Annotated in this window: 108 protein-coding genes, 2 tRNA genes and 2 rRNA genes (1 of these 112 running past the window's edge); 48 read left to right on the top strand and 64 right to left on the bottom strand. The window is 67.1% G+C overall.

Annotated elements, in window-relative coordinates:
• The 4 genes from feoB to DD559_RS01865 all read right to left on the bottom strand — a co-directional run.
• A protein-coding gene (feoB, locus tag DD559_RS01880; RefSeq protein WP_116467692.1) for a ferrous iron transporter B crosses the window boundary here: on the bottom strand, positions 1–702 show its 5' end (the start). It extends 1,155 nt beyond the left edge of the window; 702 of the gene's 1,857 nt are visible here — the first part of the coding sequence; it begins with the start codon at positions 700–702; its stop codon lies beyond the left edge, outside the window.
• A complete protein-coding gene (locus DD559_RS01875) occupies positions 699–977 on the bottom strand; it encodes a FeoA family protein (protein WP_165830950.1) in 279 nt (92 codons plus the stop codon). Before DD559_RS01875 ends, feoB begins: the two co-directional genes overlap by 4 nt.
• 76 nt (positions 978–1,053) lie before the next feature.
• The gene (locus DD559_RS01870) at positions 1,054–1,710 is read right to left on the bottom strand and encodes a COQ9 family protein (protein ID WP_116467691.1); all 657 of its coding nucleotides are present in this window, start codon (positions 1,708–1,710) and stop codon (positions 1,054–1,056) included.
• A gap of 39 nt (positions 1,711–1,749) precedes the next feature.
• Complete coding sequence (locus tag DD559_RS01865) at positions 1,750–2,655, bottom strand: DMT family transporter (RefSeq protein WP_116467690.1); 906 nt, start codon at positions 2,653–2,655, stop codon at positions 1,750–1,752.
• Between the two features lie 55 nt (positions 2,656–2,710).
• On the opposite strand from DD559_RS01865, the gene DD559_RS01860 reads away from it, so the two are divergent.
• The gene (locus DD559_RS01860) at positions 2,711–3,826 is read left to right on the top strand and encodes an alkene reductase (protein WP_116467689.1); all 1,116 of its coding nucleotides are present in this window, start codon (positions 2,711–2,713) and stop codon (positions 3,824–3,826) included.
• Here the strand turns inward: DD559_RS01860 and DD559_RS01855 are convergent.
• The 9 genes from DD559_RS01855 to gltX all read right to left on the bottom strand — a co-directional run bounded on the left by DD559_RS01855 (position 3,814) and on the right by gltX (position 10,466).
• The gene (locus DD559_RS01855) at positions 3,814–4,302 is read right to left on the bottom strand and encodes a hypothetical protein (RefSeq protein WP_240610079.1); all 489 of its coding nucleotides are present in this window, start codon (positions 4,300–4,302) and stop codon (positions 3,814–3,816) included. The two genes, DD559_RS01860 and DD559_RS01855, sit on opposite strands and share 13 nt — an antisense overlap.
• Before the next feature lie 4 nt (positions 4,303–4,306).
• Positions 4,307–4,852, bottom strand: a complete 546-nt coding sequence (locus DD559_RS01850) for a GNAT family N-acetyltransferase (protein ID WP_116467688.1) — start codon at positions 4,850–4,852, stop codon at positions 4,307–4,309.
• Positions 4,852–5,271, bottom strand: coding sequence for a 6,7-dimethyl-8-ribityllumazine synthase (gene ribH, locus DD559_RS01845; protein WP_116467687.1), 420 nt, complete (start codon positions 5,269–5,271; stop codon positions 4,852–4,854). The genes DD559_RS01850 and ribH overlap by 1 nt, the downstream gene beginning before the upstream one ends.
• Positions 5,271–6,407 (bottom strand): 3,4-dihydroxy-2-butanone-4-phosphate synthase, encoded by a 1,137-nt coding sequence (ribB, locus tag DD559_RS01840; RefSeq protein ID WP_116467686.1) that lies wholly within the window; start codon positions 6,405–6,407, stop codon positions 5,271–5,273. Before ribB ends, ribH begins: the two co-directional genes overlap by 1 nt.
• A complete protein-coding gene (locus DD559_RS01835; RefSeq protein WP_116467685.1) occupies positions 6,394–7,002 on the bottom strand; it encodes a riboflavin synthase in 609 nt (202 codons plus the stop codon). The genes ribB and DD559_RS01835 overlap by 14 nt, the downstream gene beginning before the upstream one ends.
• Positions 7,002–7,949: a bifunctional diaminohydroxyphosphoribosylaminopyrimidine deaminase/5-amino-6-(5-phosphoribosylamino)uracil reductase RibD gene (ribD, locus tag DD559_RS01830; protein ID WP_116467684.1), complete on the bottom strand. Its 948-nt coding sequence runs from the start codon at positions 7,947–7,949 to the stop codon at positions 7,002–7,004. The genes DD559_RS01835 and ribD overlap by 1 nt, the downstream gene beginning before the upstream one ends.
• 14 nt (positions 7,950–7,963) lie before the next feature.
• A complete protein-coding gene (locus DD559_RS01825) occupies positions 7,964–8,311 on the bottom strand; it encodes a hypothetical protein (RefSeq protein ID WP_116470650.1) in 348 nt (115 codons plus the stop codon).
• Between the two features lie 64 nt (positions 8,312–8,375).
• Entirely contained in the window at positions 8,376–9,044 is a 669-nt protein-coding gene (locus DD559_RS01820) for an energy transducer TonB (RefSeq protein ID WP_116470649.1), read from the bottom strand.
• A gap of 90 nt (positions 9,045–9,134) precedes the next feature.
• Positions 9,135–10,466, bottom strand: a complete 1,332-nt coding sequence (gene gltX, locus DD559_RS01815) for a glutamate--tRNA ligase (protein ID WP_116467683.1) — start codon at positions 10,464–10,466, stop codon at positions 9,135–9,137.
• A 115-nt stretch (positions 10,467–10,581) separates the two neighbouring features.
• On the opposite strand from gltX, the gene DD559_RS01810 reads away from it, so the two are divergent.
• Positions 10,582–11,517, top strand: coding sequence for a ribose-phosphate pyrophosphokinase (locus tag DD559_RS01810; RefSeq protein WP_116467682.1), 936 nt, complete (start codon positions 10,582–10,584; stop codon positions 11,515–11,517).
• A gap of 34 nt (positions 11,518–11,551) precedes the next feature.
• Here DD559_RS01810 and DD559_RS01805 read toward each other — a convergent pair whose 3' ends face one another.
• Entirely contained in the window at positions 11,552–12,313 is a 762-nt protein-coding gene (locus DD559_RS01805) for a sulfite exporter TauE/SafE family protein (protein ID WP_116470648.1), read from the bottom strand.
• Between the two features lie 63 nt (positions 12,314–12,376).
• Here DD559_RS01805 and DD559_RS01800 point away from each other — a divergent pair, with 63 nt between their 5' ends.
• Both DD559_RS01800 and DD559_RS01795 read left to right on the top strand, forming a co-directional pair.
• Positions 12,377–12,700 carry an antibiotic biosynthesis monooxygenase family protein gene (locus DD559_RS01800; protein WP_116467681.1) on the top strand — a complete coding sequence of 108 codons (324 nt, stop codon included), beginning with the start codon at positions 12,377–12,379 and terminating at the stop codon, positions 12,698–12,700.
• The gene (locus tag DD559_RS01795) at positions 12,697–13,980 is read left to right on the top strand and encodes an MFS transporter (protein ID WP_116467680.1); all 1,284 of its coding nucleotides are present in this window, start codon (positions 12,697–12,699) and stop codon (positions 13,978–13,980) included. Before DD559_RS01800 ends, DD559_RS01795 begins: the two co-directional genes overlap by 4 nt.
• A gap of 47 nt (positions 13,981–14,027) precedes the next feature.
• Here DD559_RS01795 and DD559_RS01790 read toward each other — a convergent pair whose 3' ends face one another.
• Positions 14,028–16,313 (bottom strand): CDC48 family AAA ATPase, encoded by a 2,286-nt coding sequence (locus DD559_RS01790; protein WP_116467679.1) that lies wholly within the window; start codon positions 16,311–16,313, stop codon positions 14,028–14,030.
• Positions 16,314–16,605: 292 nt separating this feature from the next.
• Between DD559_RS01790 and DD559_RS01785 the strand changes: the two genes are divergently transcribed.
• Positions 16,606–17,514 (top strand): LysR substrate-binding domain-containing protein, encoded by a 909-nt coding sequence (locus tag DD559_RS01785; RefSeq protein WP_116467678.1) that lies wholly within the window; start codon positions 16,606–16,608, stop codon positions 17,512–17,514.
• 28 nt (positions 17,515–17,542) lie between these two features.
• On the opposite strand, the gene DD559_RS01780 is transcribed toward DD559_RS01785, so the two are convergent.
• A complete protein-coding gene (locus DD559_RS01780; RefSeq protein WP_116467677.1) occupies positions 17,543–17,998 on the bottom strand; it encodes a peptidylprolyl isomerase in 456 nt (151 codons plus the stop codon).
• Between the two features lie 116 nt (positions 17,999–18,114).
• Here DD559_RS01780 and mgtE point away from each other — a divergent pair, with 116 nt between their 5' ends.
• Positions 18,115–19,518, top strand: coding sequence for a magnesium transporter (mgtE, locus tag DD559_RS01775; protein WP_116467676.1), 1,404 nt, complete (start codon positions 18,115–18,117; stop codon positions 19,516–19,518).
• A 37-nt stretch (positions 19,519–19,555) separates the two neighbouring features.
• Entirely contained in the window at positions 19,556–19,957 is a 402-nt protein-coding gene (locus tag DD559_RS01770) for a DUF1489 family protein (RefSeq protein ID WP_116470647.1), read from the top strand.
• Between the two features lie 25 nt (positions 19,958–19,982).
• Here DD559_RS01770 and DD559_RS01765 read toward each other — a convergent pair whose 3' ends face one another.
• The 3 genes from DD559_RS01765 to DD559_RS01755 are packed head-to-tail and all read right to left on the bottom strand — an operon-like array spanning position 19,983 to position 21,341.
• Positions 19,983–20,447 carry a RidA family protein gene (locus DD559_RS01765; RefSeq protein ID WP_116470646.1) on the bottom strand — a complete coding sequence of 155 codons (465 nt, stop codon included), beginning with the start codon at positions 20,445–20,447 and terminating at the stop codon, positions 19,983–19,985.
• 31 nt (positions 20,448–20,478) lie between these two features.
• Positions 20,479–21,090, bottom strand: a complete 612-nt coding sequence (locus DD559_RS01760; RefSeq protein ID WP_116467675.1) for an HAD family hydrolase — start codon at positions 21,088–21,090, stop codon at positions 20,479–20,481.
• Positions 21,087–21,341: a DUF3572 domain-containing protein gene (locus tag DD559_RS01755; RefSeq protein ID WP_438270353.1), complete on the bottom strand. Its 255-nt coding sequence runs from the start codon at positions 21,339–21,341 to the stop codon at positions 21,087–21,089. The genes DD559_RS01760 and DD559_RS01755 overlap by 4 nt, the downstream gene beginning before the upstream one ends.
• Positions 21,342–21,387: 46 nt before the next feature.
• On the opposite strand from DD559_RS01755, the gene DD559_RS01750 reads away from it, so the two are divergent.
• Positions 21,388–21,774 carry a response regulator gene (locus DD559_RS01750; protein WP_116470645.1) on the top strand — a complete coding sequence of 129 codons (387 nt, stop codon included), beginning with the start codon at positions 21,388–21,390 and terminating at the stop codon, positions 21,772–21,774.
• 78 nt (positions 21,775–21,852) lie between these two features.
• Here the strand turns inward: DD559_RS01750 and rpmG are convergent, their stop codons facing one another.
• A complete protein-coding gene (gene rpmG, locus DD559_RS01745) occupies positions 21,853–22,020 on the bottom strand; it encodes a 50S ribosomal protein L33 (RefSeq protein ID WP_116467673.1) in 168 nt (55 codons plus the stop codon).
• A gap of 232 nt (positions 22,021–22,252) precedes the next feature.
• Here rpmG and DD559_RS01740 point away from each other — a divergent pair, with 232 nt between their 5' ends.
• Entirely contained in the window at positions 22,253–22,747 is a 495-nt protein-coding gene (locus tag DD559_RS01740) for a Dps family protein (RefSeq protein ID WP_026009058.1), read from the top strand.
• Positions 22,748–22,786: 39 nt separating this feature from the next.
• Here DD559_RS01740 and DD559_RS01735 read toward each other — a convergent pair whose 3' ends face one another.
• Positions 22,787–23,122, bottom strand: a complete 336-nt coding sequence (locus DD559_RS01735; RefSeq protein WP_116467672.1) for a hypothetical protein — start codon at positions 23,120–23,122, stop codon at positions 22,787–22,789.
• An 80-nt stretch (positions 23,123–23,202) separates the two neighbouring features.
• Positions 23,203–24,030, bottom strand: coding sequence for a metallophosphoesterase (locus DD559_RS01730; RefSeq protein ID WP_116467671.1), 828 nt, complete (start codon positions 24,028–24,030; stop codon positions 23,203–23,205).
• A gap of 96 nt (positions 24,031–24,126) precedes the next feature.
• Between DD559_RS01730 and DD559_RS01725 the strand changes: the two genes are divergently transcribed.
• The 3 genes from DD559_RS01725 to DD559_RS01715 all read left to right on the top strand — a co-directional run bounded on the left by DD559_RS01725 (position 24,127) and on the right by DD559_RS01715 (position 27,323).
• Positions 24,127–24,852, top strand: coding sequence for an aspartate/glutamate racemase family protein (locus DD559_RS01725; protein WP_116467670.1), 726 nt, complete (start codon positions 24,127–24,129; stop codon positions 24,850–24,852).
• 33 nt (positions 24,853–24,885) lie between these two features.
• Complete coding sequence (locus DD559_RS01720) at positions 24,886–26,463, top strand: cisplatin damage response ATP-dependent DNA ligase (RefSeq protein ID WP_116467669.1); 1,578 nt, start codon at positions 24,886–24,888, stop codon at positions 26,461–26,463.
• 68 nt (positions 26,464–26,531) lie between these two features.
• A complete protein-coding gene (locus DD559_RS01715; RefSeq protein WP_240610078.1) occupies positions 26,532–27,323 on the top strand; it encodes a helix-turn-helix domain-containing protein in 792 nt (263 codons plus the stop codon).
• Between the two features lie 126 nt (positions 27,324–27,449).
• Here DD559_RS01715 and DD559_RS20240 read toward each other — a convergent pair whose 3' ends face one another.
• Together DD559_RS20240 and DD559_RS19720 are read right to left on the bottom strand one after the other, a co-directional pair.
• Positions 27,450–28,244 carry a cold-shock protein gene (locus tag DD559_RS20240; RefSeq protein ID WP_116467668.1) on the bottom strand — a complete coding sequence of 265 codons (795 nt, stop codon included), beginning with the start codon at positions 28,242–28,244 and terminating at the stop codon, positions 27,450–27,452.
• A 25-nt stretch (positions 28,245–28,269) separates the two neighbouring features.
• Positions 28,270–28,494, bottom strand: coding sequence for a hypothetical protein (locus tag DD559_RS19720; RefSeq protein ID WP_165830949.1), 225 nt, complete (start codon positions 28,492–28,494; stop codon positions 28,270–28,272).
• A gap of 116 nt (positions 28,495–28,610) precedes the next feature.
• Here DD559_RS19720 and DD559_RS01705 point away from each other — a divergent pair, with 116 nt between their 5' ends.
• The 6 genes from DD559_RS01705 to DD559_RS01680 all read left to right on the top strand — a co-directional run bounded on the left by DD559_RS01705 (position 28,611) and on the right by DD559_RS01680 (position 33,743).
• Positions 28,611–29,231: a ribonuclease D gene (locus DD559_RS01705; RefSeq protein WP_116467667.1), complete on the top strand. Its 621-nt coding sequence runs from the start codon at positions 28,611–28,613 to the stop codon at positions 29,229–29,231.
• A gap of 47 nt (positions 29,232–29,278) precedes the next feature.
• The gene (lptC, locus tag DD559_RS01700) at positions 29,279–29,923 is read left to right on the top strand and encodes an LPS export ABC transporter periplasmic protein LptC (protein WP_116467666.1); all 645 of its coding nucleotides are present in this window, start codon (positions 29,279–29,281) and stop codon (positions 29,921–29,923) included.
• Positions 29,923–30,483 carry an LptA/OstA family protein gene (locus tag DD559_RS01695; RefSeq protein WP_116467665.1) on the top strand — a complete coding sequence of 187 codons (561 nt, stop codon included), beginning with the start codon at positions 29,923–29,925 and terminating at the stop codon, positions 30,481–30,483. The genes lptC and DD559_RS01695 overlap by 1 nt, the downstream gene beginning before the upstream one ends.
• A 121-nt stretch (positions 30,484–30,604) precedes the next feature.
• Positions 30,605–31,387 carry an LPS export ABC transporter ATP-binding protein gene (gene lptB / locus DD559_RS01690; RefSeq protein ID WP_206364419.1) on the top strand — a complete coding sequence of 261 codons (783 nt, stop codon included), beginning with the start codon at positions 30,605–30,607 and terminating at the stop codon, positions 31,385–31,387.
• 5 nt (positions 31,388–31,392) lie between these two features.
• On the top strand, positions 31,393–32,898 hold the full coding sequence (gene rpoN, locus DD559_RS01685) for an RNA polymerase factor sigma-54 (RefSeq protein ID WP_116467664.1): 1,506 nt from the start codon (positions 31,393–31,395) through the stop codon (positions 32,896–32,898).
• Positions 32,898–33,743, top strand: a complete 846-nt coding sequence (locus DD559_RS01680) for an endonuclease/exonuclease/phosphatase family protein (RefSeq protein ID WP_116467663.1) — start codon at positions 32,898–32,900, stop codon at positions 33,741–33,743. The genes rpoN and DD559_RS01680 overlap by 1 nt, the downstream gene beginning before the upstream one ends.
• 6 nt (positions 33,744–33,749) lie before the next feature.
• Here DD559_RS01680 and DD559_RS01675 read toward each other — a convergent pair whose 3' ends face one another.
• The 3 genes from DD559_RS01675 to DD559_RS01665 form a co-directional block, all read right to left on the bottom strand.
• Entirely contained in the window at positions 33,750–34,214 is a 465-nt protein-coding gene (locus tag DD559_RS01675; protein WP_116467662.1) for a hypothetical protein, read from the bottom strand.
• Positions 34,215–34,469: 255 nt separating this feature from the next.
• Entirely contained in the window at positions 34,470–35,075 is a 606-nt protein-coding gene (locus DD559_RS01670; protein ID WP_116470642.1) for an SOUL family heme-binding protein, read from the bottom strand.
• A gap of 13 nt (positions 35,076–35,088) precedes the next feature.
• Positions 35,089–36,084 (bottom strand): ligase-associated DNA damage response exonuclease, encoded by a 996-nt coding sequence (locus tag DD559_RS01665; RefSeq protein WP_116467661.1) that lies wholly within the window; start codon positions 36,082–36,084, stop codon positions 35,089–35,091.
• Positions 36,085–36,267: 183 nt separating this feature from the next.
• Here DD559_RS01665 and DD559_RS01660 point away from each other — a divergent pair, with 183 nt between their 5' ends.
• From DD559_RS01660 to DD559_RS01645, 4 genes are read left to right on the top strand one after another with little or no spacing between them, the layout of a single operon-like run.
• On the top strand, positions 36,268–37,182 hold the full coding sequence (locus DD559_RS01660) for a hypothetical protein (protein ID WP_133243757.1): 915 nt from the start codon (positions 36,268–36,270) through the stop codon (positions 37,180–37,182).
• A 40-nt stretch (positions 37,183–37,222) separates the two neighbouring features.
• Positions 37,223–39,637: a ligase-associated DNA damage response DEXH box helicase gene (locus DD559_RS01655; RefSeq protein WP_240610077.1), complete on the top strand. Its 2,415-nt coding sequence runs from the start codon at positions 37,223–37,225 to the stop codon at positions 39,635–39,637.
• A gap of 53 nt (positions 39,638–39,690) precedes the next feature.
• Positions 39,691–40,683: an aspartyl protease family protein gene (locus DD559_RS01650; protein WP_116467658.1), complete on the top strand. Its 993-nt coding sequence runs from the start codon at positions 39,691–39,693 to the stop codon at positions 40,681–40,683.
• Between the two features lie 32 nt (positions 40,684–40,715).
• Positions 40,716–42,149 (top strand): mannitol dehydrogenase family protein, encoded by a 1,434-nt coding sequence (locus tag DD559_RS01645; protein ID WP_116467657.1) that lies wholly within the window; start codon positions 40,716–40,718, stop codon positions 42,147–42,149.
• Between the two features lie 21 nt (positions 42,150–42,170).
• Here the strand turns inward: DD559_RS01645 and DD559_RS01640 are convergent, their stop codons facing one another.
• From DD559_RS01640 to DD559_RS01630, 3 genes are all read right to left on the bottom strand, one after another.
• A complete protein-coding gene (locus DD559_RS01640) occupies positions 42,171–43,268 on the bottom strand; it encodes an ATP phosphoribosyltransferase regulatory subunit (protein ID WP_116467656.1) in 1,098 nt (365 codons plus the stop codon).
• 20 nt (positions 43,269–43,288) lie between these two features.
• The gene (gene serA / locus DD559_RS01635) at positions 43,289–44,866 is read right to left on the bottom strand and encodes a phosphoglycerate dehydrogenase (protein ID WP_116467655.1); all 1,578 of its coding nucleotides are present in this window, start codon (positions 44,864–44,866) and stop codon (positions 43,289–43,291) included.
• A gap of 143 nt (positions 44,867–45,009) precedes the next feature.
• Positions 45,010–46,167, bottom strand: coding sequence for a phosphoserine transaminase (locus DD559_RS01630; protein ID WP_116467654.1), 1,158 nt, complete (start codon positions 46,165–46,167; stop codon positions 45,010–45,012).
• Between the two features lie 166 nt (positions 46,168–46,333).
• Here DD559_RS01630 and DD559_RS01625 point away from each other — a divergent pair, with 166 nt between their 5' ends.
• Together DD559_RS01625 and DD559_RS01620 are read left to right on the top strand one after the other, a co-directional pair.
• Positions 46,334–46,882: a hypothetical protein gene (locus DD559_RS01625; protein ID WP_116467653.1), complete on the top strand. Its 549-nt coding sequence runs from the start codon at positions 46,334–46,336 to the stop codon at positions 46,880–46,882.
• Positions 46,883–46,974: 92 nt separating this feature from the next.
• On the top strand, positions 46,975–48,963 hold the full coding sequence (locus tag DD559_RS01620) for an oleate hydratase (protein WP_116467652.1): 1,989 nt from the start codon (positions 46,975–46,977) through the stop codon (positions 48,961–48,963).
• A 288-nt stretch (positions 48,964–49,251) separates the two neighbouring features.
• On the opposite strand, the gene groL is transcribed toward DD559_RS01620, so the two are convergent.
• Positions 49,252–50,895 (bottom strand): chaperonin GroEL, encoded by a 1,644-nt coding sequence (gene groL, locus DD559_RS01615; RefSeq protein WP_116467651.1) that lies wholly within the window; start codon positions 50,893–50,895, stop codon positions 49,252–49,254.
• A gap of 56 nt (positions 50,896–50,951) precedes the next feature.
• A complete protein-coding gene (gene groES / locus DD559_RS01610) occupies positions 50,952–51,239 on the bottom strand; it encodes a co-chaperone GroES (RefSeq protein ID WP_010544804.1) in 288 nt (95 codons plus the stop codon).
• 204 nt (positions 51,240–51,443) lie between these two features.
• Here groES and sppA point away from each other — a divergent pair, with 204 nt between their 5' ends.
• The 3 genes from sppA to DD559_RS01595 are packed head-to-tail and all read left to right on the top strand — an operon-like array spanning position 51,444 to position 54,308.
• Entirely contained in the window at positions 51,444–53,345 is a 1,902-nt protein-coding gene (gene sppA, locus DD559_RS01605; protein ID WP_116470641.1) for a signal peptide peptidase SppA, read from the top strand.
• On the top strand, positions 53,342–53,905 hold the full coding sequence (locus tag DD559_RS01600; protein ID WP_116467650.1) for a GNAT family N-acetyltransferase: 564 nt from the start codon (positions 53,342–53,344) through the stop codon (positions 53,903–53,905). The genes sppA and DD559_RS01600 overlap by 4 nt, the downstream gene beginning before the upstream one ends.
• Before the next feature lie 40 nt (positions 53,906–53,945).
• Positions 53,946–54,308 (top strand): STAS/SEC14 domain-containing protein, encoded by a 363-nt coding sequence (locus tag DD559_RS01595; RefSeq protein WP_206364418.1) that lies wholly within the window; start codon positions 53,946–53,948, stop codon positions 54,306–54,308.
• 12 nt (positions 54,309–54,320) lie between these two features.
• Here DD559_RS01595 and DD559_RS01590 read toward each other — a convergent pair whose 3' ends face one another.
• Entirely contained in the window at positions 54,321–54,953 is a 633-nt protein-coding gene (locus tag DD559_RS01590) for a trimeric intracellular cation channel family protein (RefSeq protein WP_116470640.1), read from the bottom strand.
• An 82-nt stretch (positions 54,954–55,035) separates the two neighbouring features.
• On the opposite strand from DD559_RS01590, the gene DD559_RS01585 reads away from it, so the two are divergent.
• A complete protein-coding gene (locus DD559_RS01585; RefSeq protein ID WP_116467648.1) occupies positions 55,036–55,695 on the top strand; it encodes a YoaK family protein in 660 nt (219 codons plus the stop codon).
• Between the two features lie 4 nt (positions 55,696–55,699).
• Here the strand turns inward: DD559_RS01585 and DD559_RS01580 are convergent, their stop codons facing one another.
• Positions 55,700–56,503, bottom strand: coding sequence for an oxygenase MpaB family protein (locus DD559_RS01580; protein WP_240610076.1), 804 nt, complete (start codon positions 56,501–56,503; stop codon positions 55,700–55,702).
• Positions 56,504–56,617: 114 nt separating this feature from the next.
• Between DD559_RS01580 and ppc the strand changes: the two genes are divergently transcribed.
• The gene (gene ppc, locus DD559_RS01575) at positions 56,618–59,284 is read left to right on the top strand and encodes a phosphoenolpyruvate carboxylase (protein ID WP_116467646.1); all 2,667 of its coding nucleotides are present in this window, start codon (positions 56,618–56,620) and stop codon (positions 59,282–59,284) included.
• A 36-nt stretch (positions 59,285–59,320) separates the two neighbouring features.
• Here ppc and DD559_RS01570 read toward each other — a convergent pair whose 3' ends face one another.
• From DD559_RS01570 to DD559_RS01555, 4 genes are all read right to left on the bottom strand, one after another.
• The gene (locus tag DD559_RS01570; protein WP_116467645.1) at positions 59,321–60,289 is read right to left on the bottom strand and encodes a 2OG-Fe(II) oxygenase; all 969 of its coding nucleotides are present in this window, start codon (positions 60,287–60,289) and stop codon (positions 59,321–59,323) included.
• 65 nt (positions 60,290–60,354) lie between these two features.
• Complete coding sequence (locus tag DD559_RS01565; RefSeq protein ID WP_368389674.1) at positions 60,355–63,561, bottom strand: TonB-dependent receptor domain-containing protein; 3,207 nt, start codon at positions 63,559–63,561, stop codon at positions 60,355–60,357.
• 147 nt (positions 63,562–63,708) lie between these two features.
• Entirely contained in the window at positions 63,709–64,884 is a 1,176-nt protein-coding gene (locus DD559_RS01560) for an acetyl-CoA C-acetyltransferase (protein WP_116467643.1), read from the bottom strand.
• A gap of 26 nt (positions 64,885–64,910) precedes the next feature.
• Positions 64,911–65,921, bottom strand: coding sequence for an alpha/beta fold hydrolase (locus DD559_RS01555; protein WP_116467642.1), 1,011 nt, complete (start codon positions 65,919–65,921; stop codon positions 64,911–64,913).
• A gap of 71 nt (positions 65,922–65,992) precedes the next feature.
• Here DD559_RS01555 and phaR point away from each other — a divergent pair, with 71 nt between their 5' ends.
• Positions 65,993–66,565 (top strand): polyhydroxyalkanoate synthesis repressor PhaR, encoded by a 573-nt coding sequence (gene phaR / locus DD559_RS01550; RefSeq protein WP_116467641.1) that lies wholly within the window; start codon positions 65,993–65,995, stop codon positions 66,563–66,565.
• 1 nt (position 66,566) lies between these two features.
• The gene (locus DD559_RS01545) at positions 66,567–67,094 is read left to right on the top strand and encodes a DUF6882 domain-containing protein (protein WP_116467640.1); all 528 of its coding nucleotides are present in this window, start codon (positions 66,567–66,569) and stop codon (positions 67,092–67,094) included.
• 52 nt (positions 67,095–67,146) lie between these two features.
• Here DD559_RS01545 and DD559_RS01540 read toward each other — a convergent pair whose 3' ends face one another.
• Positions 67,147–67,959: a class I SAM-dependent methyltransferase gene (locus DD559_RS01540; RefSeq protein WP_116467639.1), complete on the bottom strand. Its 813-nt coding sequence runs from the start codon at positions 67,957–67,959 to the stop codon at positions 67,147–67,149.
• Positions 67,960–68,009: 50 nt separating this feature from the next.
• Between DD559_RS01540 and DD559_RS01535 the strand changes: the two genes are divergently transcribed.
• Positions 68,010–68,198 (top strand): hypothetical protein, encoded by a 189-nt coding sequence (locus DD559_RS01535; protein WP_116467638.1) that lies wholly within the window; start codon positions 68,010–68,012, stop codon positions 68,196–68,198.
• 7 nt (positions 68,199–68,205) lie between these two features.
• Here DD559_RS01535 and DD559_RS01530 read toward each other — a convergent pair whose 3' ends face one another.
• The gene (locus DD559_RS01530) at positions 68,206–69,714 is read right to left on the bottom strand and encodes a TadA family conjugal transfer-associated ATPase (RefSeq protein WP_116467637.1); all 1,509 of its coding nucleotides are present in this window, start codon (positions 69,712–69,714) and stop codon (positions 68,206–68,208) included.
• Positions 69,715–69,836: 122 nt separating this feature from the next.
• Here DD559_RS01530 and DD559_RS01525 point away from each other — a divergent pair, with 122 nt between their 5' ends.
• Complete coding sequence (locus tag DD559_RS01525) at positions 69,837–70,259, top strand: DUF6265 family protein (protein ID WP_133243756.1); 423 nt, start codon at positions 69,837–69,839, stop codon at positions 70,257–70,259.
• A gap of 13 nt (positions 70,260–70,272) precedes the next feature.
• Here DD559_RS01525 and DD559_RS01520 read toward each other — a convergent pair whose 3' ends face one another.
• From DD559_RS01520 to DD559_RS01495, 6 genes are all read right to left on the bottom strand, one after another.
• On the bottom strand, positions 70,273–70,524 hold the full coding sequence (locus DD559_RS01520; RefSeq protein ID WP_116467635.1) for an ATP synthase F1 subunit epsilon: 252 nt from the start codon (positions 70,522–70,524) through the stop codon (positions 70,273–70,275).
• Between the two features lie 119 nt (positions 70,525–70,643).
• Positions 70,644–72,116 (bottom strand): F0F1 ATP synthase subunit beta, encoded by a 1,473-nt coding sequence (atpD, locus tag DD559_RS01515; protein WP_116467634.1) that lies wholly within the window; start codon positions 72,114–72,116, stop codon positions 70,644–70,646.
• A 27-nt stretch (positions 72,117–72,143) separates the two neighbouring features.
• Complete coding sequence (locus tag DD559_RS01510) at positions 72,144–73,019, bottom strand: F0F1 ATP synthase subunit gamma (protein WP_116467633.1); 876 nt, start codon at positions 73,017–73,019, stop codon at positions 72,144–72,146.
• A gap of 14 nt (positions 73,020–73,033) precedes the next feature.
• Positions 73,034–74,563: a F0F1 ATP synthase subunit alpha gene (gene atpA, locus DD559_RS01505; protein WP_116467632.1), complete on the bottom strand. Its 1,530-nt coding sequence runs from the start codon at positions 74,561–74,563 to the stop codon at positions 73,034–73,036.
• Between the two features lie 12 nt (positions 74,564–74,575).
• Positions 74,576–75,130, bottom strand: a complete 555-nt coding sequence (locus DD559_RS01500; protein ID WP_116467631.1) for a F0F1 ATP synthase subunit delta — start codon at positions 75,128–75,130, stop codon at positions 74,576–74,578.
• 318 nt (positions 75,131–75,448) lie between these two features.
• Positions 75,449–76,918, bottom strand: coding sequence for a DEAD/DEAH box helicase (locus DD559_RS01495; RefSeq protein WP_116467630.1), 1,470 nt, complete (start codon positions 76,916–76,918; stop codon positions 75,449–75,451).
• A 283-nt stretch (positions 76,919–77,201) separates the two neighbouring features.
• Between DD559_RS01495 and DD559_RS01490 the strand changes: the two genes are divergently transcribed.
• Both DD559_RS01490 and ada read left to right on the top strand, forming a co-directional pair.
• The gene (locus tag DD559_RS01490) at positions 77,202–77,582 is read left to right on the top strand and encodes a PilZ domain-containing protein (RefSeq protein WP_165830947.1); all 381 of its coding nucleotides are present in this window, start codon (positions 77,202–77,204) and stop codon (positions 77,580–77,582) included.
• 49 nt (positions 77,583–77,631) lie between these two features.
• Positions 77,632–78,675: a bifunctional DNA-binding transcriptional regulator/O6-methylguanine-DNA methyltransferase Ada gene (ada, locus tag DD559_RS01485; protein ID WP_116467628.1), complete on the top strand. Its 1,044-nt coding sequence runs from the start codon at positions 77,632–77,634 to the stop codon at positions 78,673–78,675.
• Positions 78,676–78,678: 3 nt separating this feature from the next.
• Here ada and DD559_RS01480 read toward each other — a convergent pair whose 3' ends face one another.
• The 3 genes from DD559_RS01480 to DD559_RS01470 form a co-directional block, all read right to left on the bottom strand.
• Positions 78,679–80,229, bottom strand: coding sequence for a S1C family serine protease (locus tag DD559_RS01480; RefSeq protein WP_240610075.1), 1,551 nt, complete (start codon positions 80,227–80,229; stop codon positions 78,679–78,681).
• A 61-nt stretch (positions 80,230–80,290) separates the two neighbouring features.
• Positions 80,291–81,826, bottom strand: a complete 1,536-nt coding sequence (locus DD559_RS01475) for a hypothetical protein (RefSeq protein WP_116467627.1) — start codon at positions 81,824–81,826, stop codon at positions 80,291–80,293.
• Between the two features lie 84 nt (positions 81,827–81,910).
• Complete coding sequence (locus tag DD559_RS01470; protein WP_116467626.1) at positions 81,911–84,076, bottom strand: primosomal protein N'; 2,166 nt, start codon at positions 84,074–84,076, stop codon at positions 81,911–81,913.
• A 78-nt stretch (positions 84,077–84,154) separates the two neighbouring features.
• Here DD559_RS01470 and DD559_RS01465 point away from each other — a divergent pair, with 78 nt between their 5' ends.
• From DD559_RS01465 to DD559_RS01450, 4 genes are all read left to right on the top strand, one after another.
• Positions 84,155–84,622 carry a hypothetical protein gene (locus tag DD559_RS01465; RefSeq protein WP_116467625.1) on the top strand — a complete coding sequence of 156 codons (468 nt, stop codon included), beginning with the start codon at positions 84,155–84,157 and terminating at the stop codon, positions 84,620–84,622.
• 64 nt (positions 84,623–84,686) lie between these two features.
• Positions 84,687–85,103 carry a hypothetical protein gene (locus DD559_RS01460; protein ID WP_116467624.1) on the top strand — a complete coding sequence of 139 codons (417 nt, stop codon included), beginning with the start codon at positions 84,687–84,689 and terminating at the stop codon, positions 85,101–85,103.
• Positions 85,104–85,138: 35 nt separating this feature from the next.
• Positions 85,139–85,792, top strand: coding sequence for a fructose-6-phosphate aldolase (gene fsa, locus DD559_RS01455; RefSeq protein WP_116467623.1), 654 nt, complete (start codon positions 85,139–85,141; stop codon positions 85,790–85,792).
• A gap of 277 nt (positions 85,793–86,069) precedes the next feature.
• On the top strand, positions 86,070–86,963 hold the full coding sequence (locus tag DD559_RS01450; RefSeq protein ID WP_116467622.1) for a tyrosine recombinase XerC: 894 nt from the start codon (positions 86,070–86,072) through the stop codon (positions 86,961–86,963).
• 18 nt (positions 86,964–86,981) lie between these two features.
• Here DD559_RS01450 and DD559_RS01445 read toward each other — a convergent pair whose 3' ends face one another.
• The 4 genes from DD559_RS01445 to rsmI are packed head-to-tail and all read right to left on the bottom strand — an operon-like array spanning position 86,982 to position 89,755.
• Positions 86,982–87,569: a DedA family protein gene (locus tag DD559_RS01445; RefSeq protein ID WP_116467621.1), complete on the bottom strand. Its 588-nt coding sequence runs from the start codon at positions 87,567–87,569 to the stop codon at positions 86,982–86,984.
• Between the two features lie 14 nt (positions 87,570–87,583).
• Positions 87,584–88,540 carry a glutathione synthase gene (gshB, locus tag DD559_RS01440; RefSeq protein WP_116467620.1) on the bottom strand — a complete coding sequence of 319 codons (957 nt, stop codon included), beginning with the start codon at positions 88,538–88,540 and terminating at the stop codon, positions 87,584–87,586.
• Positions 88,541–88,571: 31 nt separating this feature from the next.
• The gene (locus DD559_RS01435) at positions 88,572–88,925 is read right to left on the bottom strand and encodes a YraN family protein (RefSeq protein WP_116467619.1); all 354 of its coding nucleotides are present in this window, start codon (positions 88,923–88,925) and stop codon (positions 88,572–88,574) included.
• Complete coding sequence (rsmI, locus tag DD559_RS01430; protein WP_116467618.1) at positions 88,922–89,755, bottom strand: 16S rRNA (cytidine(1402)-2'-O)-methyltransferase; 834 nt, start codon at positions 89,753–89,755, stop codon at positions 88,922–88,924. The genes DD559_RS01435 and rsmI overlap by 4 nt, the downstream gene beginning before the upstream one ends.
• Before the next feature lie 11 nt (positions 89,756–89,766).
• Here rsmI and DD559_RS01425 point away from each other — a divergent pair, with 11 nt between their 5' ends.
• The gene (locus DD559_RS01425) at positions 89,767–90,966 is read left to right on the top strand and encodes a penicillin-binding protein activator (RefSeq protein ID WP_116467617.1); all 1,200 of its coding nucleotides are present in this window, start codon (positions 89,767–89,769) and stop codon (positions 90,964–90,966) included.
• A 62-nt stretch (positions 90,967–91,028) separates the two neighbouring features.
• Here DD559_RS01425 and hemW read toward each other — a convergent pair whose 3' ends face one another.
• From hemW to DD559_RS01395, 6 genes are all read right to left on the bottom strand, one after another.
• Positions 91,029–92,171 carry a radical SAM family heme chaperone HemW gene (hemW, locus tag DD559_RS01420; RefSeq protein ID WP_116467616.1) on the bottom strand — a complete coding sequence of 381 codons (1,143 nt, stop codon included), beginning with the start codon at positions 92,169–92,171 and terminating at the stop codon, positions 91,029–91,031.
• Between the two features lie 11 nt (positions 92,172–92,182).
• A tRNA-Gly gene (locus DD559_RS01415) sits at positions 92,183–92,256 on the bottom strand.
• 38 nt (positions 92,257–92,294) lie between these two features.
• Positions 92,295–93,821, bottom strand: coding sequence for an efflux transporter outer membrane subunit (locus tag DD559_RS01410; protein ID WP_116467615.1), 1,527 nt, complete (start codon positions 93,819–93,821; stop codon positions 92,295–92,297).
• On the bottom strand, positions 93,818–97,018 hold the full coding sequence (locus DD559_RS01405) for an efflux RND transporter permease subunit (protein WP_116467614.1): 3,201 nt from the start codon (positions 97,016–97,018) through the stop codon (positions 93,818–93,820). The genes DD559_RS01410 and DD559_RS01405 overlap by 4 nt, the downstream gene beginning before the upstream one ends.
• A 3-nt stretch (positions 97,019–97,021) precedes the next feature.
• On the bottom strand, positions 97,022–98,242 hold the full coding sequence (locus DD559_RS01400) for an efflux RND transporter periplasmic adaptor subunit (RefSeq protein ID WP_116467613.1): 1,221 nt from the start codon (positions 98,240–98,242) through the stop codon (positions 97,022–97,024).
• A gap of 218 nt (positions 98,243–98,460) precedes the next feature.
• Positions 98,461–99,387 carry a Gfo/Idh/MocA family protein gene (locus DD559_RS01395; protein WP_116467612.1) on the bottom strand — a complete coding sequence of 309 codons (927 nt, stop codon included), beginning with the start codon at positions 99,385–99,387 and terminating at the stop codon, positions 98,461–98,463.
• A gap of 102 nt (positions 99,388–99,489) precedes the next feature.
• Between DD559_RS01395 and DD559_RS01390 the strand changes: the two genes are divergently transcribed.
• Positions 99,490–101,286, top strand: a complete 1,797-nt coding sequence (locus tag DD559_RS01390; protein WP_116470638.1) for an IlvD/Edd family dehydratase — start codon at positions 99,490–99,492, stop codon at positions 101,284–101,286.
• 32 nt (positions 101,287–101,318) lie between these two features.
• Here DD559_RS01390 and DD559_RS01385 read toward each other — a convergent pair whose 3' ends face one another.
• The gene (locus tag DD559_RS01385) at positions 101,319–102,062 is read right to left on the bottom strand and encodes a FadR/GntR family transcriptional regulator (protein ID WP_116467611.1); all 744 of its coding nucleotides are present in this window, start codon (positions 102,060–102,062) and stop codon (positions 101,319–101,321) included.
• A 175-nt stretch (positions 102,063–102,237) separates the two neighbouring features.
• Here DD559_RS01385 and DD559_RS01380 point away from each other — a divergent pair, with 175 nt between their 5' ends.
• From DD559_RS01380 to DD559_RS01355, 6 genes are all read left to right on the top strand, one after another.
• Positions 102,238–103,116 (top strand): 2-dehydro-3-deoxygalactonokinase, encoded by an 879-nt coding sequence (locus DD559_RS01380; protein WP_116470637.1) that lies wholly within the window; start codon positions 102,238–102,240, stop codon positions 103,114–103,116.
• Positions 103,113–103,736: a 2-dehydro-3-deoxy-6-phosphogalactonate aldolase gene (locus DD559_RS01375; protein WP_116467610.1), complete on the top strand. Its 624-nt coding sequence runs from the start codon at positions 103,113–103,115 to the stop codon at positions 103,734–103,736. The genes DD559_RS01380 and DD559_RS01375 overlap by 4 nt, the downstream gene beginning before the upstream one ends.
• A 265-nt stretch (positions 103,737–104,001) precedes the next feature.
• Complete coding sequence (gene hisS / locus DD559_RS01370; RefSeq protein ID WP_240610074.1) at positions 104,002–105,339, top strand: histidine--tRNA ligase; 1,338 nt, start codon at positions 104,002–104,004, stop codon at positions 105,337–105,339.
• The gene (gene prfA, locus DD559_RS01365) at positions 105,336–106,409 is read left to right on the top strand and encodes a peptide chain release factor 1 (protein WP_116467609.1); all 1,074 of its coding nucleotides are present in this window, start codon (positions 105,336–105,338) and stop codon (positions 106,407–106,409) included. The genes hisS and prfA overlap by 4 nt, the downstream gene beginning before the upstream one ends.
• 9 nt (positions 106,410–106,418) lie before the next feature.
• Entirely contained in the window at positions 106,419–107,243 is an 825-nt protein-coding gene (prmC, locus tag DD559_RS01360) for a peptide chain release factor N(5)-glutamine methyltransferase (protein WP_116467608.1), read from the top strand.
• A gap of 259 nt (positions 107,244–107,502) precedes the next feature.
• Positions 107,503–108,303 (top strand): DUF4167 domain-containing protein, encoded by an 801-nt coding sequence (locus tag DD559_RS01355; RefSeq protein WP_116467607.1) that lies wholly within the window; start codon positions 107,503–107,505, stop codon positions 108,301–108,303.
• Between the two features lie 83 nt (positions 108,304–108,386).
• Here DD559_RS01355 and DD559_RS01350 read toward each other — a convergent pair whose 3' ends face one another.
• Positions 108,387–108,683, bottom strand: a complete 297-nt coding sequence (locus tag DD559_RS01350; protein WP_116467606.1) for a hypothetical protein — start codon at positions 108,681–108,683, stop codon at positions 108,387–108,389.
• 69 nt (positions 108,684–108,752) lie between these two features.
• Here DD559_RS01350 and DD559_RS01345 point away from each other — a divergent pair, with 69 nt between their 5' ends.
• A complete protein-coding gene (locus tag DD559_RS01345) occupies positions 108,753–109,181 on the top strand; it encodes a CBS domain-containing protein (protein WP_116467605.1) in 429 nt (142 codons plus the stop codon).
• Between the two features lie 336 nt (positions 109,182–109,517).
• On the opposite strand, the gene DD559_RS01340 is transcribed toward DD559_RS01345, so the two are convergent.
• The 3 genes from DD559_RS01340 to DD559_RS01330 all read right to left on the bottom strand — a co-directional run bounded on the left by DD559_RS01340 (position 109,518) and on the right by DD559_RS01330 (position 112,689).
• Positions 109,518–109,594 (bottom strand) — tRNA-Met (locus DD559_RS01340).
• A 76-nt stretch (positions 109,595–109,670) separates the two neighbouring features.
• Positions 109,671–109,785 (bottom strand): 5S ribosomal RNA (gene rrf, locus DD559_RS01335).
• Between the two features lie 112 nt (positions 109,786–109,897).
• Positions 109,898–112,689 (bottom strand): 23S ribosomal RNA (locus DD559_RS01330).
• Positions 112,690–112,799: the final 110 nt, after the last annotated feature.

Here is a 112,799-nt window from a genome sequence, read left to right as displayed (position 1 = left end):
CAGAAACATGGTGGCCAGCAGGATCAACGGCCCGGCCACCGGATGCAGGAACAGCGCATCGAGCCGGTGCGTCCAGCGTCGGGCGGCGGTTTCGGACAGGGTTACGGCGGTGGCGATCTGCCGGGCGCGGCGCTGGAGCAGGACGATATCGTGTTGCACGCCCGCCGAAGGGCGGATCTTCGCTACGCCCTTCACCATCTCGGCCATGCGCGCCTTCAGCGCATCGAGCCCGCGGCGGCGCACGGCGACGGTGGCGACCACCGGCACGCCCAGCTCGCGCTCCAGCGCTTCCGGGTCGAGCTTCAGGCCGTCGCGTTCGGCCAGGTCGACCATGTTGAGCGCCACCACGATCGGCAGGCCCAGCGCGATCAGCTGCAACGTGAAGCGGAGATGGTTGTCGAGATTGGAAGCGTCGACCACGGTCAGGATCGCATCGGGCAGCCGCTCGCCCTGCTGGCGGCCGAGCAGCACATCGCGCGTCACCTGCTCGTCGGGACTGGCGGGATCGAGGCTGTAGGCGCCGGGCAGGTCGATCAGTTCGATCGGCCGGCCATCGGGCAGCGCCATGCGGCCGGAATGGCGCTCCACCGTCACGCCAGGATAATTGCCCACCTTCTGGCGCGCGCCCGTCAGCGCATTGAACAAAGCGCTCTTGCCGGCATTCGGATTGCCGACCAGCGCGACCAGCGGGGTTGCGTTCATGCGGCTTCCGCCGGCAGCGCGACGTGGATCGTGGCGGCGACATGTCGGCGCAGCGCCACGGTCATGCGGCCGATGCGGCAGGCGAGCGGCCCCCCGAACAGGCCGGAGCGGCGCAGCAGTTCCACCTCCACGCCTTCATCCAGGCCCAGCTCGCGCAGTCGGCGCGCTTCCGGTTCGGCCAGGCGATCCCACTCGACCTTGGCGACCGTGCCGATGGCATGGGGGCGCAGTTGCGCGAGGTGAATGGGCACGGAAATCGCAGCGGGAACGTCCATGCTGCGAGCGATTATCAATTACGCGGTCCCATGGCTAGTGCCTGTGCAACGGCCGACATGCTCTATGGCGCGCGTTTCAGATCGCCGGGTAGCGCAGTCGGCCGATGAAGCGGGAGAGGCTCGGGCGGTTGCTGGTGCGATTCACGAACCCGGCCTTGGCCTTTTCGAAACGCATGATGCCGTCGATGCGACGGCCCAGAAAGGCGCGGGTGTCCGCCCATTCCTCGCTATCGTCCTGCACGAACACCGCGATGGTCGCCGCATAGATGCTGCCGAGGGTCATCCGCTTGGTATAGTGATTATAGTCGGTGGCGGTATCGCCGGCGGCGCGCCACATCGCATCCGCCGCCCGCCAGCCGAGCTTGCTCGCCTTGGCCAGGTTCTGCGGCATGGCGAGGATCGCCAGCGCCCGGCGCAGCGCATCGCGATAGGGCGCGAGCAGCGCCAGCCGCGCCTCGACCAGCGCAGTGATTCGCGCGCGGATCTTCATGCCCGCCAGCGTCTCGGGCGAAAGCGCGTCGAGCATCGCGCGATCGATATGCGCGAACCAGGCGTCGATCATCGCCAGCGGGCCGTCCGAAAAGGCGAGCCGCGCCACGTCGCGGTCGACACCCATGCCGTCGGCGGTGGCATCGAGCGCGCGCGCGTTCCAGCCATCGAAGGCGGCGTTGGCGGCAAGCGCCGGCGCAAGCGCCGCGCGCAGTTCGTCGAGGGTGGCGTCGGCGAGATCCATGGGCCTGATCTAGGCGCGAAGCCGCGCCCCGGCAACCGCCTACCCCTTGGGCCGTACCGCGCCCTGCCGCACCAGCACCAGCGCCGCCGCGACCAGTGCGGCGCCGAACAGGTCGGCCGCCGCCAGCTTCTCGTCGAAGATCACCCAGCCCAGCGCCGCGCCCACCGCCGGCTGCACCAGCAGCGCGATGCCGATCACCAGCGGCGAAAGGTGGCCGAGCGCATAGATCATGCAGCCCTGCCCGATCAGCTGGCTGACGATGGCGAGCGCGAGCAGCGGCCACCAGAGGTGCGGCACGATCTGCTCGCCCATCGCCAGCGCGATCACCAGCAGCGGCGGGATGGTGGCGAGCGAGGACAGCGCCAGCGCCGGCACCGGCGCGATCGTCGCCCGCACGCGCGCCATCAGGGCGAAATATACCGCATAGAATACGCCCGCGAGCAGGCAGAACAGGTCGCCCGCGAGATGCTGCGACGACAGCTCGGCCGAACGGCCGAGCAGCAATGCGCCACCGATTCCCGCCAGCAGCAGCGCCGCGCCCTGCGTCTTGCTCGGCCAGGCGCGGGCGACGACGAAGCCGTAGATCGGGAAGATCAGCGACGCGGAATTGCCGAACAGGGTGGAGTTGGCCAGCGTGGTGCGGACGATGCCGACATGCCAGCTGGCGAGGTCCAGCGCGAACACCACGCCGGCGATGGCGAGGATCCACCAGCGCCCGCGCCCGGCGGCGATCGGCTTCTCCCCCATCGCGGTAGCGGCCGCGAACAGGATCGGCGTGGCGATGATCAGCCGCCAGAACGCCGCCGATACCGGCCCCACATCTGCCATCCGCACGAACAAGGGGCCGGTGGCGAGCGCGGCGTTCGCGATCAGCGCGGCGACAAGCGCGGTCGCAACATGGCTTCGCGCCGGGGAAGTTTTTGTTGTCGGTGCGTTGCGATGCATGGCGCCCTGTAGCGCCCTATCTGCCCGAAGTCACAAGCAGCATGAGGGAATTTCAATGCCCAGCCTGTTCGATCCGATCCAGCTTGGCGCGATCCACGCCGCCAATCGCGTGTGGATGTCGCCGCTCACCCGCGGGCGCTCCACCCGCGGCCATGTGCCGACGCCGATCATGGCCGACTATTACCGCCAGCGCGCCAGCGCCGGGCTGATCATCACCGAAGCGACCGGCATCAGCCAGCAGGGGCTGGGCTGGGCCTATGCCCCAGGCATCTGGAGTGAGGAGCAGGTCGAGGCGTGGAAGCCGATCACCGCGGCGGTGCACGAAGCGGGCGGCCGAATCGTCTCGCAGCTCTGGCATATGGGCCGGCTGGTCCATTCGGATTTCCTCGGCGGCGAACCGCCGGTTTCTTCCTCCGCCACGACCGCACCCGGCGAGGTGCGCACCTATCCGGCCGAGGATTCGGGCGAGATCAAGCGCCCCTACACCCAGGCGCGCCCGCTGCGCACCGACGAGATTCCCGGCATCCTCGCCGACTATGAACGCGCCGCCCAGAACGCGATCCGCGCCGGGTTCGACGGGGTGCAGATTCACGCCGCCAATGGCTATCTGATCGACCAGTTCCTGCGTGACAATGCGAACTTCCGCGAGGACGAATATGGCGGCTCGATCGAGAACCGCATCCGCCTGTTGCGGGAGGTCAGCCAGCGCGTGGTCGACACGATCGGTGCGGACCGCACCGGCGTGCGCCTGTCGCCAAACGGTGAGGTGCAGGGCGTCAACGACAGCAACCCGGCGCCGCTGTTCGAGGCCGCCGCCGCCGCGCTGGACGAGATCGGCGTCGCCTTCCTCGAAATGCGCGAGCCACGTCCGGGCGGCAGCCGGGGCGAGCCGGACCAGCCGCCGATCCATCCGGTGATGCGCAAGGTCTATCGCGGGGTGCTGGCACTGAACTCGGACTATGATGCCGAGAGTGCCCAGGCGGCGCTTGATGCGGGCGAGGCGGATGCGATTGCGTTCGGCCGCACCTTCCTGGCCAATCCGGACCTGCCGCGTCGCCTCCGCGACCGACTGCCGCTCAATCCGCAACGCGAGGAACTGTTCTATGTCGGCGGGGCAGAGGGCTATACCGACTATCCGACCGCCGATGAGGCCGCGCTTCAGCCCGCCTGATCGAAGCCGTCGATCCAGCGGGTGCTGGCCTCGCGAAGGAGCGCGCGCGACCTTTGCGGGGCCGCCACCACGGCGAGCGTGAAAGGAAACCACGGCCAGAACAGGATGAAGCCGACGACGAGGAGCGCGATCACGATGGCGCCGCCGAAACGCAGCGCCGCCAGTCGCGAATGGGCGGTGTAGTTGAGCTTGATCGTGCGCGGCGCCTTGGCGTCGAACCAGCTGCGGGTGACGAAGCTTTCGGGCGTCGCCTTCCGCTGTTGAAATCCGAACTTCCAGCCCTGCGCCTCCCTTCCGCTTGGCGGAGGGGACGGGGGAGCGGCTGCTCCCGGTCTCTGCCGCTTCGGACTGTCGACCCCTCCCGCGAGCGGAAGGAGAGATTTGTGGGGAGACACTTCGCGCCCGCTGGCGCGATCGATCACGACCAGCCGCCGCCCCCGCTCTTCGACGCGATAGCGAGAGGGGGGCATGTCCATGGCGTCAGTCCAGCGTCGCGCGGCGGGCACGCCATTGGTCGGCGGTCTGCGCCCAGCAATCGACGCGGAACTCCTCGAGCGGTGCCGGCAGCCGGGTGGGTCCCCGATTCTCCGCGCCGAGCGCCTGCGCCAGCCGGATCGAGGCCGCATTCTCGGGATCGATGGTGTGGATCACCGCGTCCCAGCCGAGCACGTCCACCGCATAGTCGATCGCGGCGATCGCGGCTTCGCGGGCATAGCCCTTGCCCGCGGCCTCGCGCGTCAGGCCCCAGCCGACTTCCAGCCCGGGCCAGCCTTCGGGCGCATGCGGTCCGATGCGGCCGATCCAGCGGCCGCTCGCCCGCTCGATGACCGCGAACATCGAGAAGCCGCGAATCGTCCAGGCGCCCGCCATGCCGCACAGGCCGCGCCACGCGGTGCTCCGCGGCTGGACGCCGCCCAGGAACCGCATGACCTCCGGATCGGCATGGAACGCCGCCCATGCCTCGAAATCGCCGGCCTCGTGCTGGCGCAGGATCAGGCGCTCGGTTTCGAGCACCGGCACCTGCATCAGCCGAACTTGCCCTTGAGCGCGAGCATCGCCAGCGCCGCCTTGGCCGCCTCGCCGCCCTTGTCCTTCTGCTTCGGGTCGGCGCGGACGAGCGCCTGGGCCTCGTTCTCGACCGTCAGGATGCCATTGCCGATCGCGACCCCGTCCATCGACAGCGCCATCAGCCCGCGCGCGCTTTCGCCGGCGACGATCTCGAAATGATAGGTCTCGCCGCGGATCACCACGCCGATCGCGACGAACGCATCGTAGCGGCCGCTGTCCGCCGCCAGCGCGACGGCACCGGGGATCTCCAGCGCGCCCGGCACCGTGATCACCTCGGCCTTGTGCCCAGCCGCCTCGATCGCCGCCTTGGCGCCGGCGATCAGCATGTCGTTGAGATGCTCGTAGAAGCGGGCTTCGACGATGAGGATGCTGGCCATTACTGCTCCGAATCGATGGGACGCTCGCCGACGATCGACAGGCCATAGCCGTCGAGCCCGATCAGCGTGTGATGGGTATTGGTGAGCAGGATCATGTCCTGCACGCCGAGTTCGGTGAGGATGGTCGCGCCGACGCCGTAATCGCGCAGCTCGTCCATCGGCTTGGGCGGGATCGCGCCGCTGCGGGTCTGCAGCGCCAGCGTGAAGGCATCCGGCCGCGGCCGGTTGATCACGACGATGACGCCGGCGCCCTCGGCGCCGATGATCTCCATCGAGCGTCGCAGCAGCCGGCCCCGCGCCCCGCCTTCGCCGAACAGATCGGCAAAGGGCGACAGCGCGTGCATCCGCACCAGCGTTGGCTTGGCGGGATCGATCCGGCCCTTGACCAGCGCGATCTGCTCGCTGCCGGTCGCCTTGTTCCAGAAGGTGAGCGCACGCCAGTCGCCGCCCCAGTCGCTGGTGAAGCGCGCCTCGGCGCGCTGCTCGACGAGATGGTCGTGGCGGCGGCGATAGGCGATCAGGTCGCGGATCGTGCCGATCTTGAGGTTGTGGAGCTGGGCGAAGCCGACGAGATCGTCGAGCCGCGCCATCGTCCCGTCGTCCTTCATGATCTCGCAGATCACCCCGGCGGGGTTAAGGCCGGCGAGGCGCGCGACGTCCACCGCCGCTTCGGTATGGCCGGCGCGGACCAGCACGCCGCCGTCGCGCGCGACCAGCGGGAAGACATGGCCCGGCGTGACGATGTCGGCGCGGTCCTTGGTACCGTCGATCGCCACCGAGATGGTGCGCGCGCGGTCGGCGGCGGAGATGCCGGTGGTCACGCCTTCCTTGGCCTCGATCGAGACGGTGAAGGCGGTTTCGTGCCGCGTGCCGTTGGCGCGGCTCATCAGCTCGAGCCCGAGCTGGTCGACGCGCGCCTTGGTCATCGCCAGGCAGATCAGCCCGCGGCCATATTTGGCCATGAAGTTGATCGCGTCGGGCGTCGCCATCTGGGCGGGGATGACCAGATCGCCTTCATTCTCGCGATCCTCGTCGTCGACCAGGATGAACATGCGGCCGTTGCGGGCCTCGTCGATCAGCTCCTCGGGCGAGGAGAGAAAGCCGTGCTTGAGCGCGGCGAGTTCAGCCTTTGGCACGCAATGCCTCCATGCGCTGGAGATAACGCGCCAGCACGTCGATCTCCAGATTGACCGCTTGCCCCTCCGCCAGCGTGGCGAAGGTGGTGACCGTAGCGGTGTGGGGAATGATGTTGAGATGGAACTCGACGCCCTCGGGCGTATCGTCCACCGCGTTGACCGTCAGCGACACGCCGTCGACGGTGATCGAGCCCTTGGGCGCCACATACGGCGCGATTTCGGGCCCCGCCGCGATGACGACATGGTGCGAGCCCTCGATCGCCTCGACCAGCTTCACCCGCCCGATGCCGTCGACATGGCCGGTGACGATATGCCCGCCCAGCTCGTCGCCCAGGCGCAGCGCGCGTTCCAGGTTGAGCTTGCGGCCGGCGGTCCACTGGTCGTCGGCGGTGCGCGAGACGGTCTCGCCCGACACGTCGAAGTCGAGCCAGCCGGGGCCCTTGTCGACCACCGTCAGGCACACGCCCGAACAGGCGACCGAGGCGCCGAGATCGATCTCATGGGTGGGATAGGCCGTCGACACGCGCACGCGCAGGTCGCCCTGGCGCTCCACGGCGTCGATCGTGCCGACATCGCTTACGATTCCGGTGAACATCAGTTGCGCTCGTAGACCTCGAACCGATCGCTGCCAAGCAGTCGAGAGTCCGTGAGGCGCCAGCGATCATGCGCCTCGGACAATGTGGCGAGGCCGAACGCCTCGATCGCGGCTTTGCCGCCGCCGATCAGGATCGGCGCCCGATAGAGCAGCAGGCGATCGACCATGTCGGCGCGCAGAAAGGCGCTGGCCGCGCTGGCACCGCCTTCGACCATCAGGTGATCGACGGCGCGAAGGCCGCGAACATCGCCCATATCGGCGATGCGCTCCCAGCCGGGCGGGGTAGGGCCGGTGGCGGACAGGAGGATTCGCCGCGGCGCGCGATCCTCCAGGCCGGGCAGGCGCACGTCGAGCTTTGGCGAATCGGCGAGGAAGGTCCCCCGGCCGACCAGGATGGCATCATGCCGGGCACGTTCGAGATGGGCGTGGGCGCGGGCCTGGGGGCCGGTGATCCATTTGCTTTCGCCCGAGGCCAGCGCGATGCAGCCGTCGAGCGAGGTCGCCAGCTTGAGCGTCACCAGCGGGCGGCCGAGCGCCTGGCGGGTGAGGAAACCGGCCATGCTGCGCCGCGCCTCGGCCGCAAGGATGCCGGAGTCTACTTGAATGCCAGCGTCTTGCAGGCGGGCAAGGCCGGTGCCGTCGGTGCGGGGATCGGGATCGCGCAGCGCCGCCACCACCCGCGCCACGCCCGCACCGACGAGCAGATCGGCACAGGCCGGCCCGCGCGGCGATTCATGGGCGCAGGGCTCCAGCGTGACATAGGCGGTGGCGCCGCGCGCGGCATCGCCGGCCTGGGCCAGCGCCATCGCCTCGGCATGGGGGCGGCCCCCCGGCTGGGTCCAGCCGCGACCGACGACGCGGCCCTGGCGGACGATCACGCATCCGACATTGGGATTGGGCGCCGTCCGTCCCCGCCCGCGTTCGGCGACCGCCAGCGCGGCAGCCATCCACCGGGCGTCGCTCAAATCCCGTGCTTCTCTAGCCAGTCGTCATATTTCTTGAACTCGGCCTGGCGCTTCTTCTGGCGTTCCAGGAAGGCCGCTTCCTCGGCCTGGCGCTTGGCTTCGTCGACCTTCTGCTTGGCGCGGATCTCCGCCTGGGTGCGGGTGATCGGCCAGCTGTCCACATAGATGATGTTCTTCTGGTACGGCACTGGCACGTGCGAATCCTTCACGAACACCACGATGACGGCGAAGGTCACCAGCAGCGCCAGGATCATGAACCAGAGCTCGTGGCGTTTGCGCGTCGCCAGATAGCCGCGCAGATCGCGCAGCGCCCGAAGCGGCGATATATATTTGAGGAACGTCATCGCGGGCCGAAGATAGGGATGCGGCGGCGATAGGGCCAGCCCCCGCATCCCGATCGCGTCGCGGTCAGCGCGCGTCTTCGATCCGGAAGCGCACCGTCATCGTCTTCCAGCTCTCTTCCGCCACGCCGCCGCGGGAAGCGGGGCGGAAACGCCACTTGCCGAGCGCCTGGCGCTTGGTGACGGCGAAGAAGGCGTCGCTGGTGGCGCTGACCGGCTCCACCGCCTTCACCCGGCCATCCGCCCCGATCAGCACCCGCAGCGTGACCAGGCCGTCGCGCTGGGCGCGCATTTCCTGGGCCGGATATTCGGGCTGGAAATCCTGGAGGTAGCGCGGGTCCGGGTTGGCGCCGACCAGCGGCAGCATCGGCTTGGGCAGATCAGGGAGTATCGTCGGCCCCGGATCGGCCGGCTTCTCGATCGTGGGGAGCGCATCGGGAATCGTCTTGCTGGTTTCGATCGTCGCATCGCTGTGCGTTGGCACGATCGGATCACGCGCGGTCGGCTGCGACGTGGTGCGTGGCTCGATCTTCTTGGGCAGTGGCTTCGGCGCTTCGGTGGGCAGCGGCACAGGCAGCGGGATGTTCCTGCCTTCGAACGGCGTGGTCTTGGGCTTGGGCAGGAAATCGGGGGCCGAAAAGATCAGCCCTGCGATGATCGCGCCGTTCAGGGCGAGGGCGGCGCCGAGGCTGAGCGAGCGTGGCGCCTTGGCATGATAGCGCGTGTCGGCATGCATTTCGTTGCACTCCTTCTCCACTTCCGGTCGATGAACGCCGGATGAAGGAAATGGTACAACATACCATGATGGACGTAAAGCGGGCGCACTTCATCCCGCTTCCAGCCGCGCCAGCGCACGATCCTTGCCGATCAGGGGGAGCAATGCCGCCATGTCCGGCCCATGATCGCGGCCCGTGAGCGCGCGACGGAGCGGCAGGAACAGCGCCTTGCCCTTGCGGTCGGTGGTGGCCTTGAGCGCATCGGTAAGCGCCCGCCACGGATCGGCCGACCAGTCGAGCGTTTCCGCCACGGTCCGCGCCTGGCCAAGGAAGCTGCGGTCTTCGTCCGCCACCGGCGGCGCGGAGATCGGGCCCTCGACGACCGCCCACCAGTCGGCCGCCTCGGCGACGGTGTTCAGGTTCGGCCGGATCGCTTCCCAGCCGGTGGCGTCGATGCCGGCCGGCAGTCGATCGGCGACGCGATCATGACCCAGCTGGTGGACGATCCGTGCGTTGAGCTGCGCCAGCTCGGCTTCGTCGAATCGCGCGGGCGCGCGGCCGAAGCGGGCGAAATCGAACGCTGCGACCAGCGGCGCGGGATCGGCGAAGGGCTCGACCGGATCGCTGGTGCCGAGCCGGGCAAGCAGCGCGATCAGCGCCTCCGGTTCGATCCCCGCTGCGCGGAAATGATCGATGCCGAGCGAGCCGAGCCGCTTGGACAGCTTGCCCTCTGCGCCGGTGAGCAGGGCTTCATGCGCGAAGGCCGGTACCGCGCCCGACAGCGCGTCGAACATCTGGATCTGGGTGGCGGTGTTGGAAACATGGTCCTCGCCGCGCACGACATGGGTCACGCCCATATCGATATCGTCGATCACCGACGGCAGCAGATAGAGCCAGGAACCGTCGGCGCGGCGCACCACCGGATCGCTGAGCAGCTTCGCTTCGAACCGCTGCGGCCCGCGCACCAGATCGTCCCAGGCGATCGCGGCCTCGTGGTCGAGCTTGAATCGCCAGTGCGGGCGCAGGCCCTCGGCCTCCAGCGCTGCCCGATCGGCGTCGCTCAGCGCCAGCGCGGCGCGATCATAGACCGGCGGCAGGCCGCGACCGAGCAGCACCTTGCGCTTGAGTTCGAGTTCCTGCGCGGTTTCATAGGCGGGATAGACCCGGCCATCGGCGACCAGCTGGGCGAGGCGCGCCTCGTAGCGATCGAATCGCGCCGACTGGCGTTCCTCGGCATCCGGGGTCAGGCCCATCCAGGCGAGGTCGGCGCGGATCGCCTCGACAAATCTCTCTTCGGAGCGGGCGCCATCGGTATCGTCGATCCGCAGCAGAAAGCGGCCGCCATGGCGGCGCGCGAACAGCCAATTGTGAAGCGCGGTCCGCAGGTTGCCGACGTGCAGCGTGCCGGTGGGGCTGGGGGCGAAACGGGTGATCACGGTCATGGCGCAGGCCTAGGCTGGCACAGGGTTAGCGGCAATGCCCTCTTTGCGTCACGGAAACGTCGCACTAAGGGGGCGCCACGGGATACGCGCAACGGGGCACGGGAGGCCACAACCAATGAAACTCATGGCGGGCAATTCCAATCTGCCGCTGGCAAGCGCCATCGCAGATTATCTGGAGATACCCCTGACGCAGGCGAACGTCCGTCGCTTCGCCGATGAGGAAATCTTCGTCGAGATTCTGGAGAATGTGCGCGGCGAGGACGTGTTCGTCCTGCAATCGACCAGCTTCCCGGCGAACGACAATCTGATGGAATTGCTGGTGATGATCGATGCGCTGCGCCGCGCATCGGCCAAGCGGATCACCGCGGTGCTGCCCTATTTCGGCTATGCCCGCCAGGATCGGAAGCCCGGCCCCCGCACGCCGATTTCGGCCAAGCTGGTCGCCAACCTGATCACCACCGCCGGCGCCAACCGCGTGCTCTCGGTCGACCTGCACGCCGGGCAGATCCAGGGCTTTTTCGATATCCCGACGGACAATCTGTTCGCCGCGCCGGTGATGTCGGCCGATATCCAGACGCGCTTCATCGACAAGCAGTGGATGGTCGTCTCGCCCGACGTCGGCGGCGTGGTGCGTGCGCGCCAGCTCGCCAAGCGGCTGGACAACGCCCCCCTCGCCATCGTCGACAAGCGCCGCGAGCGGCCGGGCGAATCCGAGGTGATGAACATCATCGGCGACGTGAAGGGCCGGTTCTGCATCCTGATCGACGATATCGTCGATTCCGCAGGGACGCTGTGCAACGCCGCGGCCGCGCTGAAGGCGGCGGGCGCGGAGGACGTGGTTGCCTATTGTACGCACGGCGTGCTCTCCGGCGCGGCGATGGCGCGCGTGGCGGCTTCGGAACTGCGCGAACTGGTGATCACCGATTCGATCGGCAACCACAAGGTGATCGAGGAAAGCGACAAGGTCCGTCACCTGACGATCGCGCCGCTGATCGCCGAAGCCATCCGCCGCATCGCCGACGAAAGCTCGGTTTCCAGCCTGTTCGATTGAGTCCCTTCTCGGCCCCTCCCTTCAGGGGAGGGGCTTACGAAGCTGCCTTCGCCAGCGCTTCCCAGACCAGCAGCGCCCCCACCGCGATCATCAGCACGTAAATCGCGGTGTAGAATCGCTCCGGCGATATCCGCCGCACCAGCCAGACGCCGGCGAGCGTCGATACCAGTGCCAGCGGGAACAGTACCGCCGAGGTCAGCAGATTGGCGGGCGTGAACTGGCCGAGCGCCCAATAGGCCGGCACCTTGATCCAGTTGGTCGCGGCGAAGAACAACGCGGTCGTGCCCACCAGCCGGTCGCGTGGCAGGCCCCGCGGCAGCACCCAGAGCTGGAAGGGCGGCTGCCCGGCATGGGCGATCTGGCTGGTGAAGCCGGAGGCGACGCCGAACAGGCTGCCGACCCATTCGGGCCAGCGCCCGGCGATCGCCGGTGCCGTCCGCCCCTTGACCCAGAGCCGATAGGCGCCGAACAGGATCGAGATGCCGCCCACCGCCGCGAGCACCAGCACCGGCTGTACGCTGGCGGCGAACATATAGCCGAGCGCGATTCCGGCCATCGATCCGGGCAGCATCCAGCCGAGCAGGCGCCAGTCGACGGTGCGGCGGAAGGCCCACACGCTCACCACATCCTGGAGAATCAGGATCGGCAGCGTGATCGCGGCGGCGGGCACCGGATCGATCGCCAGCGCCAGCATCGGCAGCGACAGCGCGCCCATGCCGGCGAATCCGCCCTTGGACAGGCCGAGCAGCAGCACGGCGGGAATGGCGAGCGCATAGAAATGCCAGTCGGTGATCATCGCCGCCGCTGTCGCAGGGCCGGCGCCGATTGCAAAGCGTCCATCGCCATCTATGCTCATGCGATGGGCGAGGACCGAACAGGCCAGATCGCCGTGCTGTTCATCTCCAAGCGCACGGCAACCGATGGCGAAGGCTATGCCGCGGCGGCGGATGCAATGGCGGCGCTGGTTGAACGCCAGCCGGGCTATTGCGGCGTCGAATCGCAGCGCGGCGAGGACGGCGTCGGCATCACCATCAGCTATTGGGCGGACGAGGCCAGCGCCGCCGCCTGGCGCGATCATCCCGACCATGCCGCGATCCGGGCGCTGGGGCGCGCGCGCTGGTACGAATGGTATGAGGTGATCGTCTCGCGGATCGAACGCGGCTATCGGTGGCATCGGGCATGACGCGATCGATCGATCGCGACTTCGCGTTGATGTTCACGGTGATGCTGGTGATCGCCGCCGGCAATACCGCGCTGCAATCGGTGTTGCCGGCGCTCGGCCGATCGCTCCATGCCGCGGACAGCGCGGTGGCGGCGGTATTCTCCGTGTCGGCGCTGTTGTGGATGCTCGCCGCGCCGTTCTGGGCGAATCGATCGGAGCGTACCGGGCGGCGGGCGATGGTGCTGCTCGGCGTCGGCGGCTTCACCGTGTCGCTGGGGATTTGCGGGCTGTGCCTCGCGCTCGGCATCAACGGCGTCCTGGGCCCGGTTGCCACCTTCGCCGCCTTCGTCATCGGGCGGATGCTGTATGGCGCGTTCGGATCGGCGGCGCCGCCGGCGGTGCAGGCGATCGTCGCCGCGCGCACCGGCCCCGAGCAGCGGACGCGGGCGCTGACCCTGCTCGCCTCCGCCTTCGGGCTGGGAACGATCCTCGGGCCGGCGATCGCACCCTATCTGGTCATGGGGCATCTCTGGCCCGGGGGGCCGCTGATCGGCCTTTCCGGCCCGGCCTTTGCCGCGAGTGCGGTGGGGCTGGTGCTGCTGATCGTGCTGTTGCGGCTGATGCCGGCCGAGTCGGGGGTGGTCGAGCATGGTGCGGCGACCAGCTATCCGACGATCGGCGGGCAGGCGACGGGGGCGAGCGTGGCGGCGGCGACTCACGACCATGTCGAGCATGTCCGCACGTTCGACCCGCGGGTGCGCGCCTGGATGATTGCGGGCCTCGTCACCGGCCATGCCCAGGCGATGACCGGGCAGGCGATCGGCTTCCTGATCATCGATCGGCTGGGGCTGGCGCCCACGGCGGCGCTGGAGCCGACCGGCCTGGTGCTGATGATCGGTGCGGGTGCGTCGCTGCTGGTGCAATGGGGGCTGATTCCGCTGCTCGATCTCCGGCCGCGGGCACTGATTCTCGCCGGGGCCGGGCTGGGGGCCATCGGCTGCGCGGCCACGGCGATGGCGGGCAGCCTGTATGGCATCGCGCTCGGCTATGCGACGATCGCGCTCGGCATGGGATTCGCCCGGCCGGGCTTTACCGCCGGCGCCTCGCTGGCGGTGGGGCCGCAGGCGCAGGGATCGGTCGCGGGCCGTGTCACCTCCGTCAACGGCGCGACCTTCGTGCTCGGCCCGTCGATCGGGGTGGGGCTGTACGAGGTCTGGGGGCCGCTGCCCTATCTGGCGGCGGCCGGCGCGCTGGCGCTGTTGCTGGGCTATGCCTGGCACGCGACGCGACCGCGCCGCTAGCGGCTTGCCCTCCCCGCCGATCGATCGGCGGGGAGGGGCCGTGCCGGTTAGGCCTTGGGCCCGCGCCCTTCCAGCATTCCCGGCGCGATGAAGCCGATCGGCTGGATCGACGAGGCCCGCTGCTTCAGCTTGCCCTGCATCGCCGCATACTCGCTTTCCATCTCCGGCGTGACGGTGGCGCGCGAGTCCTTCAGCGCTTCCTCGAAATGCGCCATCGTCACTTCGCGCGTCTCCAGCGACTGGCGAAGTGCCACCAGGCCGGCGCGGCGGACCACGTCTTCCAGATCGGCGCCGGTGTAGCGCTGGGTCTGCGCGGCGATTCCGCCCAGGTCGACATCGGCCGCGAGCGGCATCCTGGTCGTCTGGATACGCAGGATGCGTTCGCGACCGGCCTGGTCCGGCACGCCGACATAGACCAGCTCGTCGAACCGGCCCGGCCGCAGCAGCGCCGGATCGATCATGTTGGGCCGGTTGGTCGCGCCGATCACGACGACCGACTGAAGCTCCTCCAGCCCGTCCATCTCGGCGAGGATGGTGTTGACCACGCGCTCGGTCACCTGCGGCTCGCCCATCGCGCCGCCGCGGGCGGGCACGAGCGAATCGAGCTCGTCGATGAACAGCACGCAGGGCGCCACCTGCCGCGCGCGGGCGAACAGACGGGCGATCTGCTGCTCGCTCTCGCCATACCATTTCGACAGCAGGTCGCTCGACTTGGTGGCGATGAAATTCGCCTCCGCCTCGCGCGCCACGGCCTTGGCGAGCAGCGTCTTGCCGGTGCCCGGCGGGCCATAGAGCAGGAAGCCCTTGGCCGGGCGGATGCCGAGGCGGCGGAACGCATCGGGATCCTTGAGCGGCAACTCCACGCCTTCCTTCAGCCGCATCTGCGCATCGTCGAGCCCGCCGACATCCTCCCAGCGGACGGTCGGCGCCTGCACCATCACTTCGCGCATCGCCGAGGGCTGGACGCGCTTGAGCGCCTCCAGGAAATCGTCGCGGGTGACCGAGAGGGTGTCGAGCACCTCGGGCGGAATCGTGCCTTCCTCCAGGTTGAGGCGCGGCATGATCCGGCGCACCGATTCGATCGCTGCCTCGCGGGTCAGCGCGGCAAGGTCGGCACCGACAAAGCCATAGGTGGTGCGGGCGAGTTCGGGCAGGTCGACATCGTCGGCCAGCGGCATGCCGCGGGTATGGATGCCCAGGATCTCGCGGCGGCCGCGATCGTCCGGCACGCCGACGACGATCTCGCGATCGAACCGGCCCGGACGGCGCAGCGCCTCGTCGATCGCCTCGGGGCGATTGGTCGCGGCGATGACGACGATATTGGCGCGCGCCTCCAGCCCGTCCATCAGCGTCAGCAGCTGGGCGACGAGGCGCTTTTCCGCCTCGCCGGTCACCTGGCCGCGCTTCGGCGCGATCGAATCGATCTCGTCGATGAACACGATCGAGGGCGCATTCTTCGCCGCTTCCTCGAACACCTGGCGCAGCCGCTGTTCCGATTCGCCATAGGCCGAGCCCATGATCTCCGGCCCGTTGATCAGGTGGAAGCTGGCATCGCTCTCGTTCGCCACGGCACGCGCGAGTCGCGTCTTGCCGGTGCCGGGCGGCCCATGCAGGATCACGCCCTTGGGCGGGTCGACGCCCAGGCGCTGGAACAGTTCGGGATAGCGCAGGGGCAGCTCGACCATCTCGCGCAGCTGGTCGATCGTGCCGGCCATGCCGCCGATATCGTCATAGGTGACGTCGGCGCGGCGGCTTTCCTTCGCCTCCTCATATTCGGTGCGGAGTTCGACTTCGGTATGCTCGTCGATATGCACCACGCCGCGGGGCAGGGTGGAGAGCACCGTCAGGCGAATCTCCTGCAGCGCATAGGCGGGGGCACGGACGAACTGCTGCACATTGGCCGGCACGTCGGCGCGCTGGTGGCCGACGGTGGCGATGGTGTCGCCGGACGTGAGCGGGCGCGTGAAGAAGGTGCGCTTCAGCGCCTCGCCGGTGCCGCGCAGGCGCAGATTCGCCTGGGCCGGGCCGAACACGACGCGAGTCGCCGGCTTCGAATCGGCGCGGCGCACTTCGACGAAATCGCCGGAGCCGACGCCGGCATTGGCGCGCTGGAGCCCGTCGATGCGGAGCAGTTCCAGTCCTTCGTCTTCGGAATAGGGGAGGACGGCACGCGCAGGCGTGCTGCGCTTGCCGACGATTTCGATCACGTCGCCCTCGGTGATGCCGAGCGCGGCCATCAGGCTGCGGGGGATGTGGGCGAGTCCGCGGCCGCTGTCCTCGGGGCGCGCATTGGCGACCTGCAGGCGGCGGGTGCGGGATTCGTCATCGGCCATTCTGGGTTCCTTCGTGGCGGTAGGCCCGAAAGCTAAGAACGGCGGAGGCAAAAAAAAGGGCCGCCTCAAAAAGGGCGGCCTTGGAAAGTTTTAGGAGAGGATGCCTGAAAGGCACCCCCTATGTGCGGTGCGGCACGCTTTTGTGCAAGTGCGAAAATTACACCGTGTAGATGCATGGGTTGCAATCGCGATTGTCCGGAGCGATATTCACCACCAGCGAGGGAGGCGGTTGCAAAGGTTTGTTCCCTGCCCTCCGCTATTGTTGCGTTGCACCATGTAGAGGGACGGATCGATGCGCCGCCTGCCGCCGCTCACCGCCATCGAGGCCTTTGTCCAGGTTGCGCGCCTGGGCTCGATCAAGGCCGCTGCCGAGGAACTGGCGCTGTCGTCGCCCGCGCTCAGCCGGCGGGTGCAGGCGCTGGAGCGTTTCCTCGGCAAGCCGCTGTTCGAGCGGCGCCACCAGTCGCTGCGCCTCAACGATGAAGGCGATCGGCTGCTGGGGCTGATCGCGCCTGCGCTCGATACGATGGCCGACGCGATCGAAACGATGACGAGCGGTACCGAATTGCTGCGGCTCCGGCTGGGCGTGCTGCCGCTCTATGCGACGCAACAGCTCCTGCCGCGCCTGCCCGAATTGAAACGGCTGCATCCCGAACTGCATCTCGACGTCGATACCGCCAGCCACGGCATGGCGCGGCTGGGCGACGGGCTGGACGCCGCGATCGTCATCGCGCGCGATATCGATCCGGGCTATTATTCGCGGCGGCTGGATCGCAACCGGGTCCATGTGATCGGCGCCCGCGCGCTGCTGGAAGGGCCGAATCCGGTGCGCGATCCCACCGATCTTTCCCGCCTGACCGCACTGGTCCATCGCGAAATGCCGGAAACCTTCACCGCATGGCGGATGGCGGCGGGCTATCCCGATCTGGAGCCGGCGGCGATCGACCTGTTCGATTCGGGCAATCTGATGCTGGAGGCGGCGGCGCAGGGGCTGGGCGTCGCCTTCATGCTCGAATCGCATTACCAGTCGGCACGCGACGAGCGGCTGGTGCAGCTGTTCGACCTGACGGTCGAGAGCCATTACAGCTATTGGTTCGTGTGCCGCCCGCGTGCGCTGGCGCAACGGCCGGTGCGGCTGTTCCACGATTGGCTGATCGCGGCGATGGACGCCGACAAGCTGAACGACGGGCCCTCCGGCTGAGGCCCGTCGTCGCAGCATCGATCCGGGATCAGGCTTCGGTGCGCGCCTTCAGGATCTTGCCCGGATTCGCGGGCGGTTCGCCCTTGGGCAGCGCATCGACATGCTCCATGCCGTCGATCACTTCGCCCCAGACGGTGTACTGGCCGTCGAGGAAGCTGGCATCGGCCAGGCAGATGAAGAACTGCGAATTGGCGCTGTTCGGGTTCATCGTGCGCGCCATCGAGCAGACGCCGCGGGCATGGCGCTCCTTGCTGAACTCCTGCGCCAGATCGGGCTTGTCCGAACCGCTCATGCCGGTGCCGGTGGGATCGCCGCCCTGGGCCATGAAGCCGTCGATGACACGGTGGAAGATCACACCGTCGTAAAAGCCTTCATCGGCCAGGCCGGCGATGCGCGCGACATGGTTCGGCGCGAGATCGGGGCGAAGGCGGATGCGGACATCGCCGGTATCGAGCGTAAGAACGAGCGTGGTGGGTTCGGCCATGGGGCAACTCTCCTGCAAAGCTGGTCCGCTGCACTAAGCGGTGCGTCGCCGACTTGCAAATCCGCGCCCGGGATGGCAGCGCCCCCTGGAGTGGCCGCAGCGTGGGAGGTCGGACGATGAGCGAGACCGAACTGCACGACGAACCGGCAGCGGCCGAGAGCCAGCTGGACGAGGACGACCTGCTCCGCCCCGAATTCGTCGCAGCGGTGCTGGAAGCGGTGGATGCGGGCGACCATGAAGCGGCGCGGACGCTGGTCGCCCCGCTTCACCCCGCCGATATCGCCGATCTTGTGGAATTGACGCCGGCCGATCAGCGCGCCGATCTCGTCACCGCGATCCCCGACCTGATCGACGGCGACGTGCTCGCCGAGATGAACGATTGGGTGCGCGAGGCGCTGGTCGACGCGCTCGAGCCGCACCAGGTGGCGGACATCGCCGCCGAACTCGATACCGACGACGCCGTCGCGATCATCGAGGACATGGACGTCGAGGATCAGCGCGAGGTGCTCCGCGCGCTGGATCCGGACGATCGCGCCGCGATCGAAGAGGCGCTGTCCTATCCCGAGGAGTCCGCCGGCCGCCTGATGCAGCGCGAGCTGATCGCGGTGCCGGAGCATTGGACCGTCGGCCATGTGCTCGATTATCTGCGCGGCAATGACGCGCTGACCACCGATTTCTGGGAAATCTTCGTCGTCGATCCCTCGCACAAGCCGATCGGCACCTGCGCGCTCTCCTGGATCCTGCGTACCCCGCGCGGGATCACCATCAGCGACGTGATGAAGCGCGAGCAGACGCTGATCCCGGTCGACATGGACCAGGAGGAAGTGGCGCTGCGCTTCCAGAAATATGCGCTGATCTCCGCCGCCGTGGTCGATCCGAACGGGCGGCTGGTCGGCATGATCACGGTGGACGACGTGGTCCACATCATCTCGCAGGAAGCCGGTGAGGACATCCTCCGCCTGTCCGGCGCCGGCGAGGGCGACATCAACGAACCGGTGCTGCTGACGGTGCGGACCCGGCTGACCTGGCTGTTCGTCAATCTGGGCACGGCAATGCTCGCGGCGTCGGTGGTCGGGCTGTTCCAGGGGGAGATCGCGAAATTCGCGCTGCTCGCGGTGCTGATGCCGATCGTCTCCGGCATGGGCGGCAATGCCGGCACCCAGACGCTGGCGGTGGTGGTGCGCGCGATCGCGACCAACCAGCTCACCGAATCGAACACGCTGCGGATGATCTGGCGCGAATTGCGGATCGCGATGGCCAATGGCGCCACGCTGGGGCTGGCGATCGGCACCGGCACGATGCTGGTCTATGGCATTCCGTGGCTGGCGATCGTGATCGCCATGGCGATGGTGATCAACAATCTGATCGCGGGGCTTGCCGGCGTGCTGATTCCGGTGACGCTCGATCGGCTCCGCGTCGATCCCGCCGTGGCGTCGGCGGTGTTCGTCACGATGATGACGGACGTGATGGGATTTTTCTCGTTCCTCGGCCTGGCGACGCTGGTCGGGCTGGGCAGCTGACTTGATCGCGGCCGCCGGCGCGCCCAAATCGCGCCGCGTGCCGTTGCATCTCACCAAGGTCGCCTTTGCCTGCGACAGCGTCGATTTCCTGCGGTCCCGGCTGGAGGCGCGGGCCGCCGCCGGCGGCGTCGCGCTGACCACGCGCTACCTGCCGAAGCGGCATGACGAGATTGCCGGCGGATCGCTGTTCTGGATCCTCAAGCACCAGCTGGTCGGCCGGTCGCCGATCCTGGGCTTTGGCGCGGCGGAAGGCGGCAGGACCGCGATCCTGCTCGAACCCCGGTTGATCCTGGTCCAGGCGCGGCCGAAGCGCGCGCATCAGGGCTGGCGCTATCTCGAAGCGGCGGATGCTCCTGCCGATCTCGGCGAAGCGGATGCCGGGCTGGACGCGATGCCGCCGGCGCTGCTGGGGGAGCTTGCCGGGCTGGGCCTGATCTGATCGGCTGCCCGGCGCGCTCCGGCGGTCAGGCGAGTTCGACGATCGCGTCGATTTCCACCGCGGCGCCGAGCGGCAGCGCGGGTACGCCCACGGCGCTGCGGGCATGGCGACCGGCCTCGCCGAACAGCGCCTGCATCAGTTCCGACGCGCCGTTGGCGACCTTGGGCTGATCGGTGAAATCGGCGGCGGAGTTGATGAACACACCCAGCTTCACGATCTTCTTAACCCGGCTAAGATCCCCCCCCAGCACCTTCTTCATCTGCGCGACGAGCATCAGGCCGCAACGCTGCGCGGCTTCTGCGCCATAGGCGATATCACGATCCTCGCCGAGACGGCCGGTCATCAGCGCGCCGTCCTTGAAGGGGAGCTGGCCCGAGATGTGGAGCAGCCCGCCGGCCGCAACGGCAGGCACATAGGCGGCGACGGGAGCGGCGGCCTCGGGAAGGGCGAGGCCGAGCTCGGCGAGCTTGCGATCGATGGCGGTGGTCATGCCCATCTCCAACCATTCGCACGGCGCAGCGTCAAGCCTGGGCGAAGCGCTCCAGGATCCAGGATTCGGCGCCGCGCCAGTCGTCGATGCGGGCATGGGCGTGCGGTGCCGGCGGAACGACGGCGGCCAGGCTGGGTTCTGCGATCATGTGCAGGCGGAATACCTGGGGCGCATGGCGCGCCACCGATTCATGGTGCGTCGCCAGATCGTCGACGAACACCGCCACCGCTGCGCCATGTTCCTCCACTAGCCGGGCGACAGGCCGCCCCTTGCCGCCCTGGTTGCATTCGACGCGGTGGACGATGCCGTGCTGGGCAAGCTGGGTGATCCGGTGGTCTCGGCAATGTTCGCCGAGATTGGTGAGCACGACGATATCGGCCACCTGCGACAGGCGACCCAGTACCTCACGCGCATCCGGCACCAGCGTCTGGCGTTCCATCTCGGCCGGGAAGAAGCCGTCGAGCAACGCCCACATCTCGTCCGCGGCCAGCCGGCTGCCGTCGCTGCGGCGGCGCATCGAATCGCTGAAGTCGCCGCCGTCGAGCGCGAAGTCGATGGCATGGGTTTCCCCCAGCCATTCGCCGAAATGGCGCACCATATGGAGCAGTACTTCGTCGCAATCGGTGATCAGCAGCGGCTTCATGCCCGTTCCAGCTGCTCGCGGGCGAGGACCAGCGCCTGGGGAGGGGTTTCCAGGGCGGCGGCGCAGGCGACGAGATCGGGTTCGTGGCTTTCCAGAAAGCGCAGCGTGGCGGCAAGCAGGGCCGGCTCCGCCGCGCGGGCGCGCAGCGCCGCGGGGTCGAGGCCGGTCAGGTCCAGCAATCGCGCCGCCCGGGCCGGATCGCCGAGCGTCCAGGCGAGCGCCTGCAACGCGACGGCCTCAGCATTTGTCACCGGGTTCGCCATCGCTTAACTAGCTCCAAAACAATCGGGGTTGCGCGTGCCAAAAAGAGTACTCGTTGTCGAGGACAACGAACTAAACCTGAAGCTGTTCTGCGATTTGTTGCGTGCGCACGGCTATCTTGCCGAGCCGGTTCGCGACGGGCGCGAGGCCGTGGCCACGGCGCTTCGTTTCGAACCCGATCTGGTGATCATGGATATCCAGATGCCGCATGTCACGGGCTTCGAACTGATCGAGCGGATGCAGCGGGATGCCGCACTGAGTCGGATCCCGATCATGGCGGTTACCGCCTATGCGAGCCACGAGGATGAGGAGCGGATTCGCACTGCAGGCGCCCGATCCTATGTCGCCAAGCCCATTTCGCTCGCACGATTCGTCGAGCAGGTGGAACGCCTGCTCGCATCGGCTTCGAACGAAGCCGTATGAATGAGGAAAGCGCCGAATCGCGGGGATCCGGCGCCGAAACCTTCGTAGCGCAACCGGGCTGCCCGCCCGGCGACCGCGTTACTTGATCTTCGCTTCCTTGAAATCCACGTGCTTGCGCGCGACCGGATCATATTTGCGGAAGCTCAGCTTCTCGGTCTGGGTGCGCGGATTCTTCTTGGTGACATAGAAGAAGCCCGTATCCGCCGTGCTGACGAGCTTGATCTTTACGGTGGTCGGCTTTGCCATGACCCGGAACCCTTGATTCGTGCGAAAAGAAAAGAGCGGCGCGCCATGGGCACACCGCTGACAGGGGCGAGCGGATGCGCGAATCGTGTGGAAAAGTCAAGCATCCGCGCGACAAGCCGCAATCGATCACGGTGATCGGGATAATCCGAGCGTATAGACTGGCCGCTACCGGGAACCGGACCCTATATGCCGATCGTTATCGGTACGAATCGAATAGCCCCCGGAGGAACCCATGGCTGAAAATCCCGCCCTTGCGACGCCGACCGATCTGAACCGCAACGATACCAAGAGCGTGGCGGAAGCGCTGAACAGCGCGCTGGCCGATTGCTTCACGCTGTATCTGAAGACGAAGAATTTCCACTGGCACGTCTCCGGCCCGCATTTCCGCGATTACCACCTGCTGCTGGACGACCAGGCCACGCAAATCCTCGGCGTTACCGATGCGATCGCCGAGCGCGTGCGCAAGACCGGCAATACCACCCTGCGCTCGATCGGGGATATCGCTCGCCGGCAGACCATTTCCGATAACGACGCCGATTTCGTCGCGCCGGGCGACATGCTCGCCGAACTGCGCGACGACAATCTCAAGCTCGTCGAAAGCTTCCGGGCGGTGAAGGATGCCGCGGAAGCCGCGAAGGACAATGCCACCAGCGGCATCGTCGACGAATGGACCGACCAGGCCGAAGAGCGTGCCTGGTTCCTGTTCGAGGCCAGCCGCAAGGGCTGAGCCGATGGGGGCCGGATTGCGATCCGGCCCCCGTTCGCATCACTTCACCTTGGCCAGGTCCGCATCGAGCTTGGCCAGCATTTCATCGGTGATCTTCCCCTGCGAGAAGGGGGCGACCGCCCGAAAGCTCATCGCCTTGAATTGTTCGTAGGCCGGGTGCGCTTCGAGATCGCCGAGCCCGTTGGCGACGAGCACCGCCTTTGCATCCGCATTGGCGAACAGATCCACGATCGGCGTGTCGACGCTGAACCTGGCGGAGGCGGGGCCTCCGGCGCTTGCCGGGGCCGTCGCGGCGGCGGGCGCCGCGGCTTGCTGCGCCATGGCGGCGGGGCTGAACATGGCGGCGGCGATCGCGCCAGCAACAAGAAGCTTCATCGAAAAGGCTCTCCCAGATCGGACGCGAGGCGCGCCCGAGCGGGGAGGCTAGGTACGAATTGCGGCAGCTTTGCGAATCGTCAAAGCGTCGCGCCGTCAAAGGTCAGCAGCCAAAGATCGGGCACCGCACCGATCCGCAGCGGCACGCCGCTCGTGCCGATCCCGGCAGTCACCAGCACGTCGCGGCCCGGCTCGCGGATCAGTCCGCAGGTGAAGCGGCGGCCATAGCGCGATGCCGTCTTCGGCGGGCCGATCAGCGGCAGCGCGATCTGGCCGCAATGCGTGTGGCCGGCGAGCACCAGCCGGAAGGAGGGCGGCAGGCTGGGCGCGACATCGGGCGTGTGGCTCAGAACCACCACGGGGCCGGGCAGCGCGGCGGCGGCGCGCGTCATCCGGCCGAGTCGGAACTTGCCGTGATACAGATCGTCGGCACCGGCGATGGTGAGGGCTCCGCGGCGGACGGCCTGGTTGCGCAGCACCGTCACGCCATTCGCGGCCAGGCGTGGCGGCAGATCGGTGGTGCCGGCGTTCGAATAATCATGGTTGCCGAGCACCGCGACCACGCCGAGCCGCGCGCGCAGCCCGGCGAGCGGGGCGCTTGCCTCCGCGCCGCTGTAGACCTGCGTGGAAATCGTGCGTTCCTGCTCGATATCGCCGGCGATCAGCACCAGATCGGGTCGCAGCGCATTCACCTGCGCCACGACGCGGGCGAGTCGCGATGGCGGTGTATCGGGGCCGGCGACGTGCAGGTCGCTCAGCAGTACGACGCGCATCGGCGGCGCGCCCGCCGGCCAGTCGCGCAGATGCACGGTCAGCCGACGCACCACCGGATCGCGCGTAGCGGTGTGATAGCCCAGGGCAAGGATGCCGATCGCGATGGCGGCGAGCAGGAGGAGAAAGCGCTTCATCCCCCGCTCCCTAGGGTATTGATGCGGCCATTCGAAGTCTTGCCGGTCACGGGGCCGGTTATGGCTATCGTCGTTCCCCCGTGCCAACATCTCGCCATGCGGATGATCGGACTGATCGGCGGGATGAGCTGGGAAAGCTCGGCGGCCTATTATCGCCTCCTCAACGAGGGCGTGCGGGCGCAGCGCGGCCCCACCGCCTCCGCCAGATGTCTGCTCTGGTCGTTCGATTTCTCGGAGATCGAGGCGCTGCAGCACCGTGGTGACTGGGATGCGCTCGCGGAACGGCTGATCCATGCGGCCCGGCAACTGGAGACGGCGGGCGCCGAGACGCTGCTGATCTGCACCAACACCATGCATCGCATCGCCGACGCGGTGACGGCGGCGGTTTCGATTCCCTTGCTGCACATCGCCGATCCCACCGCCCGGCGCATCAAGGCCGCGGGCATCGGCACCGTGGGGCTGCTGGGTACCGCCTTCACCATGGAGCAATCCTTCTACAAGGATCGCCTGATCGACCAGCACGGGCTACGGGTGATCGTTCCCGATGCAGCGGATCGGCACACCGTGCACCGGGTGATCTATGAGGAGTTGGTCGCAGGCCATATCGTACCGGCGTCGCGGGAGGCCTATCGGGCGATCATCGCCCGGCTGGTAGCGGCGGGGGCCGAGGCGGTGATTCTAGGATGCACCGAGATCATGCTGCTGGTCGGACCAGAAGACAGCGCGGTCCCGCTGTTCGACACCACCGCGATTCACGCCGCTGCCGCGGTGGAATGGACGTTGGCCGAGGACCCGGCCGCACCCAGCGCGACCGGGCACTAGCGCCGCGGGCTTCCTGGCCCCATCTCTCTGTCCATGCGCGCTTTTGCCGACCTGCTCGACCGGCTGATCTACACCCGCTCGCGCAATGCCAAGCTGCGCCTGATCGGTGCCTATCTGCGCGCCACTCCCGATCCCGATCGCGGCTGGGCGATGGCGGCGTTGACCGGGGGGCTCGATCTGCCGGGGGTGAAGCCCGCGGTGCTGCGGGCGATGATCGAGGCGCGGGTCGATCCGGTGCTGTACGGCATGAGTCGCGATTTCGTGGGCGATTCGGCGGAAACCATTGCGCTGCTCTGGCCCGAGCCAAGCGTTCCGCCCGCCGACGCCGCGCCGCTGACGCTCGCGCAGGTCGTGGCGAGGCTGGCGACGCTGTCGCGCTCGGATGCGCCGGGGGTGCTGGCGGCAATGCTCGATCGGTTGGCGGCGGACGAGCGCTATGCGTTGCTCAAGCTGGCGACGGGGGCCCTGCGCGTCGGCATTTCCGCGCGGCTCGCCAAGACCGCCCTGGCCCAGGCCTTCGGGCTCGAGGTCGAAGCCGTGGAAGAGCTGTGGCACGGGCTGGTGCCGCCCTATGGCCGGCTGTTCGACTGGGCCGAGGGCCGCGGCGAGCAGCCGCGCGTCGAGGATGTGCCGGTCTTCCGCCCGTTCATGCTCGCCCACCCGCTCGACGCGGTGCAGCTCAGCCTCACCGACTATGCGGCCGAATGGAAATGGGACGGCATCCGCGTCCAGCTCGTCCATGCCGGTGGGGAGTCGCGACTCTACAGTCGTGCAGGCGACGACATCACCCGCAGCTTCCCCGAGGTCGCCGCCGCCTTCGGGACGCCGGGGGTGCTCGATGGCGAACTGCTGGTGCGCGGCGACGTGCAGGGCGGCGAGGCGGGCAGCTTCAACGCGTTGCAACAGCGGCTGGGACGCAAGACTGTATCGGCAAAGACGCTGGCCGAATTTCCCGCCTTCGTTCGCCTGTACGACATCCTGTTCGACGGGAGGGAGGATCTGCGCGAGTGCCCCTGGCAGGCGCGCCGGACGCGACTGGAGGGATTCGTCGCGCGGCTCGATCCTGTGCGGTTCGATCTCTCCGCCGTGATCGATGCCGCCGACTTCGCTGCGCTGGAGGAAATCCGCGCCGGTGCCCGCGACGCTGCGATCGAGGGCGTGATGCTCAAGCGACGCGATTCGCCCTATGTTGCTGGCCGGCGGGTGGGGCTGTGGTACAAGTGGAAGCGCGACCCGCTCACTGCGGATTGCGTGCTGATGTATGCCCAGCGCGGTTCGGGCAAACGCAGCAGCTTCTATTCGGACTTCACTTTCGGCGCGTGGAGCGATGCGGGCGAGTTGCTGCCGGTGGGCAAGGCCTATTTCGGGTTCACCGACGAAGAACTGAAATGGCTCGATCGCCACGTCCGCACCCACACGACCAACCGTTTCGGCCCGGTGCGCGAGACCGACAAGTCGCTGGTGCTGGAAGTGGCGTTCGATTCGATTCACGAATCGAAGCGGCACAAATCCGGCCTCGCGATGCGCTTCCCCCGCATCGCCCGTATCCGCACCGACAAGCCCGCCGCCGAGGCGGACACGATCGCGGGGCTGCGGCGGCTCGTGACCTGAGGGACAAATTCCTTGTCCCCAGCCCGGTATCGATGGCCGCCCATCGGCCAAGGCGGTAGAAGCGGCGCATGACCCAGGGGGATCCGGCGGACACGCACCGCGCGCAGATGACGCTCACCGAACGCGAGAAGACGACGTTGCGCCTATTGCTGGCCGGCCACGATGCCAAATCGATCGCGCGGGAACAGGGCCTGTCCGTGCACACCATCAATGAACGCCTGCGCGATGCGCGCCGGAAGCTGGGCGTGGCAAGCAGCCGAGAGGCGGCACGCCTGCTCGCCGAGCGCGAGGCGGGCGCCCCCGAAAGGCGTGGGGACGAATCTATCGAGGTGTCGGCGGAGGCGCCGGCCATGGCTTCTGTCGATCCGGGCCAGCGCCGCCACCAACGGGTGCACCGGCTTGCCTGGCTCAGTGGAGGAATGCTCACCATGTCGCTTTTCATTGCCGCCGCCGCGGCCATCGCGCTGCACAGTCCCGCCACGCCCGACGTCCAGCGTCCGGCACCAGCCGCTGCCGCTGCCCAGGCAGCGAGCCTCGATGCCGCCAGGGCGTGGCTCGCCTTGGTCGACCAGTCGAAATGGCCGGAAAGCTGGCAAAACGCCGGCGCGATGTTCCGGGGCCAGGTTTCCGCCGCGCGCTGGGCGGAAATGGTCACGCCGGTCCGCCAGCCGCTCGGTGCCGTGGTGTCGCGGAACTTCCAGTCGGTGATCCGGACGAAGACGCTGCCCGGCGCCCCCGATGGCGACTATGAGGTTCTCAAGTTCGAGACGGATTTCGCACAGCGCCGCGACTCGATCGAAACCGTCATCCTCGCCCGCGAGGGTGCGACCTGGCGAGTCGCGGGCTATTTCATCCGCTAAAGCGAGATGACGTGATGTTGGCCCGCCGCTTGCACGGGCCACCAGCCTGCACTGCGCGATGTGCCCCGAAACGAAAGGGGCCGGACGTTGCCGCCCGGCCCCTTCGATCGCGTAATCCCGTGCGGGTTACTGCTGCGGCGAGAGGTTCACCGCTGCGTATTTGCCGCGACGATCGACTTCGAGTTCGAACTCGAGCCGGTCGCCTTCGTTGAGCGTCGGCATGCCGGCGCGCTCTACGGCCGAGATGTGCACGAAGGCATCGGGCTGGCCATCATCGCGCTGGATGAAGCCGAAGCCCTTCATCGCGTTGAAGAACTTGACCGTGCCGGTCGCCTTCTCGCCGGTCAGCTGACGCTGCGGACCACCACGGGCACCACCGTCGCGGCCACCGGCAGAATCTTCGCGCGGCGCACGTTCGGTAACGGCCATCGGCTCACCATCGATCTTGATGCCGGTCGCCGAGATGCGGCCACCGCGATCGACGAGCGTGAAGCCGAGCGGCTGACCTTCCGCCAGCGCAGTCAGGCCTGCCTGCTCCACGGCGGAGATGTGCACAAACACATCCTCACCACCATCATCGCGAACGATGAAGCCGAAGCCTTTCTGCGCGTTGAAGAACTTTACGACGCCAGTCGCTTCTCCAACAACCTGGGGGGGCATACCGCCGCCGCCACGGCCGCCGCCGAAGCCGCCACCACCGCCGCCGCCGCCGAAACCGCCGCCGCTGCGGAAGCCACCGCCGCCACCGCCGCCGTAACCACCGCCGCCGCCGAAGCCGCCGCGGCCGCCGCCGCCGAACCCGCCGCGATCTTCGAAGCCGCCGCCGAAGCCGCCGCCGCCGAAGTTATCGTCGCCGAAACTATCGCGCTTGTCCCTGCCGCGCCCACCGCGCTCTCCGCGACGTCCTCTATCGAAACTCATGCCCTGTTCGTCTTCCCGGTTCGCCCTAACCAATCAAAACCTGAGCGCCGGACGAAAAACGCTGGTCTTCCGGCACTAACGCAGCGCCACCGACACCCTTCATAACCCAAAAAAACAGGGTGCGCGAACGAATTTCGCGCGGAAACCGCGATTGCGGCAGGAAAGTGTCTTGAAAGCCACGGGGAAAATGCGGGGTTTTGCGTGCTCCGGGCAGGCGGCAGCGCAACGACCGGCCGCCGAAGCGCTCCACCAGCGCGATGAATGGAGCGCGCGACTCGCCCGTATCGATACCCCGCAGCGCGGCAGAAAGGGCGGGAGACGCTGCAAAGCATTGAGCTACGCCGCCAACCCGTTTACGCGGGCGCGATGGCTGTACATTTCCACGAAGAAGACCTGCCCGAAGACGTGTTCGCCCCTGGCGCGGCGATCGCCGTCGACACGGAAACGATGGGCTTGATCACTCCGCGCGACCGGCTGTGCCTGGTCCAGCTCTCGGATGGCTCGGGCGACGAGCATCTGGTGCGGTTCGGGCCGCGTTCCAACTATGCCGCGCCCAATCTGCGGATGGTGCTGGCCGATCCGGAGCGTCTGAAGCTCTATCATTATGCCCGATTCGATCTGGCGGCGATTCGCTTCTATCTCGGCGTGACGGCGGGGCCGGTCTATTGCACCAAGACCGCCTCGCGGCTGGTGCGCACCTATACCGATCGCCACGGGCTGAAGGATCTGGCGCGCGAGCTGGTCGGCGCGGAAATTTCCAAGCAGCAGCAGTCCTCGGATTGGGGCGGCCCGGACATTTCGGATGCGCAGCGCGACTATGCCGCGTCGGACGTGCGATATCTGCACGCGATGAAGGTCGAGCTCGATCGCCGGCTGGAACGCGAAGGCCGCACGGAACTTGCGCAGGCCTGTTTCGATTTCCTTCCCTGGCGTGCGGAACTCGATCTGGCTGGCTGGCCGGATACGGATATCTTCGCGCATATCTGATTCGTCGACGGTTGCCGATTGTCGATCGGCTACCCACAAAGGCTGCCATGTCCGAACTCGCCAACCGGTTGCGATCGCAGAGCCGTTCCTGGGCCCATCCCGGAAGCAGCCACGATCGCGCCGTGCGCACCGCGCTGGTGGTGTTGCCGATCACGATCGGGGCGCTGTTCGCCTTTCTCGTCACCGCGCCGCTGTTCATGGGCGGTGACGTCAGCTTCGTGCTGGACAAGAACAAGGTGGCGATGTCGCCGGAACGGCTGCGAATCGATTCGGCCGATTATCGCGGTGACGATGCCAAGGGCCAGCGGTTCGAACTCCATGCCGGTTCGGCCATCCAGAAAAGCTCGGCGGAGCCGGTGGTGCAGCTCAGGGATCTGCGTGCCCAGCTGCAATTGCCCGAGGGGCCGGCGATGCTGGTGGCGAATCGCGGGCGTTACAATCTCAATAGCGATCAGGTGGCGATCGACGGTCCGATCCGGTTTCGGACCAGCGATGGCTATACGCTCAACACCAATGACGCGACGATCGACCTGAAGACGCGTATGCTTGCGAGCGGTGGCGCGGTGACGGGCAATACGCCCACCGGCACGTTCAGCGCGAATCGGTTGACCGCGGATCTCGATCGCCGCGTTATCTCGCTAGAGGGCAATGCCCGCTTGCGGATGGTGCCGAAGCAGACGAAGAGGCCCTGATGAACCGTCGCTCCGCCCTTGCCCTTGCCGCTCCGCTGCTGCTCGTCGCGATTCCGGCCGCCGCGCAGACCCGGCACGACACCAATGCGCCGATCGATTTCGACGCGCGCAACATCCAGCTCGACGATCGCGCCAATCGCGCGATCCTGACCGGGGACGTGGTGATCCGGCAGGCGGAGATGACGCTGCGTGCCGCGCGCGTTACTGTCGCGTATAGCGGCAGCGCGCTCAGCGGTTCGCCCCAGGCATCGCGACTCGATGCCGGCGGCGGCGTCACCGTGACCCGGCCGGACCAGACGGCGCGCTCCAACTATGCCGTGTACGATGTCGATCGCCGGGTGATCACGATGATCGGCGGGGTCACGCTGCGCCAGGCCGGCAACAATATCTCGGGCGGGCGCCTGTCGATCAATCTCGATACCGGTCGTGCGACCATCGATGGATCGGGGGTTGGCGGTTCGGCATCGTCGGGCGCGCCGGCAACGCAGAATCAGGGTGGCCGCGTCACCGGACGCTTCTCCGTTCCCAAGCGCGGCGCGGCCGAGCAGCCCAAGCAATAAGCCGGGTGCCGCCATGCCCCGGCGTGCGAACCCTTTCCTTCCCGCGCGTTATCATGCAGGAACCGCCCACGCAGCCGCGCGCGAGGCGGGGTGAAACCGCGATTCCATTGCAGGAGCCGTCATGAGCGACGTCGCCATCGCCACGCCTGATTCTTCCGCCGCCGATCCTGCGCCCCTGCCGGACCAGGGGCTTGCGGTCGTCTCGATCGCCAAATCCTATGACAAGCGAACGGTGTTGACCGACGTTTCGGTCTCGGTCGGTCGCGGCGAGGTCGTCGGCCTGCTCGGCCCCAACGGCGCGGGCAAGACGACCTGCTTCTATTCCGTGATGGGGCTGGTGAAACCCGATAGCGGGCGGATCATGCTCGATGGCGAGGATATTACCCGCCTGCCGATGTATCGGCGGGCGATCCTGGGCCTCGGCTATCTGCCGCAGGAAACCTCGATCTTCCGAGGCCTCAGCGTCGAGAAGAACATCCTGGCCGTCCTGGAGCTGGCCGAGCCGGATCGCGATGCGCGCCAGGCGCGGTTGGACGAGCTGCTCGATGAATTCGGCCTCACCCGTCTGCGCACCTCAGCGGCGATGGCGCTGTCCGGCGGCGAACGGCGTCGCGCCGAAATCGCCCGCGCGCTGGCCGCCAACCCGACGATCATCCTGCTCGACGAGCCGTTCGCCGGCATCGATCCGATTTCGATCAGCGACATTCGCGATCTGGTGAAGCAGCTCAAGCAGCGCGGCATCGGGGTGCTGATCACCGACCACAACGTGCGCGAGACGCTGGAAATCGTCGATCGCGGCTATATCATCTATGACGGCCGGGTGCTGTTCGCCGGCTCGCCCGACGATCTGGTCCGCGACGAGAATGTCCGCCGGCTCTATCTCGGCGAAAGCTTCTCGCTCTAAGCGCCATGAGTCTCGCGCCACGCCTCGATCTGCGCCAGTCGCAATCGCTGGTGATGACGCCGCAGCTTCAGCAGGCGATCAAGCTGCTGGCGCTGTCGAACCTGGAGATCGAGACGTTCATCGCCGAGGAGGTCGAGCGCAATCCGCTGCTCGATGCGGGCGGTGGCGAGGAGGGCCCGAACGAGCCGATCGGCGACGCCGACGCGTTCGAGCCGCGCGACGGCCCGGCCGATGCCAGCGAGTTGATCCTGGGCGGCGGCGCGGCATCCGGCGAGGCGGCGCTCGACGTCGATCTCGCGACCGAGGCCTTCCACCATGACTCGCCCACCGACATGATCGGCGGGCTGGACGGCAGCCTGGGGCTGAACGGCGCGAGCGGCGGCGCCTCCGAGGAAGGCCCCGATCTCGACAGTCTCGGCAGCGGCGATCTGAGCCTGGCCGACCACCTGCTCGCCCAGGCCGGATCGACCGTCGCCGGGCCCGACCTGTTCATCGCCCAGCATCTGATCGACCAGATCGACGAGTGCGGCTACCTCACCGTGTCGCTGGCCGAGATCGCCGAACGGCTGGGCGTGCCGCTGGCGCGGGTCGAGGCGGTGCTGGCGGTGATCCAGACCTTCGATCCCACCGGGGTCGGCGCACGCGATCTGGCCGAATGCCTGGCGCTCCAGGCCAAGGAAGCCGATCGCTACGATCCGTGCATGGCGCGGCTGATCGACAATCTGGAGCTGGTCGCGCGCGGCGATCTCGGCCGGCTACGGCGGATCTGCAATGTCGACGACGAGGATCTCGCCGACATGATCCGCGAGCTGCGCAGCTACGATCCCAAGCCCGGCTGCCGCTATGGCGGCGATCCGGTGCCGGCGGTGACGCCCGACCTGTTCGTCGCGCGGCGCGGCACCGGCTGGGTGGTGGAGATCAACGCCGCCACCCTCCCCCGCCTCCTCGTCAACCGCGCTTATTATGCCGAGGTTTCGTCGGGCAAGCAGGACAAGGCGAGCAAGGCCTGGCTCACCGACATGCTCGCCAGCGCCAACTGGCTGGTCAAGGCGCTCGACCAGCGCCAGCGCACGATCATCAAGGTGGCGAGCGAGATCGTGAAGCAGCAGGAAGGCTTTTTCCTGAAGGGCGTGGCACATCTCCGCCCGCTGACGCTGCGCCAGGTGGCCGACGCGATCGAGATGCACGAATCGACGGTCAGCCGCGTCACCAGCAACAAATATCTCAGCTGCGCGCGCGGCCTCTTCGAACTGAAATATTTCTTCACTAGCGCGATCCAGTCGGCCGATGGCGGCGAAGCGGTTTCGGCCGAGGCGGTGAAGAGCGCGATCAAGGCGCTGATCGCGGGGGAGGATCCCAAGAAGATCCTGTCCGACGACACGCTGGTCGAGCTGCTCAACGCCAAAGGCTTCGACATCGCGCGCCGGACGGTGGCCAAGTACCGCGAGGCGATGGGTATCGGCAGTTCGGTCCAGCGCCGACGCCAAAAGGCTCTCGAAGGGGCGGGTTGATGGTGCGTTTCCGGTTGTGGTTGGTGGCGGCGCTTGCCGCGATGCTGGCGTGGGCACCGGCCCAGGCGCAGCGCGCGCCGGGACTGACGGTGATGAGCCTCAATATCCGCTATCCGAGTGCGGACGACGGCGCGAATCTGTGGGAGAAGCGCCGCGCGCTCACCATCGCAACGATCCGCGCGGCGAACCCGGACCTGATCGGCACGCAGGAGCTGTTCCAGCGCCAGGGCAACGACGTGGTGAAGGCGCTGCCGCAATATGCGTGGTTCGGCACCGATCGCTATGGCGGCCACGCCAACGAACATATGGGCATCTTCTACCGGCGCGACCGGCTCAAGATCGTGGAGGAGGGCCAGTTCTGGCTCTCGGAGGCGCCCGACAAGCCCGGCAGCATGAGTTGGGGCATCGATCTCCCGCGGATGGTCAACTGGGCGACCTTCCAGACCAGGGACGGCCGCAAGTTCCGCTTCTACGACACCCATTTCCCGCATCGCGACCAAGACGAAGGCGCGCGGGCGCAGGCGGCCATGCTGCTGGCGGCGCGTATCGCCGAGGGGCCCAAGGACCTGCCGGTGATCCTCACCGGCGACTTCAATACGGTGGAGAGCTCCGGTGCGCACCGCGCGCTGACCGCGACGCTGGCCGATGCATGGCTGGGCGGCGCGCCGCGACACGGGCCGGCCTTCACCTTCCACGGCTTTACCGGCGAGGGCGATCGCCGCATCGACTGGATCCTGACGCGCGGCTTTGCGGTGGAGCGGATCGCGACGGTGGATACGCACCAGGGCGCGGTCTATCCGAGCGATCATTATCCCGTCGTCGCCCGGGTGCGGTTCGAGCGCTGAGCGGGCTCACCCGCCGGGGCGCAGGCCGCCCTCCATCAGCATCATCGTGATGCTGCCCATGTCCGTATATTGCAGCACCCCGGCCAGCGTGCCGACCACGTTGGGATCCTGCGCCAGATCCATCAGCGCAACGCGGCCGAGGGCGGTGAAGCTGTTCTGGATCGCGCCGGGGTCGCGCTTGATGCGGTCCATCGCCTCGACGCGGCAGTCGCGGGTGACGAGGCGGGTGATCAGCTGGCCCGCCTGCTGGCTGGCCTGGATGCGGCGGCCTTCGTCGACCTTGACCATGTCGCGCACGGCGGCACTCTGGGCGACGGCGGCGAATACCCAGCGGATCAGTATGTCGCGGTCGGCGCGGCTGGTGCGCGCGCGGAGGCACTCGCCGAAGGGATCGCGCGCCTGAGCCTGCGCGGCCGGTGTGGCGAGAAACGAACCAAAGGCCGCGGCGGCGAGGAGGAGGCGAATCGTCATGGGGATGCTTTAGAAAGGCTCCGCGGCAAGATCGCGGCAGAAGACTGGCAGCGATCCATACCGCGAGGGCGGAGCAACCCCTATTCCCAGAATACTTCGTCATCCCCGCGCAGGCGGGGATCCATTGGCGCTGAAGCTACGGTTCTTTCCCCGACCGGACAGGCCAATGGATTCCCGCCTTGGCGGGAATGACCGTGATTTTGGGTGGGGCTGTCTCCCACCTGATGTGGGAAACACTTTGACGTGACTCGCAGGTCAGAGTGCGATCAGCACCTCGTTGCGACGGAGCGCCCCCGGGATGAACGGCGAGTTGTAAAAGGCATATTCCACCGCGCCGCCGCTCAATCCCTTGGCCGCGAGCCAGCTGCGCAGCTCGGCCTCGCGCTTCTCCAGCACCGCGTCGTCGGGCGACCCCGAGAAGCGCAAGACTGCAACGCGGCGCGCCGGGCGGGTCGCCAGGTCGACATTGTCGGACGGCTTGGGCAGCGTCGCCAGGGTGAACTTGGACGGCATCACGAACTGCGTCCGCCAGCTGGCATCCTGCCTGGCGCTGAGCACCGGGGCGGTCATCGCAATCTTCTCGCCGCCGCTGCCGCCGTTATCACCGCGCCGCTTGGCGGAGATATAGTCCGCCAGCCGCGAGAAGCCGGCGTTGAGCGCGGCGTCGCGGGTGCCGATCGCGCGGGTTTCCGCCACTACCAGCTCGGGATAGTCGCGGATCTCGAACTTGCCGTCCTTTTCCACCAGCGTGAAGGGCGGCTGCTCGCTCGCTTTCTCGAACGCGTAATAGGCCGCGGCGCCCAGGATTGCCGTACCGCCCAGCAGGCCGCCTACCCAGGCCCAAGTCTTGCCCTTCGCCATCATCGATACTCCCTCAATCGTCTTCGTCCTCGAATCCGGAAAGATCGAGCGCACGGGCGCGGATCTGCCGGAGCCGGCACCAATGTACCAGCGCATCCTCACGGCCATGGGTCACCCACACCTCGCGCGGCGACAGTTCCTCGATGGTGCGGGTCAGTTCGTCCCAATCGGCATGGTCGGAGAGGATCAGCGGCAGCTCGACATTGCGCTGCCGGGCGCGCTGGCGCACCCGCATCCAGCCGCTCGCCATCGCGGTGATCGGATCGGGCAGCCGCCGCGACCAGCGATCGTTGAGCGCCCCCGGCGGGCAGAGGATGATCCGCCCCTCCAGTTCCTTCTTCGCGACGCCCGTGGCGGGACGAAGCTCGCCCAGCGCCACGCCATGCGCGACATAGAGGTCGCACAGCGCCTGCAGCGCGCCGTGGAGATAGATCGGATCATCAAAGCCCATGCCCCGCAGCTCGGCGATCACCCGTTGCGCCTTGCCGAGCGCATAGGCCCCGACCAGCACGCAGCGTTCGGGCTCGGTGCGCAGCGCCGCGAGCAGCTTGTCGATCTCGTCGGTGGTCTCGGGATGGCGGAACACCGGCAGGCCGAAGGTCGCCTCGGTGATGAACACGTCGCACGGCACCGGCTGGAAAGGCCTGCAGGTGGGATCGGGCCGGCGCTTGTAGTCGCCGGAGACGACGATGCGCTCGCCGGCGTGATCGAGCACCAGCTGCGCCGAACCAAGCACATGGCCGGCGGGGACGAAGCCCACCTCGATCGGGCCGAGCGTGACGCTCTCCCCATAGTCGACGGCTCGCCCGTGCTGCGGGCCATAGCGCGCCGCCATGATCGCGAGCGTGCCCGGCGTCGCCCACACCGCGCCATGCCCGCCGCGGGCGTGATCGGCATGGCCGTGCGTGATGATTGCCCGCGCGACCGGCTTCGACGGATCGATCCATGCATCCGCCGCCGGAAGATAGATCCCGCAAGGATCGGGAGTGAGCCAGCTGCCAAGCGCCATGGCCTGCGATATGGGGAAGGGGAGGCGGATCGAAAGGGGGCGGGCGGCCTGCCCAGGGCACGGGCGCCGGCCCCGCCGGGCCATACGGGATCCAGCCGCGCGAATTTTCGGTCGAGCCGTTGGCAGACGCGCTCATGCTGCCTAGGCTGCCGCCTGCAATCAAACTTTGGAGGGGGCGGTCACATGGTTCGTCGTACGCACATGCTCGGCATCGCCTGTGCGGTGGGTGCCGTGGGTCTGGGGCTCGTCCATCTGGCGGCGAGCGGCGCGCCGATTCGGTATCTGGGCATCCAGTCCGGGGCGCTCGTCGCGGGCCTGCTGATCCTGTGGGGATTGCACCACGTCCCCTGGTCGGCGCGCTTCGTACCCGCGCTTGCCGCGATCGCGATGGCAGGGGCACTGCTGGCAACGGCATTGCTCGGCGCATCGCTGGACGGCGTCACCCGGTGGGTACGGCTGGGGAGCCTGCTGGTCCAGCCGAGCTTCGTGTTCCTGCCGGTGCTGATCCTGTGCTTCGCGCGGCGTCGCGGGCGCGCCGAGCTGCTGGCGGTCGCCGGTGCGGCGCTGGCGCTCCAGCCCGATCGGGCGATGGCGGCGATGCTGGCCGCGTCGACGATCCTGATCCTGGCGCTCCGGCCGGAGCGGCTGACGCTGGTTGCCACGCTGGCCGCCGCCGCCGGATGCGCGGTTGCCCTTTCCCAGGCGGATACGGTGCCGCCCGCGCCGTTCGTGGAGCGCGTCTATGCCGCCGCCTGGGCATCGGGCGGCGTGGCCGGGTTCGCGGTGCTGGCGGGATCGCTGCTGCTGCTGGTGCCGGCGGTGCCGCTGATCGCCGGCGGACCGGAAGATCGCCTGCTCGGAGCGAGCTTCGGCCTGGTCTGGCTGTCTGCGATCGCCGCGGCGATGCTCGGCGACTATCCAACGCCGGTGGTCGGCTATGGCGGCAGTGCGGTGCTTGGCTACGTCCTGTCCCTGGCGGCCTTGCCGCGCCGCACGGGCGTACCGGCGGACGCCAGCCGGATCGGTCGGGAGAAGGCACCCGCGGAGGACTCCAGGGCAGGGCATCGTCGGACCTGGCGCCACGGCCTGGCCGGATAACAGCCTCCCCTTCGGCGCGGCGCGTTCCTACATGGGGGCCGTGCCCGAAAATGCTCTTCCCGCCCCGCTTGCCCGCTGGTTCGCCGATCGCGGCTGGGCGCTGCGCCGGCATCAGGCGGCGATGCTTGCGGCAGGCCGGGCAGGGCGGCACGCGCTGCTTGTCGCCCCTACCGGTGCGGGCAAGACGCTGTCGGGTTTCCTGCCCAGCCTGGCCGAGCTGATCGAGACGCCGGCTGAGGGGCTGCACACGCTCTACATCTCGCCGCTCAAGGCGCTCGCCGTCGATGTGCAGCGCAACCTGCTGACGCCGATCGATCAGATGGCGCTGCCGATTCGGGTGGAAACGCGCAGCGGCGATACCCCTCATGAGCGCAAGGTCCGCCAGCGCGCGCGGCCGCCGCAGATCCTGCTCACCACGCCCGAATCGCTCAGCCTGCTGCTGTCCTATGAAGACAGCCTGACGATGTTCGCCGATCTGCGGACGGTGGTGATCGATGAGATCCACGCCTTCGCCACCGGCAAGCGCGGCGATCTGCTGGCGCTGGCACTGGCACGACTGGAGCGGCTGGCACCGGGTTTCCGCCGCGTCGGGCTGTCGGCGACGGTGGCGGACCCGGACGGCTACCGCGCCTGGCTCGCCCCGCATGGCGACATCGACGCGGTGACGCTGGTCGAGGGCGAGAAGGGCGCCGATCCGGACATCGCCATCCTGCTGCCCGAGGGCCGGGTGCCCTGGGCCGGGCATTCGGGCATCTACGCCATTCCCCAGGTGATGGCGGAGATCGAGACGCACCGCACCACCATCGTGTTCTGCAACACGCGCGGATTGGCCGAACTGGTCTTCCAGCAATTGTGGAAGGTCAACGATCTCAAGCTGCCGATCGGCGTGCACCATGGCAGCCTGAGCCTGGAGGCGCGGCAGAAGGCCGAACAGGCGATGGCCGACGGGCGGCTGCGCGCGCTGGTCGCCACCGCCAGCCTCGATCTTGGCGTCGACTGGGGCGATGTCGATTGCGTGATCCAGATGGGCGCGCCCAAGGGATCATCTCGGCTGCTCCAGCGCATCGGCCGCGCCAACCACCGGCTCGACGAAGCAAGCGAGGCGGTGCTGATTCCGGGCAATCGCTTCGAATATCTGGAAGCGCGTGCGGCGCTCGACGCCGTGGAGCATGGCGAGCTCGACCCGGATCATTTCCGCCCCGGGGCGCTCGACGTGCTGGCCCAGCATGTCATGGGCTGCGCCTGTGCCGCGCCGTTCGCTGCGCCCGTGATGCTGCAGGAAGTACGTGCAGCATTGCCCTATTCGGCGCTGACCGCGGAGGCGTTCGATGCAGTTCTCCGCTTCATCGCCGATGGCGGCTATGCGTTGCGCGCCTATGACAGGTTCAAGCGGCTCACCCTGGGCAGGGACGGCCTGTGGCGAGTCACCCAACCCGCTTTTATTGCGCAGCATCGGTTGAATGCCGGGATCATCGTCGAATCGCCGATGCTGGAGGTGCGGTTCAAGAACGGCCGGCGGCTGGGCAAGGTGGAGGAAGGCTTTGCCGTGTCGCTTTCGCCCGGCGACACCTTCTTCTTCGCCGGACTCGCGCTGGAGGTGGAGCGCGTGGAGGCGACGGACCTGATCGTCCGGGCGACCGCCAAACAGGCGCGGGTTCCCAGCTATATGGGGGCGCGGCTGGCGATCACCGCCAATCTGGCGGATCGGGTGCGGGGCTTCCTTCATGATCGCGGGCAATGGGCGCGGTTTCCGGCGGATGTGCGCGAATGGTTGGAAACGCAGGATCGGCGCTCCGCGCTGCCCGCACCCGGCCAGCTGCTGGTCGAGACCTTTCCGCACGAGGGGCGCCACCACCTCGTCATCTACAGTTTCGAAGGCTGGAATGCGCACCAGTCGCTGGGAATGCTGGTCACCCGGCGGATGGAGGCGCTGGGGCTGAAGCCGCTGGGCTTCGTCGCCAATGATTATGCGCTGGCGGTGTATGGACTGGAGAGGATCGTCGATCCGCGCCCGCTCTTCTCGCCGGATATCCTGGAGCATGAGTTCGTCGAATGGGTGCAGGGATCGGCGCTGCTCAAGCGGGCGTTCCGCGAAGTGGCGATCATCGGCGGGCTGGTCGAGCGCCAGCATCCCGGCAAGAAGAAGACCGGGCGGCAGGTGACCTTCTCGACCGACCTGATCTACGATGTGCTGCGCCGCTATGAGCCCGATCATTTGCTGCTGCGCGCCGCATGGGAGGATGCCCGCGCCAAGATGACGGATGTGGGCCGGCTTGCGCGGCTGCTCGACGAGGCGGGCGCGCGAATGCTGCATGTCGATCTGCCGCGGGTGAGCCCGATGGCGGTGCCGGTACTGATCATGATCGGCCGCGAATCGGTGGCGCAGGGGGCAACCGAAGACGTGCTGCTCGAAGAAGCGGAAGCAATTGTGGCAGAGGCGATGCGCCTCGATTGACCCCGTTCTTTTGCGGGATTGCTGCGCAACATCGACGGGCGTAGATTCCTGCAATGTTCGGAGTCTCGCCCGCATGGATTCTACTTGGCCTGCTGGCCAGCGGCCCTACCGCTGCGCCCGTGGATCCGGAGACGGCACCTGCCACCGTGCAGCCGGATGCGATCCAGCTGGCGCTGGGAGAGACGAGTTCGCGCCTTACCGTGCCAGTCGCGGTGAAGCGCAAGGGTCCGTATAACTTCATCATCGATACCGGTGCTGAACGTACCGTCGTTTCGCGGGAGCTGGCGAGCATCCTCGAACTCGCGCCGGGCGAGCCGGTGCGCGTCACCTCAATGACCGGACGCAGCGTGGTGGCGACGGTGATCGTGCCCGATCTGCAGATCGAATCGATCGGCACCAGCCATGCGATCGTCGCCCCGGCATTCGAGGCGCATAATCTGGGCGCGGCTGGGCTGCTCGGCATCGACACGCTGCGCGACCATCAGGTGACGATCGATTTCGATACCGGCATCATGGCGGTACGGCCGAGCGTGAAGCGCAAGCGCAACGCCAAGCATGAAGCGGACGAGATCGTCGTCACCGCCAAGGACCAGTTCGGCCAGCTGATCGTCACCGATGCCTATTACGGGAACGCCCGCGTGCAGGTGGTGCTGGACACCGGATCGCAGGTGACGATGGGCAACGACGCGCTGCGCAAGAAGGTCGGCAAGAATGTCGGCCTGTTGCAGACGATCGAGTTGACCAGCGTGGATGGTACCAAGACCATGGCGGCGTACGGCCATGTGCCAAGGATGCGGGTGAGCAACGTCGCGTTCGATGCGTTGCCCGTTGCGTTCGCCGAGGCAGAGCCGTTCAAGCGCTTCGGCCTGACCCGCCGGCCAGCGATCATGCTCGGCATGGATGCGATGCGCAGCTTCCGCCGCGTGGAGATCGACTTTCCGAACCGGCAGGTGCGCTTCTTCATGCCGCGTGGTGTGCCGGGCAAGCGTCCCGATCCGCATGCGGCGTTGCTGGGCGGTGGGCAACGGACGGCCCCGCGCGATTGACTTTACCCGTCGGGTCTGATTGGCCTGACCATATGACCATGCTTTCGCGCGCCGCGCTCGCCGGGCTTCCTGCCGGCATCCTCCGCCCCGGCCATGATCTGGCCGCGATCCGCACCGGCATCGTGCATTTCGGACCCGGTGCGTTCCACCGCGCCCACCAGGCGGCATTCGTCGACAAGGTGCTCGATTCCGATCCGCGTTGGGGCATCGCCGCGGTGTCCCTGCGCAGCGGGAGCACCACCGATGCGCTGAAGGCGCAGGACGGGCTCTATACGCTGGCGGTGATCGATCGCACGCCCTCCACCCGGATCATCGCCGCGCATTCCGATGCGATCGGCCCCGGCGAAGGCGCACGGCTGCGCGCGCTGCTCGCCAGTCCCGAGGTGCGGATCGCCACCAGCACGGTGACCGAGAAGGGCTATTGCCTGGGCGGCGACGGCATCCTGGACATGAATCATCCGGATATCGTCCAGGATCGTGCCCGCCCGGCCGAGCCGGCCAGCGTGATCGGCTGGATCGTCGCAGGCCTCGCCGACCGCCGTGCGGCGGGCGAGGCACCCTTCGCGATGCTCTGCTGCGACAACATGACCGGCAATGGCGGAAAGCTCCGTGCGGCATGCGTCGCGCTGGCGCGCGAATGGGATGCGGGCCTGGCTGACTGGATCGCGGCCGAGGTCGCCTTCCCCGATTCGATGGTCGATTCCATCACCCCGGCCAGCGACGCCGCGTTCCTCGCCAAGGTGGCAGGCGAACTGGGCGTGGAGGACAAGGCGGCGGTGCAGCGCGAATCGTTCACCCAATGGGTGTTGCAGCGGTTCGACATGGCCAACGGACCGGATCTGGCGGCGGCCGGCGTCACGCTGACCAGCGACGTCCGCGGCTATGAGCAGGCCAAGCTGCGCATCCTCAACGGCAGCCATTCCAGCCTGGCCTATATCGGCCTGATGCTGGGCCATGAAACGGTGTTCGAGGCGATGTCCGATGCCGTGCTCGGCGGCTTCGTCACGCGGCTGGCGCATCAGGACATCGCTGCCTCGCTGGGGCCGGTCGATGGGCTGGACGTGCCCGGCTATGTCGATGCGGTGCTCGATCGGTTCCGCAACCCGGCGATCCGGCACCTGCTGTCGCAAATCGCCTGGGACGGTTCGCAGAAGCTGCCCTATCGCCTGCTCGATACCACGGCGGCGGCGCTCGATGCCGGGCGTCCGGTGACGCGGCTGGCGGTGCCGGTGGCGGCGTGGATCGCGTTCCTCGGCGCCAAGGCCCGTGCGGGCGAGGCGATCACCGATCCGCTGGCGGAGACGCTTGCGGCGGCGGCAATCGCCGAGGCGCCGGTGGATGCGGCGTTGGCGCTGCGCCAGGTGTTCCCGGCACGCGTGGCCGAGGATGCCCGCTATCGCGATGCCGTTGCGGCGGCGTTCGCCAAGATCGAAGCCGGGGACCTGCGCGACCTGCTGGCCGGCTGACGATCGGAAAGTGCTGGCAGCCTACAGGGCTGTCGGCACGCCGTCCTGCAATACATGGGTGCAGAGCTGCGCCTGCGGCGTATCCTCTGCCTCCAGCGCCGCCACCGTCACCCAGCCCTGTGCGCGCAGACCGGCGCCAGTGGCGACGTCGGTGCCGAAGGGCAGGAACAGCCGCCGCCGCGCATCGCCGCCGATGCCGGCATCCAGGATCGAATCGGCGTAGAGCGAGAAGCCGACTGCCGGCTCCTCCCGCCCGCCGTCATGCACCACGGTGTAGGTGCCGCCGCGGCCGATCTCGCCGCGCACGCCGCGCGCGAAGATCGAGAAGCCCAGCCAGGTCTGGTATTCGAAGCCATGGCGTTCGGTGGGGTCGAGCGTCAGCGCGACGCCTGCCGGGATGCTGGCCGCGATGGTGGCGAGGCCGTCGATCCGGCTTGCCAGCGCGGTCCCGGCATCGGTCGCGCGCAGCTTCGCCATCGCGCCCGCGAACGGACCCGCCGCCTCGATCAGCGGCAGATAGTTGGGATCGATCGCCGCGACGGCGCCGGCATCCTTGGCGTCCAGCCGCTCGCGCAGTGCGATGAGCTTTTCCGGCGGCAGCGTGCCGCTGGCCAGCGTATCGACCAGGTCGGGCAGGGTGAAATCGATGGCGAGGCCCTCGACGCCCGCCGATTGCAGCGCCTCGATCGCGACGCGGACGACTTCCATCGCCGCGGCGACGCTGTCGCGGCCGATCAGCTCGCAGCCGATCTGGCGCATCGCCCGGCGCGGATCGAGCGCGGGGGCCTTCAGCTTGAGCACCTGTCCGGCATAGCAGAGCCGCACGGGTCGGGGATGGTGGCCCATGCGGGTGGCGGCGATGCGGCCGACCTGCGCGGTAAGGTCCGGGCGGATGGCAAGGCTGCGCTGCGATACCGGATCGACGAAGCGCACCGCATCGCGCACCGCGCCGGTCTTGAGCCGCGTCGCCAGCTCGTCGGCGAATTCGGCGAGCGGCGGATCGACCTGTTCATAGCCATAGAGACGCGCGAGACCCAGCACGCGCGTTTCGAGCCGCGCCGCGGCATCGGCGGCAGGCGGCAGGCGATCGTGAAACCCTTCGGGGAGGAGACCAGTCATGGGCGCCTCCCCTAATGGCTTCAGAAGCCGAGCGCCATGGCGGTCTTCACGGCGGGGAGGGCGCGGACCTTGGCGAGAAGGACATCGTCCACCGCTTCGTCCACCGAGAGCAGCAGGATCGCCTCGCCGCCTGCCGAACGACGGCCGAGGTGGAAGGTGCCGATGTTGACGCCCGCCTCGCCCAGCGTGGTGCCGAGCCGGCCGATAAAGCCCGGCGCGTCCTCGTTGACGATGTAGAGCATGTGGCCGGCCAGATCGGCCTCGACCTTGATGCCGAACAGCTCGACCAGGCGCGGCGCGGCGTTGCCGAACAGCGTGCCCGCCACCGATCGATCGCCCGCTTCGGTGCCGACGGTCACCCGCACCAGCGTGTGATAGTCGCCCTCGCGGTCATGGCGCACTTCGCGCACGTCGAGCCCGCGCTCCTTGGCGAGGAACGGCGCGTTGACCATGTTCACCGTGTCCGAATGGACGCGCATCAGCCCGGCGAGCACCGCGCTGGTGATCGGCTTCTGGTTGAGCTCGGCCGCCGCACCCTCGACTTCGATCGCGATGCTGGTGAGCTCGCCATGCGCCAGCTGGCCGACCAGGCTGCCCAGCTTCTCGGCCAGCGCCATATACGGCTTCAAGCGCGGCGCTTCCTCGGCCGAGAGGCTCGGCACGTTGAGCGCGTTGGTGACGCCGCCGGTGACCAGATAGTCGGCGAGCTGCTCGGCGACCTGGATCGCGACATTGACCTGCGCTTCGGTGGTCGAGGCGCCGAGGTGCGGGGTGGCGACGAAGTTCGGCGTGCCGAACAGCGGGTGCTCCTTGGCGGGCTCCACCGCGAACACGTCGAGCGCGGCACCGGCGATATGGCCGCTCTCCAGCCCTTCCTTGAGCGCCGCCTCGTCGATCAGGCCGCCGCGCGCGCAGTTGATGATCCGCACGCCCTTCTTGGTCTTGGCGAGATTCTCGCGGCTCAGAATGTTGCGGGTCTGGTCGGTCAGCGGGGTGTGCAGCGTGATGAAGTCGGCGCGCAGCAGCAGATCGTCGAGCGTCATCTTCTCGACGCCCATTTCCAGCGCCCGCTCGGGCGTGAGGAACGGATCGTACGCGATCACCCGCATCCGCAGGCCGATGGCACGGTCGGCGACGATCGAGCCGATATTGCCCGCGCCGATCAGGCCCAGCGTCTTGCCGGTCAGCTCGACGCCCATGAAGCGGTTCTTCTCCCACTTGCCCGCCTGGGTCGAGGCATCGGCCTCGGGCAGCTGGCGGGCGAGCGCGAACATCAGCGCGATGGCGTGTTCGGCGGTGGTGATCGAGTTGCCGAACGGGGTGTTCATCACCACCACGCCCTTGGCCGAGGCGGCGGGGATGTCGACATTGTCGACGCCGATGCCGGCGCGGCCGATCACCTTCAGGTTCGGCGCGTGCTCGAGAATGTCCTTGGTGACCTTGGTCGAGCTGCGGATGGCGAGGCCGTCATAGTTGCCGATGATCGCCTTGAGCTCGTCGGGCGTCTTGCCGGTGATCTCGTCCACTTCGACGCCGCGCTCGCGGAAGATCTGCGCGGCCTTGGGGTCCATCTTGTCGGAAATCAGTACCTTGGGCATTTGGATGCTCCATCTTCGCTCCCTCTCCCCTCCGGGGAGAGGGCCGGGGAGAGGGGAATGTGTCTTGAACCGCAAACGTCGGGAGAGTCGGCATCGTCCTGCCCCTCTCCCAACCCTCTCCCCGGAGGGGAGAGGGCTATAGGTCAGCCCGCCTTGGCGGTGGCGTAGGCCCAGTCGAGCCAGGGGCCGAGCGCCTCGATATCGGCGGTGTCGACAGTGGCGCCGCACCAGATGCGCAGGCCCGCCGGCGCGTCGCGATAGCCGGCCACGTCATAGGCCGCGCCTTCCTTTTCGAGCAGGCCGGCGAACTTCTTGATGAAGTCGGCATCGGCGCCCTCGACCGTCAGGCACACGCTGGTGCGCGAACGGATCGCCGGATCCTCGGCGAGGTGGCCCAGCCAGTCGCGCTCGGCGACGATCTTGTCGAGCGCGGCGGCATTGGCGTCCGAACGGGCGATCAGCCCCTCGGCGCCGCCCAGCCCCTTGCCCCATTCGAGCGCGAAGATCGCGTCTTCCACCGCCAGCATCGACGGCGTGTTGATCGTCTCGCCCTTGAACACGCCCTCGGCGAGCTTGCCCTTGGAGACGAGGCGGAACACCTTGGGCAGCGGCCAGGCGGGGGTGTAGGTTTCGAGCCGCTCGACCGCGCGGGGGCCGAGGATCAGCACGCCGTGCGCGCCTTCGCCGCCCAGCACCTTCTGCCAGGAGAAGGTGGCGACGTCGATCTTGTCCCAGGGCAGATCATAGGCGAACACCGCCGAGGTGGCGTCGGCGAAGCTCAGGCCCTCGCGGTCGGCCGGGATCCAGTCGCCGTTCGGCACGCGCGCGCCCGAGGTGGTGCCGTTCCAGGTGAACAGCACGTCGTTCGACCAGTCGACCGCGTTCAGATCGGGCAGCTGGCCGTAATCGGCGCGCAGCACGGTGGGATCGAGCTTGAGCTGCTTGGCGGCATCGGTGACCCAACCTTCACCGAAGCTTTCCCAGGCGAGCGTGGTGACGGGGCGGGCGCCGAGCATCGTCCACATCGCCATTTCGAAGGCGCCGGTATCCGAGCCCGGCACGATGCCGATGCGGTGCGTGTCCGGCAGGCGGAGCAGCTCGCGCATCAGGTCGATGCAATATTGGAGACGGTTCTTGCCCAGCTTCGAGCGGTGCGAGCGGCCGAGCGACTCGACGGCGAGCTTCTCGGGCGACCAGCCCGGGGGCTTGGCGCAAGGACCGGAGGAAAAATAGGGACGCGCCGGTTTGGTGGCGGGCTTCGCAGGCGCAAGAATGGCGTCGGCGGCAGTCAAATCAGTCATATAGTCTCTCCTTGCAGAGAGCACGCGCGGCGTTGGGACCGCGTGGCCCGTCGACGGCCCTAACGGCGGGCGCACAAAAGTCAATTCCGCACATCGTTGCGATGGAACAATGTTGCCGCCCCACGCCTTTGCTGCGCAGCTTTGCAGGACAACAGGGAGACTGAAGATGCGGATCATTTTGGCGGCCGGGATGGCCGCAATCCTGTTGGCGACGCCGGGGCTGGCGCAGCAGCAGAAACAGAGCGTCGGCGACGGCGCGCAGGCGCCGCTGCGCGACCTGCGCATCAACGAGAAGAAGATTCCCGACGTGTTGCTGCTCGCCGCCTCCGCACCCTATTCGTCGCGGGGTACCAAGAGCTGCGCACAAATTCGCGCCGGCATCGTCGAGCTCAACGGCGTGCTGGGTACCGATGCCGATGCACCCGAAGCCAAGGGCGGCAATGGCGGTGCGATCGCCGCCGCCGGCAGCCGTGCGATCGTCGGCGCGCTGATCCCCGGCTTCGGGCTGGTGCGGATGGTGACCGGTGCCGACAAGCAGGAGAAGCGGCTCACCGCCGCGCTCTATGGCGGCACCATCCGCCGCGCCTATCTGAAAGGCCTGGGCGTCTCGAAGGGCTGCAAGCCGCCGGCTGCGCCGACCGCCACGGCGCGCGCGGCCGTGCCGTCGCTCCCCGTCGACGACAAGGACGACAAGAAGGACGATCGCAAGGACTGATTCCGCAGCCTGCCAACATTACGGATACGCGCCTGCGCAGATCTGCCTGAATCCGGCGGCGACACACCCGCTGGATTCAGGAGGATCGCATCATGCCCCGTCCCACCCCCGAATGGATCGCCGCGCAGGCCAATGCTGCGCCGCAAGGCTTTGTCCATGCGCCGGACACGACCGCCGGCTATTGGTGCCAGCGCGCGGAAAATACCCTGCCGCCGCCCGACTTCTGGAGCCCCTATGCCCGCAACCGCCCGCTGCCGACGCCGGGTGTGGCGAACCGCAAGGCATGGATCGTCGGTAGCGGCATCGCCGGGCTGGCCGCCGCCTTCTACCTGATCCGTGACGGCCATATGCCGCCGGAGAACATCACCATCCTCGATGCCGCGCAGATCGAGGGCGGGTCGCTGGACGGCGCCGGCGATGCGGAGCGTGGCTATCTGATCCGCGGCGGCCGCGAGATGAACTGGAATTACGACAATCTCTGGGACCTGTTCCAGGATGTCCCCGCGCTGGAGCTGCCCGCCGGCTACAGCGTGCTCGACGAATATCGCTGGGTGAACGATCGCGACCCCAATTATTCCAAAGCGCGGCTGATGCACCAGCAGGGCGCGATCAAGGATTTCCGCAGCTTCGGCCTGTCGCGCAAGGACCAGTGGGAGATCGTCCGGCTGCTGCTCAAGCGCAAGGACGAGGTGGGGGATGCCACCATCGACAGCTATTTCAACGCCGGTTTCTTCGAAACCAATTTCTGGGCGCTGTTCCGTACCATGTTCGCCTTCCAGCCCTGGCACAGCCTGCTGGAGATGAAGCTCTACCTCCACCGCTTCCTCGATTCGGTGGATGGCTTTGCCGACATGTCGGTGGTGGTGTTCCCGAAATACGACCAGTTCGACAGCTTCGTCCGCCCGCTCACCAAGATGCTGCGGGAACAGGGCGTGTGCTTCCAGTTCGATACCCGAGCCTATGATCTCGATTTCGCCGTGGAGGGCGAGAAGCGCACCGTCACCGGCATCCGGGCGATGATCGGCGGCGCGGCGACGGTGCTGCCGGTGGCGGCGGAGGACCTTGTCTTCGTGCTGCCGGGTTCGATGACCGAGGGTACCGCCTATGGCGACATGGACCGGGCACCGGTGCTGGCCCGCGGCGCGCATGATCCGGGGGCGGACAGCGACTGGACGCTGTGGCGCAACCTCGCCGCGCAATCGCCGCTGTTCGGTGCGCCGGACAGATTCTGCGGCGATGTCGCCCGCTCGATGTGGGAATCGGCGACGCTCACCTGCCGGCCCTCGCCGCTGGTCGATCGGCTGAAGGAACTCGCGGTCAACGATCCCTATTCGGGGCGCACCGTCACCGGCGGGATCCTCACCTTCACCGACTCGAAATGGCTGCTCAGCGTCACCTGCAACCGCCAGCCGCATTTCCCCGACCAGCCCGAGGACGTGCTGGTGCTATGGGCCTATGCGCTGCGGATGGACGTGGCCGGCGACAAGGTGGCCAAGGCGATGCCCGATTGCACCGGTCGCGAGATACTGGAGGAGATCTGCTTCCATCTCGGCATCGGCGAGGACCAGGTGGGGGCGGTGGCGGAGGCGACCAAGGTTCGCCTGGCGCTGATGCCGTACATCACCGCCGAGTTCATGCCGCGCGCCGCCGGGGATCGGCCGGCGGTGGTGCCCGAGGGCTGCACCAATCTCGCGCTGGTCGGGCAGTTCGTGGAGACGGCGAACGACATCGTCTTCACGATGGAAAGCTCGATCCGCACCGCGCGGATCGGCGTCTACACGCTGCTGGGCGTGCTGAAGCAGGTGCCGGACATCAGCCCCACCCAATACGACATCCGCAACCTGCTGCGCGGGGCGCGCGCGCTCAACAATGGCGAACCCTTTCCGGGCGAACGGCTGCTCCACCGGCTGCTCGGCAAGAGCTATTTCGCCCATATCCTGCCGCCGCTGCCCGAGAAGGACGGCGATGCGCTGCACCGGGTGGAGGAAGAGCTCACGGGGCTGTTCGGGCGCGGGAGCCAGTGGGTAAACGAAGCGGCGGATACGGTGCGCGGCTGGATGGCCGGTGTGAAGGAGCGGTAAGGGGCAAGTCCCCCTCACCCTTCCCTCTCCCACAAGGGGAGAGGGAGATGCGGCGTACTGCTCCCTCTCCCCTTGTGGGAGAGGGAGGGAGCCGCGAAGCGGCGGAAGGGTGAGGGGGACGCCAACAAAAAAGGGCCGGCGGATCGCTCCGCCGGCCCTTTTCTATGTGCTTCGAGCGGACCGGCGCGAAGTGCATTCGCGCCGTCGGTCGGGTCGGCGGCTTGGCCGCCCGCCGTCCGGATCGTGGCCGAGTCCCGGAGCAGCCGAGGCTGCCCCGGGCCGTCACGATCAGAAGTCCATGCCGCCCATGCCGCCCATGCCGCCCGGCATCGCCGGGGCTGCGGCCTTGTCTTCCGGCAGCTCGGCAATGGTGGCTTCGGTGGTGATCAGCAGGCCGGCGACCGAAGCCGCGTTCTGCAGTGCGGTGCGCACCACCTTGGTCGGATCGATCACGCCGGCCGCCACGAGGTTCTCGTAGGTGTCGGTCGCGGCGTTGAAGCCGAACGAGGTGTCGGTCTGGTCGAGCAGCTTGCCCGAGACGACGGCGCCGTCCTGGCCCGCGTTGCTGGCGATCTGACGCACCAGCGCGGTCAGCGACTTGCGGACGATGTCGATGCCGCGGGTCTGGTCCTCGTTCGCGCCGGTCAGGCCTTCGAGAGCCTTGGTCGCGTACAGCAGGGCCGTGCCGCCGCCGGGGACGATGCCTTCTTCAACGGCTGCGCGGGTCGCGTGCAGCGCGTCGTCGACGCGGTCCTTGCGCTCCTTCACCTCGACTTCGGTCGCACCGCCGACCTTGATCACGGCCACGCCGCCGGCGAGCTTGGCGAGACGCTCCTGGAGCTTCTCACGGTCGTAGTCGCTGGTGGTGACTTCGATCTGCTGGCGGATCTGCTCGGTGCGGGCCTTGATCGACTCGGCTTCACCGGCGCCATCGACGATGGTGGTGTTGTCCTTGTCGATGGTGACGCGCTTGGCGGTGCCGAGCATGCCGAGCGTGACGGTCTCGAGCTTGATGCCGAGGTCTTCGCTGATCACTTCACCCTTGGTGAGGACGGCGATGTCTTCCAGCATCGCCTTGCGACGATCGCCGAAGCCCGGTGCCTTGACCGCTGCGACCTTCAGGCCGCCGCGCAGCTTGTTGACGACCAGGGTCGCCAGCGCTTCGCCTTCGATGTCCTCGGCGATGATCAGCAGCGGGCGACCCGACTGCACGACCGCTTCGAGGATCGGCAGCATCGACTGCAGGTTCGACAGCTTCTTCTCGTGGATCAGGATGTACGGATCCGCGAGCTCGACCGCCATCTTCTCCGGGTTGGTGATGAAGTAGGGCGAGAGATAGCCGCGATCGAACTGCATGCCTTCGACGACGTCGAGCTCGAATTCGAGACCCTTCGCCTCTTCGACGGTGATCACGCCTTCCTTGCCGACCTTCTCCATCGCCTCGGCGATCTTCTCGCCGACTTCACGGTCGCCATTGGCCGAGATGATGCCGACCTGGGCGACTTCCTGCGAACCCGAAACCGGCTTGGAGCGCGCCTTGACGTCGTCGACGACCTTGGCGACGGCGAGATCGATGCCGCGCTTCAGGTCCATCGGGTTCATGCCGGCGGCCACCGACTTCATGCCCTCGCGGACGATCGCCTGCGCCAGAACGGTCGCGGTGGTCGTGCCGTCGCCGGCGATGTCGTTGGTCTTCGAGGCCACTTCGCGCACCATCTGCGCGCCCATGTTCTCGAACTTGTCCTTGAGCTCGATTTCCTTGGCGACCGACACACCGTCCTTGGTGATGCGGGGCGCGCCGAAGCTCTTCTCGATCACGACGTTGCGGCCCTTCGGGCCCAGCGTGACCTTCACCGCGTCGGCGAGGATGTCGACGCCGCGCAGGATGCGCTCACGAGCGTCGCGCGAAAACTTTACGTCCTTGGCTGCCATGGGACTGCCCTTTCAAATTTCGCTAAGTTTCAGGTAGTTGAGGTTCGCGAGGTCGCTCAGCCGACGATGCCGAGGATGTCGCTTTCCTTCATGATCAGCAGGTCTTCGCCGTTCACCTTCACTTCGGTGCCGGACCACTTGCCGAACAGGATGCGATCGCCCGACTTGACGTCGAGCGGGGTCACCTTGCCATCTTCGGCCTTGGTGCCGGTGCCGACGGCGACGACTTCGCCTTCCTGCGGTTTTTCCTTGGCGGTATCGGGGATGATGATCCCGCCGGCGGTCTTTTCCTCGGCTTCGACGCGGCGAACGAGCACGCGGTCGTGCAACGGACGGAAGTTCATTGCCTGATCCTCTTTCAGGTGGATTTCGGTGTTTAGCACTCGGTCCCCCGGAGTGCTAACACCCGGGATATGTGGAGGCGATTTCACTTCGTCAACGGGGGGCGGCGCAACTTTTTTCGCCGTGTTGGCGCGATAATACGGGTCGTTGCCTCTGTCGGGCGCATCCGGTAGCAGATGAAAGCAATACGCTTTGAGGAGCTGCCGGTGAAGCTGGTTCGTACCGCCTGGAAGATACTCGTCGGAATCAAGGACCTGCTCGTCCTGATCCTGCTGCTCCTGTTCTTCTCCGCGCTGTTCGCCGCGCTGTCGCACCGCCCTACACCGGCAACGATTCGCGACGGCGCGCTCGTGGTGGCGTTCAACGGGGCGTTGGTGGAGCAGGAAAGCGAAGGGGACCCGCTTGCGGCGCTTAGCGGTGCCCGCGCCGCCCGCCAGATCAGCGCCCGCGATGTGATCCGCGCGCTCGATGCGGCCAAGGGCGATGGCCGGGTGAAGGCGGTGGTTCTCGATCTCGACAGTTTCATGGGCGGCTATCCCGCCACGGTGAGTGAAGTCGCCGCCGCGGTGGGCCGCGTGCGGGCCGCCGGCAAGCCGGTGCTCGCCTATGCCACCGCCTATACCGACAGCGGCTATCAGATCGCGGCCAATGCCACCGAAATCTGGGTCCATCCGATGGGGGGATCGCTGTTCATGGGGCCGGGCGGGCGCCAGCTCTATTACAAGGGCCTGACCGACAAGCTCGGCATCAACGTGCATGTCTACAAGGTCGGCAAGTTCAAGTCGGCGGTGGAGCCCTATATCCGCGCCGACATGTCGCCCGAGGCGCGCGAGGCGAACACCGCGCTCTATGGCGGCCTGCTCGATCAATGGCGCGAGGGCATCCAGAAGGCGCGGCCCAAGGCCCGCATCGCCGATTTCCTGATGAAGCCCGACGTGGCGATCACCGCCGCCAAGGGCGACATCGCTGCCGCCAACCAGGCATATGGTCTGGTCGACCAGCTCGGCGACCGGATCGCCTTCGGCCGCCATGTCGCCCAGCTGGTCGGTGCACCGGACGGTGCCCGTGCCGGCAACTTCAACGCGATCAAGTTCGCCGACTGGCTGCAGGCCAACCCGCTGCCGACCAGCGGCGACGCGATCGGCGTGATCACGATTGCCGGCGAGATCGTCGACGGCAAGGGCGGCGCCGGCACCGCGGGTGGCGACACGATCAGCAAGCTGGTGCTCGACGGGCTGAAGGGCGGCAAGCTCAAGGCGCTGGTCGTCCGTGTCGACTCGCCGGGCGGATCGGCGATGGCGTCCGAGCAGATGCGCCAGGCGATCCTCCAAGCGAAGGCGCAGAAGCTGCCGATCATCGTCTCGATGGGCGGCCTCGCGGCAAGCGGCGGCTATTGGGTCTCCACCGCCGGCGACGTGATCTTCGCCGAGCCGAACACCATCACCGGCTCGATCGGCATTTTCGGCATCATCCCGACCTTCGAGAACAGCCTCGCCAAGATCGGCGTGACCACCGACGGGGTGGAGAGCACGCCGCTCACCGGCCAGCCGAGCGTCTATGGCGGCACCAACGCCACGGTGGACACCATCCTGCAATCGGCGATCGAGGCCGGCTATGGTCGCTTCGTCGGGCTGGTCGCCGCCTCGCGCAAGCTCACCCCGCAGCGGGTCGACGAGATCGGCCAGGGCCGGGTGTGGATCGGCGGCATCGCCCGCCAGATCGGCCTGGTCGATCGCTTCGGCGGGCTGAACGACGCCCTCGCCGAAGCGGCGAAGCGCGCCGGGCTCGATCCCGCCAAGGTGCGGCCGGTCTATCTCGCCAAGAAGCCCAACGCCTTTGCCGCGGCAGTGGCGGCCGGCCTGGGTTCGTTCGGCAATGACGACGATGACGATGGCGGCTGGGCGGATGCGCCGGCCGGTGGCGATGCCTATGCCCGCATCGCCGGGGAGCGGCGGATGCTGCTGGCCCAGGCGCTGGGCGATGCGAAGCGGCTGAGCCAGAGCGGGTCGGTGCAGGCGCGCTGCCTGGAATGCATGGCGCTGGGCGTGCCGAGCGCGCAGCCGGGCGATCTCGCCCTGCTCCAGCTGGCGCTGGGGATGGCGAAGTGATCGGTATTCGTCCGGCGACGGCCGGGGATGCGGAAGCGATTGCGGCGATCTATGCGCCGCATGTGCTGCACGGCACGGTTTCCTTCGAAACCGAGGCGCCCGATCCGGCGGCGATGGCTGCGCGCATGGCGGCGAGCGAGGGGCTGTATCCCTGGCTGGTCGCCACCCAGACCGATGATTTCGGCGACGCGGTGGTGGGCTATGCCTATGCCACGCGGTTCCGGGAACGGCCGGCCTATCGCTATGTCTGCGAAACGTCGATCTACATGGCGGAGCCGGTACAGCGGCGCGGCGCGGGGCGGCTGCTCTACGAGGCGCTGATCGACACGCTGCGCGCCCAGCGCTTCGTCCATGCGATCGGCTTTATCGCGCTGCCCAACGATCGATCGATCACGCTGCACGAGGCGGTAGGATTCCGCCGCGCCGGCGTGTTCCGCGAAGTCGGCTACAAGCAGGGCCAGTGGATCGATGTCGGCATCTGGCAGTGCGAGCTCAACGCGCCCGCAACCCCGCCGGTGGAGCCGCGGCCGTTCCGCGACGTCGGACTGGTGCGCGCCTGATCCGGTTCCAAGCGTCGTGCCGCATTCGGTTGGCCATGAGGTGCGGGTTGATCGCGCCAATCTGCTGATTGACGTAACCCTGCGCGGCTCGCTGTCGCCCGAGGATCTGGGCTGGATCGGTGAAGAGGTGCGGGCGGTGATCCGTACCTTCGGGCCGGACGCCGGCAAGCACCGCACGCTGTACGACGTAAGCGGTATCACGGTCCTGCCGCAGGCGAGCGCGCAGGCCGTGATCGACAGCTTTGCCCATCCCTCGGTCCGGCCGCTCTGGGCACGCAAACTTGCGTATGTGGTGACGACCACGCTGATCCGGCGCCAGCTGCGTCGACTGGCCGAAGTGCGGCCCGATCTTCGTATCTTCGAGGATCGCGACGCCGCGCTTGCCTGGCTGCTGGAGGACTGAGCCTTTGCCGGGCTATCGGCTGCCGCGATAGGCCGGCAGGCCGAGCTTCCACACGATCGCCGCGGCACGCAGCGCGAAGCCGGCGGTGGCGGCGGCGAGGCCCGCCGCATAGGGGGGCAGGCCGAGCAGACTCAGCACGACATAGACCGACGAAGCCAGCGCTGCCGCGGTGACATAGAGTTCCGGCCGCATCAGGATCGACGGCTCGCCGGCCAGCACGTCGCGGATGATGCCGCCGACACAGGCGGTAACCACGCCCATCACCGCCGCCGGCACCGGCGGAATGCCATAGCCGAGGGACTTGGCGGCGCCGAACGCCGCATAGGCGGCCAGACCCAGCGCATCGAGCCAGGCGAAGCTGCGGTCGCTCCACCAGCGCTGGGGCGTGATCCAGACGATCGCCGACATGCCCAGGCACAGCGAAGCGACGCTGGCATCGTGTATCCAGAAGACCGGCGCACCGATCAGCAGATCGCGCACCGTGCCGCCGCCGACGCCGGTGACCAGTGCGAAGAAAGTGGCGGTGACGATCGTCTGGCCGCGCCGCGTTGCCGCCAGCGCGCCGGTTGCGGCGAACACCGCGATCCCGAACAGATCGAGCCAGGGAAGGATAGGCCCGATCTGGGCCGCGACCGAACCGTTCATCGCCTCCATTTGCCGTGGGCGGCGTGCGGAAGTCAAACAAGGGCTCTTGGCGGGCGGGACCGGCTTGGGGCAAAGGATAGCCATGCAACGTACAGAGTCCCCGCTGATCGCCCTGGCGATCCTCCTGGCGGCGCTCGCCGGCTTCGTCGATGCGCTTGCCTTCACGAGCCTGGGCGGCTTCTTCGCCTCGTTCATGAGCGGCAATTCCACCCGGCTCGGCGTGGGCCTGGGCAGCGGATCCCCGCATGACGCCGCCATCGCCGCATCGCTGGTGATGAGCTTCGTGGCGGGCGTGATCCTGTCCAGTGTCATCGTGCGCGCGCGGCCCCGGCGGCACCAGCCCGTCGTCATGGCGGTTGTCACGCTGCTGCTGGCGCTCGCGGCTGGAACCGCGATGGTGGCACCGGGGCCGATCGTGCTGCTGCTGATGGCCGGGGCGATGGGCGCGGAGAATGGCGTGTTTCAGCGTGACGGCGAAGTCACGATCGGCCTGACCTACATGACCGGATCGTTGGTCAAGATGGGCCAGAAGCTCGCCGCGGCGCTGATGGGCGATGCCGACAGGTTCGGCTGGGTGCCGTATCTGGCGCTGTGGCTCGGCTTCGTCAGCGGCGTGGTGATCGGTGCCGAGAGCCAGTTCCGTTGGGGCTGGAACGCGTTGTGGCTGGCGCCGATCTTTGCCGGCATTCTGACGCTGCTGTTGGCGAGCATGACCCGGCCGCAGCCGGTGACGGCGGGCTGAACGCTCAGCGGAACGCCCAACGCAGCGTTTCGGCCAACCCCCTGGTGCCCATCCGCAGCGCCGGTTTGGCCAGCGCCGGTGTGGTGCGGCCATGCATCTGCCGCGCCCAATCCGGCAGCAGATCGATCGCGGCGGCAAAAGCCAGTGCTTGGAACGGCTTGGTCGCCAGGTTCGGCGCCGGCTGTTCCAGCAGCAGCCTGGCGACGTCGTGCGTGCGCGCATCGTAACGCAATGCCGGGCGCATCGTGGCGATCAGCGCCATCGCATCGGCGCGGCTCCGCGGCACCGGATCCGCGCCCAGCGCCTCGGCGACCTGTGCGAACTCGGCGAAGTAACGATCCTGGTCCGCCCGGGGCATTGCCGGCTCGGCATAGCGGATCCAGCCGTCGAGGAAACTCACCGACTCGGTCACGTGCACCCAGGCGAGCAGCCGGGGATCGTCGGCGCGATAGGGCGTTCCATCCGGCAGCGTGCCCCGGACATGGTGATGGATGTCGCGGACCCGGGCGATCGCTGCCTCGGCCTCGTCGCGGCCGCCATAGCTGGTCAGCGCGATGAAGCGCGCGGTGCGGCGTAGCCTGCCGAGCATGTCGTGGCGGAACTTGGAATGGTCCCACACCCCCGCCAGCACGGCCGGATGGAGCATTTGCAGCAGCAGCGCCGCGACCCCGCCGACCATCATCGTGGTCACGTCGCCATGCACACGCCACACCACCGATTCGGGGCCGAAGAGCCCGTCCGGCCGGCGCACGACCGGCGTTTCGCCGCGTGCGGCATCATTGAATACCGCCCGGATCTGGCCGATCATCGCGCGCCGGGCGCTGTGGGTTGCAAATGCAACTAAATCCATGGCCTTAAGCTAGGGAGTCTGATAGCGCGAACAAGTTGACCGCGTTCGCTTTGCAGTGCAGCAATCGCGCACATGGCCAGCATCGCAATCACCAACAATCCCGACATCCGCTTTCTTGGGCGGCTGCTGGGCGACGTCATCCGTGCCTATGGCGGCGAGGCACTGTTCAAGCGGATCGAATATATCCGCGCGACCTCGGTCGATCGCCATCGCGGTGTCGCGGGTGCGGGCGCGATCGATTCCGGCCTCGATCGGCTGAGCCTTGATGAAACGCTCGATTTCGTGCGCGGCTTCATGCTGTTCTCGATGCTCGCCAATCTCGCCGAGGATCGCCAGGGCGTGGCGACCGAGAAGGATGCCGATGTCGCCGCTGCGCTGGAGCGGCTGGCCAAGGCCGGCATCGGCCGCGAACCGGTGATGGCGCTGCTCGACCATGCGCTGGTCAGCCCGGTGCTCACTGCGCATCCCACCGAGGTGCGGCGCAAGTCCATGATCGATCACAAGAATCGCGTGGCAGAGCTGATGCGGCTGCGCGACCAGGGCGTGACCGAGACGGCGGACGGCGACCAGGTGGAGGAGGCGATCCTCCGCCAGATCGCGCTGCTCTGGCAGACCCGCGTCCTGCGCCGCGAGAAGCTGGGCGTGCCCGACGAGGTCGAGACCGCCTTGTCCTATTTCCGCGACGTGTTCCTGCCCGTCCTGCCCGCGCTCTACGCCCGCTGGGACCGCGCGCTGGGCGATCACGCGCCGAGCTTCCTGCGCCCCGGCAGCTGGATCGGCGGCGACCGCGACGGCAACCCGTTCGTCACCGCCGAATCGATGCGCTTCGCGCTCGCCCGCGCGGCCGAGACGGTGCTCGACCATTATCTCGAATCGGTCCACGCACTGGGCGCCGAACTGTCCATCTCGACCGAGCATACCGAGGTGCCGGAGGCGGTGCTGAAGCTGGCGGAGGCGAGCGGCGACACCGGCAAGAGCCGCAGCGACGAACCCTATCGGCGTGCGCTGACCGGCATCTATGCGCGCCTCTCCGCCACCCATGAAAAGCTGGTCGGCAAGCGCCCCGGCCGCCCCTCGCCGATCCCGGCTGCACCCTATGGCCATCCGTCGGAGTTTCGCGAGGATCTCGTCGCCATCGCGCGTGGCCTGGCGAATGGCGGGCCACTCGCTACCGGCGGCGCGCTCGGGCGGCTGATCCGCGCGGTGGAAACCTTCGGCTTCCATCTCGCCACGCTCGACATGCGCCAGAACAGCGCGATCCATCAACGGGTGGTGGCGGAACTGCTCAAATCGGCCGGCGTCTGCGACGACTATGCCGCGCTCGACGAGCAGGCGCGGATCGATCTGCTGCGCCGCGAACTGGCCAATGCCCGGCCGCTGACCAGCCCCTATGCGGTCTATTCGGAGGAAACCGCGTCCGAGCTGGCGATCGTCCGCGAGGCGGCGGCGGCACATGCGCGCTACGGGCGCGACTGCATCCGCCACTATATCGTCTCGATGGCGCAATCGGTCTCCGACCTGCTCGAGGTGCATGTCCTGCTCAAGGAAGCCGGGCTCTATGTGCCGGGCGAAACCCCGCAGGCGCACATCATGGCGATCCCGCTGTTCGAAACGATCGCCGATCTCGAGGCCGCGCCGCCGATCATGGAGGCCTGGCTCGGCCTGCCCGAAGTCGCCGCCATCGCCGCGGCGCGCGGGCACCAGGAAGTGATGATCGGCTATTCCGATTCGAACAAGGACGGCGGCTACCTCACCTCGACCTGGCAGCTCAGCCGCGGCTCGACCGCGCTCAAGCCGGTGTTCGAGCAGGCGGGCGTGGCGATGCAGCTGTTCCACGGGCGCGGCGGCGCGGTGGGGCGTGGCGGCGGGTCGAGCTTCTCGGCGATCCTCGCCCAGCCACCGGGGACGGTGCAGGGCCGCATCCGCATCACCGAACAGGGCGAGGTGATCGCCGCCAAGTACGGCTCGCCGGAAAGCGCGATGACCAATTTGGAGGCGATGGCCTCGGCCACCCTGCTCGCCAGCCTCGAGCCCGAACAGCTCGCCCCTGCCGACGCCGATCGCTTCGCAGCGGCGATGGACCAGCTTTCGGAAACCGCGTTCCGCGCCTATCGCGGGCTCGTCTACGAGACGCCGGGCTTCACCACCTTCTTCCGCCAGATGACGCCGATCGCCGAGATCGCCGGCCTCAAGATCGGCTCGCGCCCGGCCAGCCGCAAGAAGAGCGACGCGATCGAGGATCTGCGCGCCATCCCCTGGGTGTTCAGCTGGGCGCAGGCGCGGGTGATGCTGCCGGGCTGGTACGGCGTCGGCGCGGCGCTCGAAGCGTTCGAGGACAAGGGGCTGCTGCGCGAAATGGCCAGCGCCTGGCCGCTGTTCCGTGCGACGCTCGACAATATGGAGCAGGTGCTGGCCAAGTCCGACATGGGCATCGCCAGCCATTATGCTGCGCTGGTCGAGGAGGCCGAACTGCGCGACGGCATTTTCGGGCGGATCCGCAGCGGGTGGGACCAGACGCATGACGGGCTGCTGCAGGTGACGCGCCAGACCAGGCTGCTGGAAAAGCACCCGCTGCTCGACACCTCGATCCGGCTGCGGCTGCCGTATATCGAGCCGCTCAATCTGCTCCAGATCGAACTGATGAAGCGCCACCGCGCGGGCGAGGACGATCCCCGGATCGGCGAAGGCATCCTGCTGTCGATCAACGCAATCGCGACGGCGCTGCGGAATAGCGGCTAACGTATCAGCGCTCTCGGGACGCCAGGCACGGTGCGCTCAGGTCGGATTCCACACGTCGAAGGCGCTTGCTCTAATCCATCGCGTGGCGATCCATTTTGTGCCCTGAACCACAGGCAGGCCGGCATGGCGGGCGACGGGATCAGGGCGGCCGTTTGGCAGCGTATTGGTGAATAGTAGGAGGTCGCCAGCCACCGGATCAATCTGTACCTCTGCCTCCGGAAACAGAGTCCCACCGCCTTCAAAATTATCGTTCAAGTACATAATCGCCGTCTTCGCACGCTGGTTCGCGACGTTGGGAAGGGCATCCGAATGCAGTCGGTATTGTTGGCCCACGGCATACCGAAGAATATTGAGGGGCTCGCCTTGCTCTACGGCCGTATCGCTTGCCATTGCGATTCGCCGCAGGATTGCCTGGATGACGAGATCCTCGCGCGTCGGACCGATCACCGCGAAGTCCGACGTACGGATCGGGTGGTCGATCAGGCGATTGGTTGCGGGATCGATGACTTTGGCTGGTGCCAGCAGGTTCTCGGCCGATCGGGCGAGATGGCGGCATTCCTCGGGCGAGATAAAGCTGCGGTAGCGACGAATCTCTGGAGATTCGCATAGCAGTTCAGGCGCCGGGGGTCGAATAGGCTCGCCCCTGGGACCCAACGCCATCCGCTCCACAAGCTGAAGCTCGTCCGCCGCCACCGAATCCAACTTTGCGGCAGCACGCAGCAGCGCCACGGCACCTGGCCAATCGCGGTCGGCGCCCGAACCATTGGCGGTCAGCGCAATTTCCATACGTGTTGCGTCGATGCTGCCCGCTGCGGAAGCGCGGCGCAGAAAGTGACGAGCAGTGACGAGGTCCCGGGGTAGATAGCGCCCGACCAGATACCAGATAGCGAGTTGCAGCAGTGCGGCAGGATCGCTGCGGTCAGCGGCGGCTCGCGCGAGCGTAATCGCGGCATCGCTGCGGCCTTGCTCGATCAGGCGGGCTGCGGCGTCGCTCGAAAATGCCATTGCGGCAGGCTACCAAAAGAAAAGGGCCGGGGAAATCCCCGGCCCTCCCCTCCGATTAGGATGGATCAGAACTTGGCCACGAAGCCAAGATACCCATAGCGACCCCGGACATCGTAGATCCCGGAACCGCCGCCCACGCCGGTGAGGCCGAACGGGGGCTGCTTGTTACCGATATTGTCGATGCCCAGGTAGAGATTGAAGCGATCGTTGACGTCCAGATCGACGCGAGCGTTGTGATACGTCACGCTCGGATAGAACTGAACTGCCGCATAATCTGCATTTTCGGGCGGACGACCCTGAAGACTATTAAAGTCTTCGAAGGTGTTGAGGTACATCTTGTCGATCCAGCGCAGTTCGTAGCCGAGCGTTATCTTGCCGACTTTCACGCTGCTGTTAATCCGGAACTCGTTCTTCGGGTCGTTGAGCTCGCCCAGAAGACGATTGATGCGGTTCGGGTCTGCCGGGTTGGTGAAGTCGTCGCGCTGCAATGTCCGGGTATAGATCCCCATCAGGTTCACCGTGCCCCAGTTGAAGGTACGACGAAAGTTTACGTTGGTGTCGATGCCGCGAGCCTTGAGGCGCGCGAAGTTGAGCGTGGATTGCAGGAGCGAACCTTCCAGGATCTGGAAGGGTACCTCACCACGCGGGCCGCCGTTGGCGCCCGCGCGCTGGAACAGGCCGCAGAACGGGTTGTTCAACGACGCCTGATCGTAGCACTGATTGACAATGGTCTGCGCCGAGACCGACGAGATCACGTTCTCGACATTGATGTCATAATAGTCGACCGATACCGAGAAGCCCGGCAGGAAGCGCGGCTCGAAAATGCCTCCGATCGTATAGCTGGTGGAGGTTTCCTCCCTCAGGCCGGGATTACCGCCGCTGAGAATTTCGAGCGACTGCACGTAGACGAAGTCATAGCCCGCCGGGCGGCCGGCTGCGTTGCAGTTGGCCGCGCGCGTCGTAGAACCGGTGGCGATGTTCCGGTCCGAGCACGGGTCGGCGAAGCCTGGTGCGAAGTTCTGGCTCTGTGACGAGTACAGCTCCGACAGGTTCGGCGCGCGCACCGAGCGCGAATAGTTGCCACGGAACCGCAGGTCGGGAATTGGCGCCCAGTTGATGCCGGCATCCCAGGCGAACACTGTTCCCGTCCGTCCCTTGTAGTTTGCGATACGGCCCGCGCCACTGAGGGTCAGGTCGTGGAAGAACGGTGTCTCGCGGAGCAGCGGAATGCTGAGTTCGCCAAAGGCTTCCTTCACTTCGAACGCCGGCGAGGTGAATTCCGGGATCGCGTTGTAGAACGCATATCCGGCCTGCGTCAGGTCATCGAGGTCGTAGAAGTTGGTCTCCCGGCGATATTCGGCGCCGACCGAGAAGCCGATTGGGCCACCTGGCAATTCGAACAGCTGGCTGAAATCGCCCGAAACGAAGCCGGACGCCACGAATTGGGTGATCTTGCCCTGCGCCACGGACGGCACGGTCAGATAGCTGCGTGCTGCTTGCGACGAGGAACCATCGCCGAAAGGATTGAGGGGAACGCAGGCGGCAACGTCCTGTGCGAGAATGGCGGCATTTTCCACATAGGCGATGCGTGCAGCCGGGTCGATCTTCGAACGGCAGACGATCTGGCCGGTAGAATCGCGAACGGTATCAAGCGCCAGCAGATATCGCTGGATGTTGATGTTACCGGTGATCAGGTTCTTTTCTTTGTGCTCGCCATAGTTGACGGAAACTTCGTAGTTCCAGTCATCGTTGAAGTCGCCACGGACACCGCCGACAGCCCGGAAGGTTTCACGCGTGATCCGTTCGTCGCGAATGCCGAGTTCGACCCAGTTCTTGCGAAGCGAGAAGCGGGTTGCATTGGTGGGGTTGCCGCCGCCTGCACGGACCTGCGCTTCGATCACCGAACGCGCCTGCGCGCTCAGATACGGATTGTCGAGGCGCGGGCGCTCGCGGTTGTTCGAGGGATCGTCGCCGAGCGTGGTGCCCTGCGAGAAGAACGGGCCACTTTGTGAGCCAAAGGCGCGCGCGCGAACATATTTGGCTTCGACAAACGGCACGAAGGCGGGGCTGACGTCGAAATGGCCGATGACGTTCACCGACAAGCGCTCCAGGTCCGGCGATAGGGTCAGCAGGCTCCCTTCGCGACCCGAATAGCCGTTGCCGCCGATGAAATTGCCGTTGGGCCCGATGCCGACGCGGGTTCCCGTCTGCGGGATCAGCGAGCCGTCCGGCTGGAACAGAAAGGCGCAGGTGAAGGCGGCGTTGGCGGCGTCGCGGCCGCAGGCGCCGGTTGGGCTGGTGAAGCCGAGCTGACCGCCGGTGGAGATGGTCGCCGAGCGGATGTCGCGATAGAAGGTCCGATCGGGAATGCCGTCGGAGCCGTTGATCGACCCGGCCGGATCAGTGTCGGTAACGACGAAGCCGTCGTTCTGGCGCAGATTGGGCCGTCCCGAACCGAAATAGGCCGACTGGTGGGCATATTCGACATTGAGGGCGACGTTGCCGCGGCCTTCCGCAAAGTTCTTGCCGATGAGGGCGGACAAATACTGGTTGCCCGCATCCTTATAATCGAGATTCGCGCCCGCCTGGCCGCGCAGCTGAATGCCGTCATAATCCTGCTTGAGGATGAAGTTGACGACACCGGCGATCGCGTCCGAACCATAGACCGAAGAACGGCCACCGGTACGAATGTCTACCGACTGGATGAGGTCGGTCGGGATCGTGTTGATGTCGGGCGAAACGCCGTTGACAAGGATGTCGCCTGCCACATGGCGGCGGCCATTGACGAGGACCAGTGTACGCTGCGAGCCAAGCCCACGCAGGTCGAGCAAGTTCAGGCCGCGCGTCCCCAAGAAGCGCGTCGAGTTCTGCTGGCTGTAGGTGTTGCGAAGCTGCGGCAGGTCGTTGAGAACGTCGCCGACCGAGATCTGTCCGGTTTCGAAGAATTCTTCGCCCGAGATGCTGGTAATCGGAGAGGTGGATTCAAGGTTCGGCTGGCGAATGCGCGAACCGGTGACGAGGATCGCCTCGCCTTCTGCTTGCGGCTTCTGGGCGCTGGCTGTTGCGTCTTCCGATTGCGCGAACGACGTCTGCGGGAAGAGGGCGGCGGCGCTGGCTAGCGCAGTTGCCCCGAGCAGATAGGAAAGTTTCATGGATTGCCCCTCCAGGCGGAATGCCTGATGGGGGTAATTCCACCTCTCGCACGCAAACCTTACAAGAGCCTTACATGAATGTGACGAATTTCGTCGCTGGGTGTTGCGAGTTGGCAACATTTATGGGGTTTATGTTTCCAAATGCAGCTAACTTGGGAAATATTGTAACAAGAGTTTCAAGCAAGGGGTCCCCGCACAATATCTCCTCAGCTGAAAAAAAAAGCCGAGGATCGCTCCTCGGCTCTCTCGTTCGGCGTACGTTCAGAATCACTCCCGCTCGACGCACATCGCGATGCCCATGCCGCCGCCGATGCAAAGCGTCGCCAGGCCCTTCTTGGCGTCGCGCTTCTGCATTTCGTGCACGAGGGTGGTCAGGATGCGCGCACCGGATGCGCCGATCGGATGGCCGATGGCGATCGCGCCGCCGTTCACGTTCACCTTGTCCGCATCCCAGCCAAGCTCCTTGCCGACCGACAGCGCCTGCGCGGCGAACGCTTCATTGGCTTCGATCAGATCCAGATCGGCGATCGTCCAGCCGGCCTTCTCCAACGCCTTCTTGCTGGCAGGAACGGGGCCGATGCCCATGATCGAGGGATCCACGCCCACGCTCGCCCAGCTCTTGATCGCGGCGAGGATCGGCGCGCCGCGCTTTTCGGCTTCGGCACGCGACATCAGCACCAGCGCCGCGGCGCCGTCGTTCAGGCCCGATGCGTTCGCGGCAGTGACGGTGCCGTCCTTCTTGAAGGCGGGGCGCAGGCCGGAAACGCTGTCGAGCGTGGCGCCGGCCCGAATATACTCATCCTGGTCGACCACCGTCTCGCCCTTGCGGGTCTTGATCGTCACCGGCGCGATCTCGTCCTTGAAGCGGCCGTCGGCGCGGGCCTTCTCCGCCAGATTTTGCGAGCGCACGGCAAAGCTGTCCTGATCGGCGCGGGTCACCTGATACTGCTCGGCGAGATTTTCGGCCGTGATGCCCATGTGATAGCCGTTGAACACGTCGGTCAGGCCGTCCTTGATCATCGTATCGACCAGGCTGACATCGCCCATCTTGGTGCCCGGACGCAGCGACTGCGCGTGGGTGCTCATCGACATCGACTCCTGGCCGCCGGCCACGATGATGTCCGCATCGCCGTTCCGGATCGCCTGGAAGCCGAGTGCCACCGCGCGGAGGCCCGAGCCGCAGACCTGCTGCACGCTCCAGGCCGGGACTTCCTTCGGCACGCCGGCGTTCATCGATGCCTGGCGGGCAGGGTTCTGGCCCTGCGCGGCGGTGAGCACCTGGCCGAGGATCACTTCGGAGACTTCCTCGCCCTTCACGCCGGCCTCGGCGAGCGCCGCTTCGATCGCGATGCGGCCAAGCTCGTGCGCGGGGGTGGCGGCGAAGGCACCGAGAAAGCTGCCCACGGGGGTACGCTTGGCGGCGGTGATCACGACGTCGGTCATGCTGGTCTCCTGGGTGTGTTTGCTCGCTATCTAGTGCGCGGCAGGGCGGTTAGCCAGTCCGCAAGCGGTTCCCAAACCGCCCGGCGGGCACGGCCGCCGACGATCATGCCGACATGGCCGAGTGCCATTTCCCGCACCGTGCCGATCCGCGCAGCGCTGGCGGCAGGAACGATGCGATCGGTTGTCGATACCAGCGAAAGCGCCGGTAGCGTCAGCGCGCTCGGGTTCACCGTCGCGCCGGCAACCGTCCAGCGCCCCCGGCCGGGCAGGTCCGCCGCCAGAAAGTCGTCGAACAGCTGTCGCCCGGCGCCGAAGGTGAGCGGCGCGCCGCCATTCGCCCAATCCTCCAGCACGACAAAGGCGCGCGCTTCGGGATCGTTGCGACGCAGGCGGCCGAATCGCTCATATTTCAGGATGGTGCGCCGCGGATCGAGGTGCCAGAAGCCTGCCTGCAGCACTTCCATCGGCACCAGGCCCAGCCGTTCGCAGGTGGGATAGGCCTGGTCCCACAACGCGGCCATGGCGTCCAGTCCGGCCCCATAGCCGGCGAAATGCCAGGGCGCAGCGATTGTCACCAGTCCCGCCGTTTCGATCGCCTGCGCCGCGGCGATCGCCATCGTGCCGCCAAGGCAATAGCCGGCGAGCACCGGCGGCCGCGCCAATTGGCGCAGCAGCGGCAGCAGCAGTGCTTCGACATGGCCGGTCACGTCCAGATCGCGCGTTTCAGGGGTCGGGCTGCCCCAGTCGACGAGCAGGGGCCGGACGCCCTGGCGCGCCAGCCAGCGCAGCAGCGATTTTCCACGGGCGAGATCGAGTACCACCGGCGGGTTGATCAGCGAAGGGATGAACACCACCGGCCTGCCGCTGCCGCCATAATCGCGCAGCATGGCGCGTCCGGCGCGCGCGATCACCGGCTTCTCCGGCCGTGCTGCCGGGCGTTCCGCGCGTTGATACGCCGCCAGTCCCGCCAGTGCCGCCGCCCGCCGTTCCGGCGAGGCTGCCGTTTCGTTGCGCAGCAATGCGAGAAAAAGCGGCAAAGGACGCGGTCCGTGTTGCGACGCGTCAGAAACTGTAGTTAGGTGCGGATCTGTCACGCGCGGGGGTTCCAATGAAGAAAGCTGCACCTGGAAACGGGCCGGTCATCATCAAGAAATATGCGAACCGTCGGCTGTATAATACCGAGACCTCTTCGTACATCACGCTGGAGCATCTTGCCGCGATGACGCGCGAAGGCCGCGACTTCAAGGTCGTCGATGCCAAGACCGACGAAGACATCACGCATAACGTCCTCACCCAGATCATCATGGAAGAGGAATCGCGGGGGCAGACGATGCTCCCGGTGAACTTCCTGCGCCAGCTGATCTCGCTCTACGGCGATTCGATGCAGGCGATGGTGCCGGGCTATCTGGAAGCATCGATGGACAGCTTCCGGCGCAACCAGGAACAGTTCAAGTCGGCGGTCGAGGGGGCATTCGCCAATTCGCCTTTCGCGGAGATCGCCAAGCGCAACATGGCGATGTTCGAAGCCGCTGCCAGTGCCTTCCAGCCCGGCGGCGCGATGCATCCGCCGGGACCGGCGGCGCCGGCACAGCCCGACGCTGGATCGAGCGAGGACGATGTTTCGACGCTGAAGGCCGAACTCGCCAAGCTGCAGGAAAAGATCGAGAAGCTCGGCAAGTAGCGTGATCGGGGCGCTGGCGGCGCTGTTGCTGTTCGGATCCGCTTTGGCGGGCGATCCGCGGCAGCGGCTGCTGGAGCCTGAGGCGGAGCTGTTCGCCAAGGCAGAGGCGGAGATCGTCCTGAAGACCGCGGTGTTCCAGCGGACGGTGGGGCGCGACTATGCCGATTGGGATCTCGACCTTGTCCAGGGGGTGATCCGATTCATCGGCCGAGCCCATGCCTATAGTGCGCCGGTCCAGGTGATCGGCACCTACAACATGCTGGACGGCACGTTCCTGTGGGGCTGGGACCACCCATCCGTGCCGGTGGCACTGGGGGCGGACGCGCGGCTGGCGCGGCAGTTCGGCAAGCGGAACAGGCTGCCCCTGTTCACGACGCGGAAGGTGGCCTGTACCGAACAACAGGCATGGCAGTTCACCGCCGTCGCGCTCTATCTGTCCGATGCCGGTGGCGCCTATCGGGCGCGTAGCGGCACCACCTTGGTGTTCGTAACCTTCGGCGCGCTGACATTGCAGGCCGACAAACGCTAAGCCGCGGCCCCGCTTCTCCGACAATCGTGGAAGCAGGGCCGGGGGCGGGCATTCAGGGCTTGCGGAACTTCAGCGTCATGCGGTCGCTCTCCCCGATCGCTGCATATTTGGCGCGATCCTGGTCCTTCAGCGCATAGGTGGGAGGCAGCGTCCACACGCCGTTCGGCCAATCGGCGGTATCGGCCTTGTTGGCGTTCACTTCCGAGGCGCCGACGAACTGGAAGCCCGCCGCTTCGGCGAGGCGACGGACCGTCGATACCTTGATGTACCCGCTGCTCGTCTCGCGCTCGGCGCTGGCATTTTCGGGCAGGCGGTGATCCTCGATGCCGAGCGTACCCCCCTTTTTCAGCATCGCGTACATCTGCTTGAACGCTTCTGCCGAATAATCCTCGCCGTCGCGCTGATAGCCCATGCGCCAGTTATGGACGTTGCGGAAGGTGAGCACCACATCGGCGGTGCCATCGGGCACCTTGGCCTGGCCCTGGGCCGCCGGGAAGCTGACGACCCGGATGGGACCGTAAAGGGCGGGCTGCTTCGCCTTCAGCGCATCGACCCCCTTGCTGCCATTGTTCGGAACGGCCGCGTAGAGGGTCCCCTTGCCACGGGTGAGCGGCGCGAGGATTTCGGTATACCAGCCGCCGCCGGGCCAGATCTCCACCACCGTATCGCCGGGCTTCACGCCGAAAAAGGCGAGCGTTTCGGCGGGGTGGCGATATTGGTCGCGGGCGGTGTTGGCCGGGCTGCGCGTGGGTGCGGCAACCGCTGCGTCGATCGCCGCATTCTTGGCGGCGGGTTGGTGGGCGGCGACGCCGGCGACAGCAAGGGCGGCGGTCGCGACGGCGATGCCGATGAGGCTATGACGCATGGTGTAGGGCTCCCTGATAGCGGCCGGGAGTGTGGAGCAACAGATTGACGATGCAACTGGAATTTTGGTGCGCGGCGGGGGCGGCGGTGTTGGTGGCGATCGCAAGCGGGCTGGCCGAACATCGGCGGCGTCGCCGCCGCGATCTCGAACGGGTCGGCGTGATGCCGTGGATGGCGATCCAGATGGCCGCGCTGTTCGCGACGCTGCTGCTGGCAAGCCTGGCACTCCACGCCGGATAGGGGATGGCTACAGGCACGCCTCCAGCAGGGCGTGGTCGAATCCGAACTGGCGGGCCTTTTCCAGCGTGTAGGGGCGCAGGCCCATCGAGCGATATTCGCCGATGATCTTCCCGTCGGTGCCTTCGTCGAGATATTCGAAGCGGAACAGCTCCTGGGTGACGATCACCGGGCCTTCCATGCCGATCACTTCGGTGATGTTGGTAACGCGGCGGCTGCCGTCGCGCAGGCGCTTCACCTGCACGATCAGGTCCACCGAATCGGCGATCTGGCGGCTGATCGCTTCCTTCGGCACCTTGATGTCGGACATCATCACCATATTCTCCATCCGTGCCAGCGCCTCACGCGGGCTGTTGGAATGGAGCGTACACATCGATCCGTCATGGCCGGTGTTCATCGCGGACAGCAGGTCGAAGCATTCGGCACCGCGGATTTCGCCCAGGATGATGCGATCGGGCCGCATCCGCAGCGCGTTCTTCACCAGATCGCGGATGGTGATCTCGCCCTGACCTTCCAGGTTCGGCGGGCGGGTTTCCAGCGGCAGCCAATGCGGCTGCTGCAGGCGCAGCTCGGCCGCGTCCTCGATCGTCAGCACGCGCTCGCCCGGATCGATCATCTTCGAGATCGCGTTGAGCATCGTCGTCTTGCCCGAGCCGGTGCCGCCCGAAATGACGATGTTGAACCGGCTGGCGCCGGCCACCTTCAGCACCGTGGCCATTGCCTCCGACATCGATCCGCCGCGTGCCATCATGTCGAGCGTGATCGGCTTGGAGGAGAATTTGCGAATCGAGATTGCGGTGCCGCGCAAGCTCAGCGGCGGCACGATCACGTTGACGCGGCTGCCATCCTTCAGCCGGGCATCGGCGAGCGGTGTCGTCTGGTCCACCCGCCGGCCCACGGCGTTGCAGATGCGCTGCGCGACCTGGAACAGATGCTCCTCGTCACGAAACTGCACATTGGCGAGCTCCAGCTTGCCGCGCCGCTCGACATAGGTCTGCTCGGGGCCGTTGACCATGATGTCGCTGACGGCGGGATCGGCCAGCAGCTCCTCAAGCGGGCCGAGCCCCAGCAATTCGTCGACCAGCACCTTTTCCAGCGCGAACTGTTCGCGGCGGTTGAGCGTGAGCCGCAGCTCGGCGAGCACTTCGCCGATGATCGGGCGGAATTCCTCGGCCAGTTCGTCCTTGGCGAGCGTCGCGGCCGCTTCGGCGTCCACCCGCTCCAGCAGTCGCGGCAGCACCTGTTCCTTGATGCGGTGGACCGATGCCTCGAAGCCCTCCTGGCGGGGGACGCCCGCGTCAGCGGGGCCGGATTGGCGGTCCGCCAGGCGCTGCAGCGCATCGGCACCGGCCGTAGCGGAGGCGATGCCCGCCATCGGCAGGGCTTCGACGGAGGGCAGGGCGTAGGCGGTCGCGGACGGCCGCTGCACCGCGCCGCCCTGCATTGGCCGGGCAACCCCGAAGCTCGCCCGCCCGACGCTGCTGTTTCCCGTGCCGCCGCGACGTCCGAACGCGCTCATCGAAACTTCTCATCCCAATTCGGTCCAGGAGTCGATAGCCTGCGGGGCCTTGCGATTTGCCTAACTATCCTGCGTTGAAGGGGGCGGACGAGATGGCGTACCGATGGGCTTGGATATTGGGAGTGTTGTTTGCGGCGCCGGCGCTTGGGCAGGAGGCCGATCCGCTGGGCTGGCTCACCGGCTATTGGTGCACGCAGGGCGGTGACGGCAGCCAGACCTGCGAGCATTGGGCGCCGACGCGCGGCGGCGTGAAGCTGGCGACCGCGCAGACGGTGCGCGACGGGAAAAGCGGATTCGTCGAATTCCTGTCGATCGCGGTCGACGGGCAGCCCGTGGCGCTGGAGGTGCTATCGCCGGACGGGGGCCCGGCGGGCAGGTTCCGCGCGGTTCGCCATGCACCCCAGGAGGTGACGTTCGAAAATGCCGCGCATGATTACCCGCAGCGAATCCATTATTGGCGCGAGGGCGATATCCTCCACGCCGAGATCATGAAGCTGGATGGCAGCAAGCCCAATCGCTGGGACTATCGGCTGCGGCGCCCTTGAAGCGCCGCGCCGGTTATTCGGCGCGTTCGGCCAGCACGGTCAGGCCGCGCTCGTTGACCTCGGCGAACCCGCCTTCAACGCGGATCAGCTCGGGCGTGGTCGCCCCGGCCTTGTAGAGCTCGATATTGCCGTCGCGGATCGTCGACATGACCGGCGCATGGCCTTCGAGCACGCCGAAATCGCCCTCGCTGCCGGGGACGACGACCATATGGACCTCTTCCGAGCGGACGAGACGTTCCGGGGTGACGAGTTCGAAGTGCAGCATGTTCTTACCTTACTCCCTCTCCCCATCGGGGAGAGGGTGGGGGAGAGGGGGAGAGCGATGCACCTCGTTACAGGCCCCTCTCCCCAACCCTCTCCCCGATGGGGAGAGGGAGATTGTCGTTACGCCTCGTCGGCGAGCTTCTTGGCCTTGGCGATCGCGTCGTCGATGCCGCCGACCATGTAGAAGGCCGCTTCCGGCAGATGGTCATACTCGCCGTCGACCACCGCCTTGAACGAGCGCACCGTGTCTTCCAGCTGCACGAAGGCGCCCGGAATGCCGGTGAACACTTCGGCGACGTGGAACGGCTGGCTGAGGAAGCGCTGGATCTTGCGGGCGCGGGCGACGGTCAGCTTATCCTCTTCGGAAAGCTCGTCCATGCCCAGGATCGCGATGATGTCCTGCAGCGACTTGTACTTCTGCAGGATCGCCTGCACCGCACGTGCCGTTTCGTAATGCTCCTGGCCGACGACGCGCGGTTCGAGCACGCGGCTGGTCGAGTCGAGCGGATCGACGGCCGGGTAGATGCCCAGCTCGGAGATGGCGCGGTTGAGCACGGTCGTCGCGTCCAGGTGGGCGAACGAGGTCGCCGGCGCCGGATCGGTAAGATCGTCGGCGGGCACGTACACGGCCTGCACCGAGGTGATCGACCCCTTGTTGGTGGAGGTGATGCGCTCCTGCAGCGCGCCCATGTCGGTCGACAGGGTCGGCTGATAGCCCACTGCCGACGGAATACGGCCGAGCAGTGCCGACACTTCCGCGCCCGCCTGGGTGAAGCGGAAGATGTTGTCGACGAAGAACAGCACGTCCTGGCCTTCGACGTCGCGGAAATATTCGGCGATCGTCAGGCCCGAAAGCGCGACGCGGGCACGGGCGCCCGGCGGCTCGTTCATCTGGCCATAGACCAGCGCGACCTTCGAGCCCTCGGTGATGGCGTTGCCGTCGGCGTCCTTGGCGATAACGCCGGCGTCGAGGAACTCGTGATAGAGATCGTTGCCCTCACGGGTACGCTCGCCCACGCCCGCGAACACCGAAGTGCCGCCATGGCCCTTCGCGATGTTGTTGATCAGTTCCTGGATGAGCACGGTCTTGCCCACGCCGGCGCCGCCGAACAGGCCGATCTTGCCGCCCTTCGCATAAGGCGCGAGCAGGTCGATCACCTTGATGCCGGTGACGAGGATGGCGCTGTCGGTCGACTGGTCGACGAACAGCGGGGCCTCGGCGTGGATCGGGGCGCGCAGGTCGGTGCCGACCGGGCCGCGCTCGTCGATCGGCTCGCCGACGACGTTGAGGATGCGGCCGAGCGTCGCCGGGCCGACGGGCACCTGGATCTGGTTGCCGGTGTCGACGACGGTCTGGCCGCGGGTCAGGCCCTCGGTGGCGTCCATCGCGATCGTGCGGACGGTGTTCTCGCCCAGATGCTGCGCGACTTCGAGAACCAGGCGGTTGCCGTTGTTCTGGGTCTCCAGCGCCGAAAGGATCGCCGGCAGGTTGTTCTCGAACGTCACGTCGACGACCGCGCCGATCACCTGGCTGATGCGGCCGACATTGTTGGTGCCCGTGGTCGGGGTGGTGTCTACAGCGGCGGTTGCCATTGTTGCTTTCCTTGCTTCGTGCAGCTTTTAGAGCGCTTCGGCGCCCGAAATGATTTCCACCAGTTCGGTCGTGATCGCGGCCTGGCGGGAACGGTTATACTGGATCGTCAGCCGGTTGATCAGATCGCCGGCATTGCGCGTCGCGTTGTCCATCGCGGTCATCGACGCACCTTGCTCGCTGGCCTGGTTCTCGAGCAGCGCCTTGAACAGCTGCACCGTCAGGTTGCGCGGCAGCAGATCGGCGAGGATCGCCTCTTCGTCCGGCTCATATTCCACCGCGGCGCTCGAGCTGGCCTCGGTGGTCGCGGGGACCGAAACCGGGATCAGCTGCTGCTCGGTCGGCACCTGGGCCAGCGCCGAGCGGAAGTGCGAGTAGAACAGGGTCGCCACGTCGAACTCGCCCGCGAAGAAGCGGTCGGTCACGTCCTTGGCGATGGCGCGGGCCTCGTCGAAGCCCGGGGTGCGCACCGCGGTCGTGTCGAACTGGGCGACGATCGCGCCGGGAAAGGTGCGGGCGATCACCGCGCGGCCCTTGCGGCCGACGAGGTAGAACTTCACCGTCTTGCCCTCGGCGATCAGCGTGCGTGCCTTGAGGATCGCCGCCTTGACGATGTTGGCGTTGAACGCACCCGACAGGCCCTTGTCGCCATTGGCGACGAGCAGCAGGTGCGTATCCGCCTTGCCGGTGCCGGCGAGCAGACGGGGCGCGCTGTCGCTCGCCCCCACCTTGCTCGCCAGGCTGGCGACCACGCCCTCGAGGCGCTGGGCATAGGGACGCGCGGCTTCTGCGGCGGCTTGCGCCTTCCGCAGCTTCGCCGCCGCGACCATCTGCTTGGCCTTGGTGATCTTCTGGGTCGACTTGACCGAGGCGATCCGGCCCTTGAGTTCCTTGAGGTTGGCCATCCGGCTAACGTTCCTTAGGCGAAGGTCTTGGCGAAGGCGTCGAGGACGGCCTTCACCTTGTCTCGCGTGCCGTTCTCGAACGCCTTGGTGGTGCGGATCTCGTCCAGCACCGCGGCATGCTGCGAACGGAAGTGCGCGAGCATCGCGGCTTCGAAGCGGACCACGTCCTTCACCGCGACATTGTCGAGGTAGCCGTTGGTGCCGGCGAAGATCGAGATGGTCTGCTCTTCGAACGGCAGCGGGCTGAACTGCGGCTGCTTGAGCAGCTCGGTCAGGCGCGCACCACGATTCAGCAGCTTCTGGGTCGAGGCATCGAGGTCCGAACCGAACTGCGCGAACGCGGCCATTTCGCGATACTGGGCGAGCTCGAGCTTGATCGAGCCCGACACCTTCTTCATCGCCTTGGTCTGCGCCGACGAACCGACGCGCGACACCGACAGACCCACGTTGATCGCGGGACGGATGCCCTGGTAGAACAGGTTGGTCTCGAGGAAGATCTGGCCGTCGGTGATCGAGATCACGTTGGTCGGGATATAGGCCGACACGTCGCCCGCCTGGGTCTCGATGATCGGCAGCGCGGTCAGCGAGCCCGAGCCATTGGCGTCGTTCATCTTCGCGGCGCGCTCGAGCAGGCGGCTGTGGAGATAGAACACGTCGCCCGGATAGGCTTCGCGGCCCGGCGGGCGGCGGAGCAGCAGCGACATCTGACGATAGGCGACGGCCTGCTTCGAAAGATCGTCATACACGATCACGGCGTGCATGCCGTTGTCGCGGAAATACTCGCCCATCGCGCAGCCGGTATAGGGCGCGAGGAACTGCAGCGGGGCCGGCTCCGACGCGGTGGCGGCGACGACGATCGAATATTCCATCGCGCCATTCTCTTCGAGCTGGCGGACGATCTGCGCGACGGTCGAGCGCTTCTGGCCGACGGCGACGTAGATGCAGAACAGCTTCTTCTTGTCGTCGTCCGACGCGTTCGGGCCCTTCTGGTTGATGAAGGTGTCGATCGCGACGGCGGTCTTGCCGGTCTGGCGGTCGCCGATGATCAGCTCGCGCTGGCCACGGCCGATCGGCACCAGCGCGTCGATCGCCTTGAGGCCGGTCTGCACCGGCTCGTGCACCGACTTGCGCGGGATGATGCCCGGCGCCTTCACTTCGACGCGGCGACGCTCGGTATATTCGATCGGGCCCTTGCCATCGATCGGGTTGCCGAGACCGTCGACGACGCGGCCGAGCAGGCCCTTGCCGACGGGGACGTCCACGATCGTGCCGGTGCGCTTGACGGTGTCGCCTTCCTTGATCTGGGCGTCCGAGCCGAAGATCACGACGCCGACATTGTCGGCCTCGAGGTTGAGCGCCATGCCCTGCACGCCGTTGGCGAATTCGACCATCTCACCCGCCTGGACATTGTCCAGACCGTGGATGCGCGCGATGCCGTCGCCGACGGACAGCACCTGGCCGATTTCCGAAACCTGTGCTTCGGTGCCGAAATTGGCGATCTGGTCCTTGATGACCTTCGAGATTTCTGCGGCGCGGATATCCATCTTCTTGAGCCTTCAGCCTTTCATCGCGTGCGCGAGGGAGTTCAGTCGGGTCTTGATCGACGAATCGATCATCTGGCTGCCGATCTTCACGACCAGGCCGCCGAGCAGCGAGGGATCGACCGACAGGTCGACCGAGACCTCGCGGCCGATACGGGTGCGCAGCTGTGCCTTCAGCGCGTCCACCTGCTCGGCATCGAGCGGGTGTGCCGAGGCCACTTCCGCCGTGGTTTCACCGCGATAGCTGGTGGCCAGCATGCGGAAGGTGCGGATGATCGCCGGCAGCTGCGCCAGACGGCGGTTCTCGGCGAGCACGCCGAGGAACTTGGTCGTCGTCGCATCCAGCGCCATCGCACCCGCCGCGGCGGCCACGCCCTTGCCGGCGTCCTTGCGGCCGATCAGCGGGCTGGTGGTCAGCGCCTTGAACTCGGGCGATTCGTCGAGTGCCGCACGCACCGTGGCCAGGCTCGCCTCAACGGCCTCGATGGCCTTGGCGTCCCGTGCCAGCTCGAACAGCGCGGTTGCGTAGCGTCCGCTTAGGCTTGCCTGAATACCGCCGGAATTCTCCACGCGATTCGTTTCCTCTCGGAGGGTCGGAAGTGACCCCATGCACAAAAGGGGGGCGACGCATACTGCGCCCCCGATGGGTTGCGGGGCTGCTAGCATCGCGATTGCAGCGATGCAACCCGAGTCCCTGAAACGTCACAAGCCATTTTCGGACGGGTCCGGGCATGGCCAGGAAACGCGCAAGAAAAAGGCGGGCGGTGAACCCGCCCGCCTCTGAAATAATCCGATCGGATCGGGCTGCGATCCGATCAGGCCCGGCCGGAACGTGCCGTCCTTAGACGGCGCGCACCCGATTCAAGCCCGATTCCGGTGCGCGATCGATCAGCGGGCGCGGCCGCCCTGGCCGCCGCCTTGGCTACGATTGCCGCCGCCGGCGGGACGTGCCTGGAACTTGCGCTTGGGGGCGCCCGGACCGCGGCCGGCACCGGCAGGGCCGGCCCCCTCCTGGCGACGCGGCTGCTCGCCGCGCGGACCCTCGGCCCGGCGCTGCTCGCCGCCACGCGGCGCATCGCCACGCGGACCGCCACGCCCGCCGCGCGCCGGCTGGCCGTCGCCACGACGCCCCTGGGCATGCTGCATCGCGCGGCCGTTGCGGCCGTTCTGCTCGTCGCGGCTGGCCGGCATCGGCGAGCGGGTTGCCTTGATCTTGTCCGCCTCGGCCTTGAAATTCTCCGGCAGCGGCTGCACGGTGAGCTTCTGGCGGGTCAGCCGCTCGATGTCCTTCAGATATGGACGCTCGTCATCGGCGCAGTAGCTGATCGCGATGCCGTCGGCGCCGGCGCGCGCGGTGCGGCCGATGCGGTGGACATATTGCTCCGGCACGTTGGGCAGCTCGAAGTTGAACACATGGCTCACCCCCGACACGTCGATGCCGCGCGCGGCGATGTCGGTCGCCACCATCAGCTTGACCTTGCCCGAGCGGAACTCGCCCAGCGCCCGCTCGCGCTGCGGCTGGCTCTTGTTGCCGTGGATCGCGTTGGCGGCGATGCCGTTGCCGGCGAGCAGGCGGACGACGCGGTCGGCGCCATGCTTGGTGCGGGTGAAGATCAGCGCGCGATCGATCTCGAGATTGCGCAGCTGCATCGTCAGCAGCGCCTGCTTCTCGGTCTGGTTCACATAGGTGACGAACTGCTCGACGCGCTCCGCCGTGGTGGCGACCGGGGTCACCTTCACTTCCACCGGATTGTGGATGAACTGGCTGGCCAGCTCGCGGATCGACTTGGGCATGGTCGCCGAAAAGAACAGCGACTGGCGCTTGGCCGGCAGTTCCTTCACGATGCGGCGCAGCGCATGGATGAAGCCGAGGTCGAGCATCTGGTCGGCTTCGTCGAGCACCAGGATCTCGATGCCGAGCAGGATCATGTAGCACTGGTCGAGCAGGTCGACGAGGCGGCCCGGCGTGGCGACGAGGATGTCGACGCCGCGCGCCAGATCGGTCTTGTTCTTGTGGACCGAGGTGCCGCCGAACACGGTGGCGATGCGCAGGCCGGTGCCGCTGGCATAATGCTTGGCATTGTCGGCGATCTGCGCGGCGAGCTCGCGGGTCGGCGCGAGGACGAGCATGCGGCAGCCGCGCGGCTGGGCGCGGCGGCCAGAGGCGATCAGCCGGTCGATCGACGGCAGCATGAACGCCGCGGTCTTGCCGGTGCCGGTCTGGGCGATGCCGAGCAGGTCGCGGCCTTCGAGCAGCGCGGGGATCGACTGGGCCTGGATGGGGGTCGCGTCGGTATAGCCCTTGGCGGCAAGCGCAGCCAGGACGGTCTCGGAAAGGCCGAGTTCTTTGAATTGCATTGGAAAACCTTATAGATGCGGCCGGCGCGCACGTCTGCAAGGCGCGCGAAGGCGGGGTCAACGAAGTGACGCCCCGCGTGATTTGGGAAGCCGTGAAATCAACGAGGCAGAGCCGTGCGGAGCCTTCCCCCTTGGGGGCGCGCCGCCGATCACGCTGCTTTGAAGCCTCGATGCGCGGCGGCATATGGCAGTAATGCTGCCCTGCGTCAAGAAGGCCTGCGGCATAGAGGAGGTGTTAACTCCGATTTGCGAAGCTGGAGGCTCCACAGGGGAACCGACGCAGGTGCTGGTCGCAAGACTCGAGGTTTGGGGAAGCATGGATGCGCGCGGCGCGGTGCGGTTTCTTGTGCATCGGGAAACCACCGTACGCGGGATGGACGGGCGCCCCTTCGATGCGATGGTGGAGAATTTCTCGCGTACCGGCTTCCTGTTCGTCGCCGATGTCGCGTTGCCGGTGGGCACACTCATCTGGATCGGCCTGTCCGGTGCAGGCGCGCGGGAGGCGCGGGTGGTGTGGCGGGAGCAGGACCGGCATGGCTGCGAGTTCCTGATGCCGCTCGGCCGGCGCGATCTGCAGCGTGCCTTTCGTGGGCAGGATGCGGTGCTGGCGGAGCTGGAGGCGCGGCTGCGCGGCGAATCGATCCCGGACGAATCGTCGCTTTGAACGCAAGCCGCGGGGTGCGGTGGCGGCGTCTCGTCGATAGGATCGCGGCATGACCGATCGCATCCTGTCCGAAGACGCCTGCTGGGCCGCGTTCGCCGCACGCGATCGCGCGCAGGACGGCCGTTTCCTGGTCGCCGTCACCACCACGCGAATCTATTGCAAGCCGAGCTGTCCCGCCCGGCGCCCGCGGCGCGAGCATGTTCGTTTCTATGCCGATGGCGCGGATGCGCGGGCGGCGGGATTCCGCCCCTGCCTGCGCTGTCGGCCGGACGAGGTGGCGCGCGATGCCGAAGCCGTGGCGCGCGCCGCTCAGCTCATCGAAGCGGCGCAGGAGGGGATCGGGCTGGAGGCGCTGGCGGCGGCGGTCGGCTATGCGCCCCATCATTTCAACCGGCTGTTCAAGCGCGCCACCGGCGTGACGCCCGCCGCCTATGCGCGCGGCCTGCGCGCGCGGCGGATGGCGGCGGCGCTCGCTGCGGAGGAAAGCGTGACCCAGGCGATCTATGCGGCCGGCTATGCCGCACCCAGCCGATTCTACGAGCAGGCCGATGCCCGGCTGGGGATGACGCCCGGCGCCTGGCGGGCCGGCGGCGCGGGGGTGACGATCCGCTGGACGGTCGCGGCGACCAGCCTGGGCCCGTTGCTGATCGCGGCCACCGACAAGGGGCTCTGCCGCGTCGCCTTCGACGAAGACGCCGCGGCGCTCGCCCGGCGCTTCCCTGCGGCGCAGATCGTGGAAGGGGGCGCGCCGCTGGCCGCCCTCGCCGCGCAGGTGGTCGCCGAAGTCGAACAGCCGGGCCGCCATGCCGAACTGCCGCTCGACGTGCGGGGCACCGCCTTTCAGGAAGCGGTGTGGCAGGCGCTGCGGGCGATCCCGCCGGGTGAGACGCGCAGCTATGCCCAGCTGGCGGCGATGGCGGGCGCGCCTGCCGCGGTGCGCGCGGCGGGAACGGCCTGCGGTGCCAATCCGGTGGCGATCCTGGTGCCCTGCCACCGCGCCCAGCGCGGCGACGGCAGCATGGGCGGCTATGCCTATGGCCTCGCGCGCAAGCGCGAGCTGCGCGCCCGCGAAGGGGTGCGCGAGCGGAAGTGAATGCTATTGCCCCGCCGCGGGCGCGCAGTGATAGACCAGCTTCTCGTTATAGGTCGGCGGCAGCGCGGCGCGGATCGACTGCTGCAGGCTGGCCAGGCTTGCCCGCGCCGCCTGGTCGGCGGTGCATTGCTTGATCGGCACGGTGGGCCGCACTTCCCGCACCCGCTGCATGTCGGCGGCAGAGAGCAGGTAGCGGGTCTCGCTATAGGTTTCGCTGTCCGGATCGAATTCGCGGATCGACACCGTCTGCTCGTCCTCCGGCACCACCACCCGCTGCCAGCGCCGCCCCGATTCGGCATATTGGGTGCCGCCGTCGAAGCAGCCGTCCGGCCCGGCATTGAGCGTCACCGGCGGCGTCGCGGACACGGTGATGCGGCTGCGGTCGGGCACGATCGTGCAGAGCAGCGGCCCCTGCGCCGTCCCGGCGGGCAGTTTCGCCTCGGCGCTGCTGTTGCCGTCGCCGGGTGTGGCGATGTCGGCCTCGTCGAAGCTCGGTCGCAGCACGAACAGCGCCACTGCGCCGAGCAGCAGCGCGCCCCCGCCCACCGCGGACCAGATGCCCGGGCGCTGCTGGTCGCGCGAGAGCAGCAGCCCCGCCGCGCCCAGCGCCAGTGCCCCGAACACCAGCAGCACCGCCGCGCCGGCCATATAGGTTTCGCGCGCCGACTCGTTGGCGGCGCGGGCCTTTTCAATGGCGGCTTCGCGGGTGCGTGCGGCGGCAGATTCGGCCATCGCCACGCGGGCGGCGGCATCGGCCCGGTCCTTTTCCTCGGCACTCTTGTCGAGCGCCATGCGCTGTTCGACGCTGATGCACGGTGCGTCCACCGTCACCACCGGCTGCTTGGCATCGCGCAGGAACGCGGTCAGCTCCGCATCGGAAATGGCGAAGGCGAAGGTGGCATCGCCTTCCTCCGCATTGGTGATCGCCGAATTGACGCCGAGCACCCTGCCGCAGGTGTCGAGCAGCGGCCCGCCCGAATTGCCGCGCGCGATGTTCGCGGTGTGGAGCAACACCGAAATGCCCTCCAGCGTGCGCGTCCCGGCAAAGCCGCCCTGCGAGCGCACCGGCGACTGCGGGGTGATGAAATCCGCCGCCGATCGCGCGGTGGCGATATCGACATTGCCGGGATAGCCGAGCGCGATCAGCGCCTCGCCATCGGTGACCGCGCCATTGAAGAGCGCCAGCGGCGGCAGCTTCGTGCCGGTGAATTCGATCAGCGCGAGATCGCGCTTGGTATCGATGGCGATCAGCTTGCCCTGGAACGACTTGCTGCCTTCGGACGGCACCACGCCGATCACCACATTGCCGGGGTAGCGCGAGGCGAGTTCGACGACATGGGCGTTGGTGACGATGCGGTTCGGTGCCACCGCGAAGCCGCTGCCATGGCCGAAGCCGACCACTTCGTCATCGGCGACCGCGATGGTGACGATCCGCACCACGCCGCGCCCCGCCGCCGAAATATCGTCGGCGCGCGCCGGCGCGATCCAGGCGACCAGCATCGCCACCAGCACCATCATCTGCCGCATCTGCGGAAACACCCCGGTTGAACCCATGGCCTGCGCTTTCGGCGAAAAGGCGCGGCGGTTCAAGCCGGTGCAAGCCCGCTTGACACGGCTATTGTCCGGGTCGGGGCGTTGCATCCGGCGCGGGGACGACAGGCTTGCCGCTCTTCAGGGTCGCATCGATCGTATCGATCATCTTCGATGCCGCGTCGCCCATCCCCGATGCGTGGGGATCATAGGTGAGCACGAGCAGCATCGCCCGCGCTTCCTCCAGCTTGCCGTCCCCGATCAGCATCGCTGCCGTCTGCATCCGCAACCCGCGATCCTGCGGCGCCAGTTCATAGGCGTGGAGCAGCCCGTCGCGGGCCACCTTGGGCGGCATCATGCCATGTTCCGCATAGCTGCGGAAATAGAGGATCAGTGGCCGGGGATCTTCGGTATCGAGCCGGTTGGCGCGGGCGATGCTGCGGCGGATCTCCAGCCAGGTCTCGGGCCGGTCGTCCTTGGCGGCCAGGGCGATCGCCATCTGCGCCATCGCGCGATAGCAATGCGCCTCGATCAGCTTGGGATCGGCCGCGATGGCCTTGTTGGCCGCGGTCAGGGCGGCGGCATAGTCCTTCGCATCATATGCCGCTTCGGCCAGCCCCCGCTGCACGGCAGGGTCGTCGGGAAAATGCGCCGCAATCTTCCGGGCATCGGCATAGACCGGTGGTGCGGTCTCGTCGTTCACCCCCGCTTCGGAGCGGAAGCGCACCGGCAAGATCGCCGCTTCGCCGGGCCGCAGCACGCGCACCGCCACCGGCGGAATCGTCAGACTTTCGGGTTTGACGCGAAAGCCGCTGATTCGCGGTTTGCTGAGAAACTTCTCCAGTTCGCGATGCAGCGCGCGAAGATCGCCGAAAGCCAGGGCGGCAGCGGCTTCGGGCGATTTCCGATCGCGGCTGATCGCGTCGAGATAGGTAGCAAGCTGGCCTTTGCGGCTCGGTTCGAAGGTAAGATAATGCATCAGCGCCCAGCCGCGGCCATAGAGCGCGTCGCGCTGGTCCGATCGCAGCTTGCCGGCGGCACCCGCGAGGATCTTCTCGATCGGCAGCGGGTTGCCGGTCAACAGCCCATAAGCGCGGTATTGCGGCGCCGAACCGAACTGGAAGGCGCCATCACGATCGAACTTCGCCGTCGCGTTGAATTCCGCCCAGCCTTCGGAAACCCAGGAGGGAAAGGCCGCATCGGGCCAGTTGGTGAACATGAAGTGATGGGCATATTCGTGCTGCAACACCTGTTGCGAATTGAACGCCATCGGGCTGTCGCCGCCCATGTTGCCCGGCACGAACGCTACCGAGGCGCCCGCGCGTGGAATGTAGAATCCGGCGATCTCCGAATCCCCGGCAAGCGACGCCACCCGGTCCTGGTTGCCGACAAAATAGACGGTGACGCGTCCCGCCTTGCCGAGCGGCGATTCCTTCAGTCCGCGGGTGAGGCGCAAGGCCTTGTCGAACTTCTCCAGCTGCTCGGCATAGCGGCGCAACGACGCCTCCGAGGTGTTGGCATAGACGACGAAATGATCGGTTTCCGCCACCCGCCAGTCGGCCATCGCCGGCGTCGACACCAAGCTCGCCAGCACAAGCGCCAGCGATGCAAACCCTTTCATGTTCCATTCCCCCCGGAGCGCGGATTGCCCCGTCGCGGGAATATCGCGTCGATACTTATACGGAAATGCAAAAATGCGCGTTGCCTAGACGAAGCTATACGGGTCCACGTCCACCGCCACGCGCACCCGCGCGGTCCAGCTGAGCGCGCCCAACCAGTCGCGGATCGCATCCTGCACCGCAAAGCCGCGCTTGGCGTGGACCAGCAGGCGGAAGCGATGTCGCCCGCGCAGCATCGCGAGCGGTGCAGGCGCGGGGCCATAAACGTGCATCGCTGCGCTTTCCGGCGCCGAGCGGCCGATCATCCGTGCGGTTTCCTCCGCCGCCGCCTTGTCCTCGGAGGAGACGATGATCGCGGCATAGCGGCCGAAAGGCGGCGCGTCGGCGTGACGGCGCGCCTCGGTTTCCGCCGCATAGAAGGCCTCGGCATCGCCGGAGACGAGCGCCTGCATCACCCGTGCCTCGGGGGCGTGCGTCTGGATGAACACGGTGCCCGGCTTCTCGCCGCGCCCGGCGCGCCCGGCGACCTGCATGATCTGCTGAAAGGTGCGTTCGGACGCGCGCAGATCGCCGCCGTCGAGCCCGAGATCGGCATCGACCACGCCGACCAAGGTCAGGTTGGGGAAGTGATAGCCCTTGGTGACCAGCTGGGTGCCGACGACGATGTCGATCGCGCCATGCTCCATCCGCGACACGAACTCGGCCGCCTTGGCGGGCGACCAGAGCGTGTCCGACGTGACGATCGCGGTACGCGCCTCGGGCCACAATGCCGCGACTTCGTCGGCGATCCGCTCGACGCCGGGGCCGCAGGCGACCAAAGTGTCGTCGGACTTGCACTCGGGGCACATGCTCGGCGTCGGCATGGTATGGCCGCAGTGATGGCAGGAGAGGCGGTGGAGCAGCCGGTGCTCGACCATCCATGCCGTGCAGTTCGGGCACTGGAAGCGGTGGCCGCAGTGGCGGCACAGCGTCAGCGGCGCATAGCCGCGCCGGTTGAGGAACAAGAGCGACTGTTCGCCGCGCTTCAGCGTCTCCTCGATCGCCGCGACCAGCCGGGGCGCCAGCCAGCGGCCGCGCTCCGGCGGCTCGCGGATCAGATCGATCGCCTCGATCTTCGGCAGTTCGGCGGCGCCGTAGCGGCCTGGCAGCTTGAGTTCGGCATAGCGGCCGACCTCGACCTGGTGCCGCGTCTCGATCGCCGGGGTGGCGGAGGCGAGGACGACCGGGCAGCGCTCGAACATGCCGCGCATCACCGCCACGTCGCGGGCGTGATAGTGCACGCCTTCTTCCTGCTTGAAGCTGGTCTCGTGCGCCTCGTCGACCACGATCAGGCCGAGCTTGGGATAGGGCAGGAACAGGGCCGAGCGCGCGCCCACCGTCACCAGCGCCTCGCCGCTGGCGATCGCGCGCCATGCCCGGCGCCGCTCGGAACTGCGCAGGCCCGAATGCCAGGCCACCGGCTCACAGCCGAAGCGCCTGGCAAAGCGCGTGAGAAAGGGCTCGGTCAGCGCGATTTCGGGGAGCAGCACCAATGTCTGCCTGCCGGCTTCGATCGCGGCGGCGACCGCCTCGAAATAGACCTCGGTCTTGCCCGATCCGGTGACGCCGTCGAGCAGGAAGGGCTGGAAGGCGGCGGCTTCCACCGCCGCGCGCAGTCCGCCCGCCACCGCCGCCTGGGCGGGATTGAGCTGCGGCGGACCAAAGCCAGGATCGGGCAGCGGATAGGGCGCCTGGGTGTCGACGGTGATGGCTTCGATCGCGCCGGTCTTCACCAATCCGCGAATCACCGCGTCGGAGACCTCGGCGATGGCGGCGAGTTCGCGCACCAGCCCCTGCCGCGCGCCGATCCGCTCCAGCGCCTGGGCGCGCTGGGGGGTGAGCCGGTCCGGCACCTGCCCGGTCGCGCGATATTCGGTGATCGTCGGCGCGGCCTCGAAGGCAGCGGAGGTGCGCAGGGACATGGCCAGCACCGCCGAAGGGGGCGCCAGGTAATAGTCCGCGGTCCATTCGATCAGCCGCCGCACCGGCGCGGGGATCGGCGGCGCGTCTGCCACGGCGAGAATCGCGCGCAACCGATTGTCGCCGATCTCCTCGGTCGGCAGCCGCTCGGCTTCCCACACCACGCCGGCGAACTGGCGCGGGCCGATCGGCACGATCACGATGCTGCCGGGCGCGACCTCCATGCCCGGCGGCACGCGATAGTCGAGCGGCCCCAGAGCCGGATGGAGGACGAGAATGCGCGCGCGGGCCATGATCGGCCCGTCATATGGGCATTTTCCGCGGAACGGGAATCCCGTATCGCCGGTTCGTCGCTCTGAGGAGATCCGCCGATGCTCGTTTTCGCCCTGCTGCTTGCCCAGGCGGTGCCTGCCCCGCCGGTTCCCGCCCAGGCGACCACCGCCTGCAAGGCAACCGATGCCAGCCTGCCCGCCGCACTGGCCGGCTGGAACATGCCGGGCGATGCACTGGTGCGCGACAAGGCGGTATCGCTCGATACCGTGGATGGCGCGACGCTGAAGGGGCTGCCGGCGCAGGCCAAGCCCGGCCGGGCGGCGATGATCGAATTCCGCATCGCCAAGGCCGGGCGGTACGGCATCGCGCTCGATCAGCCGGGGTGGATCGATGTGCTGCCGGGTGCCGCGGGCGGCGCGGCGCTCGCGTCGGTCGCGCATGGCCATGGGCCCGACTGCTCGACGATCCGCAAGATCGTTCGTTTCCAGTTGGCGCCGGGCACCTACCGCGTCTTTGTGAGCGGTCTGCGCCAGGCCAAGGCGAAGCTGATGCTGGTGGCCGATTGAATCCATCTTGCCGGGCCTGTGGAACGAAGATAGAACACCGGATCGCTGAACCAGGGAGTCGGCGATGCTCACAATCATAGCTGCACTGGCGTTGATGGCGCCGGAATGCGCGGCGCTTCCGCGAACCCTTGGCGGGTGGGAGCGCAGCGGCACCGGGCTCGATACCCGTCACGCGACGACGATACCCGCGAAGAACGGCGCGGCGGAAACGCAGGTCACGATCCGCAAGGCGGGCGCCTTCGGCATCGTCGCCGATCAGCCCGGCTGGATCGATGTGGCGCGGGAAAAGGGCCGTCCGCTGCGCATGGAGGCGCGCCGGAACGGGATCGCCTGTGCCGGGATCGCGAAGATCGTCTATTACCGGCTCCAGCCCGGCACCTATCGGGTGACGATCGCCAAGCTGCAAACGCCGCAGGTGAAGCTGATGCTGGTGCACGGCGATCGCGCGAGAGGGTTTGCCCGCGGCGGCCGGGTCGGCTAGGCGGGCGCCGACATTCCACCGGAAGGTTTGCTGCCATGAAGTTCTTCGCCGACACCGCCATCATCGACGACATTCGCGACCTGGCTGATGCCGGGCTGCTCGATGGCGTCACCACCAATCCGTCGCTGATCGCCAAGTCGGGCCGCAACTTCCTGGAAGTGGTGGCGGAGATCTGCGCGATCGTCGAAGGCCCGGTCTCGGCCGAAGTGGTCGCGCTCGACTATGCAGGCATGATGCGCGAGGCGGAAATCGTCCGCAAGATTGCCGACAATGTGGCGGTGAAGCTGCCGCTGACGATCGATGGCCTCAAGGCGTGCAAGGCGCTGACCGATGACGGCACGATGACCAACGTCACGCTCTGCTTCTCGGCCAACCAGGCGCTGCTGGCCGCCAAGGCAGGCGCGACCTTCATCTCGCCCTTCGTCGGCCGGCACGACGATATCGGCTTCGACGGCATGGACCTGATCGAAGACATCCGCCTGATCTACGACAATTACGATTTCGCCACCGAGATCCTGGTCGCCAGCGTCCGCCATCCGGTGCACGTGCTCCAGGCCGCCAAGATCGGCGCCGACGTGATGACCGCGCCGCCGGCGGTGATCAAGCAGCTGGTCAAGCACCCGCTGACCGACAAGGGCATCGAGGCGTTCATGGCCGATTGGGCGAAGACCGGCCAGACGATCGGCTGAGTCTGGGCTGAAGTGTAAATTCCCCTCCCGCTTGCGGGAGGGGCTAGGGGAGAGACTGACGTGGAAGTTTCGGACTCCGCTGCGGCCTTCCCGCTTCCCAGCCATGCGATGCAACGGCGTCCGTTCAAGTCCGTTGTCATCCCCGCGAAGGCGGGGATCCATTGGCGCTGATGCCGCGGTTCCTTTCCCCAGCGTACAGGACAATGGATTCCCGCCTTCGCGGGAATGACGACGGTCTCTTTGGAGCGCTCCCGCCCAACGCGGGGCCGCCGCACCCATGACCGACCTCCCCCTGCCGCGCCGCTTCGCCGAGCATCTCGGCCGCGACCGGCGGCGGTCCGCGCACACGATCCGCGCCTATGAGGCGACCGCGATCCGGTTGCTTGCCTTTCTCCAGCGCCATTGGGGCGGCCCGGTTGCCCAGGACGCGCTCGCCAAGGTCAGCGCGGCAGACCTGCGTGCCTACCTCTCGGTGCGCCGCGACGAAGGCCTGTCGAACACGTCCGCCGCGCGCGAGCTTTCGGCCATTCGCGCCTTCCTGAAATTCGCCGGCGGCGACGATGCCCAACTGCCCCGGCTGCGCGGCCCCAAGGTGAAGAAGAGCCTGCCGCGCCCGATCGCGCCGCACGAGGCGGTGGCGCTGGCAGAATGGGCGTCGGACGAGGCGCGCGAACCCTGGATCGCCGCGCGCGACTGGGCGGTGCTGCTGCTGCTGTATGGCGCCGGCCTGCGCATCGGCGAGGCGGTGGCGCTAACTGGTGCGGCGTTGCCGCTCGGCGCGACGCTGCGCGTTACCGGCAAGCGCGACAAGACCCGCGACGTGCCGCTGCTGCCGGAGGTGCGCGTGGCAATCGAGGCCTATGTCGCCGCCTGCCCCTGGGGAATCGCGCGCGACCTGCCGCTGTTTCGCGGCGCCAAGGGCGGGCCGCTGCCGCCGGGCGCGATTCGCAAGGCGGTACGCTCGGCGCGGGCCAGCCTGGGCCTGTCCGATCGCACCACGCCGCACGCGCTGCGGCACAGCTTCGCGACGCACCTGCTCGGCCGCGGCGCGGACCTGCGCGCGCTGCAGGAGCTGCTGGGCCATGCCAGCCTCAGCTCGACGCAGGTCTATACCGCGGTCGATGCCGCGCATCTGCTGGACGTGTACCGCGCCGCACACCCGCGCGCGTGAGTCAGGCGCGGGCGTGAGTCAGGCCCGGCGCGGCTTCCAGGTCAGCACGCGCCACACATAGAAGATCAGCATCGCGACAACCCCGATAACGATCGCCGGCGTCACGAACCGGTCGATCTCCGCTACCGCCGCGCCCAGCCCATAGCCCACACCGACCAGTGCTGCGTTCCAGATCGCGCTCCCCGCCGCCGTATAGGCGCAGAACCGCCAGAACGGCATGTGCATCAGCCCGGCCGGCAGCGAGATGATCGTTCGGCCGAACGGCATGAAGCGAAAGACGAAGATCGTGGGCCCGCCCCAGCGATCGAAATAGCCCTTGAACCGTTCGACATCGTGCCACTCCACGGTCAGCCAGCGCCCCCAGCGCGCGACGAAGGGCCTCAGCCGCTCGTAGCCGAGCCGGCGTCCGATCTCCCACCAGAACAAATTGCCCAGCACGGTGCCGAGCGTGCCGACCAGCACCAGCAGCGCCGGATCGAAATGCCCCTTGGCCGCGCCAATCCCGGCGATTCCCATGATCGCTTCCGAAGGCACCGGGGGAATGACGTTTTCGAGCACCATCAGCAGGAAGATGCCCCAATAGCCCCAGGCGAGCATCGCTCCCATCGCTCAAACGCTGCCTAGCGGCGCGCGGCGACGCGACCTTCGATCGCATCCCAGATCATGCCCGCCGTATCGGTGCCGTTGAACCGGTCGATCGCGACGATTCCTGTCGGAGAGGTGACGTTGATTTCGGTCAGCCATTGCCCTCCGATAACGTCGATGCCGACGAAAAGGAGCCCGCGCTTCTTCAGGTCCGGCCCCAGCACGGCGCAGATTTCCTTCTCCCTGTCGGTGAGTTCGGTCTTCGCCGCCGATCCGCCGACGGCAAGATTCGATCGGATCTCGCCCTCGCCCGGCAGCCGGTTGATCGCGCCGGCGACCTCGCCATCGACCAGCACGATCCGCTTGTCGCCCTTCACGATGTCGGGAAGGAAGGCCTGCACCATGTGCGGCTCGCGATAGGCGGTGTTGAACACCTCGATCAGCGAGGAGAGGTTGGCGCCGTCGCGGCCGATCTTGAAGATCGCCTTGCCGCCATTGCCGTGGAGCGGCTTGACGACGATCTCGCCATGTTCGGCAAGGAACGCCTTCGCCTCCTCGACCGAGCGGGTGACCAACGTCGGCGGCATGAACTGCGCGAAATCGAGCACCCAGACCTTTTCGGGTGCGTTGCGGACATGGGCGGGATCGTTCACCACCAGCGTCCGGTCGGCGATGCGCTCGAGCAGGTGGGTGGCGGTGATATAGCCGAGATCGAAGGGCGGGTCCTGGCGCATCAGCACCACGTCCGCCTCGTCGCCGAGATCGAGGCTCACGGGATCGCCGAAGCTGAAGTGATTGCCTGCCACCCGCTGCACGGTCACCGGATGCGCCTTGGTCCAGACGCGGCCGGCGCTGTAGTTCAGGTCCTCGGGGGCGTAGTGGAACAGCCTATGCCCGCGCGCCTGGGCGGAGAGCATCAGCGCGAAGGTCGAATCGCCTGCGATGTTGATCGAATCGAGCGGGTCCATCTGCACGGCGACGGTGAGCGACATTGGGCCTCCTTGGGTGTCTTGCCGGGCTAGGTCACCCGATCCAGGCATTCTCGATATGGCGAGGCAGCGTGCGCGGGGCAATGAGGATCACGTCGACGCGGATATCGTCGCCGGGCCCGGCATAGCGCGGCATCAGCAGTTCGGCGGCGGCGGCGACCCGGGCCAAGCGGCGTTCGTCGATGGCGTAATCGAGTTCCGCGGCGGACTTGCGGGTCTTCACCTCGACGAACGCGACAAGGGTGCCGCGCCTTGCCACGATGTCGACTTCGCCGGCGGGGGTGCGCACCCGCTGGTCGAGGATGCGCCAGCCGCGCAGCCACAGCCACCAGGCGGCGCGACGCTCGCCGTCGCGGCCGCGCAGCTCGGCGGCGCGGCGATCCCTCACCCTTTCAGTTCCATCGCCCGGGCATAGAGCGCCTTGCGGTCCAGCCCCAGCTTCTTGGCCACCTCGCCGGCCGCCTTGGACGCGGGCAGGCGGGTAAGGGCTTCCACCAGCGCCGCCTCGCCGTCTTCCAGGGTCGCGGGCGGGGCTTCGCCGGGCGGGCCGACGACGATGACGATCTCGCCCTTGGGCGGCGCCTCGGCATAGCGGGCGGCAAGGGTGGTAAGGGTGCCGGTCACGCATTCCTCGAACTTCTTGGTGATCTCGCGCGCGACGCCCGCCTCGCGGTCGCCCAACCCCTCGGCGAGGGCGGACAGGCAGGCCGACAGGCGCGGGCCCGATTCGTAGAAGATCAGCGTCGCCCGGATGGCGGCCACCTCCGCAATCGCCTCGGCCCTTGCATGGGCCTTGCTCGGCAGGAAGCCGAGGAAGAAGAAGCGATCGGTCGGCAGCCCCGCCAGCGTCAGTGCGGCGATCGCCGCGCAGGGCCCCGGAATCGTCACCACCATGTGGCCGGCGGCGCGGGCATCGCGGACCAGCTTGTAGCCCGGATCGGAGATCAACGGCGTGCCGGCATCGGAAACCAGCGCCACCGCTTCGCTGCCCATGCGGGCGATCAGGCCGGGGCGCACGGCATCGGCATTGTGATCGTGATAGGGCAGCATCGGCCGCTTCACGCCGATGTGGCGGAGCAGCCCGGCGGTCACCCGGCTGTCTTCCACTGCAACCACATCGGCTTGAGAGAGTATCATGCTGGCGCGCGGCGACAGGTCACCGAGATTGCCGATCGGGGTGGCCACGATATAGAGGCCGGGCGCAAGCGTGTTTTCCATCGGGGAGTGTCATGGCAGAGGGTAGCGGCAGATCGCAACCGGGGCGCGTCGCGTCCCTTCGTTTGGCCGTCACCGGTCTCGCCCTGCTGGCCAGCGCGTGCGTCGGTCCCCGGGGTGGTCCGCCCCCGGCGCCCCCGGCACCGCCCGAGCGGCCGGAAGAGCGGCCGAACGCGCCGATCTCGCAGGGATTGCCGCAGGATGTCGCCCGCCATCGGGTGGCGTTGCTGGTCCCGCTCAGCGGCAACAACGCCGGACTCGGGCGGTCGCTGCAGAACGCGACGCAGCTGGCGATTCTCGATACCAACACCGATGCGATCCGCATCACCAGCTATGATACCGCCGGTCCCGGCGGGGCGCTGGCGGCGGCGGAGCGTGCGATCGCCGAGGGCAACAAGCTGATTCTCGGGCCCTTGCTTGCCGAGGATGCCCGCGCGGTGGCGCCCGTCGCGCGCAAGGCGCGGGTGCCGGTGCTCAGCTTCTCCAACGATTCGAGCGCGGCCGGCGGCGGCGTGTACCTGCTCGGCTATTCGCCTGCCCAGTCGATCGAACGGGTCGTGAACTATGCCAAGGGCACCGGGATCACCAACTTCGCCGGGCTGATCCCTTCGGGGATCTATGGGCAGCGCGCCTCGACCGCGTTCCTGCGCGCGGTGGAAAGCGCGGGCGGCAAGGTGCTGGCGATGCATAACTACGATGCGCGGCCGGGTTCGATGAACCAGGCGATCGCGAAGCTGGCGGGCGTGCCGTACCAGGCCATCCTGATCGCGGGCAGCGCCGGAACCGCAACGGTGGCGGTGCCGGTGCTGCGGCGCGCGCCCGGCGGCAAGGCTGCGCGCATCTTGGGTACCGAATTGTGGAACACCGATTCCGCGATCGCCAGCCGGCCCGTGCTCAACGGCTCCTGGTTCGCCAGCGTGCCCGACGGCGTGTACCGGCAATATGCGGTGAAGTATCGTACCCGCTTCGGCGCCGCGCCCTATCGCCTCTCGGCGCTCGGCTATGATGCGGTTCTGTTGACCGTCCGCATCGCCCGCGACTGGAAGAACAACACCGATTTCCCGGCCTCGATGCTGGTCGACCATGATTTCGGCGGGGTCGACGGCGCCTTCCGTTTCGGCCGCGACGGTGTCGCCGCCCGCGCGCTGGAGGTGCAGGAAGTGCGCGACGGATCGATCATCACGGTATCGGCTGCCCCGGCGAGCGCGAACTGACGAAGCAGGGCGGCTTCCCGCCGCCGCCCCTCCGGCTTCCGCCGGGAGCGCGGCTACAGGGTTCAGGCCACCACGTCGCGCAGGATCGCTTCGAGCACGGGCATCCCGGCGTCGGTGACCCGCAGCCGGCTGCCGCTCCGCTCGGCCAGACCCTGCCGGACGATGCGATCGAGCGCGGCCGCGTCGATCGGGGGGACGCCATCGGCCAGGGCGGCAATGCGGTCGAGGTTCACGCCCTCACCGATGCGGAGGCCCATCAGCAGCGCTTCGATGGCGCGGTCGACCGGCGCAAGCCGATCCTCGCGCTCCATGCCATGGCCGTTGCGGTCGATTGCCGTCAGCCAGTTCTCCGGCTTCTTGTGGCGCAGCGTGGCAAGCCCGCCGCGCCGCCCATGCGCGCCGGGGCCGATGCCGGCATAGTCGCGATAGCGCCAATAGGTCAGGTTATGCCGGCTTTCCGCCCCCGGCCGGGCGTGATTGGAAATTTCATAGGCCGGCAGGCCTGCGGCGGCGGTGATCGCGCGCGTCGTCTCGAACAGGTCGGCGCCGGTATCGGCGTCGGGGATCGTCAGCTGGCCCTTGGCGGCGAGGGTGGCGAAGCGCGTGCCGGGCTCGATGGTGAGCTGGTACAGCGACAGATGCTCGGTCCCGAAGCCGATCGCGCGGCGCAGCTCCGCCTCCCATGCGTCGAGGGACTGGCCAGGGCGCGCATAGATCAGGTCGAAGCTTACGCGCCGGAAGGCTGCCTGCGCCGTGGCCAGCGCGGCCAGCCCTTCTTCCACGCCGTGCGCGCGCCCAAGGAAGCGCAGCGCGTCGTCGTCGAGCGCCTGCAGGCCCAGGGAAACGCGGTTCACGCCGGCCGCGGCGATATCGGCGAATCGCGCCGCTTCCACCGACGATGGGTTGGCCTCCAGCGTGATCTCGATGCCATCGTCGAACGTCCAGGCCCTGGCTGCCGCGTCGATGATCGCCGCCACCGTCTCGGGCGGCATCAGCGAGGGGGTGCCGCCGCCGAAGAAGATCGAGCCGAGCCGCCGGCCGGGCAGCATTGCCGCCTCATGCGCCAGATCGGTCAGCAGCGCTGTCCGCCAGCGCGCCTGGTCCACCGCGTCGCGGACATGGCTGTTGAAGTCGCAATAGGGGCATTTGGACACGCAGAACGGCCAATGCACATAAAGTGCGAGCGGGGCGGGATCGGCTGTCATGCTTGGTCAGGTGGAGCGGGTAGCGGGAATCGAACCCGCGTATTCAGCTTGGAAGGCTGCTGCACTACCATTGTGCTATACCCGCCCAACGCAGATGCGCCTGCCACAAGCAGGGGCGTTCGGTCAACCGCCTGGATTGGCCGGGGTTCCGGCCCCGCGGGCCGCTTGCGGGCCTTGCACGGTCGCTTCCAGCTGCGAATCGCCGCCGAGCGATCGATAGAGATTCACCCGGTTGGTTGCTGCCGTCAGCTGCACCGTTACCAGCTGGCGCTGCGCGGTGTAGAGCGAGCGTTGCGCGTCGAGGCTTTGCAGGAACGTATCGATTCCGCCCCGATAGCGGGCGGTCGCCAGCTTGTAGCTATCGGCGGCGGCGTCGGCCTGGAGTTGCGTGGCGCGCAGCTGGGCGTCGATGGTGCCGCGCGTGGCGAGCGCATTTGCGACGTCGCGAAACGCGGTCTGGATGGCGCGCTCGTAGCTGGCGACCGCCGCTTGCTGCTGCGCTTCGGTGAGCCGCACATTCGCGCGGGCGGCGCCGCCGCGGAAGATCGAATATGCGGCATTGCCGCCTGCCTGCCAGGTGAAGGCATCGCCATCGAACAGGCTGGACAGCGCGGTGCTGGCGAAGCCGAGCACGGTGGTGAGGCTGATCCGTGGGAACAGCGCCGCGCGCGCCGCACCGATCTGGGCATTGGCGGCGCGCAGCTGATATTCGGCCTGCACCACGTCCGGGCGGCGCAGCAGGATGCTCGAATCGAGCCCGGCAGGCACTGCCGCGACGCTGGGGGCGGCCTGTTCGATCGAGGCCGGGAGCAGCGCCGGATCGATTTCCGAACCGGCCAGCAGCCGCAAGGCGTTCACGTCCTGCGCCAGCGCGGCCGTCTGCCGGGCGACGTCATTCTGCGCGGTAGCCAGCGTCTGTTCCGCCTGGCGCAGATCGGTGCGCGGCGCGATGCCGCCTTCCAGCCGGGCGCGGGTGAGGCGTACGCTGTCCTCGGCGCTTTTCGCGGTCTGCTGCGCGACCTCGAGCAGGCTCGCGTCCGACGCATAGGTAAGCCAGGCGGTTGCGATATCGCCGACCAGGGTCAGCCGCGTCGCGCGCGCGCCGGCTTCGGTGGCGAAATAGCTGTTCTGCTGGGCGCGGGTAAGCGAGGCGAGCCGGCCGAACAGGTCGAGTTCGAAGCCGGTGATGCCCAGCTGGGTCGAATAGTTGGTGCGCAGGCCGCCGCCGACATTGCCGCCCCCGCTGACATTGCCGCCCGTGTTGCCGCCGGTGTTGCCATTTCCCGGGATGGCGCCGTTGCCGATATTGGTCCCGTTGCCGCGCCGTTCGGTGATGCCGAGGTTGGCATCGACCTGGGGCAGCTGCGCGCCGCGCTGGATCTGGTACTGCGCACGCGCGGCGGCGATATTGGCGGCCGCCACGCGCAGGTCGCGGTTATTGGCCAGGGCCTGCGCGATCAGCGTCTGGAGCCGTGCGTCCCGGAACACGTCGCGCCAGTTGAGCGCGGGCAGGCCTGCCTCGCTCTCCCGCAGATAGGAATCGCCGGTCGGCCAGCTCGGTGGCACCGGGGCTGCCGGCCGCACGTCCTTCGGGGCCATCGAACAGCCGGCCAGCATGGCGGTGGAGAGGAGGAGCAGCGCGCGGTTCATGCCTGGGCTTCCGGGGTGTTGCGGTGGCGGCGGTTGCGCAGCGCCGCCAGACCGTCGCGCACGCCGCGGCGGACGAGCACGAAGAAAAGCGGGATGTAGAAGATGGCGAGGATCGTCGCCGTCAGCATGCCGCCGATCACCGAGGTGCCGATCGCGACGCGGCTGTTGGCGCCGGCGCCGGTGGAAATGGCGAGCGGCAGCACGCCGAAGATGAAGGCAAGGCTGGTCATCAGGATCGGGCGAAGGCGGATGCGGGCTGCTTCCAGCGCCGCCTCGATCACCCGCTTGCCCTGCTTCTCGGCCTGTTCGGCGAACTCGATCATCAGGATCGCGTTCTTGGCGGCGAGGCCCATGGTGGTGAGCAGGCCGATCTGGAGATAGACGTCGTTCTGCAGGCCGCGCAGCGTCACCGCGAAGATCGCGCCGACCAGGCCGAGCGGGATGACCAGCAGCACCGCGATCGGGATCGACCAGCTTTCATAGAGCGCGGCGAGGCACAGGAACACGACGAGCAGCGACACGCCGTAGAGCAGGGGCGCCTGGCCCGAGGACAGCCGCTCCTGATAGGACAGGCCCGCCCAGGCGATGCTGGTGCCCGGAATCTCCGCGGCAAGTTCGGCGATGCGCTTCATCGCCTCGCCAGAGCTCTTGCCGGGGGCGGCCTGGCCGCTGAACTCGAAGGACTGGACGCCGTTGAAGCGCGCCATCGAGGTCGGCGCCGTCGCCCAGCTGGTCGTGGCGAAGGAGGTGAACGGCGCCATCTGGCCGTTATTGCTGCGGACGAACCACTGGGCGAGGTCGCTCGGCTCCGAGCGATAGGGCGCGTCGCCCTGCACATAGACGCGCTTCACCCGGCCGCGATCGATGAAGTCGTTGACGTAGCGGCCGCCCCAGGCGGTCGACAGCGTCGAGTTCACGTCGGTCTGGTTGAGCCCCAGCGTGGCGAGCTTCTGCTGGTCGAGATCGACCTTGAGCGTCGCGACGTCGGGCAGGTCGGTCAGGCGGACGGCGGCCAGTTCCGGATCCGCTGCGGCGGCGGCGAGCAGCTTGTCGCGCGCCGCGAGGAACTGGTCGCGCGGCATGCCGCTCGAATTGAGCAGCTCCATCGTGAAGCCGGTCGACTGGCCGAGACCGCGGATTGCCGGCGGCACCAGCGCGAAGACCTGCGCGTCGCGGAAGTTGCGGAAGGCGCCCGAGGCGCGCTGGACGATCCCGTCCGCGCTGTTCTCTCTGCCCTTGCGCTCCGACCAGTCGGCGAAGTTGAGGAAGCCCTGGCCGGTATTCTGACCGGCGGGGCCACCACCACCACCGCCGCCCGCGACCGAGAACATGACCGAGACGTTCTTGGCCTCCTGCGTCAGGAAATATTTCTCCACCGCCAGCTGCACTTCCTTGGTGCGCGACATGGTGGCGCCGGCCGGCAGCCGGAACTGAATCGAGGCCGCACCCTGGTCTTCGGTCGGCAGGAAGCCGGTGGGCAGGCGCACGAACATCAGCACCAGCAGTGCGCAGACGGCCAGATAGAGCAGCAGGAAGATCCACTTGCGGTCGACCACCGCCTGCACGCCGCGGGTATAGCGATCGACGCCGCGGTCGAAGCCGTTGTTGAACCTGGTCTTGGCGGTGGTCAGTCCGCGCCCGATCCAGGGAAAACGGCGGGCGAGCCAGCTGTCCTCGACGTCCTTTTCCTGGCTCTTCTGCCTGAGCAGTGTCGCGGTGAGCGCCGGGCTCAGCACCAGTGCGACCAGCACCGACAGCACCATCGCCGAGACGATCGTCACCGAGAACTGGCGATAGATCACGCCGGTCGACCCGCCGAAGAACGCCATCGGCAGGAATACCGCCGAGAGGACCAGCGCGATCGCGACCAGGGCGACCTGGATCTCGTCCATCGATCGGATCGTCGCCTCACGCGGCGTCATTTCCGGATTCTCTTCCATCAGCCGCTCGACATTCTCGACGACGACGATGGCGTCGTCGACGAGCAGGCCGATGGCGAGGACAAGGCCGAACAGGGTCAGCGTGTTGATCGTGAAGCCCAGGGCATAGAACACGCCGAACGTGCCGAGCAGCACCACCGGCACCGCGATCGCCGGGACGAGCGTGGCGCGCCAGCTCTGCAGGAACACGAACATCACGATGACGACGAGGATGATCGCCTCGACCAGCGTCTTCACCACCTCTTCGATCGAGAGCTTGATGAAGCCGGTGGTGTCGTTGGCATAGGCGTATTTGAAGCCCGCGGGGAAGCTCTTGGACGCGGCTTCCACCTGCTGCTTGACCAAGTCGGCGGTCTTCAGCGCATCGGCGCCAGGCGACAGCGAAATGGCGAGGCCGGCACCGGGGTGGCCGTTGATCCGGCTCGACGAATTATAGTTGTCCGAGCCGAGCTCGACGCGGGCGACGTCGCGCAGCTTCACCGCTGCGCCGGTAGGATCGGTCTTGACGATGATGTTGGCGAACTGCTCGGGCGTCTGCAGCCGCGACTGCGAGGTCACCGTCGCGTTGAGCATCTGCTCCTGCGGCATCGGCTGGCCGCCCAGCTCGCCGGCGGCGATTTCGGTGTTCTGCGCCTGAATTGCGGTGATGATATCGTTCGGAATCAGGCCATAGCTGGCGAGGCGCGCGGGGTTGAGCCAGATGCGCATCGCATAGGGCGCACCGAACACATTGGTATCGCCTACGCCTTCGATGCGGGACAGCGGATCCTGCAGATTGGAGGCGAGCCAGTCCGACACGTCGAGATTGGTGCGCTTGTCGGTTTCGTCATACACGCCGACGATCATCAGGAAGTCGGGGTTCGACTTGGTGACCGTCAGGCCCTGCTGCTGCACCTGGCTGGGCAGGCGGGAAAGCGCCTGCTGCACCTTGTTCTGCACCTGCACCTGGGCGATGTCCGGGTTGGTACCCTTTTCGAAGGTCGCCGAGATCGTCACCTGGCCACGCGAGGTGGACGAGCTGCTGAAATAGAGCAGGCCGTCGATGCCGCTCAGCTGCTGCTCGATCACCTGGGTGACGCTGTTCTGCACCGTCTCGGCCGAGGCGCCGGGATAGGTGGCGCGGATGTTGACCTGCGGCGGGGCGATGTCCGGATATTGCGCGATCGGCAGCGAGAAGATCGCCCCCAGCCCCATCAGCATCACGATGATGGCGAGCACCCAGGCGAAGATCGGCCGATCGATGAAGATGCGCGACATCGATCAGCCCGCCTTGGCCTGGCTGCCGCCCTGACCCGGTTTCTGCCCCTTTCTGGGCGGCTCGATCTTCTGCGGCGCGCTCGCCGGCACCGGCTTGACGTCGATATCGGGGCGGAGGTTCGCAGTGCCCTGGACGATCACCTTATCCCCCGGCACAAGCCCTTGCGTCACCACCCAATTCTGGCCGATCGTGCGATCGGCGACGACCGTGCGCGGCACCGCCTTGTTGCCGGGGCCGACGACATAGACGGTCGCATTGCCCTTGGGATCGCGTGACACGCCGGCCTGCGGCACCAGATAGGCCTGGGTATCGATCGCCTGGGCGAACTGGGCGCGGACGAACATGCCCGGCAGCAGGATGTTCTGCGTGTTGGGGAAGCGCGCGCGCAGCGTTACGGTGCCGGTGCTTTCGTTGACGATCACCTCGGTGAACTCGACGGTGCCCGTGGCACCATAATCGCTGCCATCTTCCAGCTTCAGCCGCACCGTGGCGCTGACCGGCGCGATGCCGTCGCGGGCGAGCGCCTTGCGCAGCGCGAGCAGATCGGCGCTCGATTGCTGGATATCGACGAAGATCGGGTCGAGCCGTTCGATCACTGCCAGCGGATCCGCCTGGTTGGCGGTGACGAGCGCGCCTTCGGTGAATAGCGATCGGCCGATGCGGCCGGTGATCGGCGCTGGCACGCGGGTGAAGCGCAGGTTGATCTGCGCGGTTTGCAGTGCGGCGCGGAACTGCGCGACCTGTGCAGCGGCCTGGCGCGATTGCGCCACGGCGTCGGTATAATCCTGCTGGCTCACGGCCTGCATCTGCGCGAGCGGCTTGTAGCGATCGGCCTTGGTGCGGGCCGCTTCCAGATTGGCCTGGGCGTTCTGCAGATTCGCTTCGGCCTGCGCCACGCTGGCGCGGTACAGGCTGGGATCGATCTGATAGAGCGTCTGGCCCTGTTGGACGATCTGGCCTTCCTTGAAGAGGCGCTGCTGGACGATCCCTGCCACCTGGGGCCGCACCTGCGACATCTGGAAGGGCGTGACGCGGCCGGCCAGTTCGGTCGTCATCGGCACACGGCTCGGCTGCACGACGACATACCCCACCCGGGGCGGACCGGATGCACCTTTGCGCCCGCCTTGTTTGCCGGCGCTGTCGCCCGCGCTGCAGGAGGCGAGGAGCAGGGCTGATGCAAAGACGATCAGGCCCGAACGGCGATAGCTGGTCGGTGCGCTCAAAATTTCTGAACCCGTTTAGGGATGGTTCGAGGAATGCCGAACCACCGGTCACTGCCAAACTAGCCAATAAATGGCACGTTGCCGCAGTGCCACAAAAGAGTTGTCGCAAAATATGTCGAAAGACGTAGCGACTTGTACGGGTTTGATGAAACGCGGCGATCCAGGGCGGAGCCCGCATCCTGCCGCAGCGGCCGGAGGATGCGGGCTCCAGAGCCGGATCAGAAGGCGAAGGTTTCGCCGATCGTGCGTTCTCCGACCAGAAAGGCGTCCGCCACCAGCTGGAGCGGGCGGACGTCGACATCGCTCTCGCGCGCCGCCACCAGATCGGCGAAGCGCGCGTAGAGCCGCGCATATTCCCGGTCCGGGGCCTTCTGTTCCGTCTCGCCGGGCAGCTGCAGGATGCTGCCGCCCATGCCGAGGCGCAGCGTGCCGGCATCGGTGTCGACCTCGATGTCCCAGGTCTGCGGGCCCGTCTGGAGGAAATCGAAGTCCGCGGTCACCACGGCACCGCCGCTGCGCATGTGGAGCTTGGCGCGGAGCGGCGAGGCGCGGCCCTCGGGCACTTCCATCCAGGCCTGGTCGAGCAGCAGCGCGTCCGGCAGGATCTTGGTGACGATCGACAGCGCGTTGATGCCGGGATCGAACACGCCGAAGCCGCCCGCGGCGAGGATCCATTCCTGCCCCGGATGCCAGCGGCGGATATCCTCGCGCCAGGTGATGCGCGCGGCGGTGATCTTCTTGCCTTCGAGCCAGGCCTTGGCGGGCTCGACGCCGGCAGCCTCGCGCGAATGCCAGGTGGTGAACAGCGTCACGCCATGCGCGCGGGCGCGTTCGGCGAGGTCGGCGATCTCGGTGAGCGTCGCGGCCGGCGGCTTTTCCAGCATCACGTTCAGCCCGGCCTCGATGGCGATGCGTGCCTGGTCGTAGCGGCCCTCGGGCGGGGTGCAGAGCGAGACGGCGTTGAGATCGTGCCCGCCGGCGATCAGCGATTCGATGTCCTTGTGCGCTGCGACGCCGTCGACCGAGGCATTGCGGCTGGCGGTGGCGACCAGTTCGAAACGGTCATCGCCTTCCAGCGCCGGCAGATGCTGATCGCGCGCGATCTTGCCGATGCCCACCAACCCCAGACGAATCCGCTCCGACATATCAGGCCATCCTTTTATAAGATATATATGCTTCCTATGGACGTGCGCCGCGGTTATCAAGAGCCGCAGATACGCCCCAAGTTGCGCCGTAGCGGAGGAATGATGACCGAAGAAGCTGGAACTCGCCGTACGCCGCTGCGCTCCCGTGCCTGGTTCGACAATCCCGATAACCCCGATATGACGGCGCTGTACGTCGAGCGCTATCTGAACTTCGGCCTGAGCCTTGAGGAACTGCAATCGGGCAAGCCGATCATCGGCATCGCCCAGACCGGCAGCGACCTCAGCCCCTGCAACCGCCACCATCTCGAACTCGCCAAGCGAGTGCGCGAGGGCATTCGCGACGCAGGCGGCATCGCCATCGAGTTCCCGACGCATCCGATCCAGGAAACCGGCAAGCGCCCGACCGCGGGGCTCGACCGCAACCTCGCCTATCTCAGCCTCGTCGAGACGCTGTACGGCTATCCGATCGACGGCGTGGTGCTGACGATCGGCTGCGACAAGACGACCCCGGCCTGCCTGATGGCCGCGGCCACCGTGAACATCCCCGCAATCGCGCTGTCGGTCGGCCCGATGCTCAACGGCTGGTTCAAGGGCGAGCGCACCGGATCGGGCACGATCGTGTGGAAGGCGCGCGAGATGCTCGCGGCGGGCGAGATCGACTATAAGGGCTTCATCCAGCTCGTCGCCTCGTCGGCGCCGTCGACCGGCTGGTGCAACACCATGGGCACCGCGACGACGATGAACGCGATGGCGGAGGCGCTCGGCATGTCGCTGCCCGGCTCGGCGGCGATTCCCGCGCCGTACCGCGACCGCGCGGAATGCGCCTATCGCACCGGCCTGCAGATCGTCGAGATGACGCTGGCCGATCGCAAGCCCAGCGACGTGCTGACCCGGGAAGCCTTCCTCAACGCGATCCGCGTCAATTCCGCTATCGGCGGATCGACCAACGCGCCGATCCACCTCAACGCGATCGCCCGCCACATCGGTGTCGAGCTGACCCTGGAAGACTGGGAATCCTACGGCGCCGACGTGCCGCTGCTGGTCAACCTCCAGCCGGCGGGTAAGTATCTTGGCGAGGATTTCTACCGCGCCGGCGGCGTGCCTGCGGTGATGGGCGAACTCTATCGCGCCGGGCTGCTCCACAACGACGCGCTGACCGTCAACGGCCGCACCATCGGCGAGAATATCGGCACCGCCGAGATCGAGGATGGCGACGTGATCCGTCCGCTCGCCACGCCGCTGCGGCCAGCGGCGGGGCTGACCGTGCTGTCGGGCAATCTGTTCGACAATGCGGTGATGAAGCTCAGCGTGATCTCGGACGAGTTCCGCGCCCGCTACCTTTCCAACCCCGACGATCCCGGCGCGTTCGAAGGCACCGCCTTCGTGTTCGACGGGCCGGAGGATTACCATCACCGGATCGACGATCCGTCGCTCGGCATCGACGAGAACAGCATCCTGATCATGCGCGGTGCCGGGCCGGTCGGCTATCCGGGCGGGGCCGAGGTGGTGAACATGCGCCCGCCGGTCGCGCTGATCCAGGCGGGCGTCCATGCGCTGCCCTGCCTGGGCGACGGCCGCCAGTCGGGCACCAGCGGCAGCCCCTCGATCCTCAACGCGGCACCCGAGGCGGCGGTGGGCGGCGGCCTTGCACTGGTCCGCACCGGCGACCGCATCCGCATCGACCTCAACACGCGCTCGGCGAACATGCTGGTCAGCGACGAGGAGCTGGCGCAGCGCCGCGCCGCGCTCGGCATCGACTATGTGCCGGAATCGCAGACGCCGTGGCAGGAAATCCATCGCGGGCTGGTCGGCCAGTTCGACGGCGGCGCAGTGTTCGAAAGCGCGGTGAAGTATCAGCGTATCGCCCAGAGCAAGGGCCTGCCGCGCGACAGCCATTGAAAGGTGCTCCCCCGCCGGGATTGGCGGGGGCGTCAGGCCGGGGTTTCCGTGCCCTCCACCGTTTCGATCAGTTCGACCACGTCGCCGATCAGCGTCCGCATCGCGGTACGCGCGGTGGCGGGATCCTTGGCGGCGATCGCGTCGCGCACCGCGGCATGGTCCGCCACGCTGGCGGTGCGGCCCTTGATCCGGTTGGTGAAGCGGATCGAGGTGCGCAGGGCCGTTGCCACCATGTCGCGGAACTGCGCGTAGAAGGGATTGCCCGACGCGCGCAGCACCGCGACGTGAAAAGCGATATCGGCGTCCAGCGTATCGTCCTGGCCGCGCTCGGCCGCCTCCATCCGGGCGAGCCCGGCCGAGATCTGCCGCAGGTCTTCCCCCGTGCCGAACTGCGCCGCCAGTGCCGCGGCTTCCGGCTCGATCGCGATACGCAGCTGGCTGAACTGGCGCAGCAGATCGACCGAGAATTGCCGTTCGAGCAACCAGCGGAGTACATCGGTATCGAACAGGTTCCACGACGAGGCTGGCTGCACCACCGTGCCCTGGCGCGGCCGCGCGCTGAGCAATCCCTTGGCGGTGAGCATCTTCACCGCCTCGCGCGTCACGGACCGGCTGACACCGTGCTGCTTGGCCAGTTCCGCCTCGGTGGGGAAGGGCACCTTCTCGTAACGGCCGGTGACGATCGCCCGTCCGAGTGCGTCGAGCAGGCCATAGGTGAGGTTGCGGCCGAGCCCCGAGCGGAGATCGTCAGGCTGAGTCGAAAGGGACGTGGACATCCTCGCTGGTGCTTCCTGTTCTTGGGCATCGCGTGCAGGCGCACGCCGCGCATCCCGGACAGACTACTCCAGCCGTGCGGCTGGACAACCCCGATATATCCGATAAATGAACGAACGTCGCTCGCAGCTCCTGCGATCGCGTTACAGCAATTTCGTCGCTGAGGGGGATGCCGGCATGGGTACGCGTTTTTCGGGCTCCTTCCTCGCCGTCGACTGGGGCACCACCAATCGCCGCGTCTTCGTGATCGAGGACGGCCGCGTCGCCCACACCGAACGCGACGGCAAGGGCGTGACCGCGGTCACCGATTTCGCCGCCGAGGCCGCGGGTATCCGTGCGCGCCACGGCGATCTTCCGTTGCTGATGGCAGGCATGGTCGGTGCCAATATCGGCTGGGCGCCGGCGCCCTATGTCGCGGCCCCCGCGGGGATCGCCGAGCTGGCCGCCGGGCTGCTCTGGGTCGAGGAGCGCAGTGCGATCGTGCCGGGGGTGTCGACGCGGGTCAGCGGCCGGCCGGATGTGATGCGCGGCGAGGAGGTGCAATTGCTCGGTGCGGTGCGCGCCGGGCTCGCGCCTGCCGACGCGCTGCTCGTCCAGCCGGGTACCCATTGCAAATGGGTGGAGATGGTGGACGGGCGTATCGCCGACTTCACCACCGCGATGACCGGCGAGCTGTTCGCGCTCCTTCGCAGCCATGGCCTGCTTGCCGCCCAGCTCGGCGGCGAGGTCCATGTTGGTCCCGCCTTCCATGCCGGGGTGGAGGAGGGCCGCAAGCGCGACCTTGCCGCCGCGCTGTTCGGCATCCGTGCCGCGAAGATGCTGGGCGTGCGCGACGACGCCGATGCGGCCGCCTTTGCCAGCGGGCTGCTGATCGGCAGCGACGTCGCCGTGCGGCTGGAACATGCCGGCCACGACACCGTCCACATCCTTGCCGACCCGATGTTGGGCGGCCTCTACGCTGCGGCGATCGCGGCCCATGGCCGGCAGGCGGTGATCGCCAGCAGCCATGACGCGTTCGTTGCCGGAATCCTCGCCCTAGCGGAGCAGATTGCATGAGCCACATTGCCGATTTCGACGCCGCCTTTGCCAAGTGCCCGCTGATCGCGATCCTGCGCGGGGTGAAGCCCGACGAGGTCGAGGCGATTGGCGAGGAACTGGTCGCGGCCGGCTTTACCCTGATCGAAGTGCCGATGAACTCGCCCGAGCCGCTGGAGAGCGTCTCGCGTCTCGCCAAGCGTTTCGCCGGCCGGGCGGTGATCGGTGCGGGCACGGTGCTGAAGGTGGAGCAGGTGCAGGCGGTGGCCGCGGCCGGCGGCACGATGATCATCTCGCCCAACGCCAATCTCGACGTGATCCGGGCGAGCGCGGCGGCGGGCCTCGTATCGCTGCCCGGAATTGCCACGCCGAGCGAAGCCTTCGCGGCGCTCGATGCCGGCGCGACCGCGCTCAAGCTGTTTCCGGCGGAAGCCGCGAGCCCGGTGGTTCTGAAGGCGATGCGCGCGGTGCTGCCCAAGGAGGCGCGCGTCCTGCCGGTCGGCGGCATCGCGCCGGACAATATGGGCCCGTGGAAAGCGGCCGGCGCGGCGGGCTTCGGTCTTGGCTCGGCACTGTACAAGGTCGGCCTCAGCGCGGCCGATGTCGGCGCCAACGCCCGCGCCTTCGTCGCGGCGTTGTAAAACTTCCCTATCCTCCCCCTCGATGGGGGAGGATAGCATAGCTTGGCAGCTTGCTGCCTAGCGGAGCTTGGAGAGGGTGGGCGGTTGCGAAGCAACCGCGCGATTTGCGGTGCAAATCGCCCCCCTCTCCCTCCCACTGCCTTCGGCAGCGGGCCCCTCCCTCCCCCGCGAGGGGGGAGGGGGTGAGCGCAAAGCCGGTTACACCTCGGGGAGGATCTGGTGCACATTGCCCCCCGCTCGAAACCAGCCTAATAGCCGCGCCCAAATGGCACGTATCCAGACTCCCCAGCGCATCCGGGGCACCCAGGACATTTTCGGCGAAGACCAGCGGCGTTTCGCCGCGGTGCTCGAAACGTTCGATCGGGTGCGCAAGCTCTATTGCTTCCAGCGGCTCGAAATCCCGATCTTCGAGGCGACCGGCGTGTTCGCCCGCTCGATGGGCGAGACCTCGGACGTCGTCTCCAAGGAGATGTACACCTTCGAGGATCGCGGCGGCGATTCGATCACGCTGCGCCCCGAATTCACCGCAGGCATCGCCCGCGCCTATATCAGCGAGGGCTGGCAGCAGTTCGCGCCGCTGAAGGTCGCGACCTCGGGCCCGGTGTTCCGCTACGAGCGCCCGCAAAAGGGCCGCTACCGCCAGTTCCACCAGATCGACGCCGAGATCCTCGGTGCGCCCGAACCCGCCGCCGATGTCGAGCTGCTGGTGCTGGCCGACCAGCTGCTCAAGGAACTCGGCATCGCCGAGGGCGTGACGCTGCAGCTCAACACGCTGGGCGATGCCGCGACGCGCGACGCCTGGCGCACCGCGCTGGTCGCGCATTTCGAGGCGCACAAGGGCGCGCTGTCCGAGGACAGCCTGGCGCGTCTGGAAAAGAATCCGCTGCGCATCCTCGATTCGAAGGACCCGCGCGATCGCCCGATCGCCGACAGCGCGCCGGACATCGACGCCTACCTGACCGACGAGGCACGTGCTTTCTTCGATGCGGTTAAGGCCGGGCTGGAAGCTGCTGGCGTCAAGTTTGAGCGCAACGCGCGGTTGGTGCGCGGGCTCGATTATTACCGCCACACGGCGTTCGAGTTCGTCACCGATCGGCTGGGTGCGCAGGGCACGGTGCTGGCCGGCGGCCGCTATGATGGGCTGATCGGCTCGCTCGGCGGACCCGAGACGGCGGGCGTGGGCTGGGCGGCCGGCGTCGAGCGGCTCGCGATGATGCTTGCAGAGCCAGAGACGAATCGGGCTGACGTTGGTCTTGTGCCAGAAAACAAAGCTTCCGAAGAGCTAGTCGGCCAGATGGCGGCTGTAATACGGCGCGGCGGCAATTCAGTTTTCACGACTTACAGTGGCAAAAAGAACAAGCGCTACGATCGAGCATGGTCCGCATCCGGCATGGTCATGATCGTCGACGCCTTACCGGGTGAGCCTAATTCGATTGCGACAATCCGGATCAAGGGCGGACAGTTTCCGGACGACGGTTGTGCGGTTCAGGTGAAGTCTGCCCTTGAGGGACGTTTCGGCCCCATCGAGGTTGAAGCAGGAGATGTCCCTGAGAGCGCTGCCGCCATTTGGCGACTTCGCGGCGGTTTCAGGGTTAGCGAATGACCCGCATCCCGCCGGACCGCATCGCGGCGATCGAGGCGCGGCGCGACGAGTTGCAGGCGCTGATGGCGTCGGGCGAGCTCGCCGGCGATCGCTTCGTCCAGGTCTCGAAGGAATATGCCGAGATCGAGCCGGTCGCGGTCGCGGCGGGCAATGTCCGCCGCCTGCGCGCCGAGGGCCAGTCGCTCCAGCAGATGACGCAGGAGGCCGATGACGAGCTGCGCGCGATGGCGGTGGAGGAACTCCGCGCCAACGAGGGCACGCTCGCCGAGGCCGAACGCAAGCTGGCGCTGGCACTTCTCCCCAGGGATGCGGCGGACGAGCGCCCGGCGCTGCTCGAAATCCGCGCCGGCGTGGGCGGCGACGAAGCCGCGCTGTTCGCCGGCGATCTGCTGCGCATGTACCAGCGCTACGCCGATCGGCTCGGCTGGCGGACCGAGCTGATCTCGGCGAGCAGCTCCGAAGCCGGCGGCTTCAAGGAAGTCGTGGTCGGCATCACCGGTACCGGCGTGTTCGCCAAGCTCAAGTTCGAGAGCGGCGTGCACCGGGTGCAGCGCGTCCCCGCCACCGAAGCGGGCGGCCGCATCCACACCTCCGCCGCTACCGTCGCGGTGCTGCCCGAGGCCGAGGAGGCGGATGTGCAGATCGACGACAAGGACCTGCGCATCGACATCTACCGCGCTTCCGGCCCCGGCGGGCAGGGCGTCAACACCACCGACAGCGCGGTGCGGATCACGCACTTGCCCACGGGGATCGTCGTGATCCAGCAGGACGAGCGCTCGCAGCACAAGAACAAGGCCAAGGCGATGAAGGTGCTGCGCACCCGCCTGTACGAGGCCGAGCGTGAGCGGCTGGCCGCCGAGCGCGTCGGCGCGCGCCGCTCGATGGTTGGTTCGGGCGATCGTTCGGAGCGGATCCGCACGTACAACTTCCCGCAAGGGCGGGTGACCGACCACCGCATCAACCTGACGCTGCACCGCCTGCCGGAGATCCTCGAAGGCGAGCTCGACGAACTGGTCGGCGCGCTGGTCTCGCAGGACGAGGCCGACCGGCTTGCCCAGCTCGACGGCTGAGATGCTGCCGTGAGCGAACGCAGCGTACGGGCAGCGCTCGCCGATGCCACCCGCCGGCTCGACGCCGTATCCGATACCCCCCGGCTCGACGCCGAGCTGCTGATGGCCCACGCCCTCGGCACCACGCGCGACAGGCTCCTGCTCGGCCGCCTGCGCGATCCGGAGCCCGAGTCCTTCGCGGCCCTGCTCGCGCGTCGCCTCACCCACGAGCCGGTCGCCTATATCACCGGCACCCGCGCCTTCTGGACGATTGACCTCGCCGTCGGCCCCGGGGTGCTGATCCCGCGCCCCGACAGCGAGACGCTGATCGAAACCGCGCTCGCCTGGTTCGGCGCCCGCGCGCCGCGGCACATCCTCGATCTCGGCACCGGGCCGGGCACGCTGCTCCTCGCCGCGCTCGCCGAATGGCCCGAGGCGGAAGGGCTGGGGATCGACGCGTCCGAAACCGCGCTCGGCTATGCCCGGCGCAACGCCGAGGCGCTGGGGATGGCGACCCGCGCGGTGTTCCGCCTCGGCAATTGGACTGCCGGCATCGAGGGGTGCTTCGACCTTATCCTTGCCAACCCGCCCTATATCGGCTCGGACGAGCCGCTTCCCCCGCAAGTCCTTGACCACGAGCCGGCGGAAGCGCTGTTCGCTGGCAGTGACGGCCTCGCCGATTATCGCCGCATCGTCCCTGCTCTCCCGGCCCTGCTCGCCCCCGGTGGCGCGGCGATCCTTGAGATCGGCTGGACGCAAGGCGATGCAGTTTCTTTCCTCGGTCAGGAACAGGGTCTGTCTTCACGCGTCTATAAAGATATGGGTGGGCGGCCGCGCGTGGTCCGGCTGACTTGAAATCGCGCGCATTCGTCTCATATTTCTGCTTGGAGATTGGGGCGCCAGCGGCTAGAAGAACGCCGGGGCGAGGCACCTTCAACCAAGTCGTTGAAATAAAGGGCTGAGGCCCGACTCCATGGTCATGTGCGCCGCTGCAGTCCGGCGGCCGTGGCAGGCGGGAAGCGCCGGGCGATCCGGGGCTCTCCGCGAATGTAACCCTGCATCCGGAACCTCGATGAATCGACGGACGGCTTTGTAAAGACAGGACACTGAGACCTTGATGAACAATCGTCAGGCCGGCCGCCGTCGCGGCCGTGGCGGGCAGCAACAGCGCCAGGGCGGAAGCTCGAACAATCAGGGCAATGGCAGTCGCATTGATAACCGTGCCCGTGGCAATGCCGCGCAGTTGCTCGAAAAATACAAGAATCTCGCCCGCGATGCCCAGATGCAGGGTGATCGGGTCAACGCCGAATATTATCTCCAGTTCGCGGATCATTATTTCCGCGTCCTGAACGAGAACCGTTCGCGCTTCGAAGAGCAGAACCAGCAGCGCCGCCAGCGCGAAGGTTTCGACGGCGACGAGGAAGAGTTCGAGATGGAAGGCGAAGCCGGCCGCGAGGACGATCAGGAATCGCCGCGCCAGTATCAGCCGCAGCAGCGCCGCGACCGCGAACCGCGTTTCGATCGCGAAGCCCGGGATAATCGCGAATCCCGGGATAGCCGCGAAGGTCGTGAACCGCGCGAAGGCCGCGAGGATCGCCGGAACGGCCGTGGGAACGGCGTGGCCAATGGCAATGTGATCGTGCAGGTAGCGGAGTCGGCGCCGACAGAGGTTGCGGCACCCGCACCCGCGGCATCGGTTGCCGAAGCGGCCGGCGAAGCGGCGGCGCCGCGTCGTCGCGGTCGCCCGCGGCGCGAACAGCCGGCACGCGAGGAGGAAGCGCCCCAGGGGCTCGATTTCGCCGTGCTGCCGCCTGCGATCGGCACCGATGCGGCATCGGCCGAAGAAGAGGCGCCGAAGAAGCCGCGCCGCCGTCGCACCACCAAGGCCGACGAGGTCGAGGCGCCCGCCGCCTGAACCTGGCGATCGTGCTATAGAAGATAGAAGGCCCGCTTCCCTGGTGGAGGCGGGCCTTTTTGCTGTGCCGCCGTCGCGGTGGGTCAGTCGATATCGACTTCGTCCTTCAGCGGATCCTCGACCTGGGCGTCGTGGCCGGTGCCCGAGCTGAGAAACATCAGCCCCATCAGCCCCGCCGCCAGCATCACCGTCAGGAAGACGCCAAGGAACGTCGCGATCGCCGTGACGATCCGCAACTCGCCCATGCTCCTGTAGAGCCAGAATTCCGCGACGCCGGCGGCGAGCAGTGCCACCAGCGCCATCCAGCCAAGAATCCGGCGGAAGCGCCGCCAGGCAAAGGCGGCATAGGCGGGATCGTCGAGTCCGTTCGGCTGCTCCATGGCTTTGCAACTTGGGGCGAATCGTGGGATAAACAACGCCTAATAAATGAAGCCATAGGAGAGAATGCGATGAGCATCGCGGCAATCCTCGAAGGCAAGGGGCGGGAGGTTGTGTCGATCCCCTCCAGCAGCACGGTCGCGGAAGCGGTCCGGCTGCTTGCGGCGCGCAAGATTGGCGCGGTTCCGGTTCTGCAAAATGGTCAGGTGGTCGGCATCTTTTCCGAACGCGACGTGATCCACTGCATCGAGCGCGAAGGCGCGCTCGGCTTGGAGCTGCCGGTGTCGCAGGTGATGACCGCACCCGCCATTACGGTCAGTCCCCAGGAAAGCGTGCTCGGCGCGCTGGCGTTGATGACGCGCCGGCGCATCCGCCACCTGCCGGTTGTCGAAGAAGAGGCGTGCATCGGCTTCATCTCGATCGGCGACCTGGTGAAGTTCCGCATCGATCGCATCGAATCCGAAGCCGAGGCGATGCGGGCATATATACAGACGGCGTGAGGCGTCTGCATCGCCGCGCGGCCAGGGGTTGGGACGTTCCGACGCCGCTTTCGCGCCCGATCCGCCCCCGATTTTGCCGATTCTGACCCCTGATTCGGCGATTCGGGCGGCGATTCGAGGTCCGGAACCTCGTCGAGGGCTTGCTGGCCCTTAAAATAAATGTCGTATAATCAGCTAGTTGCGCATATTTTCGTGGAAAAGCGACATAAAAGTGCAAAATGGTGTTGACCGATTGGGGGCTCCCGCATAGAAGCCACTCCACCGACGCGGTGCTCTTCACTGAACGGCGCGGCGGTCACCGAAAATCAGGCGCAAGCGGTTTGGTGTGTTGGTGATTGGTTGCGGGGGCAGGATTTGAACCTGCGGCCTTCAGGTTATGAGCCTGACGAGCTACCGGGCTGCTCCACCCCGCGCCAATGCTGGTGCCCTTTTGGGGGCAGAACGGGGGACAATTGTGAATGGGTTTTGTTCCGTCACACCGGCTTCAATGCCTGGCGGCGACCTACTCTTCCATTGCTTGAGCAATAGTACCATTGGCGCTGTCTGGTTTCACGGCCGAGTTCGGGATGGGATCGGGTGGGTCACAGACGCTATGGCCACCAAGCAATGAAGCCGGTGTGGCGGAACGTGTTTTTCAAATCGTGCAACTTGCAAAGGCTGGATGTTCATCCACCCGGATCCAGACAACCCAGGGTTGTCGATGGGGGTGTGAAACTCTCAAGCGCGAAAAGAGCAATTAGTATCGGTTAGCTCCACGCGTTACCGCGCTTCCACATCCGATCTATCAAGGTCGTGGTCTTCGACCGCTCTATGAAATCTTATCTCGAGGGAGGCTTCCCGCTTAGATGCTTTCAGCGGTTATCCCGTCCATACATAGCTACCCTGCTGCGCCGTTGGCACGACGACAGGTACACCAGAGGTATGTTCAACCCGGTCCTCTCGTACTAGGGTCAACTCCTCTCAAATTTCGACGCCCACGGCAGATAGGGACCAAACTGTCTCGCGACGTTCTGAACCCAGCTCACGTACCACTTTAATTGGCGAACAGCCAAACCCTTGGGACCTGCTCCAGCCCCAGGATGTGATGAGCCGACATCGAGGTGCCAAACAACCCCGTCGATATGAGCTCTTGGGGGTTATCAGCCTGTTATCCCCGGCGTACCTTTTATCCGTTGAGCGATGGCCCTTCCACGAGGGACCACCGGATCACTATGACCGACTTTCGTCTCTGCTCGACTTGTCAGTCTCGCAGTCAGGCTGGCTTATGCCATTGCACTCTAACAGCCGGTTTCCAACCGGCCTGAGCCAACCTTCGCGCGCCTCCGTTACTCTTTAGGAGGCGACCGCCCCAGTCAAACTACCCGCCACAGAGGGTCCCTGTACCGGATGACGGTACGAGGTTAGACAGTAAAGAACAACAGGGTGGTATTTCACTTGGTGGCTCCACACCAGCTGGCGCCGGTGCTTCAAAGCCTCCCACCTATTCTACACAGTTGTTCTCCACTGCCACTCTGAAGCTGCAGTAAAGGTGCACGGGGTCTTTCCGTCTAACCGCGGGTACTCCGCATCTTCACGGAGAATTCAATTTCGCTGAGCATGTCCTGGAGACAGTGGGGAAGTCGTTACGCCATTCGTGCAGGTCGGAACTTACCCGACAAGGAATTTCGCTACCTTAGGACCGTTATAGTTACGGCCGCCGTTTACCTGGGCTTCATTTCGGAGCTTGCACTCCTCCACTTAACCTTCAGGCACCGGGCAGGCGTCAGGCCCTATACGTCGTCTTGAAGCCGACTTAGCAGAGCCCTGTGTTTTTGCTAAACAGTCGCTACCCCCTGGCCTGTGCCCCCTGCAACTGGTTGCCCAGATGCAGGGCCTCCTTCTTCCGAAGGTACGGAGGCAATTTGCCGAGTTCCTTCAGGACACTTCTCTCAAGCGCCTTGGTATACTCTACCAGACCACCTGTGTCGGTTTCGGGTACGGTCTATACGGTGGGGCTATTTCCCGGGACTGCTTCGAAGCCAGTTCAATCCGATAAGAACTGACAACACACGCAATCCGTCACACACCACCAGGCCCACGAATATTAACGTGGTTCCCATCGACTACCCCCTTCGGGCTCGTCTTAGGGGCCGGCTCACCCTGCGCGGATTAGCCTTGCGCAGGAACCCTTGGTCTTTCGGCGAGAGGGCATCTCACCCTCTTTATCGCTACTCATGTCTGCATTCGCACTTCCGATACCTCCATGGTCGGTTACCCTTCCACTTCACAGGCTTACGGAACGCTCCGCTACCGCTCATCTTACGATGAACCCTAAGCTTCGGTGCACGTCTTGAGCCCCGTTACATCTTCGCCGCAGGAACCCTTGTTTAGACCAGTGAGCTGTTACGCTTTCTTTAAAGGATGGCTGCTTCTAAGCCAACCTCCTGGTTGTTTTGGGATTCCCACATGCTTTCCCACTTAGACGTGACTTGGGGACCTTAGCTGTAGGTCAGGGCTGTTTCCCTTTTGACGACGGACCTTAGCACCCGCCGTCTGTCTCCCGGATATCACTCCTAGGTATTCGGAGTTTGGTTAGAATTGGTAGATCTCGCGACCCCCGCATCCATCCAGTGCTCTACCCCCTAGGGTGTCCATCCGAGGCACTACCTCAATAGTTTTCGCGGAGAACCAGCTATTTCCCGGCTTGATTGGCCTTTCACCCCTAAGCACAACTCATCCGGTAACTTTTCAACGTTAATCGGTTCGGACCTCCAGTGGGTGTTACCCCACCTTCATCCTGGTCATGCATAGATCGCCGGGTTTCGGGTCTAATGCATCAAACTAAGTCGCCCTATTCAGACTCGCTTTCGCTGCGCCTACACCTATCGGCTTAAGCTTGCTTGATACATTAAGTCACAGACCCATTATGCAAGAGGTACGCTGTCAGGCCTCAAGGACCCTCCAACTGCTTGTAGGCATTCGGTTTCAGGTACTGTTTCACTCCCCTCATCGGGGTGCTTTTCACCTTTCCCTCACGGTACTAGTTCGCTATCGGTCATGTACGAGTATTTAGGCTTGGAGGGTGGTCCCCCCATGTTCAGACAGGATTTCACGTGTCCCGCCCTACTCGAGTCCTTGATCATCACTTTCGCATACGGGGCTGTCACCCGCTATGGCCAACCTTTCCAGGTTGTTCTGCTAGTTGAAATCAAGGCACTGGCCTGGTCCGCGTTCGCTCGCCACTACTAACGGAATCTCGGTTGATGTCTTTTCCTCCGGGTACTGAGATGTTTCAGTTCGCCGGGTTCGCTTCACCAAAGCTATGTATTCACTTCGGTGATACCTTGCCCCAATTAACTCGGTAGTTGATCGCTCAACCACTGAATTAATTGGTGAAGGTGGGTTTCCCCATTCGGAAATCGTCGGGTCAAAGCTTGCTCACAGCTCACCGACGCTTATCGCAGCGTGCCACGTCCTTCATCGCCTGTACATGCCAAGGCATCCACCAAATGCCCTTACCTCACGCTTGAGAGTCCACACCACCAACGACAACGCTGGGCATTTGCTTGACGCAAACACCAACTCGGCAGAGCAGCGTATCGCAGTATCTTGGTGTGGATGAAAATCTCAGCCTTTGTT

Source organism: Sphingomonas pokkalii (assembly GCF_003096275.1).
Classification (GTDB): Bacteria; Pseudomonadota; Alphaproteobacteria; order Sphingomonadales; family Sphingomonadaceae; genus Sphingomonas; species Sphingomonas pokkalii.
This window is presented reverse-complemented; position numbering and strand designations above follow the sequence as displayed.

Coding starts and splice junctions, on each gene's coding strand:
- DD559_RS01445 (WP_116467621.1), bottom strand. CDS start 87,569: ATGGGAGCGATGCTCGCCTGGGGCTATTGGGGCATCTTCCTGCTGATG.
- DD559_RS01465 (WP_116467625.1), top strand. CDS start 84,155: ATGCTCGTTTTCGCCCTGCTGCTTGCCCAGGCGGTGCCTGCCCCGCCG.
- hemW (WP_116467616.1), bottom strand. CDS start 92,171: ATGACAGCCGATCCCGCCCCGCTCGCACTTTATGTGCATTGGCCGTTC.
- DD559_RS01345 (WP_116467605.1), top strand. CDS start 108,753: ATGAGCATCGCGGCAATCCTCGAAGGCAAGGGGCGGGAGGTTGTGTCG.
- DD559_RS01810 (WP_116467682.1), top strand. CDS start 10,582: ATGAAACTCATGGCGGGCAATTCCAATCTGCCGCTGGCAAGCGCCATC.
- ribD (WP_116467684.1), bottom strand. CDS start 7,949: ATGGCTGCCGCGCTGGCGGTCGCCGAACGCGGGCGGGGACGGACGGCG.
- DD559_RS01860 (WP_116467689.1), top strand. CDS start 2,711: ATGCCCAGCCTGTTCGATCCGATCCAGCTTGGCGCGATCCACGCCGCC.
- DD559_RS01870 (WP_116467691.1), bottom strand. CDS start 1,710: ATGGATCTCGCCGACGCCACCCTCGACGAACTGCGCGCGGCGCTTGCG.
- ppc (WP_116467646.1), top strand. CDS start 56,618: ATGGCCAGCATCGCAATCACCAACAATCCCGACATCCGCTTTCTTGGG.
- DD559_RS01875 (WP_165830950.1), bottom strand. CDS start 977: ATGGACGTTCCCGCTGCGATTTCCGTGCCCATTCACCTCGCGCAACTG.
- DD559_RS01390 (WP_116470638.1), top strand. CDS start 99,490: ATGACCGAAGAAGCTGGAACTCGCCGTACGCCGCTGCGCTCCCGTGCC.
- DD559_RS01580 (WP_240610076.1), bottom strand. CDS start 56,503: ATGATCGGCCAGATCCGGGCGGTATTCAATGATGCCGCACGCGGCGAA.
- prfA (WP_116467609.1), top strand. CDS start 105,336: ATGACCCGCATCCCGCCGGACCGCATCGCGGCGATCGAGGCGCGGCGC.
- DD559_RS01645 (WP_116467657.1), top strand. CDS start 40,716: ATGACCATGCTTTCGCGCGCCGCGCTCGCCGGGCTTCCTGCCGGCATC.
- DD559_RS01460 (WP_116467624.1), top strand. CDS start 84,687: ATGCTCACAATCATAGCTGCACTGGCGTTGATGGCGCCGGAATGCGCG.
- DD559_RS01590 (WP_116470640.1), bottom strand. CDS start 54,953: ATGAACGGTTCGGTCGCGGCCCAGATCGGGCCTATCCTTCCCTGGCTC.
- DD559_RS01425 (WP_116467617.1), top strand. CDS start 89,767: ATGGCAGAGGGTAGCGGCAGATCGCAACCGGGGCGCGTCGCGTCCCTT.
- DD559_RS01510 (WP_116467633.1), bottom strand. CDS start 73,019: ATGGCCAACCTCAAGGAACTCAAGGGCCGGATCGCCTCGGTCAAGTCG.
- DD559_RS01705 (WP_116467667.1), top strand. CDS start 28,611: ATGGCTGTACATTTCCACGAAGAAGACCTGCCCGAAGACGTGTTCGCC.
- DD559_RS01780 (WP_116467677.1), bottom strand. CDS start 17,998: ATGGCCGAACCCACCACGCTCGTTCTTACGCTCGATACCGGCGATGTC.
- rpmG (WP_116467673.1), bottom strand. CDS start 22,020: ATGGCAAAGCCGACCACCGTAAAGATCAAGCTCGTCAGCACGGCGGAT.
- mgtE (WP_116467676.1), top strand. CDS start 18,115: ATGAGCGAGACCGAACTGCACGACGAACCGGCAGCGGCCGAGAGCCAG.
- gltX (WP_116467683.1), bottom strand. CDS start 10,466: ATGACCGTGATCACCCGTTTCGCCCCCAGCCCCACCGGCACGCTGCAC.
- DD559_RS01570 (WP_116467645.1), bottom strand. CDS start 60,289: ATGGCATTTTCGAGCGACGCCGCAGCCCGCCTGATCGAGCAAGGCCGC.
- serA (WP_116467655.1), bottom strand. CDS start 44,866: ATGCCCAAGGTACTGATTTCCGACAAGATGGACCCCAAGGCCGCGCAG.
- DD559_RS01795 (WP_116467680.1), top strand. CDS start 12,697: ATGACGCGATCGATCGATCGCGACTTCGCGTTGATGTTCACGGTGATG.
- DD559_RS01560 (WP_116467643.1), bottom strand. CDS start 64,884: ATGACCGACGTCGTGATCACCGCCGCCAAGCGTACCCCCGTGGGCAGC.
- lptB (WP_206364419.1), top strand. CDS start 30,605: ATGAGCGACGTCGCCATCGCCACGCCTGATTCTTCCGCCGCCGATCCT.
- DD559_RS01850 (WP_116467688.1), bottom strand. CDS start 4,852: ATGCAGGTGCCGGTGCTCGAAACCGAGCGCCTGATCCTGCGCCAGCAC.
- DD559_RS01535 (WP_116467638.1), top strand. CDS start 68,010: ATGCAACTGGAATTTTGGTGCGCGGCGGGGGCGGCGGTGTTGGTGGCG.
- DD559_RS01805 (WP_116470648.1), bottom strand. CDS start 12,313: ATGATCACCGACTGGCATTTCTATGCGCTCGCCATTCCCGCCGTGCTG.
- DD559_RS01450 (WP_116467622.1), top strand. CDS start 86,070: ATGACCGACCTCCCCCTGCCGCGCCGCTTCGCCGAGCATCTCGGCCGC.
- DD559_RS01695 (WP_116467665.1), top strand. CDS start 29,923: ATGAACCGTCGCTCCGCCCTTGCCCTTGCCGCTCCGCTGCTGCTCGTC.
- fsa (WP_116467623.1), top strand. CDS start 85,139: ATGAAGTTCTTCGCCGACACCGCCATCATCGACGACATTCGCGACCTG.
- DD559_RS01790 (WP_116467679.1), bottom strand. CDS start 16,313: ATGGCCGATGACGAATCCCGCACCCGCCGCCTGCAGGTCGCCAATGCG.
- DD559_RS01585 (WP_116467648.1), top strand. CDS start 55,036: ATGCAACGTACAGAGTCCCCGCTGATCGCCCTGGCGATCCTCCTGGCG.
- hisS (WP_240610074.1), top strand. CDS start 104,002: ATGGCACGTATCCAGACTCCCCAGCGCATCCGGGGCACCCAGGACATT.
- DD559_RS01375 (WP_116467610.1), top strand. CDS start 103,113: ATGAGCCACATTGCCGATTTCGACGCCGCCTTTGCCAAGTGCCCGCTG.
- DD559_RS01675 (WP_116467662.1), bottom strand. CDS start 34,214: ATGACGATTCGCCTCCTCCTCGCCGCCGCGGCCTTTGGTTCGTTTCTC.
- DD559_RS01725 (WP_116467670.1), top strand. CDS start 24,127: ATGCGGATGATCGGACTGATCGGCGGGATGAGCTGGGAAAGCTCGGCG.
- DD559_RS01825 (WP_116470650.1), bottom strand. CDS start 8,311: ATGACGTTCCTCAAATATATATCGCCGCTTCGGGCGCTGCGCGATCTG.
- DD559_RS01665 (WP_116467661.1), bottom strand. CDS start 36,084: ATGGCGCTTGGCAGCTGGCTCACTCCCGATCCTTGCGGGATCTATCTT.
- ada (WP_116467628.1), top strand. CDS start 77,632: ATGACCGATCGCATCCTGTCCGAAGACGCCTGCTGGGCCGCGTTCGCC.
- DD559_RS20240 (WP_116467668.1), bottom strand. CDS start 28,244: ATGAGTTTCGATAGAGGACGTCGCGGAGAGCGCGGTGGGCGCGGCAGG.
- DD559_RS01765 (WP_116470646.1), bottom strand. CDS start 20,447: ATGACCACCGCCATCGATCGCAAGCTCGCCGAGCTCGGCCTCGCCCTT.
- DD559_RS01565 (WP_368389674.1), bottom strand. CDS start 63,561: ATGTTGCCAACTCGCAACACCCAGCGACGAAATTCGTCACATTCATGT.
- DD559_RS01625 (WP_116467653.1), top strand. CDS start 46,334: ATGCGGATCATTTTGGCGGCCGGGATGGCCGCAATCCTGTTGGCGACG.
- atpA (WP_116467632.1), bottom strand. CDS start 74,563: ATGGATATCCGCGCCGCAGAAATCTCGAAGGTCATCAAGGACCAGATC.
- rsmI (WP_116467618.1), bottom strand. CDS start 89,755: ATGGAAAACACGCTTGCGCCCGGCCTCTATATCGTGGCCACCCCGATC.
- DD559_RS01760 (WP_116467675.1), bottom strand. CDS start 21,090: ATGAAGCCGCTGCTGATCACCGATTGCGACGAAGTACTGCTCCATATG.
- DD559_RS01380 (WP_116470637.1), top strand. CDS start 102,238: ATGGGTACGCGTTTTTCGGGCTCCTTCCTCGCCGTCGACTGGGGCACC.
- DD559_RS01715 (WP_240610078.1), top strand. CDS start 26,532: ATGACCCAGGGGGATCCGGCGGACACGCACCGCGCGCAGATGACGCTC.
- ribH (WP_116467687.1), bottom strand. CDS start 5,271: ATGGCCAGCATCCTCATCGTCGAAGCCCGCTTCTACGAGCATCTCAAC.
- DD559_RS01865 (WP_116467690.1), bottom strand. CDS start 2,655: ATGCATCGCAACGCACCGACAACAAAAACTTCCCCGGCGCGAAGCCAT.
- DD559_RS01650 (WP_116467658.1), top strand. CDS start 39,691: ATGTTCGGAGTCTCGCCCGCATGGATTCTACTTGGCCTGCTGGCCAGC.
- DD559_RS01620 (WP_116467652.1), top strand. CDS start 46,975: ATGCCCCGTCCCACCCCCGAATGGATCGCCGCGCAGGCCAATGCTGCG.
- DD559_RS01820 (WP_116470649.1), bottom strand. CDS start 9,044: ATGCATGCCGACACGCGCTATCATGCCAAGGCGCCACGCTCGCTCAGC.
- DD559_RS01740 (WP_026009058.1), top strand. CDS start 22,253: ATGGCTGAAAATCCCGCCCTTGCGACGCCGACCGATCTGAACCGCAAC.
- DD559_RS01785 (WP_116467678.1), top strand. CDS start 16,606: ATGCGCCGCCTGCCGCCGCTCACCGCCATCGAGGCCTTTGTCCAGGTT.
- DD559_RS01480 (WP_240610075.1), bottom strand. CDS start 80,229: ATGGGTTCAACCGGGGTGTTTCCGCAGATGCGGCAGATGATGGTGCTG.
- DD559_RS01350 (WP_116467606.1), bottom strand. CDS start 108,683: ATGGAGCAGCCGAACGGACTCGACGATCCCGCCTATGCCGCCTTTGCC.
- rpoN (WP_116467664.1), top strand. CDS start 31,393: ATGAGTCTCGCGCCACGCCTCGATCTGCGCCAGTCGCAATCGCTGGTG.
- DD559_RS01495 (WP_116467630.1), bottom strand. CDS start 76,918: ATGCAATTCAAAGAACTCGGCCTTTCCGAGACCGTCCTGGCTGCGCTT.
- DD559_RS01680 (WP_116467663.1), top strand. CDS start 32,898: ATGGTGCGTTTCCGGTTGTGGTTGGTGGCGGCGCTTGCCGCGATGCTG.
- lptC (WP_116467666.1), top strand. CDS start 29,279: ATGTCCGAACTCGCCAACCGGTTGCGATCGCAGAGCCGTTCCTGGGCC.
- DD559_RS01730 (WP_116467671.1), bottom strand. CDS start 24,030: ATGAAGCGCTTTCTCCTCCTGCTCGCCGCCATCGCGATCGGCATCCTT.
- DD559_RS01405 (WP_116467614.1), bottom strand. CDS start 97,018: ATGTCGCGCATCTTCATCGATCGGCCGATCTTCGCCTGGGTGCTCGCC.
- DD559_RS01395 (WP_116467612.1), bottom strand. CDS start 99,387: ATGTCGGAGCGGATTCGTCTGGGGTTGGTGGGCATCGGCAAGATCGCG.
- groL (WP_116467651.1), bottom strand. CDS start 50,895: ATGGCAGCCAAGGACGTAAAGTTTTCGCGCGACGCTCGTGAGCGCATC.
- phaR (WP_116467641.1), top strand. CDS start 65,993: ATGAAGAAAGCTGCACCTGGAAACGGGCCGGTCATCATCAAGAAATAT.
- DD559_RS01800 (WP_116467681.1), top strand. CDS start 12,377: ATGGGCGAGGACCGAACAGGCCAGATCGCCGTGCTGTTCATCTCCAAG.
- DD559_RS01540 (WP_116467639.1), bottom strand. CDS start 67,959: ATGCGTCATAGCCTCATCGGCATCGCCGTCGCGACCGCCGCCCTTGCT.
- DD559_RS01835 (WP_116467685.1), bottom strand. CDS start 7,002: ATGTTCACCGGAATCGTAAGCGATGTCGGCACGATCGACGCCGTGGAG.
- DD559_RS01735 (WP_116467672.1), bottom strand. CDS start 23,122: ATGAAGCTTCTTGTTGCTGGCGCGATCGCCGCCGCCATGTTCAGCCCC.
- DD559_RS01385 (WP_116467611.1), bottom strand. CDS start 102,062: ATGTCCACGTCCCTTTCGACTCAGCCTGACGATCTCCGCTCGGGGCTC.
- DD559_RS01520 (WP_116467635.1), bottom strand. CDS start 70,524: ATGCTGCACTTCGAACTCGTCACCCCGGAACGTCTCGTCCGCTCGGAA.
- DD559_RS01630 (WP_116467654.1), bottom strand. CDS start 46,167: ATGACTGATTTGACTGCCGCCGACGCCATTCTTGCGCCTGCGAAGCCC.
- DD559_RS01470 (WP_116467626.1), bottom strand. CDS start 84,076: ATGGCCCGCGCGCGCATTCTCGTCCTCCATCCGGCTCTGGGGCCGCTC.
- DD559_RS01530 (WP_116467637.1), bottom strand. CDS start 69,714: ATGAGCGCGTTCGGACGTCGCGGCGGCACGGGAAACAGCAGCGTCGGG.
- DD559_RS01410 (WP_116467615.1), bottom strand. CDS start 93,821: ATGAACCGCGCGCTGCTCCTCCTCTCCACCGCCATGCTGGCCGGCTGT.
- DD559_RS01720 (WP_116467669.1), top strand. CDS start 24,886: ATGCGCGCTTTTGCCGACCTGCTCGACCGGCTGATCTACACCCGCTCG.
- DD559_RS01855 (WP_240610079.1), bottom strand. CDS start 4,302: ATGGACATGCCCCCCTCTCGCTATCGCGTCGAAGAGCGGGGGCGGCGG.
- groES (WP_010544804.1), bottom strand. CDS start 51,239: ATGAACTTCCGTCCGTTGCACGACCGCGTGCTCGTTCGCCGCGTCGAA.
- atpD (WP_116467634.1), bottom strand. CDS start 72,116: ATGGCAACCGCCGCTGTAGACACCACCCCGACCACGGGCACCAACAAT.
- DD559_RS01475 (WP_116467627.1), bottom strand. CDS start 81,826: ATGAAAGGGTTTGCATCGCTGGCGCTTGTGCTGGCGAGCTTGGTGTCG.
- gshB (WP_116467620.1), bottom strand. CDS start 88,540: ATGTCGCTCACCGTCGCCGTGCAGATGGACCCGCTCGATTCGATCAAC.
- DD559_RS01660 (WP_133243757.1), top strand. CDS start 36,268: ATGGTTCGTCGTACGCACATGCTCGGCATCGCCTGTGCGGTGGGTGCC.
- DD559_RS01640 (WP_116467656.1), bottom strand. CDS start 43,268: ATGACTGGTCTCCTCCCCGAAGGGTTTCACGATCGCCTGCCGCCTGCC.
- DD559_RS01670 (WP_116470642.1), bottom strand. CDS start 35,075: ATGGCGAAGGGCAAGACTTGGGCCTGGGTAGGCGGCCTGCTGGGCGGT.